Origin of the sequence: Saccharothrix ecbatanensis, assembly GCF_014205015.1 — a bacterium.
GTDB lineage: Bacteria > Actinomycetota > Actinomycetes > Mycobacteriales > Pseudonocardiaceae > Actinosynnema > Actinosynnema ecbatanense.
The window spans coordinates 5,914,553-6,027,874 of the sequence record NZ_JACHMO010000001.1; the positions used below are offsets into that span (position 1 = coordinate 5,914,553).

General features: G+C 70.2%; 117 protein-coding genes and 2 tRNA genes (2 of these 119 only partly in view). 35 read left to right on the forward strand and 84 right to left on the reverse strand.

The genetic code is table 11. The annotated features are described in order from the left end of the window. Positions 1 to 586, reverse strand: partial view of a class I SAM-dependent methyltransferase gene (locus F4560_RS25025; protein ID WP_184923762.1) — the 5' portion only. Its footprint begins 161 nt before the window's first position; 586 of the gene's 747 nt are visible here — the first part of the coding sequence; the start codon lies at positions 584 to 586; its stop codon lies off the left edge, out of view. Between the two features lie 57 nt (positions 587 to 643). Here F4560_RS25025 and F4560_RS25030 point away from each other — a divergent pair, with 57 nt between their 5' ends. Continuing rightward, on the forward strand, positions 644 to 1,459 hold the full coding sequence (locus tag F4560_RS25030) for a VOC family protein (RefSeq protein ID WP_184923764.1): 816 nt from the start codon (positions 644 to 646) through the stop codon (positions 1,457 to 1,459). Positions 1,460 to 1,475: 16 nt separating this feature from the next. Here the strand turns inward: F4560_RS25030 and F4560_RS25035 are convergent, their stop codons facing one another. The 5 genes from F4560_RS25035 to rpsB all read right to left on the reverse strand — a co-directional run bounded on the left by F4560_RS25035 (position 1,476) and on the right by rpsB (position 5,708). Then, positions 1,476 to 2,321 carry a phosphatidate cytidylyltransferase gene (locus F4560_RS25035; RefSeq protein WP_184923767.1) on the reverse strand — a complete coding sequence of 282 codons (846 nt, stop codon included), beginning with the start codon at positions 2,319 to 2,321 and terminating at the stop codon, positions 1,476 to 1,478. A gap of 84 nt (positions 2,322 to 2,405) precedes the next feature. Beyond that, entirely contained in the window at positions 2,406 to 2,963 is a 558-nt protein-coding gene (gene frr, locus F4560_RS25040; protein ID WP_184923769.1) for a ribosome recycling factor, read from the reverse strand. A 46-nt stretch (positions 2,964 to 3,009) separates the two neighbouring features. Continuing rightward, the gene (gene pyrH / locus F4560_RS25045) at positions 3,010 to 3,720 is read right to left on the reverse strand and encodes a UMP kinase (RefSeq protein ID WP_221484624.1); all 711 of its coding nucleotides are present in this window, start codon (positions 3,718 to 3,720) and stop codon (positions 3,010 to 3,012) included. A 139-nt stretch (positions 3,721 to 3,859) separates the two neighbouring features. Then, positions 3,860 to 4,675 (reverse strand): translation elongation factor Ts, encoded by an 816-nt coding sequence (tsf, locus tag F4560_RS25050; protein ID WP_184923773.1) that lies wholly within the window; start codon positions 4,673 to 4,675, stop codon positions 3,860 to 3,862. 145 nt (positions 4,676 to 4,820) lie between these two features. Next, on the reverse strand, positions 4,821 to 5,708 hold the full coding sequence (gene rpsB, locus F4560_RS25055; RefSeq protein WP_184923775.1) for a 30S ribosomal protein S2: 888 nt from the start codon (positions 5,706 to 5,708) through the stop codon (positions 4,821 to 4,823). Between the two features lie 491 nt (positions 5,709 to 6,199). On the opposite strand from rpsB, the gene F4560_RS25060 reads away from it, so the two are divergent. Further along, positions 6,200 to 6,712: a M23 family metallopeptidase gene (locus F4560_RS25060; protein WP_312869469.1), complete on the forward strand. Its 513-nt coding sequence runs from the start codon at positions 6,200 to 6,202 to the stop codon at positions 6,710 to 6,712. A 345-nt stretch (positions 6,713 to 7,057) separates the two neighbouring features. On the opposite strand, the gene F4560_RS25065 is transcribed toward F4560_RS25060, so the two are convergent. The 29 genes from F4560_RS25065 to F4560_RS25205 all read right to left on the reverse strand — a co-directional run bounded on the left by F4560_RS25065 (position 7,058) and on the right by F4560_RS25205 (position 36,089). Then, the gene (locus tag F4560_RS25065; RefSeq protein WP_184929377.1) at positions 7,058 to 7,873 is read right to left on the reverse strand and encodes a FliA/WhiG family RNA polymerase sigma factor; all 816 of its coding nucleotides are present in this window, start codon (positions 7,871 to 7,873) and stop codon (positions 7,058 to 7,060) included. A 385-nt stretch (positions 7,874 to 8,258) separates the two neighbouring features. Continuing rightward, the gene (locus F4560_RS25070) at positions 8,259 to 9,236 is read right to left on the reverse strand and encodes a tyrosine recombinase XerC (RefSeq protein WP_184923776.1); all 978 of its coding nucleotides are present in this window, start codon (positions 9,234 to 9,236) and stop codon (positions 8,259 to 8,261) included. Positions 9,237 to 9,268: 32 nt separating this feature from the next. Continuing rightward, positions 9,269 to 10,417: a DNA-processing protein DprA gene (gene dprA, locus F4560_RS25075; protein ID WP_184923778.1), complete on the reverse strand. Its 1,149-nt coding sequence runs from the start codon at positions 10,415 to 10,417 to the stop codon at positions 9,269 to 9,271. Beyond that, a complete protein-coding gene (locus F4560_RS25080) occupies positions 10,414 to 11,925 on the reverse strand; it encodes a YifB family Mg chelatase-like AAA ATPase (RefSeq protein WP_184923781.1) in 1,512 nt (503 codons plus the stop codon). Before F4560_RS25080 ends, dprA begins: the two co-directional genes overlap by 4 nt. Beyond that, positions 11,925 to 12,278, reverse strand: a complete 354-nt coding sequence (locus tag F4560_RS25085) for a YraN family protein (RefSeq protein ID WP_184923783.1) — start codon at positions 12,276 to 12,278, stop codon at positions 11,925 to 11,927. The genes F4560_RS25080 and F4560_RS25085 overlap by 1 nt, the downstream gene beginning before the upstream one ends. A gap of 339 nt (positions 12,279 to 12,617) precedes the next feature. Next, positions 12,618 to 12,941, reverse strand: a complete 324-nt coding sequence (locus F4560_RS25090) for a DUF2469 domain-containing protein (protein ID WP_015104440.1) — start codon at positions 12,939 to 12,941, stop codon at positions 12,618 to 12,620. Continuing rightward, positions 12,941 to 13,735: a ribonuclease HII gene (locus tag F4560_RS25095; RefSeq protein WP_184923785.1), complete on the reverse strand. Its 795-nt coding sequence runs from the start codon at positions 13,733 to 13,735 to the stop codon at positions 12,941 to 12,943. The genes F4560_RS25090 and F4560_RS25095 overlap by 1 nt, the downstream gene beginning before the upstream one ends. A gap of 9 nt (positions 13,736 to 13,744) precedes the next feature. After that, positions 13,745 to 14,647, reverse strand: a complete 903-nt coding sequence (gene lepB, locus F4560_RS25100; protein ID WP_184923787.1) for a signal peptidase I — start codon at positions 14,645 to 14,647, stop codon at positions 13,745 to 13,747. A gap of 4 nt (positions 14,648 to 14,651) precedes the next feature. Continuing rightward, entirely contained in the window at positions 14,652 to 15,566 is a 915-nt protein-coding gene (lepB, locus tag F4560_RS25105; RefSeq protein WP_184923789.1) for a signal peptidase I, read from the reverse strand. Between the two features lie 34 nt (positions 15,567 to 15,600). Continuing rightward, on the reverse strand, positions 15,601 to 15,960 hold the full coding sequence (gene rplS / locus F4560_RS25110) for a 50S ribosomal protein L19 (RefSeq protein ID WP_033437630.1): 360 nt from the start codon (positions 15,958 to 15,960) through the stop codon (positions 15,601 to 15,603). A gap of 179 nt (positions 15,961 to 16,139) precedes the next feature. Beyond that, on the reverse strand, positions 16,140 to 16,874 hold the full coding sequence (gene trmD, locus F4560_RS25115; protein ID WP_184923791.1) for a tRNA (guanosine(37)-N1)-methyltransferase TrmD: 735 nt from the start codon (positions 16,872 to 16,874) through the stop codon (positions 16,140 to 16,142). Continuing rightward, positions 16,864 to 17,382: a ribosome maturation factor RimM gene (rimM, locus tag F4560_RS25120; protein ID WP_184923793.1), complete on the reverse strand. Its 519-nt coding sequence runs from the start codon at positions 17,380 to 17,382 to the stop codon at positions 16,864 to 16,866. Before rimM ends, trmD begins: the two co-directional genes overlap by 11 nt. 7 nt (positions 17,383 to 17,389) lie before the next feature. After that, positions 17,390 to 17,629, reverse strand: coding sequence for an RNA-binding protein (locus F4560_RS25125; RefSeq protein ID WP_015104447.1), 240 nt, complete (start codon positions 17,627 to 17,629; stop codon positions 17,390 to 17,392). Next, positions 17,626 to 18,138: a 30S ribosomal protein S16 gene (gene rpsP / locus F4560_RS25130; protein ID WP_184923794.1), complete on the reverse strand. Its 513-nt coding sequence runs from the start codon at positions 18,136 to 18,138 to the stop codon at positions 17,626 to 17,628. Before rpsP ends, F4560_RS25125 begins: the two co-directional genes overlap by 4 nt. Positions 18,139 to 18,291: 153 nt before the next feature. Beyond that, positions 18,292 to 19,047, reverse strand: coding sequence for a LamB/YcsF family protein (locus tag F4560_RS25135; RefSeq protein ID WP_184923796.1), 756 nt, complete (start codon positions 19,045 to 19,047; stop codon positions 18,292 to 18,294). Continuing rightward, positions 19,044 to 19,826, reverse strand: a complete 783-nt coding sequence (locus tag F4560_RS25140) for a CPBP family intramembrane glutamic endopeptidase (protein WP_184923798.1) — start codon at positions 19,824 to 19,826, stop codon at positions 19,044 to 19,046. The genes F4560_RS25135 and F4560_RS25140 overlap by 4 nt, the downstream gene beginning before the upstream one ends. Positions 19,827 to 19,835: 9 nt before the next feature. After that, positions 19,836 to 20,546, reverse strand: a complete 711-nt coding sequence (locus tag F4560_RS25145) for a CPBP family intramembrane glutamic endopeptidase (RefSeq protein WP_184923800.1) — start codon at positions 20,544 to 20,546, stop codon at positions 19,836 to 19,838. Between the two features lie 232 nt (positions 20,547 to 20,778). Continuing rightward, a complete protein-coding gene (locus tag F4560_RS25150; protein WP_184923802.1) occupies positions 20,779 to 21,855 on the reverse strand; it encodes a metal-dependent hydrolase family protein in 1,077 nt (358 codons plus the stop codon). Continuing rightward, the gene (gene ffh, locus F4560_RS25155; protein WP_184923804.1) at positions 21,852 to 23,402 is read right to left on the reverse strand and encodes a signal recognition particle protein; all 1,551 of its coding nucleotides are present in this window, start codon (positions 23,400 to 23,402) and stop codon (positions 21,852 to 21,854) included. The genes F4560_RS25150 and ffh overlap by 4 nt, the downstream gene beginning before the upstream one ends. Before the next feature lie 61 nt (positions 23,403 to 23,463). Beyond that, complete coding sequence (locus F4560_RS25160) at positions 23,464 to 24,006, reverse strand: AAA family ATPase (protein WP_246477880.1); 543 nt, start codon at positions 24,004 to 24,006, stop codon at positions 23,464 to 23,466. Positions 24,007 to 24,241: 235 nt separating this feature from the next. Beyond that, positions 24,242 to 26,611, reverse strand: a complete 2,370-nt coding sequence (locus F4560_RS25165) for a [protein-PII] uridylyltransferase (RefSeq protein WP_246477881.1) — start codon at positions 26,609 to 26,611, stop codon at positions 24,242 to 24,244. Positions 26,612 to 26,626: 15 nt separating this feature from the next. Beyond that, positions 26,627 to 26,965 carry a P-II family nitrogen regulator gene (locus tag F4560_RS25170; RefSeq protein ID WP_033437621.1) on the reverse strand — a complete coding sequence of 113 codons (339 nt, stop codon included), beginning with the start codon at positions 26,963 to 26,965 and terminating at the stop codon, positions 26,627 to 26,629. Further along, a complete protein-coding gene (locus tag F4560_RS25175; protein WP_184923808.1) occupies positions 26,962 to 28,305 on the reverse strand; it encodes an ammonium transporter in 1,344 nt (447 codons plus the stop codon). The genes F4560_RS25170 and F4560_RS25175 overlap by 4 nt, the downstream gene beginning before the upstream one ends. Before the next feature lie 321 nt (positions 28,306 to 28,626). Continuing rightward, a complete protein-coding gene (locus F4560_RS25180; protein ID WP_184923810.1) occupies positions 28,627 to 30,159 on the reverse strand; it encodes an alpha/beta hydrolase in 1,533 nt (510 codons plus the stop codon). Positions 30,160 to 30,299: 140 nt separating this feature from the next. Beyond that, the gene (alc, locus tag F4560_RS25185) at positions 30,300 to 31,298 is read right to left on the reverse strand and encodes an allantoicase (protein ID WP_184923811.1); all 999 of its coding nucleotides are present in this window, start codon (positions 31,296 to 31,298) and stop codon (positions 30,300 to 30,302) included. Positions 31,299 to 31,306: 8 nt separating this feature from the next. Continuing rightward, positions 31,307 to 32,629 carry an allantoinase AllB gene (allB, locus tag F4560_RS25190; RefSeq protein ID WP_184923813.1) on the reverse strand — a complete coding sequence of 441 codons (1,323 nt, stop codon included), beginning with the start codon at positions 32,627 to 32,629 and terminating at the stop codon, positions 31,307 to 31,309. A 114-nt stretch (positions 32,630 to 32,743) separates the two neighbouring features. Beyond that, positions 32,744 to 34,459 (reverse strand): glyoxylate carboligase, encoded by a 1,716-nt coding sequence (gene gcl / locus F4560_RS25195; RefSeq protein ID WP_184923816.1) that lies wholly within the window; start codon positions 34,457 to 34,459, stop codon positions 32,744 to 32,746. Then, positions 34,459 to 35,331: a 2-hydroxy-3-oxopropionate reductase gene (locus F4560_RS25200; protein ID WP_184923818.1), complete on the reverse strand. Its 873-nt coding sequence runs from the start codon at positions 35,329 to 35,331 to the stop codon at positions 34,459 to 34,461. Before F4560_RS25200 ends, gcl begins: the two co-directional genes overlap by 1 nt. After that, positions 35,328 to 36,089: a hydroxypyruvate isomerase family protein gene (locus tag F4560_RS25205; RefSeq protein WP_184923821.1), complete on the reverse strand. Its 762-nt coding sequence runs from the start codon at positions 36,087 to 36,089 to the stop codon at positions 35,328 to 35,330. Before F4560_RS25205 ends, F4560_RS25200 begins: the two co-directional genes overlap by 4 nt. 164 nt (positions 36,090 to 36,253) lie before the next feature. Between F4560_RS25205 and uraD the strand changes: the two genes are divergently transcribed. From uraD to pucL, 3 genes are read left to right on the forward strand one after another with little or no spacing between them, the layout of a single operon-like run. Next, entirely contained in the window at positions 36,254 to 36,739 is a 486-nt protein-coding gene (uraD, locus tag F4560_RS25210; RefSeq protein ID WP_312869471.1) for a 2-oxo-4-hydroxy-4-carboxy-5-ureidoimidazoline decarboxylase, read from the forward strand. Then, a complete protein-coding gene (locus F4560_RS25215) occupies positions 36,736 to 37,032 on the forward strand; it encodes a hydroxyisourate hydrolase (RefSeq protein WP_184923824.1) in 297 nt (98 codons plus the stop codon). The genes uraD and F4560_RS25215 overlap by 4 nt, the downstream gene beginning before the upstream one ends. A 3-nt stretch (positions 37,033 to 37,035) precedes the next feature. Then, complete coding sequence (gene pucL / locus F4560_RS25220; protein WP_184923826.1) at positions 37,036 to 37,914, forward strand: factor-independent urate hydroxylase; 879 nt, start codon at positions 37,036 to 37,038, stop codon at positions 37,912 to 37,914. Here the strand turns inward: pucL and F4560_RS25225 are convergent, their stop codons facing one another. From F4560_RS25225 to aceB, 3 genes are all read right to left on the reverse strand, one after another. Then, positions 37,915 to 38,373, reverse strand: coding sequence for an Imm1 family immunity protein (locus tag F4560_RS25225; RefSeq protein WP_184923828.1), 459 nt, complete (start codon positions 38,371 to 38,373; stop codon positions 37,915 to 37,917). 75 nt (positions 38,374 to 38,448) lie between these two features. Further along, complete coding sequence (locus F4560_RS25230; RefSeq protein ID WP_184923830.1) at positions 38,449 to 39,645, reverse strand: DUF6986 family protein; 1,197 nt, start codon at positions 39,643 to 39,645, stop codon at positions 38,449 to 38,451. Between the two features lies 1 nt (position 39,646). Beyond that, positions 39,647 to 41,179: a malate synthase A gene (gene aceB, locus F4560_RS25235; protein WP_184923832.1), complete on the reverse strand. Its 1,533-nt coding sequence runs from the start codon at positions 41,177 to 41,179 to the stop codon at positions 39,647 to 39,649. A gap of 86 nt (positions 41,180 to 41,265) precedes the next feature. On the opposite strand from aceB, the gene F4560_RS25240 reads away from it, so the two are divergent. Next, on the forward strand, positions 41,266 to 42,051 hold the full coding sequence (locus F4560_RS25240) for an IclR family transcriptional regulator (protein ID WP_184923834.1): 786 nt from the start codon (positions 41,266 to 41,268) through the stop codon (positions 42,049 to 42,051). 151 nt (positions 42,052 to 42,202) lie between these two features. Here the strand turns inward: F4560_RS25240 and ftsY are convergent, their stop codons facing one another. Continuing rightward, positions 42,203 to 43,588: a signal recognition particle-docking protein FtsY gene (gene ftsY, locus F4560_RS25245; RefSeq protein WP_184923836.1), complete on the reverse strand. Its 1,386-nt coding sequence runs from the start codon at positions 43,586 to 43,588 to the stop codon at positions 42,203 to 42,205. 114 nt (positions 43,589 to 43,702) lie between these two features. Between ftsY and F4560_RS25250 the strand changes: the two genes are divergently transcribed. Together F4560_RS25250 and F4560_RS25255 are read left to right on the forward strand one after the other, a co-directional pair. Continuing rightward, positions 43,703 to 44,869 (forward strand): anhydro-N-acetylmuramic acid kinase, encoded by a 1,167-nt coding sequence (locus tag F4560_RS25250; protein ID WP_184923838.1) that lies wholly within the window; start codon positions 43,703 to 43,705, stop codon positions 44,867 to 44,869. Next, on the forward strand, positions 44,856 to 46,412 hold the full coding sequence (locus F4560_RS25255; RefSeq protein ID WP_184923840.1) for a sodium:solute symporter: 1,557 nt from the start codon (positions 44,856 to 44,858) through the stop codon (positions 46,410 to 46,412). The genes F4560_RS25250 and F4560_RS25255 overlap by 14 nt, the downstream gene beginning before the upstream one ends. Before the next feature lie 57 nt (positions 46,413 to 46,469). On the opposite strand, the gene F4560_RS25260 is transcribed toward F4560_RS25255, so the two are convergent. Next, the gene (locus tag F4560_RS25260; protein ID WP_312869866.1) at positions 46,470 to 47,672 is read right to left on the reverse strand and encodes a S1 family peptidase; all 1,203 of its coding nucleotides are present in this window, start codon (positions 47,670 to 47,672) and stop codon (positions 46,470 to 46,472) included. 183 nt (positions 47,673 to 47,855) lie between these two features. Further along, entirely contained in the window at positions 47,856 to 48,791 is a 936-nt protein-coding gene (locus tag F4560_RS25265; protein ID WP_184923844.1) for a GNAT family N-acetyltransferase, read from the reverse strand. 47 nt (positions 48,792 to 48,838) lie between these two features. Between F4560_RS25265 and F4560_RS25270 the strand changes: the two genes are divergently transcribed. The 8 genes from F4560_RS25270 to F4560_RS25305 all read left to right on the forward strand — a co-directional run bounded on the left by F4560_RS25270 (position 48,839) and on the right by F4560_RS25305 (position 53,635). After that, positions 48,839 to 49,438, forward strand: a complete 600-nt coding sequence (locus F4560_RS25270) for a maleylpyruvate isomerase N-terminal domain-containing protein (protein WP_312869472.1) — start codon at positions 48,839 to 48,841, stop codon at positions 49,436 to 49,438. Continuing rightward, complete coding sequence (locus F4560_RS25275) at positions 49,435 to 50,601, forward strand: cytochrome P450 (RefSeq protein ID WP_184923846.1); 1,167 nt, start codon at positions 49,435 to 49,437, stop codon at positions 50,599 to 50,601. The genes F4560_RS25270 and F4560_RS25275 overlap by 4 nt, the downstream gene beginning before the upstream one ends. Before the next feature lie 129 nt (positions 50,602 to 50,730). Further along, on the forward strand, positions 50,731 to 51,066 hold the full coding sequence (locus F4560_RS25280) for a hypothetical protein (protein ID WP_184923848.1): 336 nt from the start codon (positions 50,731 to 50,733) through the stop codon (positions 51,064 to 51,066). A 14-nt stretch (positions 51,067 to 51,080) separates the two neighbouring features. After that, entirely contained in the window at positions 51,081 to 51,779 is a 699-nt protein-coding gene (locus F4560_RS25285) for a lysophospholipid acyltransferase family protein (RefSeq protein ID WP_184923850.1), read from the forward strand. A 238-nt stretch (positions 51,780 to 52,017) separates the two neighbouring features. Next, a complete protein-coding gene (locus F4560_RS25290) occupies positions 52,018 to 52,407 on the forward strand; it encodes a hypothetical protein (protein ID WP_184923851.1) in 390 nt (129 codons plus the stop codon). Further along, the gene (locus F4560_RS25295; RefSeq protein ID WP_184923853.1) at positions 52,404 to 52,709 is read left to right on the forward strand and encodes a hypothetical protein; all 306 of its coding nucleotides are present in this window, start codon (positions 52,404 to 52,406) and stop codon (positions 52,707 to 52,709) included. The genes F4560_RS25290 and F4560_RS25295 overlap by 4 nt, the downstream gene beginning before the upstream one ends. Before the next feature lie 177 nt (positions 52,710 to 52,886). Further along, complete coding sequence (locus F4560_RS25300) at positions 52,887 to 53,339, forward strand: hypothetical protein (RefSeq protein ID WP_184923855.1); 453 nt, start codon at positions 52,887 to 52,889, stop codon at positions 53,337 to 53,339. After that, positions 53,336 to 53,635, forward strand: a complete 300-nt coding sequence (locus tag F4560_RS25305; protein WP_184923857.1) for a hypothetical protein — start codon at positions 53,336 to 53,338, stop codon at positions 53,633 to 53,635. Before F4560_RS25300 ends, F4560_RS25305 begins: the two co-directional genes overlap by 4 nt. A 169-nt stretch (positions 53,636 to 53,804) precedes the next feature. Here F4560_RS25305 and F4560_RS25310 read toward each other — a convergent pair whose 3' ends face one another. The 6 genes from F4560_RS25310 to F4560_RS25335 form a co-directional block, all read right to left on the reverse strand. Continuing rightward, positions 53,805 to 54,854 (reverse strand): hypothetical protein, encoded by a 1,050-nt coding sequence (locus F4560_RS25310; RefSeq protein WP_246477882.1) that lies wholly within the window; start codon positions 54,852 to 54,854, stop codon positions 53,805 to 53,807. 11 nt (positions 54,855 to 54,865) lie between these two features. Continuing rightward, positions 54,866 to 55,420: an RNA polymerase sigma factor gene (locus F4560_RS25315; protein ID WP_184923859.1), complete on the reverse strand. Its 555-nt coding sequence runs from the start codon at positions 55,418 to 55,420 to the stop codon at positions 54,866 to 54,868. Between the two features lie 245 nt (positions 55,421 to 55,665). Beyond that, the gene (gene smc, locus F4560_RS25320) at positions 55,666 to 59,448 is read right to left on the reverse strand and encodes a chromosome segregation protein SMC (protein ID WP_184923861.1); all 3,783 of its coding nucleotides are present in this window, start codon (positions 59,446 to 59,448) and stop codon (positions 55,666 to 55,668) included. 58 nt (positions 59,449 to 59,506) lie between these two features. After that, positions 59,507 to 60,154 carry an anti-sigma factor family protein gene (locus F4560_RS25325; protein ID WP_184923863.1) on the reverse strand — a complete coding sequence of 216 codons (648 nt, stop codon included), beginning with the start codon at positions 60,152 to 60,154 and terminating at the stop codon, positions 59,507 to 59,509. Beyond that, positions 60,151 to 60,675 (reverse strand): sigma-70 family RNA polymerase sigma factor, encoded by a 525-nt coding sequence (locus tag F4560_RS25330; protein WP_446692411.1) that lies wholly within the window; start codon positions 60,673 to 60,675, stop codon positions 60,151 to 60,153. Before F4560_RS25330 ends, F4560_RS25325 begins: the two co-directional genes overlap by 4 nt. Positions 60,676 to 60,690: 15 nt before the next feature. Further along, positions 60,691 to 60,987 carry an acylphosphatase gene (locus F4560_RS25335; RefSeq protein ID WP_184923865.1) on the reverse strand — a complete coding sequence of 99 codons (297 nt, stop codon included), beginning with the start codon at positions 60,985 to 60,987 and terminating at the stop codon, positions 60,691 to 60,693. 37 nt (positions 60,988 to 61,024) lie between these two features. On the opposite strand from F4560_RS25335, the gene F4560_RS25340 reads away from it, so the two are divergent. The 3 genes from F4560_RS25340 (at position 61,025) to F4560_RS25350 (ending at position 62,927) form a co-directional block, all read left to right on the forward strand. Further along, a complete protein-coding gene (locus F4560_RS25340) occupies positions 61,025 to 61,759 on the forward strand; it encodes a CAP domain-containing protein (protein WP_184923867.1) in 735 nt (244 codons plus the stop codon). A 13-nt stretch (positions 61,760 to 61,772) separates the two neighbouring features. Further along, on the forward strand, positions 61,773 to 62,303 hold the full coding sequence (locus tag F4560_RS25345) for a hypothetical protein (protein WP_184923869.1): 531 nt from the start codon (positions 61,773 to 61,775) through the stop codon (positions 62,301 to 62,303). A gap of 135 nt (positions 62,304 to 62,438) precedes the next feature. After that, positions 62,439 to 62,927 (forward strand): hypothetical protein, encoded by a 489-nt coding sequence (locus F4560_RS25350; RefSeq protein ID WP_184923871.1) that lies wholly within the window; start codon positions 62,439 to 62,441, stop codon positions 62,925 to 62,927. Positions 62,928 to 62,939: 12 nt separating this feature from the next. Here the strand turns inward: F4560_RS25350 and F4560_RS25355 are convergent, their stop codons facing one another. After that, positions 62,940 to 63,470, reverse strand: a complete 531-nt coding sequence (locus F4560_RS25355) for a GNAT family N-acetyltransferase (RefSeq protein ID WP_184923873.1) — start codon at positions 63,468 to 63,470, stop codon at positions 62,940 to 62,942. Between the two features lie 70 nt (positions 63,471 to 63,540). On the opposite strand from F4560_RS25355, the gene F4560_RS25360 reads away from it, so the two are divergent. Beyond that, complete coding sequence (locus F4560_RS25360) at positions 63,541 to 64,644, forward strand: NAD(P)/FAD-dependent oxidoreductase (RefSeq protein ID WP_184923875.1); 1,104 nt, start codon at positions 63,541 to 63,543, stop codon at positions 64,642 to 64,644. Between the two features lie 6 nt (positions 64,645 to 64,650). On the opposite strand, the gene F4560_RS25365 is transcribed toward F4560_RS25360, so the two are convergent. Continuing rightward, a complete protein-coding gene (locus tag F4560_RS25365; RefSeq protein ID WP_184923877.1) occupies positions 64,651 to 65,328 on the reverse strand; it encodes a response regulator in 678 nt (225 codons plus the stop codon). Between the two features lie 253 nt (positions 65,329 to 65,581). Here F4560_RS25365 and F4560_RS25370 point away from each other — a divergent pair, with 253 nt between their 5' ends. Then, positions 65,582 to 66,019, forward strand: a complete 438-nt coding sequence (locus F4560_RS25370; RefSeq protein WP_184923879.1) for a MarR family winged helix-turn-helix transcriptional regulator — start codon at positions 65,582 to 65,584, stop codon at positions 66,017 to 66,019. Positions 66,020 to 66,035: 16 nt separating this feature from the next. Here the strand turns inward: F4560_RS25370 and mutM are convergent, their stop codons facing one another. From mutM to F4560_RS25430, 12 genes are all read right to left on the reverse strand, one after another. Beyond that, complete coding sequence (gene mutM / locus F4560_RS25375) at positions 66,036 to 66,923, reverse strand: bifunctional DNA-formamidopyrimidine glycosylase/DNA-(apurinic or apyrimidinic site) lyase (RefSeq protein ID WP_184923881.1); 888 nt, start codon at positions 66,921 to 66,923, stop codon at positions 66,036 to 66,038. Positions 66,924 to 66,933: 10 nt separating this feature from the next. Next, positions 66,934 to 67,164 carry a hypothetical protein gene (locus F4560_RS25380; RefSeq protein WP_184923883.1) on the reverse strand — a complete coding sequence of 77 codons (231 nt, stop codon included), beginning with the start codon at positions 67,162 to 67,164 and terminating at the stop codon, positions 66,934 to 66,936. 7 nt (positions 67,165 to 67,171) lie between these two features. Continuing rightward, a complete protein-coding gene (rnc, locus tag F4560_RS25385; RefSeq protein ID WP_184923885.1) occupies positions 67,172 to 67,999 on the reverse strand; it encodes a ribonuclease III in 828 nt (275 codons plus the stop codon). 30 nt (positions 68,000 to 68,029) lie between these two features. Beyond that, the gene (gene rpmF / locus F4560_RS25390) at positions 68,030 to 68,212 is read right to left on the reverse strand and encodes a 50S ribosomal protein L32 (protein WP_033437598.1); all 183 of its coding nucleotides are present in this window, start codon (positions 68,210 to 68,212) and stop codon (positions 68,030 to 68,032) included. A gap of 2 nt (positions 68,213 to 68,214) precedes the next feature. Continuing rightward, positions 68,215 to 68,802, reverse strand: coding sequence for a YceD family protein (locus tag F4560_RS25395; RefSeq protein WP_184923887.1), 588 nt, complete (start codon positions 68,800 to 68,802; stop codon positions 68,215 to 68,217). 115 nt (positions 68,803 to 68,917) lie between these two features. After that, positions 68,918 to 69,634, reverse strand: a complete 717-nt coding sequence (locus tag F4560_RS25400; protein ID WP_184923890.1) for an SPFH domain-containing protein — start codon at positions 69,632 to 69,634, stop codon at positions 68,918 to 68,920. A gap of 87 nt (positions 69,635 to 69,721) precedes the next feature. Continuing rightward, positions 69,722 to 70,141, reverse strand: coding sequence for a guanyl-specific ribonuclease (locus F4560_RS25405; protein ID WP_184923892.1), 420 nt, complete (start codon positions 70,139 to 70,141; stop codon positions 69,722 to 69,724). A gap of 65 nt (positions 70,142 to 70,206) precedes the next feature. Beyond that, complete coding sequence (coaD, locus tag F4560_RS25410) at positions 70,207 to 70,689, reverse strand: pantetheine-phosphate adenylyltransferase (RefSeq protein ID WP_184923894.1); 483 nt, start codon at positions 70,687 to 70,689, stop codon at positions 70,207 to 70,209. Between the two features lie 54 nt (positions 70,690 to 70,743). Next, on the reverse strand, positions 70,744 to 71,310 hold the full coding sequence (rsmD, locus tag F4560_RS25415; protein ID WP_184923896.1) for a 16S rRNA (guanine(966)-N(2))-methyltransferase RsmD: 567 nt from the start codon (positions 71,308 to 71,310) through the stop codon (positions 70,744 to 70,746). A gap of 12 nt (positions 71,311 to 71,322) precedes the next feature. Next, a complete protein-coding gene (locus F4560_RS25420) occupies positions 71,323 to 72,024 on the reverse strand; it encodes an SDR family NAD(P)-dependent oxidoreductase (protein ID WP_376775342.1) in 702 nt (233 codons plus the stop codon). Next, positions 72,021 to 73,100, reverse strand: coding sequence for an MBL fold metallo-hydrolase (locus F4560_RS25425; RefSeq protein WP_184923900.1), 1,080 nt, complete (start codon positions 73,098 to 73,100; stop codon positions 72,021 to 72,023). Before F4560_RS25425 ends, F4560_RS25420 begins: the two co-directional genes overlap by 4 nt. A 266-nt stretch (positions 73,101 to 73,366) precedes the next feature. Further along, complete coding sequence (locus F4560_RS25430) at positions 73,367 to 76,744, reverse strand: pyruvate carboxylase (protein WP_184923902.1); 3,378 nt, start codon at positions 76,742 to 76,744, stop codon at positions 73,367 to 73,369. A 369-nt stretch (positions 76,745 to 77,113) separates the two neighbouring features. Between F4560_RS25430 and F4560_RS25435 the strand changes: the two genes are divergently transcribed. Further along, positions 77,114 to 78,385: a coiled-coil domain-containing protein gene (locus F4560_RS25435; RefSeq protein WP_246477883.1), complete on the forward strand. Its 1,272-nt coding sequence runs from the start codon at positions 77,114 to 77,116 to the stop codon at positions 78,383 to 78,385. A 41-nt stretch (positions 78,386 to 78,426) separates the two neighbouring features. Here F4560_RS25435 and F4560_RS25440 read toward each other — a convergent pair whose 3' ends face one another. The 3 genes from F4560_RS25440 to F4560_RS25450 form a co-directional block, all read right to left on the reverse strand. Further along, complete coding sequence (locus F4560_RS25440) at positions 78,427 to 79,236, reverse strand: SCO4651 family lipoprotein (RefSeq protein WP_184923904.1); 810 nt, start codon at positions 79,234 to 79,236, stop codon at positions 78,427 to 78,429. Positions 79,237 to 79,367: 131 nt separating this feature from the next. Further along, positions 79,368 to 81,554, reverse strand: a complete 2,187-nt coding sequence (gene recG / locus F4560_RS25445; RefSeq protein WP_184923906.1) for an ATP-dependent DNA helicase RecG — start codon at positions 81,552 to 81,554, stop codon at positions 79,368 to 79,370. Between the two features lie 14 nt (positions 81,555 to 81,568). Beyond that, entirely contained in the window at positions 81,569 to 83,188 is a 1,620-nt protein-coding gene (locus F4560_RS25450; protein ID WP_184923908.1) for a fatty acid kinase ATP-binding subunit FakA, read from the reverse strand. A gap of 129 nt (positions 83,189 to 83,317) precedes the next feature. Between F4560_RS25450 and F4560_RS43755 the strand changes: the two genes are divergently transcribed. After that, positions 83,318 to 83,788, forward strand: a complete 471-nt coding sequence (locus tag F4560_RS43755; protein WP_221483636.1) for a hypothetical protein — start codon at positions 83,318 to 83,320, stop codon at positions 83,786 to 83,788. 622 nt (positions 83,789 to 84,410) lie between these two features. Further along, a complete protein-coding gene (gene rpmB, locus F4560_RS25460; RefSeq protein WP_033437952.1) occupies positions 84,411 to 84,602 on the forward strand; it encodes a 50S ribosomal protein L28 in 192 nt (63 codons plus the stop codon). A 94-nt stretch (positions 84,603 to 84,696) separates the two neighbouring features. Here rpmB and F4560_RS25465 read toward each other — a convergent pair whose 3' ends face one another. The 5 genes from F4560_RS25465 to F4560_RS25485 all read right to left on the reverse strand — a co-directional run bounded on the left by F4560_RS25465 (position 84,697) and on the right by F4560_RS25485 (position 87,981). Next, a complete protein-coding gene (locus tag F4560_RS25465) occupies positions 84,697 to 85,173 on the reverse strand; it encodes a hypothetical protein (RefSeq protein ID WP_221483637.1) in 477 nt (158 codons plus the stop codon). Between the two features lie 128 nt (positions 85,174 to 85,301). Continuing rightward, positions 85,302 to 85,976, reverse strand: a complete 675-nt coding sequence (locus F4560_RS25470; RefSeq protein WP_184923910.1) for a uracil-DNA glycosylase — start codon at positions 85,974 to 85,976, stop codon at positions 85,302 to 85,304. Positions 85,977 to 85,990: 14 nt separating this feature from the next. Further along, the gene (locus F4560_RS25475; protein WP_184923912.1) at positions 85,991 to 86,512 is read right to left on the reverse strand and encodes a gamma carbonic anhydrase family protein; all 522 of its coding nucleotides are present in this window, start codon (positions 86,510 to 86,512) and stop codon (positions 85,991 to 85,993) included. An 18-nt stretch (positions 86,513 to 86,530) separates the two neighbouring features. Then, complete coding sequence (locus tag F4560_RS25480; RefSeq protein ID WP_221483638.1) at positions 86,531 to 87,010, reverse strand: GNAT family N-acetyltransferase; 480 nt, start codon at positions 87,008 to 87,010, stop codon at positions 86,531 to 86,533. A gap of 5 nt (positions 87,011 to 87,015) precedes the next feature. Beyond that, a complete protein-coding gene (locus tag F4560_RS25485) occupies positions 87,016 to 87,981 on the reverse strand; it encodes a thiamine-phosphate kinase (protein WP_184923916.1) in 966 nt (321 codons plus the stop codon). 97 nt (positions 87,982 to 88,078) lie between these two features. Between F4560_RS25485 and F4560_RS25490 the strand changes: the two genes are divergently transcribed. Then, a complete protein-coding gene (locus tag F4560_RS25490) occupies positions 88,079 to 88,312 on the forward strand; it encodes an Lrp/AsnC family transcriptional regulator (protein ID WP_015104517.1) in 234 nt (77 codons plus the stop codon). A 20-nt stretch (positions 88,313 to 88,332) separates the two neighbouring features. After that, complete coding sequence (locus F4560_RS25495; protein WP_184923918.1) at positions 88,333 to 88,911, forward strand: DUF3515 domain-containing protein; 579 nt, start codon at positions 88,333 to 88,335, stop codon at positions 88,909 to 88,911. 13 nt (positions 88,912 to 88,924) lie between these two features. Here the strand turns inward: F4560_RS25495 and F4560_RS25500 are convergent, their stop codons facing one another. Next, the gene (locus F4560_RS25500) at positions 88,925 to 89,992 is read right to left on the reverse strand and encodes a D-alanine--D-alanine ligase family protein (protein WP_184923920.1); all 1,068 of its coding nucleotides are present in this window, start codon (positions 89,990 to 89,992) and stop codon (positions 88,925 to 88,927) included. A gap of 88 nt (positions 89,993 to 90,080) precedes the next feature. Continuing rightward, positions 90,081 to 91,475: a MocR-like pyridoxine biosynthesis transcription factor PdxR gene (pdxR, locus tag F4560_RS25505; RefSeq protein WP_184923922.1), complete on the reverse strand. Its 1,395-nt coding sequence runs from the start codon at positions 91,473 to 91,475 to the stop codon at positions 90,081 to 90,083. A gap of 67 nt (positions 91,476 to 91,542) precedes the next feature. On the opposite strand from pdxR, the gene F4560_RS25510 reads away from it, so the two are divergent. Next, positions 91,543 to 92,190 carry a pyridoxamine 5'-phosphate oxidase family protein gene (locus F4560_RS25510; protein WP_184923924.1) on the forward strand — a complete coding sequence of 216 codons (648 nt, stop codon included), beginning with the start codon at positions 91,543 to 91,545 and terminating at the stop codon, positions 92,188 to 92,190. Here F4560_RS25510 and F4560_RS25515 read toward each other — a convergent pair. From F4560_RS25515 to F4560_RS25530, 4 genes are all read right to left on the reverse strand, one after another. After that, on the reverse strand, positions 92,174 to 92,641 hold the full coding sequence (locus F4560_RS25515) for a cysteine dioxygenase (protein WP_184923926.1): 468 nt from the start codon (positions 92,639 to 92,641) through the stop codon (positions 92,174 to 92,176). The genes F4560_RS25510 and F4560_RS25515 overlap by 17 nt on opposite strands. Positions 92,642 to 92,868: 227 nt before the next feature. Then, a complete protein-coding gene (locus F4560_RS25520) occupies positions 92,869 to 93,927 on the reverse strand; it encodes a cystathionine gamma-lyase (protein ID WP_184923928.1) in 1,059 nt (352 codons plus the stop codon). Next, positions 93,924 to 94,934 (reverse strand): NAD(P)H-dependent glycerol-3-phosphate dehydrogenase, encoded by a 1,011-nt coding sequence (locus F4560_RS25525; RefSeq protein WP_184923930.1) that lies wholly within the window; start codon positions 94,932 to 94,934, stop codon positions 93,924 to 93,926. Before F4560_RS25525 ends, F4560_RS25520 begins: the two co-directional genes overlap by 4 nt. Next, the gene (locus tag F4560_RS25530) at positions 94,931 to 95,632 is read right to left on the reverse strand and encodes a lysophospholipid acyltransferase family protein (RefSeq protein WP_184923932.1); all 702 of its coding nucleotides are present in this window, start codon (positions 95,630 to 95,632) and stop codon (positions 94,931 to 94,933) included. The genes F4560_RS25525 and F4560_RS25530 overlap by 4 nt, the downstream gene beginning before the upstream one ends. An 83-nt stretch (positions 95,633 to 95,715) precedes the next feature. Between F4560_RS25530 and cofC the strand changes: the two genes are divergently transcribed. The 5 genes from cofC (at position 95,716) to F4560_RS25555 (ending at position 102,201) form a co-directional block, all read left to right on the forward strand. Then, positions 95,716 to 96,324: a 2-phospho-L-lactate guanylyltransferase gene (gene cofC / locus F4560_RS25535; protein WP_184923934.1), complete on the forward strand. Its 609-nt coding sequence runs from the start codon at positions 95,716 to 95,718 to the stop codon at positions 96,322 to 96,324. A gap of 346 nt (positions 96,325 to 96,670) precedes the next feature. Continuing rightward, positions 96,671 to 98,692 carry a cellulose binding domain-containing protein gene (locus F4560_RS25540; protein WP_184923936.1) on the forward strand — a complete coding sequence of 674 codons (2,022 nt, stop codon included), beginning with the start codon at positions 96,671 to 96,673 and terminating at the stop codon, positions 98,690 to 98,692. A gap of 41 nt (positions 98,693 to 98,733) precedes the next feature. After that, the gene (locus tag F4560_RS25545; RefSeq protein ID WP_184923938.1) at positions 98,734 to 98,940 is read left to right on the forward strand and encodes a hypothetical protein; all 207 of its coding nucleotides are present in this window, start codon (positions 98,734 to 98,736) and stop codon (positions 98,938 to 98,940) included. A gap of 59 nt (positions 98,941 to 98,999) precedes the next feature. Beyond that, positions 99,000 to 101,282 (forward strand): RNA degradosome polyphosphate kinase, encoded by a 2,283-nt coding sequence (locus F4560_RS25550; RefSeq protein ID WP_221483639.1) that lies wholly within the window; start codon positions 99,000 to 99,002, stop codon positions 101,280 to 101,282. Positions 101,283 to 101,289: 7 nt separating this feature from the next. Next, positions 101,290 to 102,201 (forward strand): NUDIX hydrolase, encoded by a 912-nt coding sequence (locus F4560_RS25555; protein WP_184929383.1) that lies wholly within the window; start codon positions 101,290 to 101,292, stop codon positions 102,199 to 102,201. A 910-nt stretch (positions 102,202 to 103,111) separates the two neighbouring features. Here the strand turns inward: F4560_RS25555 and F4560_RS25560 are convergent. From F4560_RS25560 to leuC, 3 genes are all read right to left on the reverse strand, one after another. Further along, entirely contained in the window at positions 103,112 to 103,792 is a 681-nt protein-coding gene (locus tag F4560_RS25560) for an HU family DNA-binding protein (RefSeq protein ID WP_184923942.1), read from the reverse strand. A gap of 212 nt (positions 103,793 to 104,004) precedes the next feature. Then, entirely contained in the window at positions 104,005 to 104,607 is a 603-nt protein-coding gene (leuD, locus tag F4560_RS25565) for a 3-isopropylmalate dehydratase small subunit (RefSeq protein ID WP_184923944.1), read from the reverse strand. A gap of 15 nt (positions 104,608 to 104,622) precedes the next feature. Next, complete coding sequence (gene leuC / locus F4560_RS25570) at positions 104,623 to 106,026, reverse strand: 3-isopropylmalate dehydratase large subunit (protein ID WP_184923947.1); 1,404 nt, start codon at positions 106,024 to 106,026, stop codon at positions 104,623 to 104,625. A gap of 71 nt (positions 106,027 to 106,097) precedes the next feature. Between leuC and F4560_RS25575 the strand changes: the two genes are divergently transcribed. Then, positions 106,098 to 106,799: an IclR family transcriptional regulator gene (locus F4560_RS25575; RefSeq protein ID WP_051772024.1), complete on the forward strand. Its 702-nt coding sequence runs from the start codon at positions 106,098 to 106,100 to the stop codon at positions 106,797 to 106,799. A gap of 135 nt (positions 106,800 to 106,934) precedes the next feature. Here the strand turns inward: F4560_RS25575 and F4560_RS25580 are convergent. The 4 genes from F4560_RS25580 to gltX all read right to left on the reverse strand — a co-directional run bounded on the left by F4560_RS25580 (position 106,935) and on the right by gltX (position 109,591). Then, positions 106,935 to 107,007 (reverse strand) — tRNA-Glu (locus tag F4560_RS25580). A gap of 77 nt (positions 107,008 to 107,084) precedes the next feature. Further along, a tRNA-Gln gene (locus F4560_RS25585) sits at positions 107,085 to 107,156 on the reverse strand. A 102-nt stretch (positions 107,157 to 107,258) separates the two neighbouring features. Next, a complete protein-coding gene (locus F4560_RS25590) occupies positions 107,259 to 107,996 on the reverse strand; it encodes an HAD family hydrolase (protein ID WP_312869473.1) in 738 nt (245 codons plus the stop codon). A 104-nt stretch (positions 107,997 to 108,100) separates the two neighbouring features. Beyond that, positions 108,101 to 109,591, reverse strand: a complete 1,491-nt coding sequence (gene gltX / locus F4560_RS25595; protein WP_184923949.1) for a glutamate--tRNA ligase — start codon at positions 109,589 to 109,591, stop codon at positions 108,101 to 108,103. A 90-nt stretch (positions 109,592 to 109,681) separates the two neighbouring features. Here gltX and F4560_RS25600 point away from each other — a divergent pair, with 90 nt between their 5' ends. Further along, the gene (locus tag F4560_RS25600; protein ID WP_184923951.1) at positions 109,682 to 110,929 is read left to right on the forward strand and encodes an FAD-dependent oxidoreductase; all 1,248 of its coding nucleotides are present in this window, start codon (positions 109,682 to 109,684) and stop codon (positions 110,927 to 110,929) included. A 49-nt stretch (positions 110,930 to 110,978) separates the two neighbouring features. Here F4560_RS25600 and F4560_RS25605 read toward each other — a convergent pair whose 3' ends face one another. Continuing rightward, a complete protein-coding gene (locus F4560_RS25605) occupies positions 110,979 to 111,749 on the reverse strand; it encodes a fumarylacetoacetate hydrolase family protein (RefSeq protein ID WP_184923953.1) in 771 nt (256 codons plus the stop codon). Positions 111,750 to 111,806: 57 nt separating this feature from the next. Here F4560_RS25605 and F4560_RS44950 point away from each other — a divergent pair, with 57 nt between their 5' ends. Beyond that, positions 111,807 to 112,421, forward strand: coding sequence for a S1 family peptidase (locus F4560_RS44950; RefSeq protein ID WP_184923955.1), 615 nt, complete (start codon positions 111,807 to 111,809; stop codon positions 112,419 to 112,421). Here F4560_RS44950 and cimA read toward each other — a convergent pair. Further along, positions 112,402 to 113,322, reverse strand: the 3' portion of a protein-coding gene (cimA, locus tag F4560_RS25615) for a citramalate synthase (RefSeq protein ID WP_376775344.1). The gene runs 675 nt beyond the window's last position; 921 of the gene's 1,596 nt are visible here — the last part of the coding sequence; its start codon lies off the right edge, out of view; it ends in the stop codon at positions 112,402 to 112,404. The genes F4560_RS44950 and cimA overlap by 20 nt on opposite strands.

The window sequence follows — 113,322 nt, forward strand, 5'->3', positions numbered from 1 at the left end:
GCGCGCGCACGCGACGCATCGAGAACCCCTCGGCGGTGAAGAAGCCCTCCACGGCCACGGGGTTGTAGCGGGGCTCGTCGGCGCACAACCACGGCCCGTACGGCTCCGCGAACCCGTCGAGGTCCACGATCGCCAGCGTGCCGCCCGGACGCAGCACCCGGTCCGCCTCACGCATGCCCGGCTCACACCCCGGGCCGAAGAAGTACGCCGTGCGCGCGTGCACCAGGTCCGCACTCGCGTCGCCCAGCGGAAGGCGTTGCGCCGGCCCAGCCACCGCCTCCGCGTTCGGCAGGTCCGCCACCCGCCCACGAGCACGCCGCACCAACGGCGGGTGCGGCTCGACACCCGTCACCGAACGCGCCGTCCGGGCGAACTCGGGCAGGTGGAACCCGTCGCCACAGCCGACGTCCACCACGTCACGCCCGGCCCAGTCGCACTCCTCGCGCAGCGCGCTCCAGATGGCGCCGTCGGCGTCCTGCGCCCGGTTCTCGATCTCGTAGATCTCCGGCCAGTGCCAGATGTTCGGGCTCGGCAGCACGTCGACCGGCCGGATGGCGGCCAACGCGGCGCGGACGAATCCCTTCACGCGACGACTGTAGAGCCGTAGCGTGATCGAATAGGAGCGGCTTGCAGGAGGTACACGGTGTCGATCGTCCCGAATTCTCCCGCGTTGGCCGAACTGCACTACGGCGCGCCGTGCTGGGTGGACATCGCCACCAGCGACCTCCAGGCCACGGTCGACTTCTACGCCGGTCTCTTCGGCTGGTACTTCTCCGACGTCCAGGGCCGCACGGTCGCGCTGGTCGACGGGCTGCCGGTGGCCGAACTCGTCGCCGCCGACCAGCCGAGCGCGTGGACGCTGTACCTGAACACGCCGCACGCCCGTGCCACCGCCGACAAGGCGCACGCGTTGGGCGGCACGGTGCTCGGCGAACCGTCCGACCTGGTCACGCTGCTCGCCGACCCGACCGGGGCGGTGGTCGGCTTCCGGCACGTGCCGGCCGACTGGGTGTTCGGCACCGTCGGGCACGGCGCGTACGCGTGGGCCGAGCTGAACACCCGTGACGGGCACGGGGCGGACGAGTTCTTCGGCGAGCTGTGCGGCTACGAAATCACCCAGATCGGTGACGGCAAGGCAGTCGACTACACGATCTGGGCACTGCACGGCCACACCGTGCTCGGCCGGCAGCGGATGGGCCGTGCGTTCGCGCCGGGCACCCCGCCGCACTGGATGGTGTACTTCACCGCCGCGCCGGAGATCGGCACGGACTCGGCCGCGTCCCGGGTGCTCGAACTGGGCGGACGCGTCACCGTGGAGCCGTACGACACGCCGTTCGGCCGGATCACGGTCGTCGCCGACCACACGGGCGCGGTGTTCTCGGTGATCGACCCATCCCGCACCACACCGCTGTCCGACGACGACACCGGCTCACGCGTAGACGACCCGTACGACGACTAGCGGCTGGACGAAGCGGCTAGACGAACACGTACAGCAGCAGCCAGGCCACCACGGCCGACGGCAGCAGCGAGTCCATCCGGTCCATCAGCCCGCCGTGGCCGGGCAGCAGCGTGCCCATGTCCTTGATCTTGAGATCGCGCTTGATCAGCGACTCGACCAGGTCGCCGGTCGTCGCGGTGACCACCAGCGCCGCGCCGAACAGCACGCCCTGCCACCACTGGCCGTCCAGCATCACGCCGACGGTGATCGCGCCACCGCCCATGCCCGCCACCATCGAGCCCGCGAAACCCTCCCAGGACTTCTTCGGGCTGATGGTGGGGGCCATCGGGTGCTTGCCGAAGAGCACACCGGCCGCGTACCCGCCGGTGTCGGACAGCACGACGCCGATCAGGAACGCCAGGACGCGGAACACGCCGTCGTCGGGCACGACCAGCATGACCGCGAACGCCGCGAACACGGCCACGTACGCGACCGTGAAGATGGACGCGGTGACGTCCCGCAGGTAGCCGTTCGAGCCGTCCTTGAGCCGCCAGATCAGGCACACCAGGATGGTCAGCACGAACGCGCTCAGCACCCCGTCGCGCCCGAACGGCCAGGCCAGCCACACCACGGCCTGCCCGCCCAGCAGCACGGGCACCATCGCCACCCGGATGCCCGCGCTGCGCTTGAGCGCGCCCGTCAGCTCGTACATGGACACGGCCACCGCGGCGGCGACGACGCCGACGAACAACTCGCGCACCGTCAACAGCGCGACAAGGATGACGGCGCCCATGCCGAGACCCACGGCGATGGCCGCGGGCAGGTTGCGCCCCGCGCGTGACACGCTCTTCTCCGGCGCGTCCTGGTCACCGCCGCCTGACACCTGGTGTGCTCCTATCACGGCCGCCGACCGGCCAAGCAATGCGCGCGGCCGGTGACCCGGACCCGCCGAACCGACGTGACCGACCTAGACCTCAAGCAGCTCGGCTTCCTTGTGCTTGACCAGGTCGTCGATCTGGGCGACGTACCGGTGGGTGACGTTCTCCAGCTCCTTCTCGGCGCGGGAGCCGTCGTCCTCGCCGACCTCGCCGTCCTTGACCAGGCGGTCCAGCTCTTCCTTGGCCTTGCGGCGGATGTTGCGGATGGACACCTTGGCGTCCTCGCCCTTGCTCTTGGCGACCTTCACCATCTCGCGCCGACGTTCCTCGGACAGCTGCGGGATCACCACGCGGATGATCGAGCCGTCGTTGCTCGGGTTCACGCCCAGGTCCGAGTCGCGGATGGCCTTCTCGACCGCGTTCAGCTGGGTGGCGTCGTAGGGCTTGATCACCGCCATGCGCGCCTCCGGGATGGCGACGCTGGCGAGCTGGTTCAACGGGGTCGGCGAACCGTAGTACTCGACCACGATGCGGGAGAACATCGAGGGGTTGGCACGGCCGGTGCGCACCGCGGCCAGGTCCTCCTTCGCCACTGACACCGCTTTTTCCATCTTCTCCTCGGCGTCGAGGAGGGTCTCGTCAATCACGACTGACTCCCTTGGTGTGCGCAGTTCGGCTCGAATCCCAGCAGGTCTAGAAGGACGGGCGACCACCGGGGGTGCTCACCAGTGTGCCGATCTTCTCACCACGGACGGCGCGGGCGATGTTGCCCTCGGTGAGCAGGTTGAAGACCATGATCGGCATGTTGTTGTCCATGCACAGGCTGAACGCGGTCGCGTCGGCGACGTTCAGTCCGCGTTCCAGCACTTCCCGGTGGGTGATGTTGTCGAACATCAGCGCGTCCGGGTCGGTCTTCGGGTCGGCGGTGTAGACGCCGTCAACGGCCTTGGCCATCAGGACGACCTCACAACCGATCTCCAGCGCGCGCTGCGCGGCCGTGGTGTCCGTGGAGAAGTACGGCATTCCGGCGCCGCCGCCGAAGATCACCACGCGCCCCTTGTCAAGGTGTCGCATGGCCCGGCGGGGGATGTAGGACTCGGCGATCTGGCCCATCGTGATGGCCGTCTGCACGCGGGTCTCGATGCCGTGCTCGCGTTCCAGGAAGTCCTGAAGGGCGAGGCAGTTCATCACGGTGCCGAGCATGCCCATGTAGTCGGCGCGGCTGCGGTCCATGCCGCGCTGCTGCAACTCGGCGCCGCGGAAGAAGTTGCCGCCGCCGATGACGACCGCGACCTGCACCCCGCTCCGGACGACCGCGGCGATCTGGCGCGACACTGTCTGCACGACGTCGGGGTCGACGCCGACACCGCCGCCGCCGAACATCTCGCCGCCCAGCTTGAGCATCACCCGGCGGTAGCCGTGTACGGGCTGGTCGTCGGCGTGATCCGCTTTCGCGGTGTCTACCTCTGCGCTCACAGGTCCTCCTCTGGACACGGCAAGGGCGGGGTCGCGACGTCTGCGCGCAACCCCGCCCTCACGCGAATCAGGCCTGGCCGACCTCGAACCGGGCGAAGCGGGTCACGGTGACCCCGGCCTCGTCCAGCACGGCCTTGACGGTCTTCTTGGACTCCGTCACGGATGACTGCTCCAAGAGCACGACTTCCTTGAAGAAGCCGTTCACCCGACCCTCGACGATCTTGGACAGCGCCGCTTCCGGCTTGCCCTCCTCGCGAGCGGTCTCCTCGGCGATGTGGCGCTCGTTGGCCACGATGTCCGCGGGGACCTCGTCCCGGGTGAGGAAGCGCGGGCGCATCGCGGCGATCTGCATCGCGGTGCCGCGGGCGGCGTCCTCGTTGTCGCCGGAGTACTCGACCATCACGCCGACGGCCGGCGGCAGGTCCGCGGCGCGGCGGTGCAGGTAGGTGGTCACGGTGCCGTCGAAAACGGCGACCTTGGCCAGCTCCAGCTTCTCGCCGATCTTCGCGGAGAACTCCTGCACGACCGCTTCGATGCTCTTGCCGTCGAGCTCCGCGGCCTTCAGGACGTCGACGTCGGCCGGGCGCGTGGCCTTGGCGACGGCGACGATCCGGGAGGCCAGCTCCTGGAAGTCGTCGTTCTTCGCGACGAAGTCCGTCTCGCAGCGCAGCTCGATCATCACGCCGTCCTCGGCCACGACGAGGCCGTTGGAGGTCGTGCGCTCGGCGCGCTTGCCGACGTCCTTCGCACCCTTGATCCGCAGGATCTCGATCGCCTTGTCGAAGTCGCCGTCGGTCTCCTCAAGCGCCTTCTTGCAGTCCATCATGCCTGCGGCGGTCAGCTCGCGGAGGCGCTTCACGTCAGCGGCGGTGTAGTTCGCCATCGTGCGATTTCCCGTTCCTTCTGCGGTCTGATCGTCGACTTCGCCGCTGAATCTGTCAGTCGGCTCGCCGACGTGGCTTGGCGCTGGGGTGGTGCTGTGCGCGCGCCGCGCCCACCGTTCACGGGTGGGCGCGGCGCGCGGTGGATCAGGACTGCGCGGGCTCGCTGCTCTCGGCGGCGGGCGCCTCGGCAGCAGGCTCCTCGGCAGCAGGCTCCTCGGGAGCGGCGGCAGCGGCAGCAGCGGGCACGTCCGCGCCCACCAGCAGCTCCTGCTCCCACTCGGCCAGCGGCTCGTCCTGGCCGGGCTCGGGCTTGTCCTCGCCCTCGGCGGCCTTGGTGCGGGCGCCGGAGCGCGCCATCAGACCGGCGGCGGCGGCCTCGGCCACCACCTTGGTCAGCAGCGCGGCGGACCGGATCGCGTCGTCGTTACCCGGAATCGGGTAGTCGACCTCGTCCGGGTCGCAGTTCGTGTCGAGGATCGCCACGATCGGGATGTTCAGCTTGCGCGCCTCGCCGACGGCGATGTGCTCCTTCTTGGTGTCCACGATCCACACGGCGCTGGGCACCTTGGACATGTCGCGGATACCGCCGAGCGTGCGCTCCAGCTTGTCCTTCTCACGGTTCATCATCAGGATTTCCTTCTTGGTGAAACCCTGGAAACCGCCGGTCTGCTCCATCGACTCAAGTTCCTTGAGCCGCTGGAGGCGCTTGTGGACCGTGGAGAAGTTGGTGAGCATGCCGCCCAGCCAACGCTGGTTCACGAAGGGCATGCCGACGCGGAGGGCCTCGTTGGCGATGGCCTCCTGCGCCTGCTTCTTCGTGCCGATGAACAGGATCGAACCGCCGTGCGCGACCGTTTCCCGAACGAACTCGTAAGCCCGGTCGATGTAGGTCAGCGTCTGCTGGAGGTCGATGATGTAGATGCCATTGCGCTCGGTGAAGATGTAGCGCTTCATCTTCGGGTTCCAGCGGCGGGTCTGGTGCCCGAAGTGCACGCCGCTGTCGAGCAGCTGCTTCATGGTGACGACGGCCATGGCCGGGTTCGCACCTCTTCGATCAGGCGCGCCGGGCTTCGAGGCCGGCACGCGTTCCGGTTCGTCGCGGCGGGCCGGGTCGGACCGCCGCCCTGGTGCCCTTGCCGTCGTCCGAACCGGAGGGTTTTCACCTCAGGACCGCCGGACGCCGTGACTCGGCCGTGGGAACGGGTCGGGTCTGCATTGGCACGCGAAGTCGTCCCGCACTTACACGGGCCGCGGACCGAGTGTACGCCGGTCAGGGGGAGAACAACGAACCGGCCCCGAGTTGTCCACAGGCCCCGAGGTTGTCCACAGTTCCGGAGAAGCCACTGGTAGCCCCCGGTCCGCGCCGGAACGCTGGACCCATGACTCCCACGATGCGAACACTGCTGGTCCTGGCCTTGACAGCTTTCCTGACGGTACCCCTGGCGCCCCTGACGGCGTCCGCGCGGGCCTCCCGTCCACCACGCTTCACCTGGCCCCTCGCGCCACCGCGCGAGGTGGTCCGCGTGTTCGAGGCCCCGGCGACCGAGTACGCCGCCGGGCACCGAGGAGTGGACCTGGCCGCACCCCCGGGCGCCGCAGTCCTCGCCGCGGGTGACGCGGTGGTGCTGCACGCGGGCCCGGTGGCGGACCGGCCGGTGATCTCGCTGTTGCACGCGGGCGGCCTGCGGACGACGTACGAGCCGGTGGAGGTCAGCGTGCGGAGAGGTCAGCCGGTGCGCCGGGGTGACCGGATCGGCACACTGCGCGCGGGTCACGAGGGCTGCCCGACAGAAGCCTGCCTCCACTGGGGCGCACTACGCGTAGTGCCCAGGCGCACCTACCTGGACCCGTTGCGCCTCCTATCCCCCGGCCCGGTCCGCCTGCTGCCAAGCGCGGCCACCACCCCACCCGGCCCTCAACCCACCCGCTCGCTGACCTCGCCCCGCCCACTAACCCCTGGCTGCCAACCCACTTGCCCCGGCCAGTCGCTAGCCGCCGGCCCTCAAAACCGACCCGGCCCCCGACCCGCCCGCTAGCTGGCCTCGTCCGGCCCACTAACCGCCGGCTGCCCAACCCACCCGGCTGCCGGACCGAGCGGCCCGCCCAATCGCCTCGCCGCCCGACCACCTAGCCGCCCGACCTCTCGATCGCCAGCGCGCCAACTGCCCGACCGTTGACCCGCCCAGCCCAACGCACTTGGTCGCTCGACCACCCGATCGCCTGGGCCGCCCGAACCACCCGGCCACCGACCTCGGAACCCCACTTGACCGCTTGGCCCGCTCTCGGCTCGCTTGTCCCGTCGAAGGTGGAGCCGCCGCCTGATCGCCGGCCGCTGAGCAGACCGATTCGCTGAGCGACCAGTCGCGTGAGCGGTCCGGTGGCTAGGCCTCCAGCTGTTCGTTCAGCTTGGTGCGCAGGCGCAACACCGCGCGAGTGTGTAGCTGGCAGACTCGGGATTCGGTCACGCCTAGGACCTTGCCGATCTCGGCCAACGTCAGGTTCTCGAAGTAGTACAGCGTGACCACGACCCGGTCCCGTTCGGCGAGCTGCGCGATCGCGTCGGCGAGCTGGCGGCGACTGTCCAGGTCGACCAGGGTCGCGATCGGGTCCTCCGCGCCCTCGTCCGGCAAGGACTCGGCCAGGGACGAACCCGCACCACCGGTACTCCGGCCCGCCGCGATCAGCTCGTCCAGTGCCACGACGCTGGTCAGCTGGAGCTGCGCGTAGAGCTCCCGCAGTTCACCAAGGCCGATCTTCAGCTCGGCGGCGAGCTCGCGGTCGGTCGGGGTGCGTTGGAACCGTGCGCCTAGGCGTTCAAGGGCGCGCTCGACGTCGCGGGCCCGGCTGCGGACCGAGCGGGGCACCCAGTCCTGCGAGCGGAGGTCGTCGAGGATCGCGCCGCGGATGCGCTGCATCGCGTAGGTCTCGAACTTCAGGCCCCGCTCGGGCTCGAACTTCTCGATCGCGTCGACCAGGCCGAAGATGCCGGACTGGATCAGGTCGCCCACGTCGACGTGCGCGGGCAGGCCGGTGCCGACTCGGCCCGCGACGTACTTCACCAGCGGCGCGTAGTGGAGCACGAGCCGGTCCCGGAGAGCTTGCTGTCGCGACTGGCCGTAGGTGTGCCAGAGCGCGATGATCCCGGCTTCCACGTCATCCGCGGTGCGCTCGGATGCCCCGTGGGCCGGCCTCCCCACGACCGCTGCCACGGCGTGCCCGTTGCGGGGTAGGTCGGCAGCGATGTCAGCAGCGAGGGGGTCGGGGTCGGAGGCAGAGGCGGGGTCGGGGTCGGGGTCGGGCATGGGATCACCGGGCAGGGGATCACCGGGCAGGGCGTCACCGGGGAGCGCGTCACCGGGCGGGCGTTCGTCAGGCAGGGCTGCGCCGCCGGAGGGGCGGAAGGGCTCGTCGGGTCGGGCCGCGCCGTTCCGAGGTTCGGCTCGTGGGGCTTCACCGCGCAGGTGCTCGCCGTCGACGCGGTGACCGTTCGTCCCAGCCGGGGTGCGCGCCGCCGACGAGGTCCCGACGTGCGCGGCGGAGGGAGAGGTCACGGTTGCGGTCCGCGAACCTCCCCCTGCGACGTCAGGAGCGGGGGTGGGTTCGGTCATGGATCGCCTTCAGCCGTTCGACGGTGACGTGTGTGTAGAGCTGAGTCGTTGCGAGCGTAGCGTGACCAAGAAGCTCTTGGACGGTGCGCAGGTCCGCTCCCCCTTCCAACAGGTGCGTGGCCGCGGAGTGGCGTAGGCCGTGGGGGCCGGTGTCGACCGTTCCCGGCACCCCGCCCACTACATCGTGGACAATCCGCCTGGCGGTACGCGGGTCGAGCCGGCCGCCTCGCGCACCGATCAGCAGTGCGCGTTGTGAACGGTCGTTGACCAGCGTTGATCGGCCGTGTTCCATCCAGCGCCGTACAGCGCGTTCGGCCGGAACGCCGAACGGCACGGTGCGTTCGCGCCTCCCCTTGCCCAGAACCCGAATCACCCTTTGGGAGTAGTCCACGTCGTCGAGGTCGAGACCGCACAACTCGGCGACCCGGACGCCTGTCGCATACAGCAACTCCACCACGGCTTGGTCACGGAGCGCAACCGGATCGCCCTGTTCCGCACCCAATTCGGCGGCGGCCATCGCCGCGCCGGCCTGGTCCGGCCGCAACACCACGGGAAGGGTCCGGTGGGGCCTGGGTGCGGCGAGGCGCGGCCCCGGATCGGTGGCTAGCAGGCCGTTCCGGGCAGCCCACGCGGTGAAAGTGCGGGCTGCGGCAGCGCGCCGGGCCATCGTCGTCCGGCTCGAACCGGCGGAATGCTGGGAAGCCAGCCAGGACCGCAAGCCGGGCAGGTCGATCGCTTCCACGGTGGCGTGCTCGGGCGACCCGCCGGCTAAGTGGACCAACAACGCGACCACATCGCCGAGGTACGCGCGAACCGTGTGCGGGGACAGCCCGCGCTCCATGGCGAGGTGGCGTTCGTACCGGTCAAGGGCTGTCGTCACGTCTCCGGGCAGCCCACGGCGCAGGCGGACAAGATCGACACGACGTGTCCGAGCGGGCGGCGGCGGGGACATACCCCTGACGCTGCGCCCTCAAGCGCCCTTGGTCAAGTATCGCCACGCCAACTCTCATTCTGGGAGCGCTTCCAACCTGTTTCGACCCGTTCGGCGAGACCGGCCAGTTCCAGTTGTGGCAGCAAAGCGCGCACCCGCGGCAGTTCGACACCGGACTCCACGGAGATCATGTCCGGACTGTGCCCGGACATGAGACCCAAGGCTTCGAAGACCCGCATCGCGTCACCCTGCGGCGGCCCGGTGTCGAGCTTCCGGTTCGCCTCGACGAGGTCGACGCCGAGCCGCCCGGTCGACTCGATGATCTCGGCGACGCTGGTGACCGGCAACGCGCTCCCCGACCGCAGCAACTCGTGGCAGCCCGACGAACTGGACGAGGTGATCGGCCCGGGCACCGCCATCAGCACCCGGCCGAGCGCCGCCGTCGACGCCGCCGTGTTCTTGGCCCCGCTCCGCTGACCCGCTTCGACCACGACCGTCCCCTCCGCCAGTGCCGCGATGAGTCGATTCCGGGTGAGGAACCGGTGCCGGGCCGGCGTATGCGTAGGCGGGTACTCGCTGACCAGCAGACCCTGGCTGGGAATGCGTTCCAGCAAGGCCCGGTGACCAGCGGGATAGGCGACGTCGACCCCGCACGCGAGAACGGCGATCGTCAACCCGCCGGCTGTGAGGGCACCCCGATGCGCGGCGCCGTCGATGCCGTAAGCGGCGCCGGACACCACCGTGACACCGGCCTCGGCCAACCCGTACCCGAATTCACCGGCGACGTGCTGCCCGTAGCCGGAAGAGGCCCGACTACCCACCACCGCGACCGCCCGTTCGGTGAGCGACGCGAGGCTGAATTCACCCCGCACCCACAACGCCAACGGCTCCAGCCCGCACCGCAACCCGTTCGCCGCGGCAATGGTCAACGCGTTGAAAGGCCACCGGGGCCACTCGTCATCCTCGGGAACCAACAACCGCCCGCCGACCTTGGCCGCGACCTCCAGGTCCCGCTCAGCCTGGTCAACGGCCCGCCGCGCCGACGTCTCGCTGTCGACCGCCACGGGAACCTCGCCGGACCGGACCAACTCCGCTGCCCGCACCGGCCCCACTTCGGCGATGAACCCGGCCAACGCCACGGCAGGCGGCTCGGCGACCCGTGAAAGGTAGGCGCGGGCGAGCCGGATCTCGTCGGTGCTCACGACATCCTCCGCTCACGGAACTCCAGCGCGGCAGCCACGTGGTCCGCGGTGGGCTGGTCGACTTCCGCCAAGTCGGCCAAGGTCCAAGCGACCCGCAAACATCGGTCGGCCCCACGGCCGGTCAGTGCTCCCTTGGCGAGCGCACGATCGACCGCCGACGTCGTCTCGCGGGGAAGGGCGAACTCCGTCCTCAACATCGGGCCGGGCACTTCGGCGTTGGTGAACCAGCCGTGCTCGGCCCAGCGTTCCGTTGCCCTGGTCCTGGCCTTGTGCACCCGTTCGCGGACGGTCGCGGTGGGCTCGGGGTCGGCGACGAATTCGCGGCTCATCGCGGTCAGCGGGCGCATCACCACCCTCAGGTCGACCCGGTCGAGCAAAGGGCCGGACAGCTTCGTCTCGTACCGCCTCCTGGCCGCCGGGAGGCAGATGCAGTCGATGTCCTTCGGCGGCGCGCACGGGCACGGGTTGGTGGCCATCACCAGCTGGAACCGGGCCGGGTAGCGGGTGATGCCGTCACGCCTGGCCAGGCGGACCTCGCCTTCCTCCAACGCCGTGCGCAGGGCCTCCAGCTTCCCGAGCCCGAACTCGCGCGCCTCGTCCAGGAACAGCACCCCTCGGTGGGCACGGCTCATCGCGCCCGGCTTGGCCAAGCCGGCACCGCCACCGACCAGCGCGACGATCGACGTCGAGTGGTGCAGCGACACGAACGGCGGGGCGGACACCAGTGGCGCCTCCGGTGTCAGCAGGCCGGCGATGGAGTGCACGGCCGTGACTCCCAGCGCCTCCTCCATGGACAGCGGCGGGAGGAGGCCGGCCAGGCGTTGGGCCAGCATCGTCTTGCCGGTGCCCGGCGGCCCGGTGAGGAGGATGTGGTGACCTCCGGCAGCGGCTACTTCCAGCGCCCACCTCGCTTCCGGCTGCCCCACGACATCGGCCAGGTCCGGGCCGTCCGGCGGCGGGGCGATGGTCGGCGGAGCGGTGTGGTGGAGGGTCTCCTGGCCGTTGAGCCACTCCAGGACGTCGGTCAAAGTGGCGGCGCCGTAGACGGTCAGACCTTCCACGAGAGCTGCTTCGTGGAGTGCGGCGACCGGGACGATCGCCTGGGTCAGCCCCGCTCGCCTCGCCGCCATCAGGGCCGGCAGGACGCCCCTGATGGTGCGCACCCTGCCGTCCAACGCCAGTTCGCCCAGGAGAACGGTGTCCGCCAAGCGGTCGCCCGGGATCACCTGGGCCGCGGCCAGGACCACGCAGGCGATGGCCAGGTCGTACCCGGAGCCGTTCTTCGGCAGCGTGGCCGGGGACAGGCCGAGGGTCACGCGTTGGGACGGCCAGTCGTGGCCGCTGTTCCTGACCGCGGCCTTCACCCGGTCCTTCGACTCGTGCAGGGCTGCGTCGGGTAGGCCCAGGAGTTGCGTTTTCACGGTCCCGACACCCACGTCGGCCTCGATCTCCACCGGCACGCCGTCCACGCCGAACAACGCCACCGACCACGTTCGCGCCAGTGCCATCACACACCTCGCAGGTGGTGCAGGCGGACTTTGCCGTCGGGCGGCCATTCGATCGCGATGACGTCGTAGCGGATGTCCACCCGGCCGACCCGGTGGGCGCTCAGCCAGCGCAGCGCCGATTTGCGCACCCGGTCGAGTTTGTCCGGCGTCACGGCTTCCAGGGCTGTGCCCCTGGTGGTTCCCGAGCGGCATTTCACCTCGACCACCACCAGGCGTGTGCCGTCCGTCGCCACGACGTCCAGCTCGCCCTCTTCGCACCGCCAGTTGCGGGCCAGGATCGACAGGCCCTGGTGCTCCAGATAACGGCACGCCGCGTCCTCGCCGCGCTTGCCCAGATCGGTCGCCGTGTTCATGCCCCACTCCTCCGGAATCGGTCTTGATCCGACCTTGCCGGGGTGGTGCGGGGCCGGCCACGGGCAACCGGCCGACTGTGGACAACTCGGCTGCCTGTGGACAGAGCCGGGCGAATTGTCGACGCCGAGTGGTATGGGCCGGGTGGTGGAGAGGGGGCCGGTTAGGTGTGGGGCCAGCTGGGGTATCAGGCCGGTTAGGTGTGGGCCAGTTGGGGTATCGGGCGGGCTAGGTGTGAGGCCGGCCAGGAGGTGTGGGGCCCGGCGGATATGGGCCGGAAAGACGCAAAGGGGCCTACCCAGTGGGCAGGCCCCTGCGACTCAGCGGGTATTCAGCGGGTATCAGGAGTTGAACGGACCGTCCTCGGGCAACCTGAGGTCGGGCTTGTCCAGCTCCTCGACGTTGACGTCCTTGAAGGTGATCACCCGGACGTTCTTCACGAACCGGGCGGGGCGGTACATGTCCCACACCCACGCGTCGGACATCCGCACCTCGAAGTAGACCTCGCCGTCCGCGTTGCGGACCTGCACGTCCACCGAGTTGGCCAGGTAGAACCGCCGCTCGGTCTCCACGACGAACGAGAACTGGCTGACGATGTCGCGGTACTCCTTGTACAGCGACAACTCCATCTCGGTCTCGTACTTCTCGAGATCCTCTGCACTCATTACGCCTCCGCGCGGGTAATCATCGAATCCGCGCCCCTCCTCGTCGCGAGCCTGCCACCGCTGGTCTGCGGGGTTGGCCCATTCTGGACCACGGCGGCGGCAACCACGCCGCGCGCCACCGGGTGCGGCGATTCCAGTCCGTGCCGGAGCGCCGCGGCCGACACGTTCGCATACGACCAGCGGTGTTGCGCACTCGGGCCGTGTTCGGCCAGCGCCGCAGCGTGCTCGGGGGTGCTGTAGCCCTTGTGCTCGTCGAAACCGTAGACGGGCAGCTCCTCGTGCAACGCGGTCATGATCCGGTCCCGCGTGACCTTGGCCAGCACGGATGCCGCCGCGACGCACGCCGCCACCCGGTCGCCCTTGACCACCGGCATGTTCGGCGCGGTGAGGCCGGGAACCGGGAAACCGTCGGTCAAGACGTACCCGGGATGTACACCCAATTGAGCGACAGCACGCCGCATGCCCTCGATGTTCGCCACGTGCACGCCGAGCAGGTCCACCTCGGCGGCCGGGATCACGATCACCGCGTAGTCGAGCGCGCGCTTGAGCACCACGTCGAACATCCGGTCCCGAGCGGCGGCGGTGAGCAGCTTCGAGTCGGTGAGCCCGTCGAACTTGGCCGCGTCACCCGGCTTGAGCACGCACGACGCCACGACCAGCGGCCCCGCGCAGGCGCCGCGACCGGCCTCGTCCACACCAGCCACCGGACCGAAACCGCGACGGGCCAACGCGGCTTCGAACGCCCAGATGCCCGCGGTCTGCCGAACCTGGACACGAGGCGGCTTGCGGATCACCCCTGGACCCTATCTCAGCCGTGCGCTCCGAAAACGCGCCCTCGCCCGCTTGCCCAGCAGCAGCACCGGCCACGCCGCCGCGAGCCCGGCGCCGGCCGGCAGCGCGTCCTGCCACGCGGGCGCCCCGATGGCCACGGCCTGCGGGTCGTGGTCGCCGATGCCCTGCCAACGGGACGGCGGCAGCACGATCGTCCGCGCCTTGCCCACCACGTTGTCCACCGGCACCAGACCACCCTCGCGACCGTCGCCCTGGCACCGCGAGTCGCACGAGTCGTTCCGGTTGTCACCCAGCACGAACAGGTAGCCCTCGGGCACCTTCAGGTCGGCGAACGACTCCTGCACGGTGCTGCGCCCCGGCGCCCAGTACACGTACGGCTCGTCCAGCGGCTTCCCGTCGACCATCACCCGGTTGCGGTCGTCGCAGCACTTCACGGTCTGCCCGCCCACCGCGACGATCCGCTTGACGAAGTCCTCCTCGTTCGCCGAGGGGAACCCCAGCAGCGAACCGAGGCCCTGGAGCCCCCGCGTGACCGGGTTGGTCGGCTCGGCGGCCACGAAGTCCTGGTTGATCCAGGTGTCCGGGCCGTGGAAGACGACCACGTCGCCCGGCTCGGGCTCGGAGAAGTCGTAGGTCAGCTTGTCGACCAGCACCCGGTCCCCGAAGCAGCCGTTCGAGCAGCCGTGCAGCGTCTGCTCCATCGACTCCGACGGGATCATGTAGACCTTCGCCAGGAACGTCTGGATCAGGACCGCGAGCAGCACCGCGACACCGATCAGGATCGGCAGTTCCTTCCAGAACGACCCCTTGCGCTTGGCCTTTTCGCGCGAGCGGGCACGCCACTGCTCGACCTTGTCCTCGTGCTCCGGGTCTCCCTCGTCGGAGGAGCCCCGGGACGGTGCGACGTCTACCACCCGGTCAGCGTACCGACGAGGCCTGTGAGGCCCTGGTCAACCGGCTGCGGAGCTTCCGCCCGAAGAACAGCACGGGCCACGCCGCGGCCAGTCCGGCGCCCGCCGGGACACCTGCCTGCCACGCGGGCGCGCCGATCGCGACGGCCTGCGCGTTGTGGTCGCCGATGCCCTGCCAACGGGACGGCGGCAGCACGATCACCCGGGCCTTGCCGATGACGTTGTCCTCCGGCACGGTGCCCGCCACGCCGCCGCCGCCCTGCTTGCGCGAGTCGGTGGAGTTCGTGCGGTTGTCACCCATCACCCAGAGGTGGCCTTCCGGCACCTTGACCGGCTCGAACGGGTCGTGGTTCTCCGGGGACGTGCCGGGCTGCCAGTAGACGTACGGCTCGTCCAGCGGCTTGCCGTCGACCTTCACCCGGTGCTGCTCGTCGCAGCACTCGACGGTCTGCCCGCCGACCGCGATGACCCGCTTGACGAAGTCGCGCTCGTCCGGCGGCGCGAGGCCGATCAGCGAGGCCACCGACTGGATGCCCGCCACGATCGGGTTGTCGGAGCGACCGGATTCGAAGTCGTTGTTGCCCCACGTGTCGGGGCCGCGGAACACCACGACCTCGCCCGGTTCGATCTCGGCGAAGTCGTAGACCAGCTTGTCGACCAGCACCCGGTCGTTGTTGCAGCCGGGGCAGCCGTGGAGGGTCTCCTCCATCGACTGCGACGGGATCACGTACACCCGCGCGAGGAACGTCTGGATCAGGATCGTCAGGACGAGGGCCGTCGCGCCGAGCACGAGCAGTTCGCGCCAGAGCGGGGGCTTCTTCTTGTCCTTCTTGGTCTTGCCACCCGCAGCCGGGTCCGAAGTGGACTCGGCTGCGGGATCCTGACCGTCTTCATCAGCGGAGCGGTGCACGGGATCTGCCACGTGGGCAGGCTACTGCTTCCGCGTGTGCCCGGCGTCAGGAGGCCGGTCGTGCCTCGCGCTTTTCCTTGATCTTGGCGGCCTTGCCGCGCAGGTCGCGGAGGTAGTACAGCTTCGCCCGGCGGACGGCGCCGCGGGTCGCGACCTCGATCTCGGCGATGTTCGGGGAGTGCACCGGGAAGGTGCGCTCGACGCCGACACCGAACGAGACCTTGCGAACGGTGAAGGTCTCACGGATGCCGCCACCCTGGCGGCGGATCACGACGCCCTGGAACACCTGGACCCGCTCGCGGGAGCCCTCGATGACGCGGACGTGGACCTTCAGCGTGTCGCCCGGCCGGAAGCTGGGAATGTCGGAGCGCAGCGACTGGGCGTCAAGAGCGTCCAGGGTGTTCATCGGTGGTCCGTCCTCGTCCTCACGTGTATTGCGTACTCCCCCAGGGCGCGGACTATCTCAAGTTACACACGCGCACGGGGGCGGGCCTAGCGCACGCCGGATGAGTTGAACCGGGTGCAGCAACCTGTCCAGTGTGCCAGACGAGGGTCGGCGGCACGAAATCGCCCCCGGCCCAGCCGTCAGCCCAGCTCGTCCAACAGCTTGCGGTCGTGCTTGTCGAGCGCGCCCTCGGGCAGGGCGTCGAGCAGTTCGGGACGGCGTTCGCGGGTGCGGCGCAGCGACTGGTCACGCCGCCAGCGGTCGATCGCCTTGTGGTTGCCCGAACGCAGGACCTCCGGCACGGCGAGGTCGCGCCACACCTCGGGACGGGTGTAGCTGGGGCCCTCCAGCAGGCCGTCGGAGAACGAGTCCTCGGCGGCCGACTTGGGGTTGCCCAGCACGCCCGGCAGCAGCCGGACGACCGCCTCGACCATGACCAGCACGGCAACCTCGCCGCCCACGAGGACGTAGTCGCCGATGGAGACCTCGTCCACGGGCATCCGGCGGGCGGCGTCGTCCACCACCCGCTGGTCGATGCCCTCGTACCGGCCGCAGGCGAACACCAGGTGCTCCTCGGCGGCGTACTCGTGCGCCAGCTTCTGGGTGAACGGTCGACCGGCGGGCGTGGGCACGACGAGGCGGGTCGCCGGGGTGCAGACCTGGTCCAGCGCGTCACCCCAGACCTGGGGCTTCATCACCATGCCCGGCCCGCCGCCGTACGGGCTGTCGTCGACGGCCTTGTGCACGTCGTGCGTCCAGTCCCGCAGGTCGTGCACGCCGACGCTGATCAGGCCCTTGTCGATGGCCTTGCCGAGCAGCGCGGCGCGCAGCGGGTCCAGGTACTCCGGGAAGATCGTGACGACGTCAATCCGCATCGAGGAGGCCCTCGGGCGGGTCGATCACCACGCGCTTGCCGGCGATGTCCACGGTCGGCACGATCTCGCGCACGAACGGCACCAGCGTCTGGTCGCCGTTCTCGCGCTTGACGACCAGCAGCTCGCCGCCCAGCCCGTGCGCGATCTCCAGCACGGCGCCGATCCGGGTGCCGTCGAGCAGCTCGACCGACAGCCCTTCGAGCTCGTGGTCGTAGAACTCGTCCGGGTCTTCAGTCGGCGGCAGGTCCTCGGTGCGGCCCAGCAGCACCGTGCCGCGCAGCGTCTCCGCCACGTCGCGGGTCAGCACTTCCTCGAAACGCACCAGCAGCCGCCCGGAGTGGTTCCGGGCGGCTGCGACGGTGAGGTTGCGGGATGTGCCGTCACGCAGTTTGGCGGTCAGCACCGAACCCAGGGCGAACCTGGTCTCGGGTGAATCCGTGCGCACGTCGACGGCAAGCTCGCCGCTGATCCCGTGCGCCTTGGCCACTCGGCCGACGACGACGTCCATGTGCGCGTCAGCGATCGGTGTCGACCACGTCGACGCGCACGCCACGACCACCGATACCGGCCATCACGGTGCGCAGGGCGGTCGCGGTGCGGCCGCTGCGGCCGATCACCTTGCCGAGGTCGTCCGGGTGGACGTGCACCTCCAGCGTGCGACCGCGTCGGGTCGTGACCAGGTTCACCCGGACGTCGTCCGGGTGGTCGACGATGCCTCGAACGAGGTGTTCGAGAGCGTCAGCCAACAAGCTCACGCCTCGTCCTTGGCTGCCTCGGCGGTGGGCTCGGCGTCAACCTTCTCGGCGTCGACCTTCTCGGCGTCGACCTTCTTGGCTTCGTCCTTCTTCGCTTCGTCCTTCTTCGCTTCGTCCCGCTTCGGCGACTTCTTCTTCGGAGTCGTCGCGTCGGTCGACGGGGCGTCGCCGGCGGCGGCCAGCGCGGCGGCGAACAGCTCCGCCTTGCTCGTCTTCGGCTCCTTGACCCTCAGCGTGCCCTCGGCGCCCGGCAGGCCCTTGAACTTCTGCCAGTCACCGGTGATCTCCAGCAGCCGCTGCACGGACTCGGTCGGCTGCGCGCCGACACCCAGCCAGTACTGCGCGCGGTCGCTGTCCACCGCGATGAACGACGGCTCTTCCTTGGGGTGGTACTTGCCGATCGTCTCGATGGCCTTGCCGCTGCGGCGGACGCGGGCATCGGCGACGACGATCCGGTAGTACGGCTGACGGATCTTGCCAAGCCGCTGAAGCTTGATCTTGACGGCCACGGGTGTGGGTGCTCCTCGTGCTCTCGATGTGCTCAGGTGCGGGCAGTCCTCACCCGAGTGGGGCACGGGTGGTGAAAGCCCAGTGTCTGGGGCGCCACGGCACGGTGAGAGGGACCGACCTCGGCGAACAACCGACCATTCTGCCAGACACTTCTACCGCGGCACGAATCGGGCCACGGGGATGCCCGCGCGCTCCAGTGCCTCGCGGACTTTTCGGGCGTGTTCGACGGCTCCCGGGGTGTCGCCGTGGAGGCAGATGGAGTCGACTTCCGTCTTCAGAACGGTGCCGTCGGCCGCCACCAGCTCACCGTCCCGCGCGAGCCTCAAGACCTGGGCCACGACGGCGTCCGTGCTGGTCAGGACGGCGTTCGGCTGGGTGCGCGGCACCAGCGTGGCCTCCGGCGTGTACGCGCGGTCGGCGAACGCCTCCCGGACCGGACGCAGCCCGGCCCGTTCGGCGTGGTGCAGGAGGCGGGACCCGGGCAGGCCGAGGACGGGCAGGTCGCCGAACGCCTTGACGCCGTCCACCACGGCCTTCGCCTGTGCGTCGTGGTGGACCGTGGCGTTGTAGAGCGCGCCGTGCGGTTTCACGTACTCGACCTTGATCCCGGCGGCTTTGGCGCACGCGTCCAGGGCGCCGATTTGGTACAGGACTTCGTCGGCCAGTTCGGCCGGGTCGGCGTCGATGAAACGGCGGCCGAAGCCGGCCAGGTCGCGGTAGGAGACCTGGGCGCCCACGGCCACGCCCGTGCTCGCGGCCTGGCGGCAGACCCGCCGCATGGTCGACGGGTCGCCGGCGTGGAAGCCGCAGGCCACGTTCGCGCTGGTCACGACGTCCAGCAGGGCGTCGTCGTCACCCAGGCGCCAGATGCCGAAGCCCTCACCGAGGTCGCTGTTGAGGTCGATCACGCGGGCATCACCCCGATCGAGACGAGGAGCAGGGTCAGGCCGGGCAGGAAGTTGTTGATCACGTGCGCCACCACGCTCGCGGTGAGCCTGCGGGTGATCAGGCGGGCGATGCCGATCGGCAGGGCGATCACGATCAGCAGCGACGTCCGGAGCGGTTCGAGGTGGCTGGCCGCGAAGATGACCGTGGTGAGCACGAACGCCGCCCACCGGCTCCAGCGCTGCCGTTCGATCGCGCCCCACAGCAGGCCGCGGTAGACGACCTCCTCGCAGACCGGGCCCAGGAAGCACACGTAGAGGAACATCACGATGGCGGCGCTGAGGGGCAGGCCCGCGCCGTCCACCAGCTCACCGATGGCGGAGGTGGCGTTCTTGTCGCCGACCGCCTTCGACCAGATCACCGCGGCCACGTACGTCAGCACCAGGCCGAGCGCGCCGAGCTTGAGGCCGACCTTCACGTCCGCCCAGTCCCAGGCCAGCCGCAGGTCGTGGAACGGGCCGTTGCCGCGCAGGTAGGTGATCGCGACCGCGACGCCTGCGGCCAGCACCGTCGGCACCATCGAGCCGATCAGGATGAACGTGACGGAACGGGCGAGGTCCGTGCCCGAGGTTCGAGCCACCGCCGTGATGAAAACCGCACTCAGCACGAATATGGCCTCGACGAGCAGGAACGCGCCGAAGCCCCAGCGCTGGCCGGCACGCGCCGGTTCCGGCTCACGCCCGACCGCGCGGACACTGGCGATCAGGCCTGTCGGAGGTTCATCCGATGGTGTCACAGCCATCCACCCTAATCAGCCGGTGTACAGGTAGACGGCGGGCAGCAGGTTGTTCGCCGCGTGGGCGACGACGCTGGCGGCCACCCGGCCGGTGATCATGCGGGCCGCGCCGATGGCGAGGCCCTGGGCGAACAGGCCGATCATGCGCCAGCTCTCCTCGTGCAGGAACGCGAAGATGAGGGCGGTGAGGGCGAGGATCGCGAACCTGGGGATCTTGTAGTGGGCCAGTGCCTGCCACAGAGCACCCCTGGTGAGGACCTCCTCGGTCAGCGGAGCGCCGATGAGGACGAACAGCGCCGCCGCGGCCAGCCAGACCGTGCGGCCCCCGGAAAGCGCTTCGATCTGCTCCAGGGAGCTGGACTGGTCGGGGTTGAAGCGGAGCAGCAGCGCGCCGACGAGCCAGGCGGCCAGCAGCGCCGCGCCGCCCGCGGCCAGGCCCACTTTGACGTCACGCCAGGTCGGGACGAGGCCGAAGTCCCGGTTCGGGCCGTTGCCCATGCGCCAGGAGACGACGACGGGGCCCAGGCCGAGGAGGACGTTCGGGAGGAAGACCAGGAGCAGCAGCGGGCCGAGGACCGGCGGGTCGGTGATGTCCACTTCGGCGAAGCGGTCGGCGGTCGCCGCGGTGAAGACGAGGGTCGCGACGTGGTAGCCCGCGAGCCCGACGAAGAACGCCAGGAAACCCCAGTGCGCCCTGCCGGTGTCCTGGGCCTGCTGTTCCTCCACTCGTCCGAACGTAGTGGTCCGGGGGGTGGGGGTACCGCACGAGGTCGTTCAAGATCACCCTGACGGCCGCAGCGGTGTGACCGGGCGCGGGAAGAATTGCGCCCGGAGCACCCTTTCGCCGGATTGTCGGTGGCCAGGCCGCCGGGTCGGGTCAGCGGCCGGGCCGGAACAGCGCCGGATCAGGCTGGCGCCGGATCGGGGCAGGCCGGCCGCCGGGTCGGGTCAGGTCGGGTCAGCTGTGGATCCGGCCGCGCAACATGACCAGCTTCGGGTGGCGCAGGGCGTCGAGGTCGGCCCGGGGGTCGGTGTCGTAGACCACGATGTCGGCCGCCGCGCCTTCCGTCAGCGACGGGAACCCCAGCCACTCGCGCGCGGCCCAGGAGGCGGCGCCGAGGGCCTGGGAGGGGGTCATGCCGACCCGCGTCAGGGCCTGGATCTCGTCCACGATCCGGCCGTGCTCGATACCGCCGCCCGCGTCGGTGCCCGCGTACACCGGAACGCCCGCCTCGACGGCCTTGGCGACCGTGTCGGTGTTCCGCGCGTACAGGTCCCGCATGTGCCGCTGGTAGGCCGGGTACCTCTCCGCGCCGGCCGCGATGGCCGGGAAGTTCTCGATGTTGATCAGGGTCGGCACCAGCGCGGTGCCGTGGCGGGCCATCCGGGCGATGGTGTCGTCGGTCAGGCCCGAGCCGTGCTCGATGCAGTCGATCCCCGCGTCGATCAGGGCGGGCAGGGCCTCTTCACCGAACACGTGCGCGGTGACCCTGGCCTTGTTCTCGTGCGCGACCTTGATCGCCTCGGTGAGGACGTCCTGGCTCCACAGGGGCGCCAGGTCACCGGTGTCGCGGTCGATCCAGTCGCCGACCAGCTTGATCCAGCCGTCGCCCTCGGCGACCTGCTCGGCCACCGCCGACGGCAGGTCGGCCGGGTCCTCGATCTCCACGCCGATGTACTTGATGTACCGCTTGGGCCGGGCCAGGTGCCTGCCCGCGCGGATGATGCGGGGCAGGTCGAGCCGCTCCTGCAACGGGCGGGTGTCCAGCGGCGAGCCGCAGTCCCGGATGAGCAGCGTGCCCGCCTGCCGGTCCGCCAACGCCTGGTCGACGGCCTCGGGCAGGTCCACCGCGCCCTTGGCGCCCAGGCCGACGTGGCAGTGCGCGTCCACCAGACCGGGCACGAGGTAGCCGCCGTCGACGACGGTGGTGGCGCCCGGCACCGGCCGGGTGCGGATGCGGCCGTTCACCACCCACACGTCCTGCGGGCCGTCACCCTCGGGGAGGACGACGCCCCGCAGGTGCAGGCCGGTCACTTGCCGAACTTCAGCTTCGACGGGTCGAAGCCGGGTGGCAGCTGGTCGAGCCCGCCCAGGCCGGGCGGGAGTTCGTTCGCGCCACCCTGCGGAGGCATACCGGGCATACCTCCGGGCATACCTCCGGGGAGCATGCCGGGGAACCCGCCGCGCATCTTCGGCGGCGTCGGGCCGCGGCCCTTCCCCTTCTTCCCCTTCTTGCCCTTGCCCTTGCGGTTGTTCTTGCCGCCGGCGCCGGGCAGGCCGAAGCGGCCGGCCATCTGGCTCATCATCTTGCGGGCTTCGAAGAAGCGGTTGACCAGGTCGTTCACGTCGCTGACCCGGACGCCCGAGCCGTTGGCGATGCGCAGCCGCCGGGACGCGTTGATCATCTTCGGGTCGTCCCGCTCGGCCGGGGTCATGCCGCGGATGATGGCCTGGACCCGGTCGAGGTGCTTCTCGTCCAGCCCGGCCAGCTGGTCCTTCATCTGGCCCGCGCCGGGCAGCATGCCCAGCAGGTTCGCGATCGGGCCCATCTTGCGCAGGGCGAGCATCTGCTCCAGGAAGTCCTCCAGCGTCAGCTGGCCGGAGCCCATCTTGACCGCGGCGGCCTCGGCCTGGTCCGCGTCGAACGCCTGTTCCGCCTGCTCGATCAGGGTGAGCATGTCGCCCATGCCCAGGATCCGGCTTGCCATCCGGTCCGGGTGGAAGACGTCGAAGTCCTCCAGCTTCTCCCCGTTCGAGGCGAACAGGATCGGCTGGCCGGTCACCTCGCGCACGCTGAGCGCCGCGCCACCGCGGGCGTCGCCGTCCAGCTTGGTGAGCACCACGCCGGTGAAACCGACGCCGTCGGCGAACGCGGTCGCGGTGTTGACCGCGTCCTGGCCGATCATCGCGTCGACCACGAACAGCACTTCGTCCGGCTGAACGGCGGCACGGATGTCCACCGCCTGCCGCATCATCTCCTCGTCCACGCCGAGGCGGCCCGCGGTGTCGACCAGCACGACGTCGTGCTGGGCCCGCTTGGCCTCCTCGATGCCCTTGCGGGCCACGTCGACCGGGTCGCCCACGCCGTTGCCCGGCTCGGGGGCGAACACGGGGACGCCCGCACGCTGGCCGACCACCTGGAGCTGGGTGACCGCGTTGGGCCGCTGGAGGTCGCAGGCCACCAGCATCGGGGTGTGACCCTGGCCCTTGAGCCACTTCGCGAGCTTGCCCGCCAGGGTCGTCTTGCCGGCGCCCTGGAGGCCCGCGAGCATGATCACGGTCGGCGGGGTCTTGGCCAGGTTCAGCCTGCGGGTCTCCCCGCCGAGGATGCCGACGAGCTCCTCGTTGACGATCTTGACGACCTGCTGGGCCGGGTTCAGGGCCTGGCTGACCTCGGCGCCCTTGGCGCGCTCCTTGACCTTCGCGATGAACGTCCGCACCACGGGCAGCGCGACGTCGGCCTCCAGCAGCGCGACCCGGATCTCGCGCGCGGTCGCGTCGATGTCGGCCTCGGTGAGCCGCCCCTTGCCCCGCAGGTTCTGCAGGACCGAGGTGAGCCGGTCGGAAAGGGTGTTGAACACGTTGCCGCCAGACCTCGCACGTCGTCGGTGGGTTTCCTCGTTTCCAGGGTAGCCGTCCCGTTCACGCCGGCGTCACCGACAGCCGCAGGTGGTCCCGGCGGGTCAGCAGGGTCAGGCCCTGCCAGCCGCGTGGCGGCACACCGGCGGCGAAGCGGGCGCGCAGCCCGGCCGCGCGGCGGACGTGCCGGGTGAACGACCGTGAGCGGATCAGCCTGCCCCGCTTGACCTGCCCGGACAGCGCCTCCTCCGGGCTGGCGTCGAGCCACAGGAAATGCCGAGGACGGTTGGTCAGCACGCCGACGGCGACCAGTCCGGCGCGGGTCGTAGGTCGGGTGGACGGTTCGTGGACCAGCAGTAGGCCGGTCGCGGTAATCGCGAACCACAGGATGCGGGCACGGTGCACGAAGTGCACCAAAGGTCGGTAGAGGCGGTACGGCACGGCCTTCGGGAAGAGGGCGCGCAGTCTGGTGCGCACCTGGTCGGAGTCCAACACGACGGCGGGCGCGCCACCCGTGTCGGCGGCGGCGAGCAGCGTGGACTTACCCGCTCCCGGCAGTCCGGCCAGCACGATCAGCGAGCGCGGCCTCACGGCGACAGCGGTCATCGCGTCCATACTAAAGAGACGTGCCGGACGACCACGAGTTCCGAGGCGACCGGAGGCGGCCCAACCCCTCGATGGGCCGCCTCCGGCCACGCGGTGGCGACACTCCCTCCGCCCCACCCCCAGTCGGGCGGACCCCCGTGCCATGACAGGAAGTCTGCCCCGGCACGGGGGTCCGGCGTCAGCGTGAGCACCCGCGGTGGGTTGTGCGTAGTGCTACGCAACCGCTCTGCGGGCTTCACCCCGCGGCGTTGAGGACCGCCTGTTCGATCTTGCGGCGGCGGGCGGCGTCCATGCCGTCGGGCACGGTGATGGCGAACGAGTCCACGACCGTGGAGCCCAATGTGGACACCCGCGCCCAAACGATGTCCACACCGGACTGTTCCAACGCGTCCGCGACCCGGTGCAGCAGTCCGATCCGGTCCGCCGCGCGCAGCTCCAGCACCACCGCGCCGGACGACTCGTCGTCGAACCAGAGCGCCTTCGGCGGCGGCGGGTCGGCCGGCGGGCCGCCGTAGTCGCGTTCCTTCGCGGCGAGCTTGTCGCCCAGCGCGAGGGTGCCGTCCACGGCCCTGCTGAGCTGTTCGCGCAGCAGGGTCACGTCCGGCAGGGAACCGAACCTGGGCGACACCGTGAACACGTCGACCGCAGCTCCCTCGTGCGAACGGAGGGTGGCGGCGTGCACTTCGAGGGAGTTGAGCGCCAGCACGCCGGCGGCCCTGGAGAGCAGCCCCGGACGGTCGGGCGCGACCACCGTGACGGTCGCCGCGTGGTCGGCCGGGTCGATCAGCACGTCCGGTCTGCCGCTGCTCAGCACGGCCTGCGCGAGGTCCTGCTGGCGTTGGTCCAACGGCTCCGGCTTGGGCAGCGGGTCGCCCGCCATCGCCGTCCGGCAGCGCGCCACCAGGTCGCGGATCAGCGACGCCTTCCAGTCCGACCAGACGCCGGGGCCGGTCGCCACCGCGTCCGCCTCGGCCAGCGCGTAGAGCAGTTCGAGCAGCACCGGGTCGCCGCCGAGGGTGTCCACCACGCGGCGCACGGTGGCCTCGTCCTCCACGTCACGGCGGGTGGCCGTGTGCGGGAGCAGGAGGTGGTGGCGCACCAGGGCGGTGAGCGTGGCGACGTCCTGCGGCCACAGGCCGAGCCGTTCGGCGATCTGGGTGGTGATCGCGGCGCCGACGACGGAGTGGTCCGCCTGCCTGCCCTTGCCGATGTCGTGCACCAGCGTGCCGAGCAGCAGCAGGTCGGGCCGGGACACCCTCGTCACCAGGCGGGCCGCGTGCGCGGTGGCCTGCACGAGGTGGCGGTCCACGGTCCACGTGTGCGCGGCGTCACGGGGCGGCAGGTCCCGCACCGCGCCCCACTCGGGGAAGAGCCTGCCCCACAGGCCGGTGCGGTCCAGCGCCTCGACCACGTCGATCAGGCCCGTGCCGCTGCCCAGCAGGGCCAGCAACTCCTCCCGGGCCTCCCTGGGCCACGGCTGGCGCAGCTCGGGAGCGGAGTCGGCGAGCTTGGCCAACGTGCCAGCGGCGATCGGGTGCTTGCTGCGTGCGGCGGCCGTGGCGACACGTAGTAGTAGGGCCGGGTCACGGCTGGGCATGGCGTCACGTGCCAACGCCACCTCGGAGCCGTGCAGCACCACGCCTTCGTCCAGCGGCCGTCTCGCCGGCGCGCGCCTGAGCGGGGAACGGGCGAACACACCCAGTCCACGCTTGGGCACGGCAGCGCGCGCTGTGCGCATCGCCACGTCCACCGCGTACACGATCGTGCGGGCCGCCGACGACATCGCGCGGGCCAGCATGAAGCGGTCCTGGAGCCCCAACGCGGTGGCGACCTCGTCGCCGTCCTGCGCACGGAGCACGTCCCGCGGCTTCCCGGCCACCCGGCGCAGCTCGGTGCGCACGTCCAGCAGCAGCTTGCGTGCCTCGTTGACCTCGGCGGACGGCCGGTCGGTCAGCTGCGCCGCGCTCAACGCGTCCAGCAGCGTGACGTCCCGCAGCCCGCCCCGGCCGTGCTTCAGGTCCGGCTCGACGCGGTGCGCGATCTCGCCGCTGCGCGCCCACCGCCGTGCCGCCGACTCCGACATCTCGTCCAGCCGCGTGCGCACCCCCGTGCGCCACGCCTGACGCGCGCTGTCCGCCAGCCGCTGGCTGATCACCTGGTCGCCCGCGATGTGGCGGATGTCCAGCAGCCCCAACGCGGTGCGCAGGTCACCGGCGGCGACGCGGAGCGCCTCGCCGACCGTGCGCACCGAGTGGTCCAGGCCGATGCCGGAGTTCCACAGCGGGTACCAGAGCTTCTCGGCGATCTGGTCCACGCCCTTGTGCCCGTTGTGCACCAAGAGCAGGTCCAGATCGGAATAGGGCACCAGCTCGCGCCTGCCCAGACCCCCCACGGCGACCAGCGCGACCCCACCGCCCGGTCCACCTACGCCCGCTTGCGCGGCGTGCGCGGTGAGCCAGAACTCGTGCAGGTCCACCAGCGCCTCGCGCAGCGACTCCCCCGTCAAACGGCGCCGACCTGGCGCGAGCAGCCGATCGCGTGCTCGCACCAGGTCGTCAGCCGTGACGACGGCCGTCTCGGCGTTCTCCATACGGCCGTCCCCCATTCCTACTCCGGAGCCCTATAGGGCATCCGAGCCGCGCTCCCCGGTCCGGACCCGGATGACGGTGTCGACCGGGGTGACCCAGACCTTCCCGTCGCCGATCTTGCCGGTGCGGGCGGCTTCCACGACGGCGTCGAGGGTCTTCTCCACGGCGGCGTCGTCCACCAGCACCTCGATCCGCAGCTTCGGCACGAAGTCGACGGCGTACTCGGCGCCGCGGTAGACCTCGGTGTGGCCCTTCTGCCTGCCGTAGCCCTGGACCTCGCTGACGGTCATGCCGAGCACACCCAGCTGCTCCAGGGATGCCTTCACGTCATCGAGGGTGAACGGCTTGATGATCGCGGTGACCAGCTTCATGACTTGTTGCTCCCCTCAAGGACCGCAGTGGCGCCGGCGGCGACACTGGGCTTGCTGCCGCCACGGGTGCCGAGGCCGCTGCCGAACTCGTAGGCGGTCTCGGCGTGCTCGGCCTCGTCGATGCCGCCCACCTCGGACTCCTCGTCGACCCGGAAGCCGACGGTGAGCTTGACCAGGTAACCCAGGATCAGGCTGAGGACGAAGGAGTACGCGAGCACGGCGAGCGCGCCCACGGCCTGCCGCCACAGCTGATCCACGCCGCCACCGTAGAAGAGGCCGTCGATGCCCGCAGGGGCGGCCGAGCTGGCGAAGAAGCCGATCAGGATGGTGCCGGAGAGCCCGCCGACCAGGTGCACGCCGACCACGTCGAGCGAGTCGTCGAAGCCGAAGCGGTACTTGAGGCTGACCGCCAGGGCGCACAGGGCGCCGGTGATCGCGCCGATGGCGATCGCGCCGAGCGGGGTGACCGAGGAACAGGCCGGGGTGATGGCGACCAGGCCCGCGACAATGCCGGACGCGGCGCCGAGCGTGGTGGCGTTGCCGTCGCGGACGCGTTCCACGACCAGCCAGCCGAGCATCGCGGCGCAGGTGGCGACCAGGGTGTTGACGAGGGTGACGCCGGCGGTGGCGTTGGCGCCGAGGGCGGAGCCCGCGTTGAAGCCGAACCAGCCGAACCACAGCAGACCCGCGCCGAGCACGACCAGGGGCAGGCTGTGCGGCTTCATCCGGTCCTTGGGCCAGCCGACGCGCTTGCCGAGGACGAGCGCCAGGGCGAGGCCGGCCGCACCGGCGTTGATGTGGACCGCGGTGCCACCGGCGAAGTCGATCGCGAGCAGGTCGTTGGCGATCCAGCCGCCCGGGTCGACGACGTTGCCGGCCTCGTCCTTGCCGTCGAAGTCGAACACCCAGTGCGCGACCGGGAAGTACACGAGCAGCGACCACAGGCCGGCGAACAGCAGCCAGGGCCCGAAGCGGGCACGATCGGCGATCGCGCCGGAGATCAGTGCCACCGTGATGATGGCGAACATCGCCTGGAAGGCGACGAAAACTGTGGTCGGGATCGTCCCGGCCAGCGATTCCTTGCCGAGCAGCCCGTCCAGGCCGAAGAACTCGAACGGCTTGCCCAGCAGGCCCGCGCCGACGTCACCGCCGAACGCCATGGAATAGCCGACCAGCACCCAGAGCACACCGACCACGGCGATTGCGCCCAGGCTCATCATCATCATGTTGAGCACACTCTTCGACCGGACCATGCCCCCGTAGAAGAAGGCAAGTCCCGGCGTCATCAACAGCACCAGTGCGGCACTGGTGAGCACCCAGGCGGTGTCCCCTGTATCCACGTCGACCTCCACTGCACGTCGGTTGCAGGGAGCATCGGGATGTCCTGTTTCACGCGGTTGCGCCCAAGGTTTCGCGCACGTGAACTGTCCGGCCCCTGGTGTTACAGCCAGGTTTCGCACGCTTGAAGCAGGTGCTTCAGCCTGCGACCAGTCCCGATGGCAGTGGAATTTCCGGTGACGGAACGTGCGAGCCGATCTCGCCTTTGCGGTGGTTCGTGTGATCGGGCGGGACGGCCCGGCGACCGTGGGTCACCGGGTCCGCCAGGTCGACGGAGGCCGCCCCCACCGGGTGGTGGAGGCGGCCCCGACTCGTCAGTCCCGCTACTCGAGCCACCCCGGGATGCCCGGGGTCGGACCGGCCGGCCGGTCCGCGTCCAAGGACGCGGCCGACTGCGGCGCGGGCTCGACCGCGGCGCACCGCGCGCCGGGACGCGGTGTCTTGAGGTTGATCAGGTAGTCGTCCGTGGCGCCACGCGTGCAGTCGCTGCGGTCGTAGACGCCGTGGCCCCAGCCCTCGTAGGTCAGCAGGACCGTGGTGTCACGGCTCTGCCGGTGCGCGTTGACCGCCCACTCGTACCCGGTGGCCGGGTCGTAGAGGGAGTTCATCATCAGGATCTTCGGCGCGTCCTTGATCCTCAGCCGGTGCTGCGGGTTGTTCACCTTCTTCGGCAGGCCGACGCAGCCGGCCGTCGCCTGGTGGCCGAGCGCCGAGCCGCGCATGTGCGGCGCGATCTGCCGGTTGCGGTCCACCAGGGCGGAGAACTCGCGGTGGCTACCGACCCGGATCGCCCAGTCCTGGCAGAACACGGCCGTGAACGGGTTGTGCGCCGTCTCCACCTGTGCGGTGAAGGCGGACGACGGCGCCTGCCCCGTGTCCAGAGCGGTCAGCAACTCGGCCAACTGCGTCCAATCGGGACCGTAGAACGCGCCGAACGCGGTGCCGATGATGTCGTCGGCGGTCACCTTGTAGTCGGGGTCCCAGGGGTCGACGATCTCGCCGCGGTCGGCGCGGTCGAGCAGGTTGTCCCAGAACTTCGCCACCTCACGGCCGTGCAGGGCGCACGACTCGGTGCGGTCGCACCACTTCACGAACTCCTCGAACGAGGACTCGGCGGTCGCGGCCTCGGTCTCGTTGAACCGCCACGTGCCGAGGCTGTGGTCCATGTTCGAGTCGATCACCATGGCGCGGATGTTCCGGCCGTACCGCTCGGCGTACTGCTGGCCGATCAGCGTGCCGTACGAGACGCCGTAGTAGTTGATCTCCTGCTCGCCGAGCGCCCGGCGCAGCGCGTCGATGTCCTGGACCACCGCGCCGGTGTCGGCGTGGTCGTAGATCGGGCCGCTGTGCTTTCGGCAGTCAGCGGCCAACTCGCGGTTGTAGGCGGCGAGCGCCTCGAACTCCCGCTGGTTCGCCGGGTGGATCGAAGGCTGCTTCTGCAGCACCTCGATCGAGCACTGCACCGGCTGGCTGCGGGCGACGCCACGCGGGTCGAACCCGATGATGTCGAAGCGCTCCTGCACCTCCGGGCTGAAGTAGCGGTTGGCCCCCAGCGCGAAGTCGACGCCCGAGCCGCCCGGACCGCCGGGGTTGATCACCATGATCCCGACTCGCTTGGCCGGGTCGGTGGCCTTGCGGCGGGCCAAGGCGAGGTCGAACTTCTCACCGCTTGGGTTTGCCCAGTCGATGGGCAGGCTCAGCGTGCCGCACTCCACCTCCGCCATTTCCGGGCACGGCTTCCAGTCGATGCCCGTAGCGCCTTGCGGTTCCGTTTCGGCCGTGGCGAATGACGTTGTCCCCGTGACGAGCGCGAGGGCGGTGGCCACACCGCCGAGCGCCCGGATGATCGGTCGCACAGGTTCCTCCCTAGTTCCTGTTAACCCAATCGGGTGTCCGCAGGCTTCCAGGGCGGCTGATCACGCCACAACCGACTGAAGTCTTACCGGTAATCAACCCATGGGCTGACACCCATTCCGGTAGAACACAGGCGTGTAGCTCACGAGAAGTCCTGGTACCTCTGGGTGATCACCCTGAGGCCATCCGAGGTCAAGCCACCGAACAGCCGCAGTCTTGCCATTCCGCCATCCGGGTAGATGTCGAGCCGCGCGTGGGTCGTCTCGACGTCCTGGTCGATCCGGAACCGGTGGCGGGTGTCCGGCTGGAGGCGCGTCCGGGGCAGCACGTCGAACTCCGCGCCGGTGCGCGCGTTCCGGCCCCGGATCGACGCCCAGCCCGGCGCGTTGCCCTTGAAGTGACTGGTGTCGAGTTCGGCGAGCCGGATGACGCCCGGCGCCGCGAGTTCCACCTCCACCCAGTCGTTCCCGTCGTCACGCCGCCGCGCGGTCTCCCAGCCCTCGCCCATCAGGGCGGCCTGGCCCGGCGCGATGAGGTTGGCGGGCGAGCCGTAGAACATGTCGCTGCACCCGGTGATCGACGCGCCGTTCTCCAGCGCGGCCAGGTCCAGCGCGTCGGGGACGATCAGGTCCGGGTCGACCACCGGCCGGCCGAACACCCGCAGCCTCGCCACGCCGCCGTCCGGGTAGATGGTCAGCCGGACGTGCGTGTAGCGGCGGTCCGCGGACACCTCGAAGTAGTGCTTCCGGTCGCCGCCGAGCGGTGACTTCGGGACCACGGTCTCCCAGTCGGTCAGCTCGTCGGGGGCCGGATAGCCCTTGGCCGCGGTCGCCTCGACCGACGCGAACGGCGGGTAGTTGCCCTTGAAGAACGCGGTGTCGACGACGACGCCCTGGATCACGCCCGGCAGGCCGAGGCGCACGATCGCATGGTCCTCACCCAGCTCACGCCGGCGGCGCGTCTCCCACCCGTCGTAGACCTGGCCCTTGTGCCCGAACGTGTAGGTCCGGTACTCCGGTTCGGGCTTGCGGATCAGGTTCTCGCGTTCGGCGAACAACTCGTCGTTGGCCCACGCCACGCTGCCGCCCACGGCACGGCAGGCGAGGTCGGGGAGTCGGGTCCAGTCGGGCGCTTCGCTCATACGGCTCCTCAATCCGGTTCTCGGCTGGGCCGAGTGGGTGCCTGCGGGTGTGTCAGCAACCGCCCGCGCGGTTGGTCGTCGATCTGCCGACCGCGCAACCAGGTCTGCCGCACGACGCCCGCCAGCGGACGTCCGTGGTACGGCGTGACGGGGTTGCGGTGGCGCAGCTTGGCGCGGTCCACCACGAACGCGTCGTCCGGCGCGAACACGCAGAAGTCGGCGTCCGCGCCGGGTGCGATGCGGCCCTTGGCGCCCAGCCCGACCAGGTCGGCCGGGTTGGTGGCCATCCACCGGACCACGTCGGTCAGCGTGTGGCCCCGTTGCCGGGCTTGGGTCCACACGGCGGGCAAGCCAAGTTGCAGGCTCGCGATACCGCCCCACGCGGTGGCGAAGTCGCCCTCTTTCAGGTCAGGCGTGCACGGCGAGTGGTCCGTGACGACGAGGTCGATCACGTTGTCGCGCAAGGCGTGCCAGAGCTGTTCGCGGTTGGCCGCGTCACGGATCGGCGGGCAGCACTTGAACTCCGTCGCCGAGTCGCCGATCTCCTCCGCGACGAACGTCAGGTAGTGCGGGCACGTTTCGGCGGTGAGCCGGAGCCCGCGGTCCTTCGCGGCCCGGACCTGGTCCACGGCCTCACCGCTGGACAGGTGCAGGACGTGCAGCCTGGCCTTGGTCTCCTCGGCCAGTCCCACGACGGTGGCGACGGCGTGCGACTCGGCCCGGTGCGGCCGGGAGTCCAGGAAGCTCACGTAGCCGGGGCCCGATTCGCCGACCTCGCGCGGGTCCTCGGCGTGCACGATCGTCAGCGCGTCCCGCGACCGGAGTTCTGTCAGGGCAGCCCGCAACTGGTCGTCGGTGACGTGCGGGAACTCGTCCACGCCGGAGTGGATCAGGAAGCACTTGAACCCGAACACGCCCGCGTCGTGCAGGTCCGCGAGGTCGTCCAGGTTGGTCGGCACGATGCCGCCCCAGAACCCGACGTCCACGTGCGCCTTGTCCCGGGCCGACTCCTGCTTGGCCTTCAGTGCGGCGACGGTGGTCGTCGGCGGCAGGCTGTTGAGCGGCATGTCGATGATCGTGGTGACCCCACCGGCCGCGGCTGCCCTGGTGGCCGTGTCGAAGCCCTCCCAGTCGCTGCGGCCGGGGTCGTTCACGTGGACGTGCGTGTCGACCAGGCCGGGGAGGAGGACTTCGTCGTCGGCGAGCTCGACCACGGTGTCGCCGTCGAGGTGGTCGGCCACCGCCACGATCCGACCGTTCTCGACGCCGACGTCAGCCGAGCGTTCACCGTCAGGGGTGACCACTCGGGCCGCGCGGAACACCAGGTCCATGGGCCTCACTCTGACATCCGACCAGCCACAATGCGACTGTGCCCATGGCCGCTGCTCCGCAGACGGCAGGCTCGGTCGCCTGGGAAGTCGACCTCGCGTGGTGGTCGAGGAGGGTCACGGCAGGGGTTCGTACTCCCGCATCGTGTCGATCGATGTGCCGTTGGCGGTGTTGCCCTCACGTTCGATCATGATCTCGACCAGGACCGGGCGGCCGGTGCGGTCGGCTTCCTTGCGCGCCCATTCGAGGCTGTCCCGGATGCGGCCCGGTTCGGTCACGCGGGTTCCCGAGCAGCCGTACGCCTCCATGATCTTGACGTTGTCCGAGCCGACCGTGTCGTAGTGGATGTCGACCTCGTACGTCATGTCGTACCCACCGTGGTCCTCGGCCATCCGGATCAGGCCCAGGTACTCGTTGTTCAGCATGATCAGCACGAACGGCACGTCGTACTGGGCGCCGACGGCCAGCTCCTCCACCAGGAACTGGAACGAGTAGTCGCCGACGATGCCCACCACCTCGGCCGCCGGATCGGTGCGCTTGAGCGCCTTCTTCACGCCGATCGCGGCCGGGATCTCCCAGCCGAGCGGCCCCGCCTGACCGCAGACCTGGTAGTGCCGCGGCTTGTGCGCCTTCTGGTGCTGCCCGGACCAGATCTGGTAGAGCCCGATCGCGGTGACGAAGTAGGTGTCCGGGCCGTAGAACTCGTTGATCTCCTTGAACACCCGCGGCGCTTTGACCGGCACGGTGTCGAAGTCCTCGCGCCGCAGCAGGGTCGCCTTCAGCTCCCGCGTCCGCGCCGTCCAGGCGTTGTCCGAACGAGGCGCGACGCGACTCTTCGCCAACGCCAGAAGCGCCCGCAGGAACGCCCTGACGTCCGACACCACGCCGAGGTCCGGCCCGAAGACCTTGCCGATCTGGGTCGGCTCGACGTCCACGTGGATGAACTTCCGGTCACCGCGGTAGGTCGCAAGGTCACCGGTGTGGCGGTCGCCGAACCGCGCACCCAGCGCGAGCACCAGGTCGCTCTCCAGGAACGACGCGTTGCCGTACCGCTGGGACGTCTGGATGCCCGTCATGCCCGCGTAGAGCGGGTGGTCCTCGTCGATCGCGCCCTTGCCCATCAGGGTGGCCTGGATCGGGATCCGCAGGTGCTCCGCCAGCTCCAGCAGCTCTTCGTGCGCCTCGGCGAGGATCACGCCACCACCCGCCAACAACAACGGGCGTTCCGCGGCCAGGAGCATGTCCAACGCCCGCTCGACCCGTGCCGGATGTGGTTCGGGCCGCGTCACGGGCAGGGGCGCGTCGATGGTGTGGTCCCACTCGATCTCCTGCTTCTGCACGTCGATCGGCAGGTCGATCAGCACCGGCCCCGGCCGACCGGACCGGGCGATCCGGAACGCCTCCCGGAAGATCCACGGCGCCTGCGCGGCCTCCTTCACCTGCACCGCCCACTTGGTGACGGGTGCCGCGATGGCCACGATGTCGACCGCCTGGAACGCCTCCTGGTGCAGCTTCGTCGTCGCCGCCTGCCCGGTGATGCAGAGGATCGGCACGGAATCCGCCTGCGCGGTGTACAGACCGGTGATCATGTTGGTGCCCGCCGGGCCGGACGTCCCGATGGCCACGCCGACGTTGCCGGTCGTGCGGGACCAGCCGTCGGCCATGTGGGTCGCGCCTTCTTCGTGCCGGACGATCAGGTGCTCGATCGTGCCGTCCTGCTCCATCGCCTTGTAGAGCGGCAGGATCGCCGCTCCCGGGCAGCCGAAGACCGTGTCGATCCCTTCGCTCTTCAGGACTTCCACGACCGCTTGCATGACAGGGATCCTGGACATCAGGGCCTCCCGGAGAGGTTCTCGACGACCTTCAACAACGCCGAGTGGTCGAGGGATCCGTACCCCTGTGCCCGGCCGGACGCGATGAGCTGGGCGATCAGCCCCGTCACCGGTAGTGCGACGTCGACCTGGCGGGCCGCGGCGAGCGCGATGCCCATGTCCTTGTGGTGCAGGTCGATGCGGAAACCCGGCCGGAACTCGCGCGCGATCATCGTGTCGCGCTTGAGGTCCAGGATCCGGTTGGCGGCCAGCCCGCCGGCCAGCACGTCCAAGCCGGCCTTGGCGTCCACTCCGGACGCTTCGAGCAGCACGATCGCCTCGGCCACCAGGGCGTAGATGCCGCCGACCATGAGCTGGTTCGCGGCCTTCACGACCTGGCCGGAGCCGTGCGGACCGACGTGGACGACGGTCTTGCCGAGCGTGTCGAGGATCGGCCTCGCCGCCGCGAAGTCCCCCTCCTCGCCGCCGACCATGATCGACAAAGTGGCCTGCTTAGCGCCCGTCTCACCGCCGGAGACCGGCGCGTCGAGCACCCGCACACCCCGCTTCGCGCCTTCCTCGGCCACGGCGAGGGACGTCTCCGGGCGGATGGTGCTCATGTCGATCAGCAACGTGCCGCGGGCGACACCGTCGAGGACAGTGCCCAGGACGACCTCCTCCACGTGCGGGTGGTCCGGCAGCATGGTGATGACGACTTCGGCGCCCTCGACCGCGTCACGCGCGCTCGCCGCCGCCGTGCCGCCCGCCGCGGTGAGCTTGGCGAGCGCGTCCTCGTTCAGGTCGAAACCGGTCACCCGATGACCGGCGGCGACCAGGTGGGCGGACATGGGCGAGCCCATGATGCCCAGTCCGATGAACCCGATCCTGCTCATGTCGCGTCCTTCCGGTCGAGCCAGTCGAACCCTCCGGTTTTCGCCTGGTACTCAAGGCCGACGTAGCCCTGGTAGCCGTTGGCTTCGAGCTTCGAGAGGTAGCCGAAGACGTCCAGTTCCCCCGTGCCCGGCTCACCGCGGCCCGGCGCGTCGGCGATCTGGACGTGGCCGATCCGGGCCACGTGGTCGGCGACGACGGCGTCGAGGTCGTCACCGTTGACCGCGAGGTGGTAGAGGTCGGCGAGGAGGGCGACGTTGTCGCGGCCGACCCGGTCGACGACCGCCAGCACGTCGGCGGCGGTGCGCAACGGGTAGTCCGGCGCACCCGACAGGGGTTCCACCAGCACGACCGCGCCGATCCCGGCGGCCACGTCGGCCGCGTACGCGAGGTTTTCGAGCGCGGTGGCCGTGGTCGGGAAGTTGCCGTGCAGGGCGTTGAACGCGCGACAGCCGAGCCGGGTGGCGATACCGGCCGCGATCTCCACGTTGGCGCGGAACTCCGACTCCCTGCCGGGCCACGCCACCAGGCCGCGGTCACCGGCCGGCATGTCGCCGGCGAAGAAGTTCAGGCCCACGAGCCGGACCCCGGCGTCGGTCACGGCCGCCTCGAACGCCTCGATCTCGCGGGTCGGGGGCACGGCTTCGGCGAACGGCCACCAGAACTCGACCGCGTCGAACCCGGCCGCACGGGCCGCGGCAGGTCGTTCCAGCACCGGGAGGTCGGTGAACAGGATCGACAGGTTGACGTCGTACCGCATCAGCCTTCCTTCCAGTTCTTCCGCAATGCGGAATCTTACTTCCGTATATCGAGAGCGTAGGCGCGTTCTCGACGGCGGCGCAAGACTGTTGACACGCTCGGAGGGCGCTCGTACCGTCCCTCTTTGCGGAAATGGGATTCCGACATACAGAAAAGGGAGCCTTAGTGCCCGGTCTGGAAGGGTTCAACTCCGCACCTCCGGACGAGCTCCGTCCCCTGCTCACCGAATGCCTCGCGGTGCCGCGCTGGGTCGACGCGCTGCTGGCCGGCCGCCCGTACGCCGATGTGGACGCGCTGCTCGCCGCGTCGGACCGGTTCGCCGACCTGACCGACGACGAGGTGCGCACCGCCATCTCCGGTCACCCGCGCATCGGCGAGAAGGCCCGCACGGGTGGTGTGTCGGCGAAGTGGTCGGCAGACGAGCAGTCCGGCGTCACGGCGTCGCTCGCGGACCGGCTCCTGGCGGCCAACGCCGCCTACGAGGACCGTTTCGGGCACATCTACCTGGTGTGCGCGACCGGGTTGACCGGCGAGCGGATGCTGGCCGACCTCGCGGCCCGGATGGACAACCCGCCGGCCGCCGAACTCCGCGTGGTGAGCCGGGAACTGGCGAAGATCGCGGCGCTGCGGTTGCGAAAGGTGCTGGCATGACGACGCTCTCCACGCACGTGCTCGACGCCGAGGCGGGCGGGCCCAAGGTCGGCGTGCCGGTGCGGCTGGAACGCGACGGCGAGGTGCTGGCCGGGGGCGTGACCGACGACGACGGCCGGCTGCGGTTCGGCGAAGACCTGGCGGCGGGCGTGCACCGGCTCGTGTTCGAGGTCGACACGCCGTTCTACCCGGAGATCACCATCGCGTTCCGGGTCGCCGACGACGGGCCGGGCCACCTCCACGTGCCCATCCTGCTGAGCCCGTTCGCATTCACGACCTACCGAGGGAGCTGACCGATGGCCATCGTCCTGGGGCCCAACCAGTACGGGAAAGCGGAGAACCGGCTGGTCACGGTGACCCGCGACGGCGCCGTGCACACGATCAAGGACCTCACCGTCAGCACCTCCCTGCGCGGCGACCTGACGGACACCCACCTGACCGGCGACAACGCCAAGGTGCTCGCGACCGACACGCAGAAGAACACGGTGTACGCCTTCGCCAAGGAGTCGCCGGTCGGTGAGATCGAGGACTTCGCGCTGCGGCTGGGACGGCACTTCGTCTCGTCCCAGGAGGCGATCAGCGGCGCACGGGTGCTGATCGACGAGCACGCGTGGCAGCGGATCGAGGGCAACGACCACTCGTTCGTGCAAGGCACCAACGAGAAGCGGACTACCGCCGTGACCGTCGAAGGCGAACGCGCGTGGGTCGTGTCGGGCGTGCGCGACATGGTGGTGCTCAAGTCGACCGGGTCGGAGTTCCACGGCTTCCCGCAGGACAAGTACACGACGTTGAAGGAGGCGTACGACCGGATCTTGGCCACGTCCGTGACGGCGCGTTGGCGTTACCAAGGCGACGGGATCGACTGGGCGTCGAGCTTCGCGGAGATCCGGCGGCTGCTGCTGGCCACGTTCGCGGCGAAGCACAGCCTGTCGTTGCAGCAGACCCTGTACGCGATGGGCGAGGCGGTGTTGCTGGAACGGCCCGAGGTGGCCGAGGTACGGCTGTCAATGCCGAACAAGCACCACTTCGCGGTCGACATGTCCGCGTTCGGGCTGGAGAACGACAACGAGGTGTTCTACGCGGCCGACCGGCCGTACGGGCTCATCGAGGGGTCCGTGCTGCGTGATGACGCGGAGGACGCCGGTTCGGCCTGGCACACGCTGCCCGCGTTCTGATCAGTCCTTGTGCAGGGCCATCCGCTGCAACCGCCAGGAGTGGAACAGCTCGGCTTCCTCGTACCAGTCGACCACGGTCGGCCGACTGGCCGTGACCATGAACTCCAGCAGGATCGCGCGGTACGTCGTCAGCGGCACGCCCACGCCCGGCGGGAAGTCCGTGTACATCTCGTCCACGTACGGCGCGTCCTGGTCGCCCTTCGGCCAGCCGTTGAACTCGTTGTCCACGTAGTTGAGGTAGCCCCACGGGCCGCGGACGGCTAGCACCAGGTTGTGGTCGCTCTCGCCTTCCGCGTCCACCGGGCGGCCGAAGTGCTCCAGCATGCCGTCGTTGCACTCGGGCCGCGCCAACACGTCGATGAGCACGTCGACGTCCGCCGCGCACGCCACCACCTGGTAGCGGAACTCGGCCCGCTCCAAGTCCGGCAGCCCGGTCCACAACCCGGCCCGCATGGTCATGCCCACACCCTGGCCGGTGCCGCGCGAATCGGCCGTTCGCCGGTTCGAGGTTCACCCGATCAAGCGATACGGCGGTCACGCTCTCCGGGCCAACGCCTGGAGATCCGTCACGGTGAGTCCGGTGGCACGGCGGATTTCGTCCTCCTCCAGTGCACCGCAGTCCAAGGCGCGGATGAACGAGGCGGACAACGCCTGGGCGGTCGCCGGTTCGTCCAGGATCGCGCCGCCGGCGTGCTCGACGTACGCCTTGAGCCTGCGGGCGTCCGCCTCCACGCCTTCGAGGTAGAACGCGTGCACGGCGGCGTACCTGGTCACGAGCTGCGCCGGGTGCAGGTCCCAGCCCTGGTAGAAGCCGTGCGCCAACGACCGGCGCACCAACCGGTAGTGCGTGCGCCAGCCCTCGTGGACGTTGTCGCCCACCGGCAGCACGTTGGTCGAGCCGTCGGACAGGGCGACGCCGGTCCCCGCCGCGGACACCTGCATCACGTTGCGGGCGAAGTCGCACGCGCCGTGCGCCAGGTGCTGGTGCGCCGCGCCGAGGCCGCAGCCCGCCGTGTAGTCGTACGTGCCGAAGTGCAGGCCGCTGACCCGCCCTCGCCCCGCTTCGATGAACGTCGGGATGGCCAGCCGCCCCTGCGGGTCCACGACCGACTGCGTCGTCTCGATCTGGATCTCGAACCGCAACGGCAGCCCGAACAGGTCGAGGACGTCGCCGAACACCTCGACCTGCGCCACCGACGTGACCTTCGGGAACGTGATCACGAAGCCTTCCGGCGCCTCGCCCAACGCGGTGAGGAACACGTCCAGCGTCCGGATGCCGCGCTCGCGCAACGCCCTGGTGTCGAACGACTTCATCCGCAGCCCGAACCGGAGCGGCGCCACGCCGCCGCGCAGCCACTCCCGCACCACGAGCGCGGTGCGTTCGGCGTCCGCGTCCTCCTCCGCGTCGGACCGGACGCCGTAGCCGTCCTCGAAGTCGATCCGCAGGTCTTCCACCGGCTCGGCGGCCAGCTTCGCCCGCACTCTGGCGTCGAGGGCGTCCGCCGACTCCGGTGGCAGGTCGAGCACGTTCGCCAGGCCGTCCGGCGCGTGTCCGTCCATGGCCGCAAGCGCTTGCGCACCCCAGTCGCCGAGCGTGGACGGGGTCACACGGTCGGCCGGGACGTAGCAGGTGTGCACCGGCTGCCGGCCCGTCGGCGCGCGGAGTTCCACATCGGACAGCCGCGCGGTGACCGCCCGCACGGAGTCCGCCGACAACGACGTTCGCGGCACGTCAGCCGATCCGTTCGTAGGCGGGCAGGGTCAGGAAGTCCACGAACTCGTCGGCCAGCGCCACCTGCTCGAACAGTTCCACGGCCAGGTCCAGGTGTTCGCCTTCGAGGTCGGCGCGGACCTGGGTCAGGACTTCCCGCACGAGGTCGGCGGTGACCGGCGTGCCGTCGTCCAGCACCACGTCGTTGTGCACCCACTGCCACAGCTGGGAGCGGGAGATCTCGGCGGTGGCGGCGTCCTCCATCAGGTTGTGGATGGCCGCCGCGCCGTTGCCGCCGAGCCACGACATCAGGTACCGGACGCCGACGTCCACAGCGGACTCCACCCCGGCGCGGGTCGCCTTGCCGCCGGTGGACTTGAAGTCCAGCAGCTGCTCGGCGGTCACGGACACCTCGGGCCGCAGCACGTCGAGCTGGTTGGGCTTGTCGCCCAGCTTCGCGTCGAAGATCTCCTGGCACACCGGCACGAGGTCGGGGTGCGCCACCCACGAGCCATCGAACCCGTCGCCCGCCTCGCGGCGCTTGTCGTCGCGCACCTTCGCCAACGCCTGCGCGGTGACCTCCGGGTCGCGCCGGTTCGGGATGAACGCCGCCATGCCGCCCATCGCGAACGCACCGCGCTTGTGGCACGTGCGGACCAGCAGTTCGGTGTAGGCACGCATGAACGGCACGGTCATCGTGATGCTGTTGCGGTCCGGCAGCACGAAGTCCGGGCCGGCGTCGCGGAAGTACTTGATGACGCTGAACAGGTAGTCCCAGCGGCCCGCGTTCAGGCCGGACGCGTGGTCGCGCAGCTCGTAGAGGATCTCGTCCATCTCGAACGCGGCGGGGATCGTCTCGATCAGGACGGTGGCGCGAATCGTGCCGTGCGGGACGCCGAGCCGTTCCTGCGCGGCGGTGAACACGTCGTTCCACAGCCGGGCTTCGAGGTGGCTCTCCATCTTCGGCAGGTAGTAGTAGGGCCGGCCGAGTTCGGCGTTGTGGAAGAAGTGCAGGCCGAAGTCGACCAGGGCGCCCACGGCGGGCTTGCCGTCGATCTCGATGTGGCGTTCGGGCAGGTGCCAGCCGCGCGGCCGGACCACGATCGTCGGCCGCGGCACGTCGTCGCGCAACGTGTAGTGCTTGCCCTCCGGGGAGGTGAAGTCGACCGTGCTGCGGGCCGCGTCGTACAGGTTGACCTGGCCGGAGACGACGTTGTGCCAGTGCGGCGTGTTGGCGTCCTCCAGGTCGGCCAGCCAGACCTTCGCGCCGGAGTTCAGCGCGTTGACGGTCATCTTCCGCTCGGTCGGGCCGGTGATCTCCACCCGCCGGTCGCGCAGCGGCTCCGGGGCTTCGGCGACGCGCCAGTCACCGTCGCGGACCGCCTGCGTCTCGGGCAGGAACCGCAGCGGGCGGCGTGCGGCGCGGCGTGCGATCAGGTCGTTCCGGGTGGCGGCGAAGTCGCGGTGCAGTCCGGCGACGAACGCCAGCGCGTCCGGCGTGAGGATGTCGTCCCCGCGCTCCACTTCGCCCCCGAGGACGCGAACACCGGACATGGGAGCCCACCTCGATTCCGAGTCGGTTTCTACTTCGCGGACTATAGTTTTCGCAAGGCGGAACGGCAACGAAGGAGTGATCTCCGGTGGCACGAGAGTCCACGGGTGGCGTCCAGTCGCTGCAACGTGCCTTCGACCTGCTGGAACGCCTGGCCGACGCGGGGGGCGAGGCGAGCCTGTCCGAGCTCGCCGCCACCTCCGGCCTGCCGTTGCCGACCATCCACCGGCTCATCCGCACCCTCGTCACGCTGGGGTACGTGCGGCAGAACAGCAACCGGCGGTACACGCTCGGGTCGCGACTGATCCGGCTCGGCGAGAGCGCGTCGCGGCAGTTCGGCACGTGGGCGCGGCCGTTCCTGACGCAGTTGGTGGACCAGGTCGAGGAGACCGCGAACCTGGCCGTGCTGGATGGCGACGAGGTGGTGTACGTGGCGCAGGTGCCGTCACGGCACTCGATGCGGATGTTCACCGAGGTGGGCCGCCGCCTGCTGCCGCACGGCACCGGCGTGGGCAAGGCGATGCTGTCCCAGCTGCCGCGTGACGAGGTGCGCGCGCTCCTGGCCCGCACCGGCCTGCCCGCGTACACGCCGAACACCATCACCGACGCCGACGAGCTGGTGGCGTCTCTAGACCAGATCGCCACCCAGGGCTACGCCCTCGACGAAAGCGAGCAGGAGCTGGGCGTCCGGTGCGTCGCCGTTCCGCTGCACGGCGCCCCCACCCTCGCCGCCGTCTCGGTCTCCGGCCCCGACAGCCGCCTGACCAAGGAGTCCGTGGCCCGGATCGTCCCCAAGGTCCTGGCCATCGCCCAGCGCCTCTCCACCCAGTCCACCCACACATACCCCCGTGAGTCCTACGTTCACGACGCGTGAGTCCTACGTTCGGAACACCCGAGTTCAACGCTCAGAACGTCCGAGGCCGTCGGCTACGTGTTCTGAGCGTTGAATTCGGGGGTCCTGAACGTAGGACACGGTGGTTCCGAACGTAGGACTCACGCGTTCTGAATGTAGGACTCTCGCGGGGTTAGTTGAGGAGGGCGTCGACGAAGGCGGCGGGCTCGAACGGGGCCAGGTGGTCGGCGCCTTCGCCCAAGCCGACGAGCTTGACCGGGACGCCCAGCTCGCGCTGCACCTGGAACACGATGCCGCCCTTGGCGGTGCCGTCCAGCTTGGTCAACACGATGCCGGTCACCTTGACGACCTCGGCGAACACCCGCGCCTGGGTCAGGCCGTTCTGGCCGGTGGTGGCGTCCAGGACGAGCAGCACCTCGTCCACCTCCGCCTGCTTCTCCACCACCCGCTTGACCTTGCCCAGCTCGTCCATCAGCCCGGTCTTGGTGTGCAGCCGCCCCGCCGTGTCGATCAGCACGGTGTCCACGGACGACTCGACGCCCTGCTTCACCGCCTCGAACGCCACCGAAGCCGGGTCCGCACCCTCCGCGCCACGAACGGTCGCCGCGCCCACGCGCGAACCCCACGTCTCCAACTGGTCGGCCGCGGCGGCGCGGAAGGTGTCCGCCGCACCCAGCAGCACGGTCCGGCCGTCGGCCACCAGCACGCGGGCCAGCTTGCCGGTCGTCGTGGTCTTGCCGACCCCGTTCACGCCGACCACCAGCAGCACGGCGGGCTTGACGCCGGAGCCGTCCACCGCGTGCGGCAGGGCGTTCACCGTGCGGCTCATCTCGGGGTGCAGGGCGTCGACCAGCACGTCCCGCAGCAACGCGCGGGCGTCGTCGGACGTGCGCACACCGCGCGCCACGATCTGCTCCCGCAGCGCCGTGACGATCTGGTCCGTGATCGCCGAACCCAGGTCCGCCATCAACAGCGTGTCCTCGATGTCGGTCCACGAGTCCTCGTCCAGGTCACCCGCGCCCAACAGCCCGAGCAGGCCCTGCCCGAACGTCGACCGGGACCGCGACAGCCGACCGCGCAGCCGCTCCAGCCGACCCGACGTCGGCTCGATCTCCTCGATCTCGGACGCCGCTTCCGGCAGGTCGACCTCGACGAACCCACGCCTGACCGAGTCACGGGGCACGGCCGCGTCGTCGCCGACACCCGGCTGGCCGTCGACCTCGGTGCGGTCGGCGACCGGGTGCTGGACCGGCTCGATCACGTCGGCCGGCGTGGCGCCGGCGTCAGGCGCAGCAGGCTCGGCGACAGGTTCGGCGACAGGCTTGGCAGGCTCGGCGACGGGCTCGGCGGGCTCACCGGGTTTGGCCACCGGCGGCGCGGGCGCGTTGAACGTGATCGCGCCACCGGCCTGGTAGCTGCCCTTGGTCGGCGGCTGCTCCGGCTCCCGCTCGGTGAGGCTGATCCGCCGGCGTCGCGCCAGCACGACGCCCGTCACGAGGGCGACCGCGAGCAGTGCCGCGACGACGACGATGATCCAGATCAGGGACGTGGTGGACACGGCGCAATCCTCGCACGTCACCGCATGTTGGCGATCAACGAACCAGGTTGATTTCCGGCAACTTTCCCACCAAGCCTCTTGCGTCAGCGGTCTGTGTGGAATAGACCACAGGGCGTGAAGGTGATCGGGCTCATCTCGGGCACGTCGATGGACGCCATCGACGTAGCGGTGGCAGAGCTGTCCCTGGACGGCCTGACCGTCGTGCTGACCCCCGTCGAGCACGCCGAGCACCCGTTCCCCGAAGAACTGCGCAGGCCCCCGACCAGCGCCGCCGACCTGTGCGCGCTCGACACGAAGCTCGGCCGGGCGTTCGCCGAAGTCGCCGCCCGATACCAGGGCGACCTCGTGTCGTCACTGGGCCAGACCGTGCACCACTGGGTCGAGGACGGCCGCTGCCTCGGCACCCTCCAACTCGGCCAGCCCGCGTGGATAGCCGAAGCCACCGGACTGCCGGTGGTGGCCGACTTCCGGGTCCGGGACGTCGCCGCGGGCGGGCACGGCGCGCCGTTGGCGAGCACGCTGGACGCCCTGTGGCTGGCCGGGTTCGCCGAATCCGAGGGCAGGCCGGCCACCGCCCTCAACATCGGCGGCATCGCCAACATCACCAAGGTTTCGCCCGATGGTGTGGTCGCCTACGACACCGGACCGGGCAACGCGCTCATGGACGCGGCGATGACCGTGCTGTCCAGCGGTCTGCGCACCCAGGACACCGACGGCGAGTTCGCCCGCCGAGGCGAGGTGCACGCCGAACTGCTCGACCGCCTGCTGGCCGACCCGTACTACGCCCGGCCCGCGCCCAAGTCCACCGGCAAGGAGCACTTCAACCGCGCCTACCTGGACCGGGTTTCCGAAGGGCTGACCATGCCCGCCGAGGACTTCCTGGCCACGCTGACCGAACTCACCGCGCGCACGATCGCCGCCGAGTGCGAGGGCACGGTCATCGGCTCCGGCGGCGGCATGCGCAACCCCGTGCTCGTCGAGTCGTTGGGTCGACTTGTGGACCTTCGGACGAGCGACGAACTGGGACTGCCCGCGGCGGGCAAAGAGGCCTACCTCGCCGCCCTGCTGGGTTTCCTGACCTGGCACGGACTGCCCGCCAACGTGCCGTCCGCCACCGGCGCCACCGGTCCGCGCCCCCTGGGGTCGATCACCCCCGGCCGCTACCCGCTGCGCCTGCCCGAGCCCGTGATCACCGCCGTGACGGGATTGACGATCCGCCGCCAAGAGCGGCTGCCAGGCCACGAGTGGCAGGAAAATGGAGGAGACCATGCGCGCACTTGATGTCGGCATCATCGTGCTGTTCCTGGTGGGCATGCCGCTGCTGGGCGTGTGGATCGCGGGGCGGCAGCGTTCCGCCACCGACTACTTCGTCAGCGAAAGCCGCATCTCGTGGTGGGTGGTGTGCGTGTCGGTGGTGTCGGCCGAGACGTCGACGCTCACCGTGCTGAGCGTGCCGACCATCGCGTACCTGGGCCCGATGACGTTCCTGTCCCTGGCCGTGGGCTACCTGATCGGCCGGATCGTGGTGTCGTTCGTGCTGCTGCCGAAGTACATCGCGGGCGAGCTGATCACCGCGTACGGCTTCCTCGGCAAGCGGTTCGGCAGCAAGATCCAGAGCACCGCGTCGATGACGTTCCTGGTCACCCGGCTGCTCGCGGACGGCCTGCGGCTGTTCGCCACCGCCATCCCGATCAAGGTCGTGCTCGTCGCGTACGGCGTGGACGTGTCCTACTGGGTGATCGTGGCGGTGCTGGGCATCGCGATGGTCGTCTACAGCTTCCTCGGCGGCGTGCGGGCCGTGGTGTGGGTCGACGCGATCCAGATGCTCTGGTACGTCATCGGCGCGTTCGTGGTGATCACGGTGCTGAACGGGAAGCTGCCCGACGGGTGGTTCGGCGCGGCGGCCGACGCGGGCAAGTTCCAGATCTTCGACTTCAACGCCAGCCCGTTCACCTCGCCGTACGCGATCGTCACCGCCTTCATCGGCGGCGCGGTGCTCTCCATGGCCTCGCACGGCGCGGACCAGCTGATCGTGCAGCGACTGATGGCGACCAAGGACGTGCGCGCGGCGCAGAAGGCGCTGATCGCCAGCGGCGTCGTCGTGTTCCTCCAGTTCGCCCTGTTCCTGTTCATCGGCGTGATGCTGTGGGCGTTCTACAAGGCCGCGAACCCGGTCAAGGACCTCGGGCTCAACAACAACGACGAGCTGTTCGCCAACTTCATCGTCAACGACATGCCGTCGGGGCTGTCCGGGTTCGTGATCGCGGGCATCCTGGCGGCGGCGCTGTCGTCGTCGCTCGGCGCGCTGGCGTCCTCGACCGTGACGGACATCGTCCAGAAGGTCGTGCGGAAGCCGATGACCGAGGCGGAGGTCTTCCGCCAGGGTCGGATCTGGACCGTGGTCTGGGCCGGTCTGCTGATCGTGTGCGCCGGTCTGTTCGCCACGCTGACCCGCCGCGGTAACCCGATCGTGGAGCAGGGCCTGTCGATCGCCGGCTTCACGTACGGCGCGCTGCTCGGCGCGTTCCTGCTCGGGCTGCTGTTCCGCAAGGCCAAGCAGCTCGACGCGATCGTGGCGTTCGGCGTCACGGTGGTGGTGATGGCGTTCGTGATCCTCGGTGTGAAGTTCGTCGGGCCGGAGGCGGCGCTTCAGATCAACTTCGCGCCGGCCGCGCCCGCCCAGAAGATCGTCTCGCTGGCCTACCCCTGGTACACGCCGCTCGGTGTGCTGGTGACGTTGATCGTCGGTGGCCTGATGTCGTTGCGGCACAAGGGTTACCAGCCGCCGGAGGTCGATGAGGCAGTGGCCGCCAAGGCCGCGTGAACCAGGTGGTCGGCCGGCGCGTCTCCCGCGCCGGCCGACCACCCTCACGTCACGGCGTCACCAGAGCGTCGCGCCGTAGGTGGCCTGGTAGTACGGCACGCTGAGCGCGGCCGGGTAGTACCAGGACACGTTCGCCACGCCGACGACCTGGCCGCAGCGGTTCCTGCCGCCCACGCTGTACAGCTGCGCGCCGCTGGTCACGCCCTCGGCGGTGCGGGTGCCCGAGTTGCGGTAGTTCGAGCCGCCCGAGTCGCCCGGCTCGACGCACGCGTTGTGCCGGGTCAGGTCGTAGACCGTCAGACCGCCGGTGTACGTGACGGTCTGCCGCTTCGCGGTGATGGCGCCGCAGGTCAGCTTGGTGGTGCGGCCGGACTTGCAGATCGCGGTGCCGACCGGGGAGTCGCTGTGCCCGCTCACGACCACGACGCCGCCGTTGGGCGGGTTCACGTCGACCCACGGCCCCTGCGTCCACGCGCCGGTGTTGGTGACGCGGATCAGCGCGTCGTCGTAGGACGGGAAGAACGCGGCCTCCACCGAGCCGATCACCACGCTGCCCTGGCCGCGCACGACCGAGCCGGCCGCGCCGCAGTGGCCCGCGGTCAGCACGTACCGCACACCGGTGCCGGTGTTGCGCATGTTGAAGCCGGCCGAGCAGCCTCCGGACGGGTAGTTGAGGTCGTCGCCGCCGTCGAGGAACGCGGTGGTCTGCGGCTCGGCGTCAGTGGTCTCGACCCGCACCGCGTCGCCGTACTTGGCCAGCGTCTTCAGGCCCTTGGCCCCCTTGAGCGCGGTGACGGTGACCGTGTTGGCGACCGGGTCGACCGACCAGCTGGTGAGGCCGGCGACGGCCGCCTTGTCGGCCTGGCCCGGAGCGGCCTTGCGCTTGGCGTCGCCCTTGCCTCCCGCGAGGGCGTCCAACTCTGCCTTCACGGCTTCGAGGTGGTTCTCGCTGTGCTTGACCACGCGTGCCTGCGCGCCCGCGGCGGTGACGGCGTCCGCCCGGTTCGCGTCGGTCACGCCGACGACGAGCTTGCCCGAAGCGCCGTCGAACCAGGCGCCGCCGAACGCCGCGCCCAACCGTGCCTTCAGCACGTCGTCGAGCCGGTCGGCCGCTTCCTGCTGGACCGCGCGTCTGTTCGCCTGTTCGGCGTCGAGCCCGAGATCGCGCTGCATCGCGGCGAGCACGTCACCCGGAAGACGACCTTCGGTGTCCTGGGATTCCGCGCCGGCGACCAGGGCGCCAGAAAAGGCGAGTATCACTGCCAAAGATCCGGTGAATACGCCACGGAGTGATTTGCGCATGCGCCAGCCTGCTTTCCATCGATTGGTAGAGACCACCCTGACCTGTGCGGATGGTCTTCACCGAAGAAATCGGCAAGCGCACAAGAGCGTTTCTACGACATTCGGGGGAACCCGGGCGGGGCACGCCTGGAAAACGATCAATCAGGCCGCTTTACCGATTCGGTAGGCGACGAGTTCGAGGTGGAGCGCAAAACCGAGCCGTGCGAACAATCGTTGCGAGGACCGGTTACCGTCGAGGATCGCGGCGGCGGCCTGCGGTCGTGCGCCGGACTTCTCGGCGAGCTTCCAGACCAGTTCGGTGACGAGCGCCGCGCCGACGCCCTGCCCGCGCATGTCCGGTTCCACGGCGACGAAGTCGAGGTAGAACTCGCCCGGCTCGGCCTTGCCGGAGGCGTAGCCGAGGACCCGTTCGCCGTCCATCGCGACGACCACGGTGTGCGAACGGCTGCCGTCCACGAGCCTGCGCCCGGACAGGTACGTCTTGGGGAAGCACCGCTCGTGCAGCACCGCCACCGCCTCGTGCACGGCCGGGTCGGTCGGCAGCACGCGCATCTCCCGGGCCGGCCCTGTTCGCGGACAACTCGCCTCACGCAGCAGGAGGGCACGCAGCCCATCGCCGCCCAGGACGTGGATGCCGCACGCGCGGGCGGCCGAGAAGCCGTGCCGTTCGGCGAACGTGGCCAGCTGCCGGTGACCGGTGTGGCCCAGCAGCTCACGATCGACGATGCCTTCGAGCAGTGGTGCGGCCTGGGCGTAGAGGGCGTCGGCGGTCTGGTCCCAGATCCGGCTGCCCGCCGGGTGGTTGACCGGCACGTCGACGAACGGCCCGTGCAGGTAGGCGCGGCCGGACTCGGCGTCGACCTCGACGCTGAGCGCACCGCACACCCAGCCGGAGTCGTCGGTGGCGACCAAGGTGCACGAGGCCCAGTCGGGCTCGAACTCGGCCAGCTCCGCGGAGATCTCGCCGAGCGTCTCGCCGAGGTAGCCGATGTGGTGCGCGTCGTCGGCCTGCAACCGGAGGATCAACGCGAGAACGGCGTCCAGGTCGTCCTGGGCGGCGGGACGGATGTCGTACATGTCTGGAATGGTCACCCGCGAGTCGGACGAACGCGAGGGAGTTTTCGGTGCTGGTGGGGCGGGACGTGACAGAGGTCGCCGAGCTGTGCGGGGCGTTCCTCGAAGGCGCGGTGGACCGGGACTGGACGGCGGTCGTGCCGGGGATGGACTGGACGGTGGCGAAGACGATCGCGCACGCCTGCGACTGCCTGCTCTGGTACGCCACGGACATCACGGCGGGGTCGGTCGAGCTGAGCACGTGGGAGGCCGCCGTGCGGCCCGACTCGTCGCCTGCCGAGCTGGTCAGGACGTTGCGGGCGTTCGCGTCCGTGCTGGCAGCGGTGGTCGAGGCGACCCCTGAGGACGCGCTCGGCTGGCACCCGTGGGGCCTGGCGGACCCGGCCGGGTTCGCCGGCATGGGGTGCGACGAGATGCTGGTGCACACCCACGACGCGGCACGCGGCCTCGGGCTGGAGTTCGCGATGCCGCCGGAGTTCGCGCGGAAGGTGCTGACCCGGATGTTCCCCGAGGCGCCGACCGACCGCGACCCCGTCCGGACTCTGCTGTGGGCGAACGGCCGGATCCCGCTGGACGACCTGCCGAAGCGCACCGGATGGCGCTGGCACTGCGCTCCCCTGGGCTCCCCGGCACTAGCGTCGGGGGCATGACGGACGACGTCCTCGACATCCCGTTCGCCGACGCCTTCTCCTTCGACCCGTCGCCCACGTGGGCGAGGTTGCGGGAGGAGGCGCCGGTGGTCCGGGTCCGCACCCTCGCCGGCGCGCTGGTGTGGCTGGTGACCCGCTACGACGACGTGAAGCTGGTGCTGGCCGACCCGCGGTTCAGCCGTGCCGGCGTGGTGGCGGCGGGCGCGCCGCGCGTGGGCGTGTCCCGGCCGCTGCCCGGCACCCTGCCGACCACCGACCCGCCCGAGCACACCCGGCTGCGCAAGCTGGTGTCCGGCGCGTTCTCGCACCGGCGGATCGAGCAGACCCGGCCGTGGGTGCGGGAGCTGTGCGAACAGCTGGCGGACGACGTGGTGGACGGCGTGGACCTGCGACAGGTGTACGCGCTGCCGTTGCCGATCCAGGTCATCTGCACGCTGCTCGGCGTGCCGTACGAGGACCGGGAACGGTTCCGGGAGTGGGTCGAGCTCGCGTACAGCATGGAGATGTCCGAGCAGCCGCGGGTCGAGGCGGCGATGGCGAGCCTGCTGGAGTACATGGGCACGCTGGTCGCGGCGAAGCGGCGTGAGGCTCGGTCGGACGACCTGCTGGACGAGCTGTGCACGACGCCGTTGACGCACGACGAGCTGGTCGCGTTCGCGTTGAACCTGCTGGTGGCGGGGCACGAGACGTCCGCCAACCAGATCACCAGCTTCGTCGCGACCCTGCTGCGGGAGCGGTCGCAGTGGGAACGGCTGGCGCGCGACCCGTCGCTGGCGCCGAGCGCGGTGGAGGAGCTGATGCGGTTCACCAGGCTCAGCGAGGTGGGCCAGCTGCGGGTGGCGTCGGAGGACGTGGAGATCGCCGGCGTGGTGATCCGCGCGGGTGACGGCGTGATGGCGGCCATCGGCTCGGCCAACCGCGACCCGCGCGCGTTCGCCGCACCGGACCGGCTGGATCTGGGCCGAACGCCCAACCAGCACCTGGCGCTCGGTGCGGGTCCTCATTTCTGCCTCGGCGCGCAATTGGCCCGGATCGAGCTCCAGGAGGCGCTGGCGGTGTTGACGCGGCGGTTCCCGGGACTGCGCGCGGCCCGGCCGGTGGAGGAACTGGCTTGGCGGAAAGTGCTGGTCAGCGGCCTGGCGGAGCTGCCGGTCGTGATCTGACCGGGCGTTGTCGGACGTCCGGGCGGACGCCGGGCGTAGTAGCCGGAACCGCGTATCGACACACCGACGCGACGTCACCGATGACCGACATCTATTGCCGCGCGTTTCGCAGTGGGGAACCCTGGGACCGTGAGCGAGGAAACGATCCAACTCGAACTCAACGACAGCGGGGTGGCGGTAGACCTACCGATGCCTGCCAACCAGCGGGACACCGTGCAGGAGGTCCCGTACCGGCCGGTCGAGTTCCGTGACGACGACCTGCCCAACGCGTTGGAGCGCGCGGCCTCCTGGCTGCGGCAGACGCAGGACTGGCTCGGTGAAGCGGTCGACGTGATCGCGGTCCACCTGGACTACGACGACACCAAGGGCTCGCCCTACTACGCCCTCAAGTTGCTCTGCAACGAGGAGGATTTGGCGGGCGTGCCGCGGCTCGTGCGCGAACACGATCGCACTACTGACGAGTAACGTAAGCTGGACACATGCCAGATCGCGTGTACCCGCCGGTGATCGCCGCGGCCAAGCTGATGTTCCGCGTGCTCGACATGCGGATCACCGTGGAGGGCTCGGACCACGTGCCGGCCACCGGCGGGGCCGTGCTGGCCTCGAACCACGTTTCGTACCTGGACTTCATCTTCGCCGGCTACGGCGCGCAGCCCGCGCGCCGGATGGTCCGGTTCATGGCCAAGCACGAGGTGTTCAAGCACCGGGTGTCCGGCCCGCTGATGCGCGGGATGCACCACATCCCGGTGGACCGGGCCGCCGGGCAGGCGTCGTTCCAGCAGGCGTTGGACGCGCTGCGGGCCGGTGAGGTCGTCGGGATCTTCCCGGAGGCCACGATCAGCCGGTCGTTCACCGTCAAGGAGGTGAAGAGCGGCGCGGTCAGGTTGGCGGCGGAGGCCGGCGTGCCGCTGCTGCCGACTGCCGTGTGGGGCACGCAGCGGTTGTGGACGAAGGGCAGGCCGAAGTCGCTGACGCAGCGGCACGTGCCGATCACGATCATCATCGGTGAGCCGATGGAGCCGACCACGGACGCGGCGCTGCGTGAGCGGATGCAGGAACTGCTGGACTCCGCGCAGGCCCGTTACGCGGACTCGGGCGAAGGCCAGTGGTGGCAACCCGCGCACTTGGGCGGCACTGCCCCGACGCCCGAAGAGGCCAAGCAGCTGGACGCCCGCTAGTCCCCTGCCCTGACGGCCGGCACGGCATCGCTCTCGGCCACCGCGGGGATCACCGGACCGACCGGACCTGCGTTCCGCAGTGGCTGGGACGCCCTGTCCTACCTCCCGATCACCCATTCGCCACCTGCTCTGACCTGCGTATTCTGGGCCCCGGTCCTGTTGACGCACCGGCAGGGAGGTGCCCGCGCATGAGCGACGAGCCCAGCCTCGGCGAACGCGTCAAGCGAGCCCCCGCGTCGTGGACAAGGACGTACCTCAACTCCTCGGCCAGACCAGCACCATCGCGCCGCAGGTGGACGAGGAAGCGGTCGGCATCCTCGCCATCCGCGACGAGTTGACGTCGCTGTCGGACTTCCCCGGCCTGGTCGACGAAGAAGTCTTCAACGACTCGCCGCCGACCGTGGACGGGTTGCGCATGGCGCTGGCGCAAGCCGAGTCGATTCGACAACACGGTTCCTTCGCCCAACTCGGCGTCATGCTGCCCGGCCTCTTGGCGGAAGCCCGCGCTGCGGTGCGCGAACTGTCCGGCGACGACCAGTTGATCGCGCACGGCCTGCGCTCCGAGGTCATCCAGATCGCCTCGACCATGCTGACCGCGCTGGGCAAACCGGATATCGGGTACACATGAGCTTGGCTCGGACGGCGGCGGCCAGGATTGGCAAGGACACCAACATCCACGCCACGCCGTTCGGGCCGACGAACGCCGGTATCGCGGCGGTGAACGCCGCAGTGGAGAGCGAGCGCTTCGACTACGCCTTGGAACTCGTCAAGTCGGTGCCGCACAACGGCTGGGTCTCGCCGACCTGGCGAGCGCGACACTTGCTCGACGTCGCCATCGCGCACAGTGAGCTGAACCAGGACGAGGCGGCGACCGACAGACTCCTCGCGCAGAGGAGATCGCGCCGGAGTGGGTGCGCTACCACACCTTGAGCCGCCAGACGGTGCGCGAATTGACGGAGCGGGCCCGCCGCAAGCAAACCCCGCTACTTCAGTTGGCCGACCGGCTGAAGATAGAGCTGTAGTCGTTGATCGCGGCCCCGCCTTCACCTAGGACACCGCGTCCCAGGCAGCCTGCTCATCTGGCACAACCGACGCTTCGCCGATCCGGTGGACGAACAGCCCGTCACCAGTCCCTGCCTCCGGCCGATCGCGGAAGCAACCACCGATGTCTCGCAGGTGCGGGAATGGTGGTCGGCTCCCGGCCTGCACCAGCCCAACGTCTTCACCGTGACCGGTCCGGGCCTGGGCGCGTTCATGGTGGCCGAGCCGCTGGTCATGGCACTGGCGGACGACCCGTGGTTCGCCGCTTTCCCAACGCCGGCGTTGTCCTTCCCGAACATGCCGATTGCCTACTTCCTGGTCCTGCCACCACTGCCGGCGGTGCTGCTGGGCCATGAGGCGCGCGTGGTCGAGGCGGGGTTGCCGCTGCCACTGCCGCCGAGCGCCCTCGAAACCACGCCGGTGATCTGGCTGGTCACTCCCGAGCAGGCGGGCAACGTCCTGATGCCCGGTGACGTGCTGGCCGACCTCATCCAGACCTACGAAAGGAAGAGCGCGTGAACGACTTGGCCGGGGTCGGGCAGAGCACGAACGTGGACAGGGTCTTCACCGCTCTGTTGCACGAGGTGGCGAAGGAGGAGGCACCACGGTTCTTCGCCATCGTCGAGGAGTACGGCAATGCGGAAGACGCCCGGGTCGCGGGCTATGGCCTCGCCTACGCCGACCGAGCCGAGGTCGACGCCGTGGAAGGCGGCTTCCGCCTCAGCTCTGAGAGCGCCGAGAGCGCCCGAACGCTGTTCGAGATCACAAGCGGGGACGAGGCGGTGCGGCGGGTGCATCTGGTGTGGCTGAACTGACCCGTCCGCGCCGCAGCACCCATTCCGCGACCAGCAGGTTCGGCACCCACGAGCCGAAAGACGGTGAAGACGCGCGTCAAGCACCTGCTGGCCAGCCGAACGCACGGACAGAACTGCCCGAGGAGGGCCGACGTGATCTCGGCCCTCCCAGGACAGTTCGGCAGGAAGATCAGATCTTGCCCGCCACCACGTCGGCGAGGTTCACGCGGGACGACTTGTAGTCCACCACCCAGTGCTTGGACGGTTCCGCCGAGTCCTTGGCCGGGATGATCTCGGAGCGGATCGGCAAGCCGTTGTCGGCGTTGACGGTGAGCACGTACGTACTGCGGCCCGCCTGAAGGGCGGGGGCCGCGGTGAGGGTCAGCGCGGCCTGGCCGTCGACGTCGGTCGTGCCGATGGTCACGTCCTGGATGGTCGCGAGCAGCTTCAGCACCCCCGCGCGGACGTCCGCGTTGGAGGCGGCGATGTACAGCGCGTACGTGGTGTTGTCCCACAGCGTGCTGTTGATGCCATCCTCCAGTTCCTTGCCCGTGGGGCGCGGCTTGGGGTCGGGCATCTTCTTGCCGATCTTGCGGAGCTCCTCGGCATTCTCCGCCTGGGCCTGCGCCCACGCCTTGTCCGCATCGGCGGGGCTCAGGCCGACTCCCCAGACGTTCCTGCCCGAGGCGGTGATCATCTCGATCCTGGCCTTCTCCACGTCGCCGTTCGCGGCGAGGCGGGCCGCCGCCGTCACGTTCGCGTCGTACGGCAGCGCATCGTCCGCGTCGCCCTTGGCGACTGTGGCTGCCAGGCTCGTCGCCGAGTCGCCGCGGAAGACCTGGCCCTTGTCGGTGTAGACGGTGTAGTAGTGGGACGGCGTGTTGTCCGGCCCGTACTTCGTGTTGATGATCAGCGACGCGTCTCCTGGTAGTGTGCCGGCCGCCTTGACCTCGGAGGCCAGCTTCACCAGCGGTGACTCGACCACCACCGGCGGGGCCGCGTCGGCAGGGCCGACCGGGACGTTGCCGCCCGTCGTACCCATCACCACGGCCGCCGCGACGGCTGCCGCGCCCACGGCGGCGACGCTGACCTTGGGCCAGGAGAACCAGCGCTTCGGTCGCACGACCGTGTTCACGGGTTCCGCCATCGCCGTGTGCAGCGCCGTGCGAGCACGGTCGTAGGCCTCGGGACTCGGGGACGGCACTTCACGCAGCTTCTTCATCAGATCCATTTCATCCATTGGGGTGTCTTTCACGTTGTCGGGACTCGCAGCAGCGCGGCCACCTCGGGTGCCTCACGCAACGTCTTGCGCGCCTGGTGCAACAGGCGGCGGGCCGTGCCCGCGGGGATGTCGAGCACCCGTCCGGCCTCCGCGACGGTCAGGTCTTCCCAGGCGACCAGGCCCAGCACTTCCCGCTCTTCCGGTTTGAGCCGAGCCAGTGCCCTCCGGAGCTGTGCCTGCATGTCCACGCGGGCGTCCACCGCCGGCCAGGGATCCCAGTCGCCCGCCATGCGGGTCAGGTCCGACGCCGGCTGTTCGACCGGTTCGGACCGCCAGTGCCGTCGCAGCCTGTTCAGTGCGACGCCGTACAACCAGGGCCTGGCTTCGGGGTATGAACCGTCATAGGTCGCACGGGACTCGTAAGCCGCCACCCACACATCGCCGAGCACGTCCTCGGCGGCCTGCCGCCCCACTCTGCGCGCGAGGTAGTTCCCGATCGCGGCCTCGTGGCGACCGATTACTTCCACGAAGGCATCGGTGTCTCCGCGCAGCGATCTGCCGATCAGTTCCGCGTCTGACGGCATGTTGCTCCTAGGGTTTCGCTTCGCCCTTGCACCCCGTCTTTGCCAACGCGGGCCGAAAGCGTTCAGGTTGCTTCGCCGCATGACGAACGTCGTCGTCGGAGCAGGGGCGTTGTGCGCCGCAGAGGGCGCCGCCGCACGACCGGCCAGCGCTTCTACAACGGGCGGCGCAGGTGGGCTTGGAGTTCGCGGGCCACAACGGTGTGGGCGGCGTTTCCCCAACCTGGCGAACGTTCGGGGTCAGCGCGCTAAGCAGGTTCGGCGGGCGGTGCCGCTTCCGGCTCGACGGCGGGCGCGGGCTCAGCGGCGGGCGCGGGCTCAGCGGCGGGCGCGGGCTCGGCGGCGGGCGCGGGCTCGGTGGCGGGCTCGGCAGCGAGTTCGGCGGCGTCGGCGGTCGGAACGACCTTGCCCTCCAAGACCGCGGCAACCGCGGCGGCGACCTTGGCGCGCTTCGGCTTGTCCTCACCGCGCAAGCGCTGCGAGATCACCTGGCTGATGCCGTCACCCCGCATCGACACGCCGTACAGCGCGTCCGCGATCTCCATCGTGGGCTTCTGGTGCGTGATGATCAACAGCTGCGAGTGCTCCCGAAGCTGCTCGAACAGCCCGATCAACCGGTGCAGGTTGGTGTCGTCCAGGGCCGCCTCGACCTCGTCCATCACGTAGAACGGCGACGGCCGGGCCCGGAAGATCGCCACCAGCATGGCCACCGCCGCCAGCGACTTCTCCCCACCGGACAACAACGACAGCCGCTTGACCTTCTTCCCCGGCGGCCGGGCTTCCAGTTCGATGCCGGTCGTCAGCATGTCGCCCGGCTCGGTCAGCACCAGCCGACCCTCGCCACCCGGGAACAGCACCTTGAACACGATCTCGAACTCGCGCGCGACGTCCTCGTACGCCGACGAGAAGACCTCCAGGATCTTGTCGTCGACGTCCTTCACCACGGTCAGCAGGTCGCGCCGCGTCGCCTTGATGTCCTCCAGCTGGTTGGACAGGAACTTGTACCGCTCCTCCAGCGCCGCGAACTCCTCCAGCGCCAACGGGTTCACCTTGCCCAGCAGCGACAGGTCCCGCTCGGCCCGCTTCGCCCGCCGCGCCTGCGTGTCCCGGTCGAACGGGATCGGCTGCGGCGGCGTCACGGCCTCGCCGCGCTCCTTCGCCGCCTCGTACTCGGCGACCTCCTGCTGCGACGGCGGGATGAACACGTCCGGCCCGTACTCGGCGACCAGGTCCTCCAGGCCGATGCCGAACTCCTCGGCGACCTTGGTCTCCAGCTGCTCGATCCGCATCCGCTGCTCGGCCCGCAGCACCTCGTCGCGGTGCACGGCGTCGGTCAGCTTCTCCAGCTCACCGGACATCTCGCGGACCAGGTTGCGGATCTGGGCGAGGTACGTCTCGCGCTGCGTCCGACGTTCCTGCGCCGTGTCACGTTCGCGGGCGGCACGTGCCAGGGAGGCGGCGATCTTCTCCAACGCGATCTCGCCGCCGCGCACCACGGCCTTCGCCACCACCGCACCCCGTGCCCGCGCCGCGTGCGCGCGCTGGGCACGTTCCCGCGCCTCACGTTCCGCACGCGCCGCCCGCCGCAGGCCCTCCGCCTTGCCCTGCAACGCACGGGCGCGTTCCTCAGCGGTCCGCAACGCCAGCCGGGCTTCCACCTCGCCCTGCCGCGCGGCGGCCAGCTCGGCGGCCATCTCGTCACGGTGGGAGGTGTCCGGCTCGTCGTCCAGCGGCTGCTCCTGCGCCACCAGCAGCCGTTCCTCCAGCTCGGCCAGCTTGAGCAGGTTCTCCTCTCGGGCGGCCTCGACCTTCTCCCGCTGCACCCGCACGCGCTCGACCTCGGCCTCGGCCGAACGCACCGCCGAGACCAGCCGGTTCAGCCGTTCGGACGACCGCGCGCGCCGCACCTTGGCCTCGTTGAGCTGGTCCTTCACCGCGGTGACCTCGGCCCGGCGCGACTGCTGCTCGGCCCGTGCGCCTTCAAGAGCGGCAGCGGACTGCTCCAACGCGCGCTCCGCCAACGCCAGTTTCTCGGACGCCTCGTCCACCGCGGCCTGGACCTCGATGACGCTCTGGCTGCGCCCGGACCCGCCGACGGCCCAGTCCGCGCCGAGCACGTCACCGTCCCGCGTCACCGCCCGGACCGACGGGTGCGCGTCCACCAACGCCCGCGCGGTGGCCAGCGAGTCCACCACGGCGACCTTCTCCAACGCCCGGTGCAACGCGGGCCGCAGCGGTTCCGGCGCCTGCACCTGGTCGACCGCCCACCAGGCGCCGTCAGGCAACAACGGCCAGCCAGACCGGTCCACGCTCACCGGCGCGCCACCCACCAGCACGCCGGCGCGACCGGTGTCCTGCTCCTTCAACAACTCCAGCGCCGCCACCGCGTCCGCACCGGACGCCACCGCCACCGCGTCCGCGATCGGCCCGAGCGCCGCCGCCAACGCGACCTCCGCCCCCGGCTCCACGGTCAACAACGCCGCGACCGACCCCAGCAAGCCCGGCAGCCTGGACGCCAGCAACGCGCCCGCGCCGTCCTTCCGCGTCAGCCCCAACGACAGCGCGTCCACCCGCGCCTTCCACGACGCGATGTCCCGCTCGGCCGTCCGCTCGGCCTTGACCAGCTCCTCGACCCGACGCCGTGCCGCGTCGTCCGCCTCGACGGCCAGCCGGTGCCGCTCGTCCAGCCCAACGTCGTCCTCGTCCTCGGTCCCGGTCACCTCACGGGCCTCGGCCAGCTCCAGCTGCACGACCTCGGACCGCTCGACCGCCTCGGCCAGCGCGGTCGACATCCGCTCGATCTCCTCGGCGGTCGCGCTCGTCTTCGACCGCAGCGCCTCCACCTGCCCGGACAGCCGGGCCAGGCCCTCACGCCGGTCCGCGATCGCCCGCACGGCGGCCAGGTGCGCCTTCTCCGCCGCGGACACCATCCGCTCCAGCTCGGCCCGCGTCTCGACGGCCTCGGCCAGCCCGACCCGGGCCTCCGTCACGCCGTCCTGGAGTTCCTGCTCCAGCACGGCGGTCTGTTCGGCCTCGGCCTCCAGCTCGTCCGGGTCACGTCCGCCGCGCGGCGCGTCCACGGCCGCCGACAGGTGCCGTTCCCGCTCCACCGCCAACCGGACCGTGCCGCGCAGCCGTTCCTCCAGCGCCGACAGCCGGTACCAGGTGTCCTGCGCCTGCTGGAGCTTCGGCGCGTCCGCCGCGACCTGGTCCTCCAGCTCGTTCTGCTGCACCTGCGCCTGCTGGAGCGACTTCTCCACCTCGGCGCGGCGGGCACGGGCGACGGCCTCGTCCTGCTCCTCGCGGGCCAGCGACTCGCGCTGCGTCACCAGGTCGTCGGCCAGCAGCCGCATCCGCGAGTCACGCAGCTCGGACTGCACGGCCTGGGCGCGGCGGGCGATCTCGGCCTGCTTGCCCAGCGGCTTGAGCTGACGGCGCAGCTCGGCGGTGAGGTCGGTGAGGCGGGTCAGGTTCGCCTGCATCGCCTCCAGCTTCCGCAGCGCCTTCTCCTTGCGCTTGCGGTGCTTGAGGACGCCCGCGGCCTCCTCGACGAACGCGCGCCGCTCCTCGGGCTTGGACTCCAGGATCGCGGCGAGCTGGCCCTGGCCGACGATCACGTGCATCTCGCGGCCGATGCCGGAGTCGCTCAGCAGCTCCTGGATGTCCATCAGCCGGCACGAGTTGCCGTTGATCTCGTACTCGGTGGCGCCCTCGCGGAACATCCGGCGGGTGATCGACACCTCGACGTAGTCGATCGGCAGCGCGCCGTCGGAGTTGTCGATGGTCAACGTCACCTCGGCGCGGCCCAGCGGCGCGCGGCCGGACGTGCCGGCGAAGATGACGTCCTCCATCTTGCCGCCGCGCAGGTCCTTCGCGCCCTGCGTGCCCATCACCCAGCGCAATGCGTCGAGCACGTTCGACTTGCCGGACCCGTTCGGTCCGACGACGCACGTGATGCCGGGCTCGAAGCGCAGCGTGGTAGCCGAGGCGAAGGACTTGAAGCCCTTCAGCGTCAGGCTCTTGAGGTGCACGCGGGGCAGAGTACCCGTGCGGTCACCCAACCAGGTGTAGGCACGCTGACCAGCGCGATCACGGCCGAACCGAGACCAGCACCTTCATGTCGACGACCAGATCGAGCCGTTCTATCTGGTCCACCGGGAACGAGGTGGAGCCCGGGATGCGCTCGCCCGGCGCGTGGTCGCTGCCCCACCAGCCGCCGATCTCGGTGCGCCCGGCGCGGTCGTGCACGATCAGCTTGCACCGCAAGCCCTTGGGCATGTTCTCGATCTTCATCCACAGCTCGGTGCCCCAGGACTTGCCGACGAGGTCCGCGCTGGCCACCACGCCCGACGTGCCGTCGGTCGCGTGCCACGTCACGGCGGCGGGGCTGTCGTCCCCGGTCAGCCGCGGCACCAGGACCGCTCCCAGCGCGACGAGCACCACCAACACCCCCGCGCCGACCAACATCATCAGCCGACGCTTGCGCGGCGCCGGCGGCTGGGGCTCTTCCTCAGCCGGCAACGGCCACAGGTCCGGCTCGAGCGCCGGGTCCTCGAACGGCAGCTCCAGGTCCGACAGCTGGACCTGGCATAGCAACCCGGGCAACGGCGCGAGCCGCACCATCTCCCGGCGGCAGATGGAGCAGCCGCGCACGTGCCGCTCGAACGACGACCGCTCCACCGGGTCCAGGGAGCCGAGCAGGTACGCGCCGAGCGCGACGGTCCGGTCACAGCTCATGATTCGGTTACCCCCCGCTCCTCCAGCGCGTCGCGCAACGCGCGCAAGGCGTAGAAGCAACGCGACTTGACCGTGCCGGACGGGATGCCGAGCACCGCTGCCGCCTCGGCGACCGAACGCCGCCGGTAGTACAGCTCGACGACCACGTTGCGGTGGTCGACGCTCAGGGCTCGCAGCGCCTCCGCGACCTGCCAGCTCTGGAGGACGTGGTCCACCTCGTCGGCGACCGGGGGCAGGTCACCGGGCTCGATCGGCACCTCCGAGTTGCGCCCGCCGCGCTTGCGGAAGCCGGAGATGACCAGGTTCCTGGCCACCGTGTAAAGCCACGGCCCCGCGTCGGCGGGTGTCAGCTCGTCGGCGTGCCGCCAGGCGCGCAGCAGCGTCTCCTGGACCACGTCCTCGGCGTGCTGGTGGTCACCGCCGACCAGACGCATGACGTAGCCGTGCAGCGGGCCGCGCCAACGGCCGTACAGCTGCCTGACGACATCTTCGCCACGGTCCACATCGAAGTAGTACGCCACCGGGCGCTTGTGCGTTCAACGTTCGACGAAACCGTTGAATCCGCCCCGGGCCTCCGACCAGCGCTCCACGACCGAGTCCACCCGACCGGGGGTATCGCCCGAACGGAGTGCAACCAGCAATTCCCGACACGCCGCTTCGGCCCCCTCCGCGTTCACCTCGACGCGGCCGTCACGGAGATTGGACGCCGAACCGACAAGTCCCAGCTCAAGTGCCCTCGCGCGGGTCCACCACCGAAATCCGACGCCCTGCACATGGCCCCGCACCCAAGCGGTGAGGCGCACGGTTCGCTCTACTTCAGCCACGACAGCCATCCTGTCATTTCACCCGTTAGTGGTACGGTGCGCGACCGTGACAGCACGGCGCGGTAACCGATCGGTGATCGGCGGACTCGTCGGCCTGCTCCTCGGCGCGGCCGGTGCGACCGGCGTCGCCTTCGCCAACCCGGACCAGCTCGCCCCGTTCGTCGGGGAAAGCGCAGCACAGAGCGCGGATCCGGACAACATCGGCGTCGGTGGTGTCGGCGGTGTCGGCCAGCCCGCGCCGAGCCGTGTGCCGGAGGTCCGGCCGACCACCCAGGCGCCGCCACCGCCCGCGACCACCACCACCACGACGACGACCACCGAGCCGACCACCACGACCACGACCGTCCAGACGACGACCACCACGCCGCCGGAGCCCGCCCCCGAACCCACCACGACACCGCCGCCCGCCGACGTGCCGCAGGTCCAGCAGGTCGTGGCACTGGTGAACGAGGCGCGCGACCTGGCGGGGTGCAATCCGGTGAAGGTGGACGACCGGGTCGTCAAGGCCGCGCAGGGCCACAGCGCCGACATGGCCGCGCGCAACTACTTCTCGCACACCACCCCCGAGGGCGTGGACTTCGCCGAGCGGATGCGCGCGGCGGGCTACCCGAGCCCGGGCGGGGAGAACATCGCGAAGGGGCAGCGCTCGGCCGAGCAGGTCATGAACTCCTGGATGAACTCGGACGGGCATCGGCGCAACATCCTGAACTGCGGGTTCACCACCATCGGCGTGGGTCTGGACACCCGCGCGTGGACCTGGACCCAGAACTTCGGCTGGTAGAGACGTCACGACCATGGGAGAACCGTTGTACGAGACCCCGGAGCCCGGGCGCACCCGACCGCGTGTGTCGCCACACGTGCTGCTGGCCGCGTCCGGTGTCGCCGTGTCGACGATCTTCGCCACCGTGGCGTCCTTCGCGGGCGCGAGCACGGACGCGTCGTCGGGCAACCAGTTGCCGCAGGACGTCGTGTCGCGGAGCAGCATCACCACGACGTCGCACACGTCGTCGCTGTCGTCGATCAGCCCGACCACGACGACGGAGAGCACCACGACGACGACCGAGACGACCACCACGACTCCGTCGCGCCGCACCCGCGTGACCACGGTGACCAGGCCGGACGGCACCACCACGACCACCACCGTGGACGACCCACAGCCGCAGCCGCAGCCGACGACCACCACGAAGGCCACGCAAACGACGACCGCGCCGCCCACGACCACTACGACCACGCCCCCGCCGGTCACCACGACGCCACCACCAGTGACGACGACGACCACGACCTCGGTGCCGCCGGTGGATCCGCCGGCGGCCGCGGCGCCGTAACGAGGTCGTCCGGAGCAGGTAACGGTCCTCCACACCATCGTGTGGAGGACCGTTCTAGCGGTTGAGAAGTCCGGCCCACCGGGCCGATAACCCGAACACGTGACCATCCATCCGGGTTTCCCACAGGGAGATGGTGTGTTCGAGGAAGTCCCCCCACCGGCGTCGAAGGAGAAGTTCCCTTCACTGGTGCTGCTCGCCGCGGGCGGCGCCGTCGTCGCCACCGTGATCGCCACCCTCGCCTCCGTGCTCGCCACGGACGGGCCGAAGCCCGGTCCACCCGGGCCGGCGGCCGAGGCGAGGACGAGCGCGTCGGTGAGCCACGTGCCGAACGCCCGGACCGCGACGGTGGTCGTCACGGTGTCCACCCAGGTGGCCGCCAACCAGCGCCCCCAACCCGGCACGAAGCCGGAGGAGCAGGCCCCGCAGGCGAAGCCGGAGGAGGACCCGGGGGCGCAGCCGACCGAGCCGACGTCGGAGTCGACCATGACGACGACGGCCGGGCCGCAGCCCACGACCCAGCCGCCGACGAGTCGGCCGACGAGCAACCCGCCGACGTCCTTCGAGCCTCCGACGCCCACGTCGTCCTCGGGCACCACCACGGCCACGACGCCGTCCGGGCCGTAGCCGGGGGACGGGCTACCAGACGTCCCCGTCACGCCAGTCGCAGGTGAGGTCGCCGGACAGGTCGAGCGGCGCCACCGGCAGGACGAAGACCCCGTCGTCCTCCTCCTCGGTGCGCTCGACCCCGGCGGGCGTCAACGCGAACGTCCGCCCTCGCCACCGCTGCCACCCACGCGCCGCGTAGAACTCCAGTGCCTCCTCCGACGCGCTGAGAGCGCCGAGGGCGTACGCACCGCGCACGACGTCCTCCAGGGCCGCCATCACCACCCCGCCGACCCCCTGACGGCGTCGATCCGCCCGCACCGCGACACCCTCCACGTAACCGGTCCGCAGCGCCCGGTCCGCGTGCAGCAACCGCCGCTGCACCACCGCGCCGTGCCCGATCAGCTCGTCGCCGTCCCAGACCAGGGCGTGCACGCCGCCGAGGCTGTGGTCCCAGTCCTCATCACCGAAATCGCCGTCGAACGCCGCGTCGAGCAGTTTCCGGATGGCGGCGATCGTCGAGTCGGACAACTGCCAGGTATGGATTACCGAAACTTGTGACACAGTTCACACCTTAACGTTGTCACCACCACGCCTTCCGTCTCGCTCCCACCTTGACGAAAGGACGGGAACAATGACTGAGCACATCGTGGTGGTCGGAGCGGGTTATGCGGGTTTGGCCGCGGCCAAGCTGGCCGCGAAGTGGACCGATTCCCGCGTCACCCTGGTCAACGCACGGGACCGGTTCGTGGAGCGGGTCAGGCTCCACCAGCTCGTGACCGGGCAATCGTTGCGCGACCTCCCGCTCGCCGACCTCGTCAAAGGCACGGGCGTCGACTTGGTGGTGGACCAGGTGACGGCTATCGACCCCGACGCCCGCAAGCTCCAGCTCACCGACCGGATGCTGACCTACGACCGGCTGATCTACGCCGTCGGCAGTCACGCAAGCCTGGACGGCGTCCCCGGCGCCGCCGAACACGCGCACGCGGTGTCCACCCTCGAAGACGCCGAAAAACTCGCCGCGGCACTGAAGAACACGCGCACGGTCGCCGTCACGGGCGGTGGGCTGACCGGGATCGAGACCGCCGCCGAACTGGCCGAGTCCCGCCCGGACCTGGACGTCCTGCTGGTCACCGACGGCGGCTTCGGCCAGGCCCTGTCGGCGAAGGGCGCACGGCACCTGCGCAAGACGTTCGACCGGCTGGGCATCCGGGTGCGCGACCACGCGAAGGTCGGCGAGGTCCGCGCCGACGGCCTGGTGCTCGACAACGGTGAGCGGATCGCCGCCGACACGGTCGTGTGGACGGCGGGCTTCCGCGTGCCCGACCTGGCGGCACGAGCCGGGTTCGCGGTCGACGACCACGGCCGGATGGTCGTGGACGAGACCCTGACCTCGATCTCCCACCCGGACGTGACGGGCATCGGCGACGCCGCCGCGATCAAGCGGCCCGACGGTCTGGAACTGCGCATGGCGTGCGCGACCGGTTTGCCGACGACTCAGCAGGCCGTGCGCGGCCTGGCGAAGCGGCTGCACGGCGAGGAGCCGGATCCGATCGGCTTCCGGTACATCCAGCAGTGCATCAGCCTGGGCCGCCGGGACGGGCTGATCCAGTTCGTGAACACCGACGACAGCCCGAAGGAACGCGTGGTCACCGGACGGGCGGCGGCGTTCTACAAGGAACTCGTGTGCCGCGGCACGATCGTGTTCGAGCGCCATCCCACCATCCCGGCGGGCTGAACCCCGTCACGGCTCGAAGCGGTAGCCCATCCCCGGCTCGGTCACCAGGTGCCGGGGATGCGCCGGCTCCGGCTCCAGCTTGCGCCGCAACTGGGCCAGGTACACCCGCAGGTAGTGGGTCTCCTTCTCGTACGCGGGGCCCCACACGTCCTGGAGCAGCTGCTTCTGCGCCACCAACCGGCCCCGGTTGCGGGCCAGGATCTCCAGCAGGCCCCACTCGGTCGGCGTCAGGTGCACCTCGACGCCGTCCCGCCGCACCTTCTTCGCCGCCAGGTCCACGGTGAACGACGCCGTCTCCACGATCGCGTCCTCACCCTCCACGACCGCCGCACGGCGCACCGCGGCACGCAGCCGGGCCAGCAGCTCGTCCATCCCGAACGGCTTGGTCACGTAGTCGTCGGCGCCCGCGTCCAACGCCTGCACCTTGTCCGCTGAGTCGACCCGCGCGGACAGCACGATGATCGGCACGGTGGTCCAGCCGCGCAGGCCCGTGATCACGGTGGTGCCGTCCACGTCGGGCAGGCCCAGGTCCAGCACCACCACGTCCGGCTTGTCCTCGGCCGCCACCTTGAGCGCTGTCGTGCCGTCGTACGCGGTCAGGACCGAGTAGCCGCGGGCCGACAGGTTGATCCGCAACGCCCGCACGATCTGCGGCTCGTCATCGACCACCAGCACCTTCGTCACGCTGAGACACTACGCCCGGAACCCGCCGCGACACCGTGACCGACTACGTTCGGCGAACTTCCTGACGCGGCCTTGACGCGGCGCCCGACACCTTTTAGGTGTTCTGCCGGACTCTTCTCCGCATTCATGCGGAAAGCGTGAGTACATCCGGGTGCGAATGAATCCGTTTACTGGACAGCTGTACTGCGATAGTGCGAATGTCCTGTCCGAATTCGGACACTTGCTCACTCACAGTGAGCCACGAGGAGGTCTGATGACCACCAACCTGACTAATCAGGACGCGTTACAACTCGTGGTCGCCGTGCACCGGCTGATCCGGAGTCTGCGCCAGTCCGCGTCCGTTCGGCGGCTGCAACCCACGCAACTGCTGGTGCTCGCGGAACTGGCGTCACAGGGGCCGATGCGGATCGGCGAGATCGCGGTGCGCGCGCTGTGCTCGCAACCCACGGCGACCACGGTCGTCACGGGCCTGGAATCCGGCGGGCTGGTGCGCCGCGAATCCGATCCCGCCGACGGGCGGGCCACCATCGTCGAGCTGACCGGCCTCGGACGGGAAACCATCCTGTCCCTGGCGCACGGCGAGGCGGAGTTGTTGTCGGACAGGCTTTCCCGGCTGTCCGCGGAGGAACTCGAAGCGCTCAGATGCGCGACCCCGTTGTTACGCAGGCTGGCGGACCCGGCGACGCGGTGACCGACCCGGCGGCTGATCAGCCGCGCACGACCACCCGTGCCCGATCATTCCCACGGGGACGCGGTTGGCAGCGCGGGCACGAATACGACGAGCGGTTCATGAAGGGCTCGCGCCTGATCGGCGTACCGCACCGCCGGCACGGCTCATCCTCCTGCCCGTACACGGCCAGTGACCGGTCGAAGTAGCCCGACTGGCCGTTCACGTTGACGTAGAGCGCGTCGAACGACGTGCCGCCCTCACCCAACGCCTCGTGCATCACCTGCGTGGCGTGCGCGAGCAGCTCGGCGGCCTTCGGCCTGGTCAGCCGGTCCGCCGGACGCAGTCCGTGCAGCCTGGCCCGCCACAGCGCCTCGTCCGCGTAGATGTTCCCGATGCCGGACACCAGCGTCTGGTCGAGCAGGGCGCGCTTGATCTCGGTGCGCCGCCGCCGCAACGCCGCAATGGCCGCGTCCGGGTCGAACGCCGGGTCCATCGGATCGCGCGCGATGTGCGCCACCGGCTGTGGCAGCCACGTGCCGTCGACCTCCACCAGGTCGGCCAACGCCAGGCCGCCGAACGTGCGCTGGTCCACGAACCGCAGCTCGGGGCCGTCGTCGGTGAACCGGACCCGCACCCGCAGGTGCTTCTCGTCCGGCGCGTCCGCGGGCTGGACCAGCATCTGGCCACTCATGCCGAGATGTGCGAGCATCGCCTCGCCACCCGAGAGGTCGACCCACAGGTACTTGCCCCGCCGACGGGCGGCGTCCAGGCGTTGCCCGGTCAAGCGCATGGCGAAATCCGCCGCACCGGGCAGGTGGCGGCGGATCGCGCGTGGATGCAGGACGTCGACCGAAGCGACCGTCCTTCCGGCGACGTGCTCGTGCAGACCTCGGCGGACTACTTCTACCTCGGGCAACTCGGGCACGGCCGGGAAATCAGTCCTCGGTCTCGTGCTCGGCGGCCTCGGCCTCGGCACGCTCCAGCTCTTCGAGCATTTCGTAAGCGGCGGCCTGCGGCTTGGTCGGCTTGAGCATCCAGCCGCCCGCCTGGGCGGTGTCGCGCACGAGGACCAGACCCTGGATGCCGCCGTTGCGGCTCGCGTTCAGCGGGCGGGACGAGCGCGCGTGGTGCGCGCGCCGGTTCGTCCGGACGTTCGTGGCATACATTTCGGCGTCAGTCTTCCTGAGTAGGTGAAGCCTGAGGTAAAGCCTGGGGTGAAGTCTGGTTGCCCGCCGAGTTGGTTGCGTGGCCGTTCCCGGACGCGGCGGCCTCTTGCTCGCCGCGGACCCGTTCGTGCAACACGCGGTAGGCGGCCTCGGCCGCCTTCTGCTCGGCTTCCTTCTTCGTCTTCCCATCGCCAGTGCCGTAGGCCTGGCCACCGACGTGCACCGTCGCGGTGAACTCCTTGCGGTGGTCAGGACCCTGGTCGTCAACCCGGTACTCGGGGACGCCCAGGCCTGCCGAAGCGGTCAGCTCTTGCAGACTGGTCTTCCAGTCCAGCCCGGCGCCACGCAGCGGCGCTTCCGCCAACAACGGGTCGAACAGGTGGTGAACCAGTTGACGCGCGGTCTCTATGCCGAATTGCAGGTACACCGCGCCGATGACGGCTTCGAGGCCGTCCGCGAGGATGCTCGCCTTGTCCCTGCCGCCGGTCAGCTCCTCGCCGCGACCGAGCAGGAGATGCCCGCCCAACCCGTCGTCGCCCAACCCCCGGGCCACACCCGCCAGGGCGTGCATGTTGACCACGCTCGCGCGGAGCTTGGCCAACTGCCCCTCGGGCAGCTCGGGGTGGGTCTGGTACAGGTGGTCGGTGACGACGAGGCCGAGCACCGCGTCGCCGAGGAATTCCAGTCGCTCGTTCGGCGGCAGACCGCCGTTCTCGTACGCGTACGACCGGTGTGTGAGCGCGAGCGTCAGCAGCTCGGCGTCCAAAGGGACGCCGAGCGCTTCGATCAACGGGGCGCGGTCGGCGGACCGACCGCGCGACGACCTACCCCCCACGATTCGCCGCTACCTTCGCCAGAGGGGTGATCAGGCCGGCTGAACGACCTGGCGGCCGTCGTACTGGCCACAGGTCGGGCAGGCGATGTGCTGCGGCTTCGGCTGGCGGCAGGCCCTGTTCTGGCAAGCCACCAGGTGCACGGCACTGGTCTTCCACTGAGCGCGGCGCGAGCGCGTGTTCGAGCGCGACATCTTCCGCTTCGGGACGGCCACGACTAGTTCTCCTCTGGATTGTCACGATTCCCGTCGACCCGCTCTTGAAGTGCGGCCCAACGGGGGTCAATCGTCTCATGCCCGTGGTCAGGGCCGAGATCAGCCAGCTTGCCGCCGCAGTCGACGCACAGCCCGAGGCAGTCCGGCGAGCAGAGCGGCACCTGTGGCAGCGCGAGCACGAGGGCGTCACGCACCACGGGTTCGAGGTCGAGCAGGTCGTCGTGCAGACGGCTGACCTCGTCCTCTTCGGTGGTCTCGTCGGTGACGCTGTCCGGGTACGCGTACAGCTCGGTCAGCTCCACCTCGACCTGCGCGGACAGTGGCTCCAGGCAGCGCGAGCACTCCCCTTCGACCTCCGTCGCGGCCGTGCCCGTCACGAGCACGCCTTCGACCACCGACTCCAGCAGGAGGTCGAGTTCGACGTTGCCACCCGACGGCACCGCGATCACGCCCGCGAGGCCGAGGCCTTCGGCGGGCACCGCCCTGCGCAAACCGCGGCTGGAGCCCGCACGACGCCCGAGGTCCCTGGTGTCGATGACCCAGGGCCCGGTCGCTGTGGGACGCGCGGAGGCGTGACGATGCTCAGACATGATGTTTGGTGTGCGATCGGGGACTTACCACGACCAGCCGGTCAAGGGTACGGGACAACCGGCGTCGACGTGAAATCGGCAGGTGGGGCGTAGTTCGGTCGGGTCTCACTTGGTCCTAATCGCGGTAGTCGAACGGTGCGGCGGCGCTCGCCACGGCCGGGCCTCGCAGGTGCGAACGGCCCTTCCCGACGCTGCGCAGGGTGTGCGCGAGCAGGTCCTCGAAGTCGGCCAGCTTGCCGTCCACGTACGCGTCGCACTCGCCGCGCAGCCGGATGGCCTCCGTCTGGGCGGCCTCCAGCACGCGGATGGACTCGACGTGCGCGGCCTGCACGACCTCGGTCTGGTCGACCAGGCGCGCCTGCTCCGCCCGGCCCTCCTCGATCGCGCGCTCGTAGTTGGCCCGGCCGGCCTGGACCATGCGGTCCGCCTCGGCGTGGGCCCGGCCCACCAGGTCCTCGTACTCCTGTCGGCCCGCGGAGACGGTGCGCTGCGCCTGGTCCTCGGCCTCGGCCACCATCCGCTCGGCACGCGCGCGCGCCTCGGACAGCATCCGCTCGGCCTCGTGCTGCGCCTCGGCGACCATCCGCTCGGCGTCGGAACGGGCCTTGCTCACGGCCTGGTCCGCGTCGTGCTGCGCCTTGCCGACCAGCTCGTCGCGGTGGTCCAGGACGTCCTGGGCGTCGTCCAGCTCGGCCGGGATGGCGTCGCGCACGTCGTCGAGGAGTTCGAGCACGTCACCGCGCGGCACGACGCACCCGGAGGTCATCGGCACGCCACGCGCTTCCTCGACGATCGTGACCAGCTCGTCGAGGGCCTCGAACACCCGGTACACGTCTCACTCCTCGCGCCCACAGCAGTACCCGTCCCAGTGTGCCCTGCCGATCTCGTCGCCGCCGGGAGATCGGCAGGGCGTGTCCGACTACCGGGTGATGTCCACCACGACGAAAGTCGCGTAGTGGTCCGGCGTGTAGAAGTACAGCTTCGGGCTCGCGTTGCCGGTCACGATCCGCCGCGCGCCGCGCGTGGAGATGCCCGGCGTCTTCACCGTGTACTCCTTGTAGTAGCCGGTGTAGCAGGCCGGGAGGATGCCCTCGCGGTTGTAGAACGTCTGGTTGTCCTGCGAATACGGGTAAGGCCCGCCGCGCTGGACGAGCCGGACGGTGTCCGTCGCCTGGGTCGGCAGGCTGGACAGGGCGACCTTGCGGAAGGCCGAGGTGTCACCGCAGGCGGCCTGCGCCACCTCGACCGCGAACGCCGGGCCGGACGTGACGGACGCGCCCGCGAGGACCAGCAGCAGGGAGAGCAGCACCTTCACGGTGCGCGATGTGATCTCGCTCATGATCGTGAACGGTAACCACACCGGGTGACAGGAGAGCGGGATCCGAGTTAACCGCGTGTGACCGGTCAGCGACTCTCTGCGAGCCGGGCGAGGAGCCGGTCCTTGATGGCCGGCGGCACCAGGCTGGTGACGTCGCCGCCGTACATGGCCACGTCCTTGACCAGGGAGCTGGCCAGGAAGCTGTAGATGGGGTTGGTCGGCATGAACAGCGTCTCCACGCCGGTGAGCTGGTAGTTCATCTGCGCCATCTGCAACTCGTAGTCGTAGTCGCTGACCGCGCGCAGGCCCTTCACGATGGCCTGGATGTCGTTCTCACGGCAGTAGTCGACCAGCAGGCCGTACCAGGAGTCGACGCGCACGTTCGGCCACTGCGCGGTCACCTCGCGCAGCATCTCGGTGCGCTCCTCGACCGAGAAGAGCGTCTTCTTGGTCTTGTTGATCATCACCGCGACGACGACCTCGTCGTAGAGCTTCGCGGCTCTGCCGATGATGTCCAGGTGTCCGTTGGTGGCCGGGTCGTAGGAGCCGGGGCACACGGCACGCGTCATGGTTTCGGACGGTAGCACCCGATCGGACGCATCCACTCAGGCGCGTGGTCCGCATCACCCGGAGGCGTCAACGTGTTCCGCCCAATGCAGCGCCGTGTCGCCATATCGCTTGCTGCGCAAGGATTCCACGGGAGTTGGCCACTTCGGTTCGGGACTCCGCGCACCGCGTTCCACGATGATCACCGAGCCCGGTTTCGTCCAACCGTTGGTGACCAGCCCTTGGAGGACCCGGTCGAGCTGCTCGTCGGTCACCGCGTAGGGCGGATCGGCGAAGATCACATCGCACGGGGAGTCCGCCGCCGCGGCCACGACGGCCTCCGCGGTCCGGTTCACGACCGTCGCGCCGGGCAACGCGACCAGCCGGACGTTCGCTTTCAAGACTTCGGAAGCCCGCTTGTCCGACTCCACGAACGTGGCCCGCGCCGCACCCCGGGAGAGTGCTTCGAAGCCAAGCGCCCCGGACCCCGCGTAGAGGTCGAGCACACTGGCGCCGTCCAGGTCGACCCACGCTTCGAGCGAGCTGAACAACGCCTCCCGGACGCGGTCGGAAGTAGGGCGGGTGCCACGCGGCGGCACCTGAAGTCTCCGGCCACCCGCGGCGCCCGCGACGATCCTGGTCACCCGGTCATCGTCTCATCGTCCGAGGTGCGCTCCGCCGTTCACCGCGACAACCTGCCCGGTGACGTGCCCCGCCTCCGGTGAAGAGAGGAACGCCACCGTCGCCGCGACATCGGCCGGCGTCCCGGCCCGGCCGTTGGCGGTCTGCGCGACAAGCGTCCTGTACCGCTCCTCGCTCATACCCCCACCGAAGAACTCGGTCTCCGAGACGTAGCCGGGCGCGACCACGTTCGCGGTGATGCCACGCCCACCGAGCTTGAACGCCAGCTCAGCCGTCCAAGCCTCCACCGCCGCCTTGGCCGCACCGTAACTCCCACCACCACGCCGACCGGCGATGGAGCCGATCGTCACGACCCGACCCTGATCGGCCAACCGCTCTTGGAGCGCCGTGGTGACGAGCACGGCGGTGACCACGTTCGCCTCGTACATCGCCAGCCACTGCTGCTTGAGGTCATCACCGTCGACCAGACCGCCGGCGTTGTTGACCAGCACGTCCACCCGCTCGGGCAGGTGCTCCAGAGCCGCGTCGACCGCAGCCGGATCAGCCGCGTCGAACGCGACGGCCCGTGCCCCGATCTCAGCCGCGGCCTGCTTCAGAACATCCTCACGCCGCCCGGTGATCACCACATCGAGCCCGCGCGCCACCAGCTCCGCAGCGATGGCCCGACCGATCCCGGTCCCACCACCCGTGACCACTGCCGTCCTCATACCGCTCATCCGAGTGCCTGCCACCATCCGTCGACCGCCGGGGGTTGATCGACGTCGATCCTCTCACCGGGCCGGGGCACGGCAAGCGGGATTTCGTTCGCCTTCGCCTCCCGCCACACCCGGTCCACCGGCTCGGACCAGTCGTGGAAGGCCAAGTTGAAAGTGGCCCAGTGCACCGGGATCAGCAGACCACCCTGAACGTCCCGGTGCGCCGCCACGCCTTCCTCAGGCGTCATGTGGATGTCCGGCCACCCGGGCCCATAGGCGCCGATCTGGATCAGCGAGGCATCGAACGGCCCATGCTCCTCACCGATCCGCTTGTAGCCGTCGAAGTAACCCGTGTCGCCGCTGTAGTACACCCGGTGCCGAGGCCCCTTCACGACCCACGACGCCCACAGCGTGTTGTCCCTCTTGAAGCCCCGCCCTGAGAAGTGCTGCGCCGCCGTGGCCACCAGAGTGACCCCCGCCACCTCGTGCGACTCGTCCCAGTCCAACTCCACGATCCGGTGCTCGGGAACCTTCCACCGACGCAGATGAGCCCCGATACCCAGCGGAACCACGAAGACCGCGTCCTGGTCCCGGGTCAACGCCCGCACCGTAGGCAGGTCCAAGTGGTCGTAGTGATCATGAGAAATCACCACCGCGTCGACCTGCCCCACCTCGTCCAACCGGTGCGGCACCGGGTGCAGCCGACGCGGACCGACCACAGGGGACGGTGAACACCGGTCACTCCACACCGGATCGACGAGGATGCGCGCACCGTCGATCTCGATCAACGCCGACGCGTGCCCGTACCAGGTGATGTGCAGCCCATCCGGTGTCCCCACGACAGGAGGCACCAAGGGCACCTCCCCCACCGGGTGCCGCTGCTGCCCTCCGAACAACAACTCCCGAAACGTCCCAGCCGCGCCATCCGGCATCGTCCGGGTCTGCGAGGCGTTGTGGAACTTCCCATCCCGATACCGAGGCGACCGCAACACCCGATCACCGCCAGGCTTCCCACCCAAAGCCGAGGGCACATCCCGCGCCGCCCAAGCGACAGCCCCAGCAGCAAGAGCGAGCAACCCGACCGCGACCTTCTTCATGAAGCCTCCAACGCCACATCAGGCGGTACGGGTTCCCCACCACGACGTGAGCAACCGCACGGAGCCCGAAGCCGCAGACCGACACCCACCGCACGAGGCCCGATTTGACATGGGTTCGGGTGCCCCAGGCTGGACGAAGCCGGGCAGGCATGGCGGACGCACTTCCCGCCATGCCTGCCCGGCTTTGGCCTGCCTGGGGCACCCGTACGGCACCATGTCAAATCGGGCCGGACCGGACCACCCTCTGCTTCTCCCCTAGCCGACCATCACTCCAACACCACCAACAGATCCCCACCCTCAACCTGCGCCACACCCCGAACAGCCAACCGCTTGACCCGCCCACCCCGAGGCGCGGTAATAGCGGCCTCCATCTTCATGGCCTCGATCGTCGCGATGGTCTGACCGACCTCCACCACGTCATCCTCAGCCACGCTGGGCGTAACCACCCCCGCGAACGGCGCCGCGACGTGACCCGGGTTGGTCCGGTCCGCCTTCTCCGCCACCGGCACCTCGGCCGCGATCGACCGGTCCCGCACCTGGATCGGCCGCAACTGCCCGTTCAACGTGGCCATCACCGTCCGGATGCCACGCTCGTCCGCCTCACCGATCGCTTCCAACCCGATCAGCAGCCGCACCCCGGGCTCCAGGTCGACCTGGTACTCCTCCCCCGGCTTCAACCCGTAGAAGAAGTCCTTGCTACCCAGCACGCTCGTGTCCCCGTACGCATCGCGATGCGCCTGGAACTCCTTCGTCGGCGCCGGGAACAACAGCCGGTTCAACGTGCCCCGCCGGTCGTCCTCCAGCCCCTTCAGTTCCTCGTCCGTCAACTCCGCGACGCCCTTGGGCGCAGCCCGCCCTTGCAACGCCTTGCTCCGGAACGGCTCCGGCCACCCACCGGGCGGGTCGCCCAGCTCACCGTGCAGGAACCCGATCACCGAAGCCGGAATGTCGAACCGCCCGGGATCGGCCTCGAACTCGACCGGCGAGACCCCCGCACCAACCAGGTGCAGCGCCAGGTCGCCCACGACCTTGGACGAGGGCGTCACCTTCACCAGCCGCCCGAGCATCCGGTCGGCCGCCGCGTACATGGCCTCGATCTCCTCGAACTTCTGCCCGAGCCCGAGCGCGACCGCCTGCGTGCGCAGGTTCGACAGCTGCCCACCCGGGATCTCGTGCGAGTACACCCGCCCGGTCGGCCCGGGGATCCCGGACTCGAACGGCGCGTACACCTTCCGCACCGACTCCCAGTACGGCTCCAGGTCGCACACCGCACGCAGGTCCAACCCGGTCGCCCGGTCCGTGTAATCCGTCGCCGCCACGATCGCCGACAACGGCGGCTGCGACGTGGTGCCCGCCATCGACGCCACCGCGCCGTCCACCGCGTCCACACCGGACTGGATGGCCGCCAGGTACGTCGCCAGCTGCCCACCCGCCGTGTCGTGGGTGTGCAGGTGCACCGGCAGGTCGAACTCCTTGCGCAACGCGCTGATCAACCGCGCCGCCGCCGGAGGCCGGAGCAGACCCGCCATGTCCTTCACCGCGAGCACGTGCGCACCCGCGCCGACGATCTGCTCGGCCAGCTTCAGGTAGTAGTCGAGCGTGTAAAGCCGCTCATCCGGGTTCGACAGGTCCGACGTGTAGCAAAGGCACACCTCCGCCACCGCCGTCCCGGTCTCCCGGACGGCCTCGATCGCCGGACGCATCTGCTCCACGTCGTTGAGCGCGTCGAAGATCCGGAAGATGTCGATCCCGGTCTTCGTCGCCTCTTCAACAAAAGCGCTGGTCACAGCCTCGGGGTACGGCGTGTACCCCACCGTGTTCCGGCCGCGCAGCAGCATCTGCAAAGTGATGTTGGGTACCGCCTCGCGCAACGCCGCGAGCCGCTCCCAGGGGTCCTCGGCGAGGAACCGCAGCGCCACGTCGTACGTCGCACCGCCCCAGGCCTCCAGCGACAGCAACTGCGGCGCCATGCGAGCCACGTGCGGCGCGATGGCGAGCAGGTCCTTCGTCCGCACCCGCGTAGCCAGCAACGACTGGTGCGCGTCCCGGAACGTCGTGTCCGTGACGGCCAGCGCCTTGCTCTCCCGCAGCCACCGGGCGAAGCCCTCCGGCCCCAGCTCGACCAGCTTCTGCCTGGACCCGGCCGGCGGCTCGGCGTTCAGGTCGACCACCGGCAGCTTGACCTTCGGGTCCACGACGGACGGACGCGGCCCGTTGGGCTTGTTCACCGTCACGTCGGCCAGGTAGGTGAGCATGCGCGTGCCGCGGTCGGCGGAGTGCCGTGCGGTCAGCAGGTGCGGGCGCTTCTCGATGAACGAGGTGGTGACGCGGCCCTCGTAGAAGTCCGCGTCGTCCAGCACCGCCTGGAGGAACGGGATGTTCGTGGACACGCCCCGGATGCGGAACTCGGCCACCGCGCGACGGGCGCGGGCCACCGCGGCGGAGAACGTCCGGCCGCGGCACGTGAGCTTGACCAGCATCGAGTCGAAGTGCGCGCCGATCGCCGTGCCCGCGCCGGTGGTGCCGCCGTCGAGCCGGATGCCGGAGCCGCCGGGCGAGCGGTAGGCGCTGATCATGCCGGTGTCCGGGCGGAACCCGTTCGCCGGGTCTTCGGTCGTGATGCGGCACTGGAGCGCCGCGCCGCGCAGCTGGACGGTCTCCTGGCTCAGGCCGAGGTCGTCCAGGGACTCGCCGCCCGCGATGCGCATCTGCGACTGCACGAGGTCCACGTCCGTCACCTCTTCGGTGACCGTGTGCTCGACCTGGATGCGCGGGTTCATCTCGATGAAGACGTAGTTGCCGCGCGGGTCGAGCAGGAACTCGACGGTGCCGGCGTTGCGGTAGCCGATGTGCCGGGCGAACTTGACCGCGTCGGCGCACATCCGCTCGCGCAGCTCCGGGGCGAGGTTCGGCGCGGGCGCGATCTCGATGACCTTCTGGTGCCGGCGCTGCACGGAGCAGTCCCGCTCGAACAGGTGCATCACGTTGCCCTCGCCGTCGGCGAGGATCTGCACCTCGATGTGCCGCGGCTCGATCACGGCCTGTTCGAGGAACACCGTCGGGTCGCCGAACGCCGACTCCGCCTCGCGTGACGCGGCTTCCAGGGCCTCGCGCAGCCCGCTGCGCTCCTCGACGCGCCGCATACCGCGACCACCGCCGCCCGCGACCGCCTTGACGAACACGGGGAACGTGATGTCGTCGGCGGCCTGGAGCAGGGCCTCGATGTCGCTGGACGGCTCGCTGGACTTGAGCACCGGGAGGCCGGCTTCACGGGCCGCGGCGATGGCGCGGGCCTTGTTGCCGGTCAGTTCGAGCACGTCCGAGGGCGGGCCGACGAACGTGATGCCCGCTTCGGCGCACGCCTTGGCCAGCTCGGGGTTCTCCGACAGGAAGCCGTAACCCGGGTAGACCGCGTCGGCGCCCGCTTTCCGGGCCGCCTTGATGATCTCTGTGACGGACAGGTAGGCCCGGACGGGATGGCCGGGTTCACCGATCTCGTACGACTCGTCGGCCTTCAGCCGGTGCAGGGAATTGCGGTCCTCGTGGGGGAAGACGGCAACCGTGCCGGCGCCCAGTTCGTAGGCGGCGCGAAAGGCCCGGATCGCGATCTCGCCGCGGTTGGCGACAAGAACCTTGCGGAACATGCGGCGTTCCCTCCCGGTTACTCGGCGAGCCCTGCCCGAGAGGGCCTTAGTGGCACCGTCGTGGCAGGACTCGAGGAATCAAGGCACGTTACCGTGCGCTTCCCGCCCCTCGGGAGTTCCATCCCACGTGACGGACGTCATCGTGATCGGTCACTCTCCCGGCAAGAGCAGGTGCGACCGGGGACCATGCCCGTGGATTCTCCCTTGCCGGGTCGACCGGCGCAGCCCCCGACACGGTGGGCGGAGTGACAGCCCGTACCTCACGGACCGCCGATCGTCGTTCACCCCACACGTTGGATGACCGACTCGTTACGGTGCGTTCGCCGCATCGGGTGACTACGGCTCCCGACTTCTCGGTAGGGTTGGCCCATGGCCGGGGCTGAAGGGACTGGGCAGCCTGCTGCCCGCACCCATTTCGACGTCGTTCTGCGCGGGTACAACCAGCGCCAGGTGAACGAGCGGGTGACGCGACTCGAATTCGACCTCAAGCACTCGAACCGGGCGCGGGAGGCGGCGTCGGCCCAGGTCGCGGAACTGAGCAAGCTCCTCGGCACCACCCGTGCCGAATTGGACAAGGTGAAGTCGCAGCTGAGCAAGCTGGCCACCAGCCCGACCAGCGCCTCGAACGTCACCGATCGCGTCCGCGTGATGATGACGTTGGCCGAAGAGGAAATCGCCGATATCCGCCAAGGTGCTCTGGACCAGGCGAACGCCACCCGCGCCGAGGCCGCGCGCGAGGCCGCCGAGGGCAAGGCGATGCACCAGCGGGCGATGGGCGACCTCGAAGACCGGCGGCGGAAGCTTGAGGCGTCCCACCAGCAGCGGGCGAAGGAGCTGGAACGCCTGCACGAGGAGCGCCGCAACGAGCTGGAGAAGTCGCTCGAGGAGTTGCGTTCCAAGCTGACCGCCGAGCACGACGAGCTGCGGACCAAGCTGAACGGCGAGCACGAGACGCTGCTGGTCGAGGTCCGCGCCGACCGCGAGCGGCTGACCGCCGACTTCGAGGCGAAGGCGGCGGCGCTGGAGGCGAAGCGCGTCGAGCTGGAGCAGAAGTACAAGGGCTACCACGACGACCTCGACAAGGAGTACGACGAGCTGCGCACGAAGCTCCGCAAGGAGCACGAGGTGCACGTCGTCGAGGCCAAGGCGGAGGCCGTGAAGCTCCGCGAAGCCGCCCGCGCCGAGACTTCGGAGTTGCGCGCGGAGACGGAGCGGCAGATCGCCGAGCTGGAGGCCGAGGCGCTGGCCAAGGCCGAGCAGGCGGTGGCCGAGGCCAACGCCAAGGCGGAGCGGACGATCACCGAGGCGGACGCCCACGCCGACCGTCGCACGACGGCGGCGGACACGAAGCTGGCCGAGCTGCGGCGCGTGCACCAGGCGTTGAGCGTGCAGTTCGCCGCGGCCCAGGAAGCGGTGTCCCAGGCGGTCGCCACCCTCAGTCCCCTCGATGAGGAGTCGGCCTTGGACACCTCCGAACCGGCGGTCACCGAGCCGGACGACACCGAGCCGCCGACCGTGAAGACCGTCAAGGCCGACACCAGCGAGCCCTCGCCCACCGAGCCCAAACCCGAGCCCGCGAACCGGTCCGAGCAGACGACCACCCAACTGCCGATCCCGAAGTCGACCAAGCGCCCGAAGTAGCCACGGAACGCCTACTGCGGGAACGTCGACTGCCGGAACGCCTACTGCGGCAGCTGATCCGCCGGCACGACCTCGCCCTGATCCGGCACGGTGATCTGCACCGGCTTGCCCCAGTCACGGAACCGCGTGGCGGACTGCTTGACCACCTTGCCGTCCAACTCGAACCGGTACTCGGCCCGCACCGGCGCGCTGGTGTCGTCCACCCACACCGACGCGGAGATCTTCACCCCGTACTCGGCCAGCTGCGTGTGCTGCAACTGGGTGTCCTGGTCCTCGATGACCTTCGCCATCTTCAGCGGGTCCACCACCAGGTCGAACCGGGTCACCGGCACGCCGTCCAGCTGCTCGGCCCCCTTGGCCACGATCAACGCGGCCCGCGGCTGCACGTAGTCCAACTCGGCGCCCACCGTGGCGCTGGGCCCGAAGCCCCGCAGCAAGGCGGTCACCTCGCCACCCGCGGCCGTCGGGTAGAAGCCCCATTTCTTGCCTGCCGGCATCGGCGCGCCCTCGACCTGCACGTACGTGCCGTCACGGACGACCACCAGCGCGATCTTCTTCGGCTGGCCGCCGGTCGACACGTCCATCGTCATCGACCCGGTCAGCCCGTCGGCGTCCTGCCGCACCGCGCCGTCCACCACGTTCCGGACTTCGGTGGCCTGCCCGTCGGACGCGAAACCCTCGGTGTGGAACGTCGCGGTGGCCAGCTCGGCCCGCCGCTGCCCGATCCGCTCGGCCAGCACCGCCAGGTCACCCTTGGGCGGCGACGACGTGGTGGGAGCCGGCTCACTGGCCGGACCGGCCGTGCAGGCGACCAGCGCCAGCGGGACCAGGGCAAACAGGAAACGGCGCACAACTCAGGCTACCCACACCGCCCTCGAACAGCGGTTGCCCCCACCGACCCAGGCACGGCGGTCGCCCCCACCAGCCCAAGCGTCGCCTAAGCCTTCTCCAGGTGCGTCGCCTAACCCATCTCCAGGTACGCCTAGGCCTTCTCCAGGTACTCCGCCCGCTCGTCGTCCAACATCCCCGCCACCAACCCGGCCAACCCGGGATGCGCGGCCAGCTCCGGATCGGCCTCCACGACCTCCTGCGCCACCACCCGCGCCTCCGCGATCACGTCCTCGTCCCGCAGCAGCGACAGCATCTTCAACCCCGACCGCCGCCCGGACTGCGCCGCACCGAGGATGTCCCCCTCACGCCGCAACTCCAGGTCCAGCTGCGCCAGCTCGAACCCGTCCAAAGTGGACTCGACCGCGCGCAGCCGCTCCATCGTGGACGTGCCGTCCGGCATCTCCGTCACGAGCAGGCAAAGCCCCGGCGCGCTACCCCGGCCGACCCGACCACGCAGCTGGTGCAGCTGGCTGACCCCGAACCGGTCCGCGTCCATGATCACCATCACGGTGGCGTTCGGCACGTTCACGCCGACCTCCACCACCGTCGTGGCGACCAGCACCTGCACCTCGTTCGCCGCGAACGCCCGCATCACGGCGTCCTTGTCCTCGGGGGCCATCCGCCCGTGCAGGATGTCGATCCGCAACCCCCGCAACGGCCCTTCGGCCAGCCGGTTCGCCACGTCCACCACGGCCAGCGGCGGCCGGCGGTCTGCAGCGCCCGTGTCCTCCTTCGGCGGCGCTTCCGCGTCGTCCTCCGACTCGCCGTCCCCGATGCGCGGGCACACCACGTACACCTGGTGCCCCTTGCGCACTTCCTCGTGGATCCGCTGCCAGGCCCGGTCCAGCCAGCCCGGCTTCGCCGCCACCGGCACCACCGACGTGCTGATCGGTGACCGGCCCTGCGGCAGCTCGCGCAGAGCGGACACCTCCAGGTCGCCGTACACCGTCATCGCCACCGTGCGCGGGATCGGCGTGGCCGTCATGACCAGCACGTGGGGCGTAGACCCGCCGGCACGTCCGCTCAACGCGGCGCGCTGCTCGACGCCGAACCGGTGCTGCTCGTCCACCACGACGAACCCGAGGTCGGCGAACTCCACCTTGTCCTGGATCAACGCGTGCGTGCCGACCACGATCCCGGCCTCACCGGACACGATCTCCAGCATCGCCCGCTTCCGCGCCGGCGCGCCCATCGACCCGGTCAGCAGCGTCACCCGCGTCGCGTGCTCGGCCCCGCCCAGCTCACCGGCCTGCCCGAGATCACCCAACAACTCCCGCAACGACCGCGCGTGCTGAGCCGCCAGCACCTCCGTGGGCGCGAGCATCGCCGCCTGCCGCCCGGCGTCCACGACCTGCAACATCGCCCGCAACGCCACGATCGTCTTGCCCGAACCCACCTCCCCTTGCAGGAGCCGGTTCATCGGGTGCTCGCCGGACAGGTCCTGGACGATCTGCTCGCCGACCTCCCGCTGCCCCGCCGTCAGCTCGAACGGCAGCCGGGCTTCGAACGCGTCCCGCACCAGACCGTCCCGGGGCGGGCACGCGGGCGCGGGGCGGGCCGTGGCCGAACGGCGGCGCTGCGCCAGCGCCAGCTGCACGGCCATCGCCTCGTCCCACTTCAACCGCTGCTGCGCGACCGTGATCGCGGCCCAGCCGTCCGGCCGGTGGATGTCCCGCAACGCCTTCTCCAGCGGGATCAGCCCGCGGGCGGCGCGCAACGACTCCGGCAGCGGGTCCTCGCTCACTCCGTCCCACAGCGCGAGCACCTGCTCCACGCAGTTGGACACGTTCCACGACTGGATGCCCTGCGCCGCCGGGTAGACCGGGATGAACGCGCCCGCGAAGTCAGCCGCCGCCGCGTCCTCGCCGTCGAGCACCTGGTAGTCGGGGTGGGCGAGCTGGAGCTTGCCGTTGAACATGCCGACCTTGCCCGCGAACATCGCCTCGCGCCCCGGCAGCAGCTCCCGCTCGATCTTCCGCGAGCCGCGCCCGAAGAACACCAGGTGCAGGTCGCTGGTGCCGTCCGTGATCACGGCCTCCAGCAGCTCGCCGCTGCGCGACTTCATCCGCCGCTGGCGCGCGCTCTTCACACGCGCCTGCACGGTCACGTGCTCGCCCTGCTCCAGCCCGGCGATCTCGGTCAGCTTGCCGCGCTCGTCGTACCGGCGCGGGTAGTGGCGCAGCAGCTCACCGACCGTGGTCAGGCCAAGGCCGGCCTCCAGCGCGTCGGCGCTCTTCTTGCCGAGCACCGACACCAGCTTGTCGTCGAAGGTCGTCATCCCGGCCCATTCAACTACTCGACACCGACAACCAGCAGCGCGTCCCGCTGTCCGCCCTGGTACGCGGCCAGTTCCACCTCCGGGTGGGCGACGCGGAGGTGATCTTCCAACACCCGCTCGATGCCGTCGGGGGCGGCCCGGCCCAACAGCACGGTGACCAGTTCACCGCCGCTGGCGAGCATCCGGTCCACCAGCCGGCACGCCAGCCCGCCGACGTCCGCCGCGCCCGGTTCGATGAGCACGACCTCGCCGTCGAGCATGCCGAGCAGGTCGCCGGGCTCGCACCGGCCGACCCAGGTGATCGCCTCGCGCTCGGACACCGCGACCTCGCCGCGCCTGGTCGCCGCCGCGGCCTCGGCCATGGCGACCGCGTCGTCACCGGCCCGCCGGGACGGCGAGTGAACCGCCAACGCCGCCAACGCCTGCACCAGCGAGAACGTCGGCACCACCACAACGTCCTGACCCGCGGCGACGGCCTGGGCGACCGCCTCGTCCAGCGGTTCGCGCAACGACGGGTCACCGGGCAGCACGGTCACCTGCCTGGCCCGCGTGCTGACCACCACGGCCAGCAGGTCGGCCGCCGTCACCTCGTCACCGGGCTCGAACACCACCGCGCCCTCGGACCGGAACAGCTCGGCCGCGCCTTCTCCCTCGACCAGCGCCACGATCGCCCGGTCGCGCACGAAGCGGGGCGCCTGAGCGGCGATCTGGTCGGCGAACCGGGCCACCGTGATCCGGTGCGGCCGACCGGCCCGGATACCCGCCTCGACGGCCGCGCCGATGTCGTTGCAGTGCACGTGCACGGTCCACAGCCCGCCGCCGTCGCCGACCACGGCCACGCAGTCGCCGATCAGCTTCAAGTCGCCCTTCAGCCGCTCGATCTCGGGCGAGCCGTCCGGCCGGTCGTCCAGCAGGTACATGACCTCGTACTCGAACTCCGACGAACCGGCCTCACGCGCGGTGGTGAGGGCGTCGCGCGGCACCGGGACGTGCCCAGGAAGGTCGTACGAGGGAGGGTCGTCGACCACCCGCCCGGTGATCACCGCCGCCAACGCGTCCAGCAGCACCACCAACCCCCGGCCGCCCGCGTCGACCACACCGGCACGTGCCAGCACGGCCAACTGCCGGGGCGTGTTCGCCAACGCCTCCGCACCGGCCTTCGCGGCCACCGTCACAACGTCGTCCAGCTCGTCTGACGCGCAGTTCCGGGCCGCCTCCGCCGCCGCGTGCAGCACGGAGAGCACGGTGCCCGCCACCGGCTCGGAGACGGCCGCGGTGGCCAGTTCGTCGGCCCGCAGGAGCGCCCGCCGCAACGACGTGCCGGACGCCGTGGAAGCGCCCTGGGCCGCCTCCGCCAACCCGCGCAGGACCTGGGACAGGATCACCCCGGAGTTACCCCGCGCGCCGGCGAGCGCGCCACGTGCGAGGGCCGCCAACGCAGCCCCCACGGTGTCCACCGGAGTCCTCAACAACGCGTCCAACGCCGACCGCATGGTCTGGAGCAGGTTCGTCCCGGTGTCCCCGTCCGGCACGGGGAACACGTTGATGCGGTCCAGGTCCTCCCGGTTGGCGTCCAGGGACCGCACACAAGCGTCCGCCCACTTGCGCACCGCGACCGCATCGAGAGCCCGCATGGCGGCGAGGGTACGGAACTGCCGGGCGTCGAGGTCGATGTGGTGAGCACAAGTGCTGTTGAGGACGTTGCAGCCCGATCGAGTGATCGTTCGCCGCCCTGCAAGCGATTCGTTCATACGTTCGATACCGTGGACTATGTGGGGGGCTGTCAGGCTGAGTCGGCCGATCGCGGCGTCGTATGTCGTGCCGGGCCGTCGGGTGTGTCGGTCCGGGATCGTCTCAGGGGGCTGACGGTCGAGGACGAGAGGCTGTTGCGCCTGCTGGGGCGGCATCTGGGGTCGTTGGCTTCCGGCGACCTTGGCCGCTGGTACATCACAGCCTCCTGGCAGCGCCCACCCACACCGACTGTCCCGTGGCCGGCAGCTCGCACGGCGGGCGTGGTCGGCGTGGACTTCAACGCCGATCACCTCGCCTGCTATCGGCACGGCAACCCGGTCGGCGGGCCGCACCGGTTCTCCTTCGACCTGTCCGGTACCGCGGATCACCGTGACGCCCAGATCCGCCACGCCCTCACCCGCCTCCTGCACTGGGCCGAGCAGACCGACGTCACCGCGATCGCGGTCGAGGACCTGGACTTCTCCACCGAGAAGACCCGGTAGAAACACGGCCGCCGCAAACCGTTCCGGCAACTGATCTCCGGCATGCCCACCGGCAAGCTCAAGGCCCGACTGACCGCCATGGCCGCGGAAGCCGGCCTGGCGATCGTCGCCGTCGACCCCGCGTACACCAGCAGGTGGGGCGACCAGCACTGGCGCAAGCCGCTGACCACCGGCAAGCGCACCATGACCCGTCACGACGCGGCTGCGGTCGCGATCGGACGACGCGCCCTCGGCCACCCGATCCGGCGACGGACGGCACCGCCCCACGACGACCGGAGCGATCGTCGCGGGCATCGGACCGCCCAGACCGCACCAGGTGACCGCAGGCGTGACGGAAACCGCCCGCCCACCACGGACCACGCCCACCGAAGCGTGCCGCCGAACGGGACGAGAACGCGGCGACCCAGCACATCCACCACCGTTCAGGATGCGCGCAGTGACCAGCAGCGGGTCCAAGACCCACTCCCGAGCACTGGATCAGGAACCGGTAATTGACCCGATTTTGAGGCAGAACGGCCCACCGGCTACCCTGACTGGGTTGCCATGCCCGGCTGAGGCTTGTGCACGCTTGCGCGCCCGCCGGGGCGTGAGTACCGATCAGGAACCTTAAGGAGTGGCTGACGTGGCTGCCGTGTGCGACGTCTGTGGCAAGGGGCCGGGCTTCGGCCATTCTGTCTCGCACTCCCACCGGAAGACGAACCGCCGGTGGAACCCGAACATCCAGACCGTGCGCGCGAAGGTGTCCTCTTCGACGCGGCAGCGGCTGAATGTGTGCACCTCGTGCCTGAAGGCGGGCAAGGTGGTGCGCGGCTGAGACCCGCGCCGAGAGCTTGGTGAAAGGCCCCCGGGATTCGTCCCGGGGGCCTTTCGTCGTCTGCCGGGCGTTCACGCGGCCCGAACCATCGCGATCATGTGTGGAAGACCTCGGCATGCCAGTCGGCGACCCACCCGCCGTCACCGAAGTCCAACGCCGCCGTGCACGTGTAGGTGTCGCCGTCACACCACATGCCGGTTACGGGCACGGGGTCGCGCTCCACCGCCGCGCGGTCGTGGTAGACGTCGACGCTCCAGCGCGCGACCCACCGGCCGTCGCCGAAGCGGAGGTTCGCCGTGCAGGTGTAGGTGTCGCCGTCGCACCGAAGGCGCGTGACCGGCACCATGTCCCGGGTCTCCGCCCGGCCGTGGTAGACGTCGACGTTCCAGTCGGCGAACCACCGGCCGTCACCGAACTCCAACGCCGCCGTGCACTTGTACGTGTCGCCGTCACACCACACGCCGGTTACGGGCACTGGGTCCTTGGTCGTCGGCTCGGCGAGCGCCGAACCGCCGAACACCAGTGCCGAGAGACCGACGAGGAGTGCGACGAGTGCTTTCTTGAGTGTCATGCCCTCGACGCTGGCAGCGGGAACCGCCGTCGGACAGACCGGTCATCCCGTGGCACCGGCGGACTACCGGCCGGAATGACGGCGCGCCCGCCAAACATCACCGACCGTGACGGAACCGCCACTACGGGCTACGACAGCTTCCAGTCCACCGGCTCCGCGCCCTGCGCCACGAGCAGCTCGTTCGCCTTGCTGAACGGCCGCGAGCCGAAGAAGCCGCCCGCCGCCGACAACGGGCTCGGGTGGACCGACTCGACACACCGGTCCGCGCCCAGCAACGGCTTGAGCGCACGCGCCTGGCTGCCCCACAGGATCGCGACCAGCGGCGAGTCCCGCTCGGCCAGCGCCTTGATCGCCTGCTCGGTCACCGGCTCCCAGCCCTTGTTCCGGTGCGAGTTCGACTTGCCCGGCTGCACCGTCAACGCCCTGTTCAGCAGCAGCACGCCCTGCTCGGTCCACGGCGTCAGGTCGCCGTTGGACGGCTTCGGGTGCCCCAGGTCGGCCATGTACTCGGTGTAGATGTTGACCAGGCTCTTCGGGATCGGCCGCGTCTCCGGCGACACCGAGAAGCTCAGGCCCACCGCGTGCCCCGGCGTCGGGTACGGGTCCTGGCCGACGATCAGCACGCGCACGGCGTGGAACGGCTGCTGGAACGCCCGCAGCACGTTGTCCCCGGCGGGCAGGTAGGTCCGCCCGGCGGCTACCTCCGCCCGCAGGAACTCGCCCATCGCGGCGATTCGACCGGCGACGGGCGCGAGTGCCGCGGCCCAGCCGGCTTCCATGATTTCCTCAAGCGGACGTGCCACGGCGGAAATCTATCTCAGTCGAGCCGGCGCAGTTCCTTGCGGTACAGCAAGATGTTGGCCACGTACTTGTCGACCGCGAACTGCCAGGCGCCGTCCGGCACGACGTATCCCTCACGCACGCGGGCGGGCACGCCGAGCGCCATCGACCGGGCCGGCACGTGCCCCTCGAACGACACCACCGCGCCCGCGCCGACGATCGCGCCCGTCTCCACCACGGCGCCGTTGAGCACCACGGAGCCCGAGGCGATCAGGCACTTGTCCGCGATGGTCGCGCCCTCGATGTGCACGTTGTGCCCGATGACGCACTCCGAGCCGATCAGCGTCGGGTGCACTTCGGTGCAGTGCAACACGGTGCCGTCCTGGATCGACGTCCGCGCGCCGACCTCGATGCGCCCGTAGTCACCGCGCAGCACGGCCTGCGGCCACACGGACGCGTGCGCGCCGATCCGCACGTCGCCGATCACCGTCGCGTCGGGGTGCACGTAGGCGTCCGGGTGGATCACCGGCTCGTAGTCGCCCAACGCGTAGATCGCCATCGCGGTCCCTTCCGGCGCTCAGATCTCCTTCGCGAAGCAAAGGCTTTCCGGATGATGCCGGTACACGCCGAAGTTGTCGATGCGCGCGTATCCACTGGTTTCGTACAGCCGGATCGCCTCGGGCTGCCGCAACCCGGTCTCCAGCACCATCCGCTTGCGCCCGGCCGCCCGCGCCGCCGTCTCCAGCGAGGCCAGCACGACCCGTGCCAGCCCGCGCCCGCGCATGGCGTCCGCCACGTACATGCGCTTGATCTCGGCGTCCCCGGTGCGCAGCGAGTCGGTCGCCACGTCGTGGGCGCGCCACCCGCCGCAGGCCACCGGCTCGTCGTCCACGTACCCGACCGCGAAGTGCCCCAAGGGCGCGGCGAACTCGGCCGGGTCGACCGGCGTGACGTCCCCGTCGCCGTAGCGGGTCACGTAGACCTGCTGGAGGTCGGCGATCAGCTTCACCGAGTCTGGATGGTCATACGCGAGCGTGAATAGTTCCACACTCGCCATGCTACCTACCGCCAGTGCTCCCAACCAGGGGGTTTCTCGTACGCCCGGCCGTCGACGGTGACCCCGCTGCCGTGCCGGACCGTGCCGATGGTGCGCCATCCCTCGGGTACCGCGGCCGGCTCCGGGAACGTCGCCGCCAGCGCGTGATCCTCGCCACCGGTCAACGCCCAGTGCCGGGCGTCCGCGCCGAGCGCCGCCGCGACGTCGATCAGCCGCGGATGGACTTCCAGCAGTTCGGTGCGGATGTCGATGCCGATGCCCGACTCGTCCGCGATGTGCCCGAGATCGGCCAGCAGGCCGTCCGACACGTCGATCATCGCCGTCGCGCCCGCCGCCGCGGCCTGGGGTCCGGCGGCGTAGGGGGGTTCGGGGTTCCGCTGGGCGCCGACGACCGCGACCGGCGACCGGAAACCGCGCTGGAGCACGGCCAGTCCACCGGCCGCCCAGCCGAGCTTCCCGCACACCGCGACGACATCACCCACTTGCGCACCGGATCGGGTGACGGGCTCCAGACCGCCCATGTCACCGAGCGCGGTAACGGAGATCACCAATGTCGCGGACGACACCATGTCGCCGCCCACCACACCGGCTCCCGCGACCGTCGCCTCCTGCCACAGGCCGGCCGTGATGCCCTCGATCACGGACGACTGCGTGTCGGCCGGGCACGCGAGGCCGATCAGCAAAGCCGTTGGCATCGCGCCCATGGCGGCGACGTCGGCCAGGTTCACGGCCGCCGCCTTGCGCCCGACTTGCTCAGGTGAGGACCAGTCGAGTCTGAAGTGGACACCCTCGACGAGCACGTCGGTGGACACCACCACGCGGCCGTCGGGCGCCGCGACCACGGCCGCGTCGTCACCCGGCCCCAGCAGGGTCGTGGGCGGCTGCGTCCGACCTGCCGTCACCCGGCGGATGAGACCGAACTCACCCACCTCAGCGACCGTGTCCGCGTTCCGCGGCGGCTCCGGACGCACGGTTGCCTCCCGTTCTGAGCATTCGGAACCCCAACTGGGGTACGTTGCTGTCCACGTTCCTACCCCGACCTAACCTGTCGCGACGAAGGGGCACGCCGTGGTGCACGCATACATCCTCATCCAGACCGAGGTCGGAAAGGCAGCCGCCGTGGCGGCTGAGATTTCCGGCATCCCCGGGGTGGCCACCGCGGAAGACGTCACCGGACCGTACGACGTCATCGTCCGCGCCGAGGCCGACACCGTCGACCAGCTTGGACAGCTCGTGGTCGCCCGTATCCAGAACGTAGAGGGCATCACGCGAACCCTGACCTGCCCTGTCGTGCACTTGTAGGCCCGTGTTGTCATAACCGGGTGGCACAGGAACCGGAACCCGCCTCGCTGCTCCCCCGACCGCTGCTCGCCGTGGCCCTCGGCCTGCCGGCGCTGCTCGCGGCGGGCGTCGCGGCCGTGGGCCTCTTCCTCGGCGCGAGCGGCAAGGACGAGCCGGCCGATCCGTCCGCCGACCACTCCGGGCCGGTCGCGCTGGTGCCCGTGCCGGCTCCGAAGGCCGAGTCGGACGAGTGCAAGGCGTTGGTGAGCGGCCTGCCGATGCAGCTGGTGTCGAACGGGGTCACGTTGCCGCGCCGCGAGTTGGCGTCGCCCGCTCCCGCCGGAGCGTTGGCGTGGGGCGACAAGCAGCACGAGCCCGTCGTGCTGCGGTGCGGTCTGGACCGGCCCAACGCGCTCACCCCGACCTCCGAGCTGCGGACCGTGTCCGACGTGACGTGGCTTGTGGTGTCCGAGGGTTCGGCGTCCACGTGGTACGTGGTGGACCGGCCGGTGTACGTGGCGCTGACCGTGCCGTCCGACGCCGGCACGGGACCCTTGCAGGACATCTCGACCACGATCCGAGACACGCTCGCCAAGGGCCCCGTGGACACCAGGGGTTAGCGGTACGAGACGGCTAGCGCAGGCCGGTGCCGCGGGCGATCGCGGTCTCGACCAGCGTGGTGAGCAGGGTCGGGTAGTCGATGCCGGTCTCGGCCCACATCCGCGGGTACATCGAGATGGGCGTGAAGCCGGGCATCGTGTTGACCTCGTTGACGACCAGCTCGTCGTAGTCGGTGACGAAGAAGTCGACCCGGGCCAGGCCCTGGCAGTCCAGCGCGCGGAACGCGGTGACGGCCATCTCCCGCAGGTCGCGGATCACGTGCTCGTCCAGCTTCGCCGGGATGTCGAACTCGCAGACGTCGTCCAGGTACTTGGCGTCGAAGTCGTACCAGTCGACCTCGCCGCCGACGATGCGCAGTTCGGCGGGCAGCGACGCCTCGACCCGGCCGTCCGGGAACTCCAGCACGCCGCACTCGACCTCGCGGCCGGAGACGGCGGCCTCGATGATCACCTTCGGATCGGTCTTGCGGGCCAGGGTGATCGCGCTCTCGAGGTGGGCCCAGTCGACGACCTTGGAGATGCCGACGGACGACCCGGCGCGCGAGGGCTTCACGAAGACGGGCAGCCCCAACCGTTCCCGGTCGGCCTCGGTCAACGTCTCCTGGTCGCGCCGCAGCACCACGAACTCGCCGACGGGCAGGCCCACGCCCTTGAGCAGGCGCTTGGTGAACTCCTTGTCCATGGCGACCGCGCTGGCGAGCACACCCGGTCCCACGTAGGGGATGTCCGCCAGTTCCATCAGGCCCTGGATGGTGCCGTCCTCGCCCCACGCGCCGTGCAGGACGGGGAACACCACGTCCACCTCGGCCAGCACGTCGTTCGGCGCGACGGGCACCAGTTCGCTGCCGGACACGGGAACCAGCGCGTTGACGGTGGGCAGCTGCCGGTCCCGCGTCTCCAGCGCCTTGGTGTCGTCGGCGCCGATCACCCACGAGCCCGCTTCGGTGATGCCCACCGGCACGACGTCGAACCGGTCCCGGTCCAGGTGCGGCAGGACACTGCCGGCGGACAGGCAGGAGACCATGTGCTCGCTGCTGCGCCCGCCGAACACCACGGCGACCTTGGTCTTGCGCTGTGTCATGGCTCGGACCCTACCCGGATGGCCTAACCGCGTGAGTCCTACGTTCAGAACGCGTGAGTCCTACGTTCAGGACCCCCGAATTCAACGCTCAGGACGGGCGGGTGGCGGCGGACAGGATGCGGATCAGGTCGGGCAACGCGGCGGTCAGCTGGTCACGGGAGCAGGCGCTGTAGCCGATCGCGGCGCCGTGGACCTTCGGCCGGCCGGCGTGGTGACGGGCCAGGCCGTCCAAGCGCAGCCCGCGGTCGTAGGCCTCGGTGAGCGCGTCACGTTCCGCCTGGGCCGACGGCAGCGGCACGACGATGTGCGCGCCGGCATCGTCCCCCAGCACGGGAATCCCCGCCTCGGCGAATGCAGCCGAAAGCAGCGCACGGCGTTCCGACAGCTCACGGCGGAGCTTGCGGAGGTGACGACCCAGGTCACCGTTGCGCGCCAACTCCACCAGGACGCGTTGACCCGCCGCAGACGGGCTGGTGCCGGTCCGATCGCGGTACGCCAGGACTTCCGCGGTGATCGATTCGGGCGCGACCATCCACCCCGCGCCCAACGTGGGCGTGAGGATCTTGCTCGTAGTACCCAGGTGCACCACGACGTCCGGCGCCAAAGCCGCCAGCAACGGCAACGGCGCGACGTCGTACCGCAGCTCGCCGTCGTAGTCGTCCTCGACGACCAGCCACCCCTCCGCCCGCGCCCGCTCCACCAACGCCACCCGCCGCGCCGCCGACATCCGCCCACCCATCGGGTACTGGTGCGCGGGCGAGCAGTACACGCCGCGCACGCCCGGCGGCACGGCCTCCACCAACAGCCCTTCCGCGTCCACGGGCGCCTGCACGACCCGCACGCCGGCGGCCCGGAACGCCCACACCGCACGCTGGTACCCCGGCTCCTCCACCGCCACCGCGTCACCGGGCCGCAGCACCGCCGCCCCCAGCTCCACCAACGCCGCCGTCGTCCCCCCGGTCGCCAGCACCAGCTCCTCCCGCAGCCCGCCGCGCACCGCCAACCCCCGGTGCCGCAACAGGTGTTCCGCCACCACCGCCCGGTACTCCGGCAGCCCACCGCGAGCCGGCCGGAACAACGGCTGGACGTCCGCCGCCGCACGCCAGGCCCGCCGCCACGCCGCCCGGTCCAGCCCTTCCGCCCAAGGCGCGCCCGGAGCGAGGTCCACCACGTCGGCCACGACAGGCGGCGCCACGGCACGCCGGGTCCGCGACTTCAACGCACCCGGCGGCGTCGTCGTCACGTAGGTCCCGGAGCCGTGCCGTCCCGCGATCCAGCCCTCCGCGTGCAACTGCTCGTACGCCGCCGCCGTCACGGTCCGGCTCACGCCGAGCCGCTCGGCCAACGCCCGCGTCGAAGGCAGCCGGTCACCGCTGCGCAGCCGTCCGTCGGCCGCCGCCGCGCGCAGGGCGTCCGCGAGCTGCACGGCCAGCGGTTCGGCCGACGTGCGGTCCAACACCACCGCCAACGCCGTCTCCGACAAAGTGGCCTCCTCAGAATGCCGAGAATTGGCGCTTGATGAGTGCCACTTTACCGGCGATGGTCAACGCATGACGTTGTCACCGACGGACCGCAGCACCATCAAGCGCGGACGCAAGCGTGCCGTGACCGAACGAGAGGCGCTGCACGCCGTCCTCGACGCCGCCCTCGTCTGCCACCTGGCCGTCGTCGTGGACGACGCGCCCATCGTGCTGCCCACCGGCTACGGCCGCGACGGCGACACCCTCTACATCCACGGCTCGACCGGCGCGCGCAGCCTCCGCCAGGCCGCGACCGGGGTGCCGGTGTGCGTCAGCGTGACCATCGTCGACGGCGTCGTCTACTCCCGCTCGGTGTTCAACCACTCGATGAACTACCGCGCGGCCGTCATCCACGGCACCGCCGTACCGGTCACCGACGAGGACGCCAAGCTGCACGGCGTGCGCGTCATCACCGAGCACATCGCACCCGGCTCGTGGGACTACGCCCGCCCGCCGACGACGAAGGAGCTCGCCTCGACCGCCGTGCTGTCCCTGGACCTGGCCGAGGCGTCCGTGAAGATCCGCAGCGGCCCGCCCGGTGACGACCCGGAGGAGGTCGCCGCCAACGAGAAGTGGGCGGGAGTGCTGCCGCTGCGCACGGTGTGGGGCGAGCCCGAGCCGGACCCGCAGCTGGTCGGCGGCTGGGACGTGCCGCCGCACGTCACCGCGCGGAGGTAGTCCCCGACACCGGGTCGAACCGCAGCGGCCGGATGGTGCGCCCGCCGTCGCGGTACACGTGGATCGTGACGGCCGGGTCGGCGCCGTCGTTGCGCACCTGGTGCACGTACGACGGTCCGAACGCCCGCGACTGCCCGGCCACCAGGTGGTGCAGCACCTGGGTCGGACCGGGCGTGACGATCTCCGTCAACGAGCCGCTGACCACGGTGAACGCGCCGCTCGTCGCGCCGTGGTCGTGCAGGTCGGCGTGCTGGCCGGGCAACCAGCTCATCAGCCACACCTCCTGCTCCTCGGTCTTCTCCACCAGCGCGGCGAAGCGGGTGTCGGGGTCGTAGCGGAGCAGGTGGGCCCAGCGCTCACGTCGTGCCGCCGTGTCGAGCGCGATCCGCACGGGGTGCGGCGCGGCGTGCGACTGGGGCAGGGCGATGGTGTTCTCCGGAACGGCGAACATGGTTCCTTCTCGGGCTCGGGTGAGTGCGAGCCTCAGGGGCTCGCGGGACGCGAGACGATCACCGAGAGAGACAGAGCGCGCTGGCGACCAGGCTGAGGTCGATGTGACCCCGCCCGTCGATCATGGCGCGGAAAGACATGGTGACGAGAGTGGCAGCACCCTCGTCACCACGCAACCGAGTCCCACGAAATGGACCCGATCAGTGGTGCCCGGTCAGAGGTGCCTGGTCAGAGAGCGCCGAGGACGTCCTCGACCAGGTCGGCGGTGTCCTCGCAGCCCGCGGACAGTCGGACCAGGCCCTCGGGCACCGGGTCGCCCCACTGCGCGCGCCGGTCCAGGCTGGTGTGCAGGCCGCCGAAGCTGGTGCTCGCGAACACCAGCCGGGACCGTTCGAGGAACGCGGCGACCGCGCCGGCGTCCGCCAACTCGAACGTCAGCACCCCGCCGAACCGCCGCATCTGCTTCGCCGCCACGACGTGCGCCGGGTCCTCGGGCGCGCCCGGCCACCGCAGTCCGGTGACCGCCGGGTGCGCCTTGAGCACGTCGTACAGGGCCGCCGCGTTCGCCGCCTGCCGGCTCAGCCGCAGGTCGAGCGTGCCGAGCCCGCGGTGCGCCAGCCAGGCCTCGAACGGGCCGGGGATCGCGCCGCCGGTCGTCCGCGCCGCCCGCACGCGTTCCGCCAACGCCGGGTCCGAAGTGGACACGTGACCGAGCAGCACGTCGCTGTGACCGGCGACGGCCTTCGTGTCGCTGCTCACCACCGCGTCCGCGCCCAGGAGCAACGGCTGCTGCCCGAGCGGCGTCGCGGTCGTGTTGTCCACCGCCACCAGCGTGCCCGCCGCGTGCGCGGCCTCGACCAGCGCCGCGATGTCGCACACGTCCAGCCCGGGGTTCGACGGTGACTCCAGCAGCACGAGCCGCACCCCGTCGAACGACGGGTACGGCCCGGCGGTCGGCACCTCGACCACTTCCACCGGCATCTCGGCGACCAGCGTGCGGGTCAGGTAGTAGCCGTCGCCGGGCACCATCACCACGTCACCGGGCTTGAGGACCACGCGCAGGAACGTCGAGATCGCCGCCATGCCGGACGGGAACAGCACGGCCGTGCCGCCGTCCAACCCGCCCAGCGCCGTCTCCAACGCGCGCCACGTCGGGTTGTGCGCCCGGCCGTACGTGTCCTCGCCGCCCAGGTGGTAGGCCGACGCGAACACCGGCCCCGCCAGGAACGGCTCCCCCGGCGCGGACGGTGTCGAGTGCACGACGCGCGTGCCGTCGCCCCAGGTCACTGGCGTTCTGCCTTTCGTTCACGGCCGAGCAGCGCGGCGGTGAGGACGCGCGGGTCCAGCCCTTCGTGGCACACCTGGTGCACGCCGTCGGTGATCGGCATGTCCACCCCGACCCGCGCGGCCAGCGCCCGGATCGACGAGCAGGACTTCACGCCCTCGGCGACCTGACCGTGCGCGGCCTCCTGCGCCTGCGCCAGCGAGTCGCCGCGCCCCAGCCGTTCCCCGAACGACCGGTTGCGCGACAGGGGGGACGCGCACGTCGCCACGAGGTCGCCCAGACCGGCCAACCCGGCGAACGTCAACGGGTCCGCGCCCAGCGCCGCGCCCAGCCGCGACGTCTCGGCGAGCCCGCGGGTGATGATCGAGGCCATCGTGTTGTCGCCGAACCCCATGCCCGCCGCCATGCCGCAGGCCAGCGCGATGACGTTCTTGCACGCGCCGCCCAGCTCGCAGCCCACCACGTCCACGTTGGTGTAGGGCCGGAAGTAGGAGTTGGAGCACGCGTGCTGGAGGTCGACCGCGCGGTCGTGGTCGGTGCACGCGATGACCGTCGCGGTCGGCTGCTCGGCCGCGATCTCCTTGGCCAGGTTCGGCCCGGTCACCACCGCGACCTGGTCCTCCGGCACCCCGGCGACGTCGCGGATCACCTCGCTCATCCGCTTCAACGTGCCCAGTTCCACGCCCTTGGCGAGGCTGACCAGCGTGGCGCCCTTGGGCAGCGAGGACCGCCAGCCGGTGAGATTCGCCCGCAACGTCTGGCTCGGCACCGCCAGCACCACGGCCTGCGCGCCGGCCAACGCCTTGTCCGCGTCGGACGTGGCGTCCAGGTTCGCGGGCAGCGTCACGCCCGGCAGGTAGTCGGCGTTGACCCGGTTCTCCCGGATGGCGTCGGCCACCTCCGCGCGCCGCGCCCACAGCACGACGTCCGTGCCGGAGTCGGCGAGCACCTTGGCGAAGGCGGTGCCCCACGATCCGGCGCCCAGCACCGCGACCCGGTCCACGGTCATGCCTTCTTCGAGTAGAAGCCGTCGGGCGCCTGTTCGTCGCGGATGTCCGCGAGCAGGCCCTTGACCTCGTTCATCAGCACGTCCGTGACCTCGCGCAGCAACGCGATGTTGTGCGGCTGGGACCGGTAGGAGGACAGGTCGACCGGCGGGCCGACCTTCGTCACCACCGTCTTGCGCGGGAATGGGCGGAACTTCTTGTGGTAGTGGTCGTACAGCTCGCGGGTGCCCCAGCGCGCGACGGGCAGCACCGGCACGTCGTGCTCCAGGGCGAGCCTGGCCACACCGGTGCGGGACGCCATCGGCCAGCCGTCCGGGTCGCGGGTGATGGTGCCCTCCGGGTAGATGATCACGAGGAGGCCTTCCTCCAGCGCGGCGTGCGCGGCGCGGAGGCTCTGCTGGGCGTCGGCCGAGCCGCGGTAGACCGGGATCTGGCGCGCGCCCCGGAGCACGGAGCCGAGGACGGGGACGTTCCAGAGGCCGTGCTTGGCGAGGAAGCGCGGCACGCGGCCCTGCTTGCGGGTGAAGACGGCGTCGTAGACCGGGTCCAGGTGCGACACGTGGTTCATCACGATGAGCGCACCGCCGGTCCTGGGGATCAGCTCCGCGTCCTCGTTGCGCCGACGCGCCATCAACGCGGTGGCGGGGTAGAAGATCGCCGCCGCGAATCCGACCCAGAAGCCGCCCTTCTCCTTGGCCACCTGCACTCCCTCTTCGTCGTGGACCTGGAAGTCTTCCCCGGAAGGCCCGGCCAGGTCCAGCCGGCATCGGGGAGTATGGCGGGGTGGGAGCCGAAGTGGACCTGGTGGTGCCGGTCAAGACCCTGGACCGGGCCAAATCGCGGCTGGTGGGCGCCCGGCTGGACCGTCCGACGCTCGCGCTCGCGTTCGCGTTGGACACCATTTCGGCGGCGCTGCCGGTGGTGCGCAGTGTGTTGGCTGTCACGTCCGACCCGGCGGTGGTGGTGGAGTTGCGGGCGCTGGGGGTCGAGTCGGTGGCGGGGCCGGAGGGGTTGAACGAGGCGCTGCGGTTCGGTTTCGGGGTGCTGCGGTCGCGGGACGCGGGATCGGTGGTGGGTGCGTTGCAGGCGGACTTGCCGGCTTTGCGGACCGGGGAGTTGGCGGCGGCGTTGGCGGCGGCGCGGGGGCGGGCGTTCTGCCCGGACCGGCAGGGGACCGGGACGACGTTGCTCCTGTCCGAGCCGGGTGGTGAGCTGGCTCCGGCTTTCGGCGGTGCGTCGGCGGTCGCTCACATGGCGTCGGGTGCTACGGCGCTGGTCGGGCCTTGGCCGTCGTTGCGGCATGACGTGGACACGGCGGAGGACCTCCGGTTGGCGGCGAACCTGGGGCTCGGCGCCCGCACCGCCGCCGCTCTGATTCCGGTCGGCAGCTGATCCGGTAGGCAGCTGATCCGGTAGGCGGCTGATCTCACGCTTGTCCGGCGCCGGTTGTCCACACCGCGACGTTCTATCCACAGGCCGCCCCGGCCGACGCGACTTTGTCGGTCCCATCCGGAAAGATCAAAGCAGGGGTCCCCTTGGCGGGGACGCCTGCGAAGCACGCCCCGGGAGACAGGCCCGGCCAAGCAGGCCCGGCCAAGCAGTCCCGGCGAGGCCAGCCAGGTGCGCTGGACCCGGCCAAACCCGACACCGAGAGCCCGAAGCTGGTGGTTGACAGCCCCACAGCGCGGCCTCAATCTGGGAGCGCTCCCAGACACCGTCGTCGCAGAGGACACCGCCGATGAGATCGCGCACCGCCACCCTGCTCGTTCTCGCGCTCGCCGCCTCCCAACTGGGCGGCATCCCGATCGTCCAGGCACAAGAAGACCCGGCCGCCGTCCGCGTCACGGTCAACGCCCGCGCCGGACTGGAATCGGTCGGCGACGCGGCGATCGGCGTCAACCACGCGATCTGGGACGCCCAGCTCGGCACACCCGAGGTCGCCGATCTCCTGCGCGACGCGGGCGTCCAGGCGATGCGCTACCCCGGCGGCTCGTACTCCGACATCTACCACTGGCGCGACCACACCGCCCCCGGCGGCTACGTCGCCCCGAACACCGACTTCGACCACTTCATGGCCGGTGTCCAGCGGGCCGGTGGGCAGGCGATCGTGGCCGCCAACTACGGCACCGGCACGCCGCAGGAAGCAGCCGACTGGGTCAGGTACGCCAACATCGAAAAGGGCTACGGCGTCAAGTACTGGGAAATCGGCAACGAGCTCTACGGCAACGGCCACTACGGCTCCGGCTGGGAAGCCGACGACCACCCCGACAAGAGCCCGGCCGGCTACGCGACCCTCGTCGCCGAGTACGCACGAGCGATGAAGGCGGTCGACCCGACGATCCAGGTCGGCGCGGTGCTGACCACGCCGGGTGACTGGCCGGACGGCCTCGTCACCAGCGGCGACGCGGGGACGTGGAACCAGGTCGTGCTCTCGATCGCCGGTCCGGTGGTCGACTTCGCCATCCTGCACTGGTACCCGAGCGGGACCGGGGCGGAGGTGCTGACCAAGACCGACCGCGTCCCGGACATGATCCGGTTGGCACGTCAGCAGATCGCCCGTTACGCGGGCAAGGAGCTCGGCATCGCGCTGACCGAGATCAACACCTCGTACGGCCGCAACACCCAGCCCGGCGCCCTGTTCGCCGCCGACGCGTACGCCACCCTCCTCCAGAACGGCGTGTTCACCGTCGACTGGTGGAACGTCCACAACGGACCGGACACCGCCTCCACGATCGGCGGCCACCCGGACTTCCACGACTACGGCCTGCTCTCCAGCGCCGGCTGTCTGTCCGACGGCACGGTCTGCCAACCACCACTGAACACGCCGTTCGCCACCTACCACGGGCTGGCGATGACGTCGAAGTTCGTCCGCACCGGTGACCAGTTCGTCGTGGCCGGCGCGAATGACCCGCTGGTCAAGGTGCACGCGGCCCGTCGCGCGGACGGCGGCCTGGCCGTGCTGCTGATCAACGAAGACCCGGACGTGGCCAAGCCGGTCGCGGTCGACTACGCCGGTTACGCCCCCGCCGCCGACGCACAGGTGCTGACCTACACCAACGGCGACACTGCCATCTCGACCACCACGGGCAGCGCCGCATCGCTCACCCTCCCGCCGTACTCGCTCACCACGCTGGTCCTGCGCCCGGCCACCCAGTCCACCGGCCCCTCCGCACCCGCCCGCCCCACCGCCACCACGGTTACGGACCGCGCGGCGACGCTCACCTGGCCCGCGCCCGCCCAGGGCGCCAAGTACGAGGTCCACCGCCAGAACGGCACCGTCAGCGAGCAGTGGGGCGAGACCACCGGCACCACGTTCACCGTGCGCAACCTCACGCCGAGCACCCGCTACACGGTCAACCTCATCGCCCGTGACGGCACGGGCCGGGTCTCGTGGTCCTCCCCGCCGCTCACGTTCAGCACCACCACACCGGCCGCGTCCACCTGCGCCGTCAAGCTGACCAACGCCAACGACTGGGGCAACGGCTACGTCGGCAGCGTCGACATCACCAACACCGGCAATGCCACCGTCGACAACTGGACGCTCGCCTTCGACTGGCCCACCGGCTGGCAGCAGATGAACAGCGGCTGGAACGCCACGTGGGCGCAGACCGGGGCAACGGTCCGGGTCGCCGGCGCCGACCACAACCGGTCGCTGGCACCGGGAGCCACCGTGAACGTCGGCTTCGTCGGCGCCTACCAAGGCCCGAACGTGCCGCCGGCGGTCTTCAAGCTCAACGGGGTCCACTGCACGACCCGATGACCACGGATCGGCAGCCCTGTCCGGTCGGCTAGCTTGGCAACGTGACCAAGCAGCCGACCGAGCAGGCCACGGTGAGCGCGCACCACGCGGACGGCTCGGCGACCGTGCTGCGCGACGACGGCGTGCTGGTGGACGTGTCCGCCGACGCTGTCGCCGCCGGCGGTTGGCGTTCACTGCGCGCCGGCCAGCGGGTCACCCTTGTGCGGGATGCCGCCGGTCACGTACGGGGCGTGCTGCGACCAGTGTGACGCGGAGTTCACCACGTCGTCGGCTCCGATCAGCGCGCCGTCGCTCTTTCTGGGGAACAATGCTTGTCGTGAGCACGGAAAACACCCCCGAGCAGCCCGCGCCGAAACGACGGACGAGGACGCCACGGGCCACGCCCGCGGCGAGCACCCCCCGGCCGCGACCACGCTCGGCTGTCCGCCGCAACGGCACGCGCAACGGCACGACGGCGGCGTCCCAGCCGACCGAGGCGCCGGCCCGGTCGTTCCCGAGCTCACCACCCGCCGCCACGGCCACCGAGGCGCAGGCCGACCTGCCCGACGACCGGTACTTCAACCGGGAACTGTCGTGGTTGGACTTCAACGCCCGGGTGCTCGCGCTGGCCGAGGACGCGTCGCAGCCGCTGCTGGAGCGGGCGAAGTTCCTGGCCATCTTCGCCTCGAACCTGGACGAGTTCTACATGGTCCGGGTCGCGGGCCTGAAGCGCCGTGACGAGACGGGCCTTTCGGTGCGCAGCGCGGACGGGCTCACCCCGCGCGAGCAGCTGTCCAACATCTCCAAGCGCACCCAGGAGCTGGTCGAGCAGCACGCCAGGGCGTTCCTCGACCACATCCAGCCGGCGCTGGAGAAGCACGCGATCAGCATCGTCAACTGGGCGCAGTTGACCGACTTCGAGAAGTTGCGGCTGTCCAACTACTTCACCGACCAGGTGTTCCCGGTGCTCACGCCGCTGGCAGTGGACGCCGCGCACCCGTTCCCCTACATCTCCGGCCTGTCGCTGAACCTCGCCGTGACGGTGCGCGACCCGGAGGGCGGCGCGGAGCGGTTCGCCCGCATCAAGGTGCCGGACAACGTGCCGCGCCTGGTCCGGGTGGAGAACGACCGGAGCAGCCCGACGACGACGTTCCTGCCGTTGGAGGACCTCATCACGGCGCACATGGGCGAGCTGTTCGCGGGCATGCAGGTGATCGAGTGCCACGCGTTCCGGGTGACCCGCAACGCCGACCTTGAAGTCGAAGAGGACCAGGACGAGGACCTGCTCAAGTCGTTGGAACGGGAGCTGGCACGCCGCCGGTTCGGGCCGCCGGTGCGGCTGGAGATCGCCGACGACATGACCGAGCACATGCTGGAACGGCTGCTGCGGGAGCTGGAAGTCGACCCGAACGACGTCGTCCAGGTGCCCGGACTGCTCGACCTGTCGTGCCTGTGGCAGCTCCACAGCGTGGACCGCAAGCAGCTGAAGGACGCGCCGTTCGTGCCCGCTACGCACTCGGCGTTCGGCGAACGGGAGACGCCGAAGAGCATCTTCGCCACGCTGCGCGAGGGTGACGTGCTGGTGCACCACCCGTACGACTCGTTCTCCACGTCCGTGCAGCGGTTCATCGAGCAGGCGGCGGCGGACCCGCGGGTGTTGGCCATCAAGCAGACGCTGTACCGCACATCGGGTGACTCCCCGATCGTGGACGCGTTGATCGACGCGGCCGAGGCGGGCAAGCAGGTCGTGGCGCTGGTGGAGATCAAGGCGCGGTTCGACGAGCAGGCGAACATCAAGTGGGCGCGGCAGCTGGAAAAGGCGGGCGTGCACGTCGTCTACGGCCTGATGGGGTTGAAGACGCACTGCAAGACGTCGCTGGTGGTGCGGCAGGAAGGTTCGCGGATCCAGCGTTACTGCCACATCGGCACCGGCAACTACAACCCGAAGACGGCGCGGCTGTACGAGGACATCGGCATCCTCACCGCCGAGCCGACCATCGGCGCGGACCTCACCGACCTGTTCAACGTGCTGACCGGGTACGCCCGGCAGGACCACTACCGCAGCCTGCTGGTCGCGCCGTACGGCGTGCGGCGCGGGATCGTGGAGCGGATCGAGCGGGAGATCGAGCACGCGCGGGCCGGTGAGCCCGCCGGTGTGCGCATCAAGGTGAACTCGCTGGTGGACGAGCAGGTCATCGACTCGCTGTACCGGGCGTCGCAGGCGGGTGTCCGGGTGGACGTGGTGGTGCGCGGGGTGTGCGCTTTGAAGCCGGGCATCAAGGGCCTGTCGGAGAACATCCACGTCCGGTCGGTCCTGGGGCGGTTCCTGGAGCACTCGCGGGTGTTCCACTTCGTCGGGTGCGGCGAGCACTGGATCGGCAGCGCGGACATGATGCACCGCAACCTCGACCGGCGGGTGGAGGTGCAGGTGCGGGTGACGGACCCGAAGCTCATCAAGCAGTTGGACGCGATGATGGATTCGGCGCTGGAGCCCACGACGCGGTGCTGGGTGCTGCGTTCGGACGGCGAGTGGGAGGCGTCCCCGGCGGACGGCACCAGAGTGCGCGACCACCAGACCGAGATGCTGCGCAACCACCGCGCGTTGGGGTGAGTCGTTGATCCGGGCTGCCGGCGCCGTGTTGTGGCGCGATGGTTCCGTGGCGGTCGTGCACCGGCCGCGTTACGACGACTGGTCCTTGCCCAAGGGGAAGGTGGACGCGGGCGAGACCGTGCCCGCTGCGGCGGTGCGGGAGGTGCTGGAGGAGACCGGCTTCCACGCCGTGCTGGGGCGGTACCTGTGCCAGGTGTCGTACCGGGCTTTCGGCAGGCCGAAGGTGGTGGAGTACTTCAGTGCCCAGGCCGCGTCGGGGGCTTTTGTGCCGTCCGAGGAGGTCGACGAGCTGCGGTGGGTGCCGTTCGCCGAGGCGGGTTCCGTGGTGACGCGGGACGAGGACCGGGCGGTGCTGGAGGCTTTCCTGGCGGAGCCCGCGGATCTGGCGACGGTGTTGCTGGTGCGGCACGCGAAGGCGGGGAAGCGGGACAGCTGGGAGGGTGACGACGACCTGCGGCCGTTGAGTTCGGCGGGGTGGCGGCAGGCGGACGGGTTGCGTTCGATGCTGCCGTTGTGGGGGCCGGCGCGGGTGCACTCGGCGCCTCGGGTTCGGTGTGTGGAGACCGTTCAGGGGGTGGCGGAGGGTTTGGGCGCGGGGGTGCTGTTGGAGCCTCGGCTGTCCGAGGAGGGGTACTGGCCGGACCGTGAGGCCGGGTTGGTGCGGCTGCTGGAGATCGCGGACGGGGCGGGGACGCCGGTCGTGTGCAGCCAGGGGGGCGTGATCCCGGATGTGGTGTCCACCCTTGCCGACCTGGGCGGTCTGTCGTTGAGCGGTACGCCGTGCAAGAAGGGCAGCACGTGGCTGCTGGCGTTCCGCCGGCCGGAGCCGGGGTGGTCCACTTCGGACTCGCACACCTCCTGGCCAAGCCTGGTGTCGGCCCACTATTTCCCCACGGCCCTGCCCACGCCCACCCCCTGACCGCGTCGCGAGTCGTCCCGTCGGATACCGATCGTTGCGATCGTTCAGACACCAATACAGGGCCGGCCGGGTCACGGTAAGAGTCCGAGTGAGCACAGCGAGTTCTCCACAGGAAGCGACTCGGACGCCGCAAATGTCAGACCCCGCCGGCAGTATGAAAACCGGGGGGTCCCTGGCGGGGACCCTTGCGAAGCATCGCCATCACGCGTGAGCGGTGGGGTTCGGTTCCCCGATCCGCGAGTGATACCAGTCTGCGGGGCCGGTTCGCCGGATCCGAGTGCGCGAGGCGGGTGCCCTCAATGCCGGTGCCCCAATCCGAGTGGCCAATGCAGGGACGCCGGCGGGCATGTTCCGGCGGGGATGTTCCAGCGGACGTGTTCCAACCAGCCTGACCCCGCAGTGGGATCAGAGGCGTGAATCGCGGTGCCTCGATGAGCACCTCGCGAAGCCCTGAATGCCCCGGCTCCGAGCTGCTGACGGCGGGCGCGAGTGTTCTGAGCGTTGAACTCAGGGGTCCCGAACGTAGGACACGAGTGTTCTGAACGTACGACTCGCGCGTTCTGAACGTAGGACTCACGGCGCCTGAGTGGCCGGTGCGCGGCGGCTGAGCGCGCGGTTTCGCGTGGCGGAGCGGAGGGCGCGCGTTCTGAGTGTTGAACTCGGGGGTCCTGAACGTAGGACACGGGTGTTCTGAAGGTACGACTCGCGGGTTTTGGAGGTTGGGCTCGCGGTGGGGTGGGGGTGGGCGGGGGGTGGGGGTTGGTGGAGGTGGTGGGGAAAGGGGGCTGAGGTGGGCTGTGCGGGGGTGGAGAGGGTGGAGTGGTGGAGAAAGCGCTCAGGGCCCGGTGCGCGTCCGCATCGGGCCCTGAGCGTGTCGTGCGTGCCTGGCCGGTGATCACCCGGCCCGGTTTCACTTCTTCTTGGCCGGGGCCTTCTTCGCCGCGGGCTTGGCGGCTGCGGCCGTGGTGGCCTTCGCCGGAGCCGCGGCCTTGGCCGTGGTGGCCTTCTTGGCTGCCGCCGGCTTGGCCGCCGTCGTCGCCTTCGCCGCAGTGGTCTTCGCTGCGGTGGCCTTGGTCGCGGTGCTCTTCGCAGGCGCGGCCTTGGTGGCGGCGGGCTTCGCAGCCGCGGCGGTCCGGCGGGTCGCCGGCGCCTTCGTGGCTGCCGCAGCGGCGCGCGTGGCAGTGCCAGTGCTGCGCGTCGCGCGCGCAGTGGTGGCACGCGCGGTGGTGCTGCGGGTAGCCGGTGCCTTCGTCGCGGCGGCCGGCTTGGCTGCCGTCCCGGCCGCGGGCTTCGCGGCCGTGACGCGCGGCAGCTTCTTCGTGCCGCTGATGACGTCCTTGAACGTCGAACCCGCGCGGAACGCGGGAACGTTGGTCTTCTTGACCTTCACGGTCTCACCGGTGCGCGGGTTGCGAGCGGTGCGAGCCGCACGGGCCCGCTTCTCGAAGACACCGAAACCGGTGATGTTGACCTTCTCGCCCTTGTGGACGCTGCGAACGATGACGTCAACGATGCCGTCTACAGCGGCAGCCGCGTTCTTCTTGTCGCCAAGGCGCTCGGCGAGCGCCTCGATGAGCTGGGCCTTGTTCACCGTCAGTCCCTCCCAGGACGCTCACGGCCCTAGTAGTCGGGCCGACTTGATTGCCCACGGTAAGCCCATATGCAAGGAAATACCAATCGCCACGCCAGATTTTCCGTTGTGGCGTGGGCAATTACGACCTGTCGAGGGACACCCGGGCGGCCCTGGAGGCTTCGAAGGGGCCGGATTTCCGCTGTTCGGAGGGGAATCCGGCCCCTTCGGCGTCAGCTCGCGGGCACCGGTTCGGTAGTGGGCAACCAACCCGGCCGGCGCTGCTCGAACTCGGCGACGTCGTCCGCGTGCCGGAGGGTCAGCGCGATGTCGTCCAATCCCTCCAACAGCCGCCAACGGGTGTACTCGTCGACGGTGAAGGGCGCGGTGAAGTCCTTCACCACAACGGTGTTCTTCGTCAGGTCGACGGTGACCTCGGCGCCGGGCTCGTTCTCCAGCAGCTTCCACAGCATTTCGACATCGGACTGCGAGCACTCGGCGGCCACAAGGCCCTGCTTGCCCGAGTTGCCCCGGAAGATGTCGGCGAAGCGGGACGAGATGACCACCCGGAAGCCGTAATCCATGAGCGCCCACACGGCGTGCTCGCGGGACGACCCGGTGCCGAAGTCCGGCCCGGCGACGAGCACGCTGCCGGCGCGGAACGGTTCCTGGTTGAGCACGAACTGCTCGTCACCGCGCCAGGCGGCGAACAGGCCGTCCTCGAAGCCCGTGCGGGTCACGCGCTTGAGGTAGACGGCCGGGATGATCTGGTCGGTGTCCACGTTGGACCTGCGCAGCGGAACACCGACCCCGGTGTGCGTGGTGAACGCTTCCATGTTCGGAGTACTCCCTCAGACCAGGTCGGCGGGCGACGACAGCGTGCCCCGCACGGCGGTGGCGGCGGCCACGAGTGGCGAGACGAGGTGGGTGCGGCCACCCTTGCCCTGCCTGCCCTCGAAGTTTCGGTTGGAGGTCGACGCGCTGCGCTCCCCCGGCTTCAGCTGGTCCGGGTTCATGCCGAGGCACATCGAGCAGCCGGCCTGGCGCCACTCGGCGCCGGCCTCCAGGAACACCTCGTGCAGCCCCTCGGATTCGGCCTGGGCGCGCACCCGCATGGAACCGGGCACCACGAGCATCCGGACGCTCTCGGCGACCTTGTGGCCGCGCAGGACGTCCGCCGCGGCACGCAGGTCCTCGATGCGCCCGTTGGTGCAGGAGCCGAGGAACACGGTGTCGACGCGGATGTCGCGCAGCGGGGTGCCCGCCTCCAGCCCCATGTACGTCAGGGCCTTCTCGGCGGCCACGCGCTCGTTCTCGTCGACGATCGCCTCGGGGTCCGGCACGCTGGCGCTCAGCGGCAGGCCCTGACCGGGGTTGGTGCCCCAGGTGACGAACGGCGTCAGCTCGTCGGCGTCGAGGCGGACCTCGGCGTCGAACTCGGCGTCGTCGTCGGTGCGCAGCGTCTTCCAGTACTCGACGGCCACGTCCCAGTCCGCGCCGGACGGCGCGTGCGGGCGGCCCTCGATGTAGTCGAACGTGGTCTGGTCCGGTGCGATCATGCCCGCGCGGGCGCCGGCTTCGATCGACATGTTGCACACGGTCATGCGCGCTTCCATGGACAGCGCCTCGATCGCGGCGCCCCGGTACTCCAGGACGTAGCCCTGGCCGCCGCCGGTGCCGATCTTCGCGATCACCGCGAGGATGATGTCCTTGGCCGTGACGCCCGGTTTCAACTCCCCGTCCACGGTGACCGCCATGGTCTTGAACGGCCGCAGCGGCAGCGTCTGGGTGGCCATCACGTGCTCCACCTCGGACGTGCCGATGCCGAACGCCAACGCGCCGAACGCGCCGTGCGTGGACGTGTGGCTGTCACCGCAGACGACCGTCATGCCGGGCTGCGTGAGGCCCAACTGCGGGCCCACGACGTGCACGATGCCCTGCTCGACGTCGCCCATCGGGTGCAGCCGGACACCGAACTCCGCGCAGTTCTTGCGCAGCGTCTCGACCTGGAGGCGCGAGACGGGGTCGGCGATGGGGAGGTCGATGTCGATCGTCGGGACGTTGTGGTCCTCGGTGGCGATCGTGAGGTCGGGCCGTCGGAGCTGACGGCCGGCCAAGCGCAGGCCGTCGAAAGCCTGCGGACTGGTCACTTCATGCAGCAGGTGGAGGTCGATGTAGAGCAGGTCCGGCTCCGCGCCACTGCCGTGGCGCACGACGTGTGCTTCCCACACCTTCTCCGCGAGCGTGCGGCTCATCGCAACTCTCCCAAGATCTGGACAGTCGATAGATCTGGACTTCCCAGACAGTGGGAAGTTAGTATCGGCTTGTGGGACAGCATAGCGGGATCGGCGTGCTCGACAAGGCAGTGGCCGTGTTGAACGCCGTCGCGAAGGATCCGTGTGGGCTCGCCGAGTTGTGCAACCGGACGGGCTTGCCGAGGGCCACCGCGCACAGGTTGGCGGTAGGGCTCGAGGTGCACCGGTTGCTGCGACGGGGTTCGGACGGGCGCTGGCGTCCAGGCGCGGCACTGGCGGAGTTGGCGGGCGGTGCCACCGACCCGCTGCTCGACGCGGCGTCCTCGGTGTTGCCGCGGTTGCGGGACATCACGGGCGAGAGCGTCCAGTTGTACCGGCGGGACGGGATGCAGCGGATCTGCGTGTCCTCGGCGGAACCACCGAGTGGTTTGCGCGACACCGTTCCGATCGGCGCGCGATTGCCGATGACGGCCGGTTCCGGCGCCAAGGTATTGGCCGCGTGGTCGGATCCCGGAACCCAGCGTTCCGTTCTCGCCGACGCCGTTTACGGCGAACGGACTTTGTTGGAGGTACGTCGGCGTGGTTGGGCGCAGTCGGTGGCGGAACGGGAGCCCGGAGTGGCGAGCGTTTCCGCGCCGGTAAGGGACAGCTCGGGCTCTGTCGTCGCCGCGGTCTCCGTTTCCGGCCCCATTGACCGCATGGGACGCCGTCCGGGCGCGCGGTGGGCCGCAGACCTCCTAGCAGCCGCTGAGGCCCTCCAGTCACGTCTCTGAGGCAACGACGAAGGCCCGCCACCGGTTTCGACGGTGACGGGCCTTCGCTTTGCGGAAGTGCCGGTAGAACAAGAAGTGCGAGTAGACGAGAAACAGGAAGAACCGCACCTGGGATACAGATGCGGTTCTTCCGAGTAGCCCCGATGGGATTCGAACCCACGCTACCGCCTTGAGAGGGCGGCGTCCTAGGCCGCTAGACGACGGGGCCAGGATCTTTTTATTCACTTTGTCTTGCTGTCCTGCGTTGGGAGGTAGCTTACCACATGTGGTTTTCTACCGCCGCAGCTGGGGTACCAGGACTCGAACCTAGACTAACTGAACCAGAATCAGTCGTGCTGCCAATTACACCATACCCCATTGGTTTCCCGGGCCTTGCTCCCTGTCGGTCTTGCTTCAGGGGGCTGTCCGTTCCGCCGGGAGGAATACTAGACCACGGGCCCGGCGGAACGGAAATCGGGGTCACGCCGAGGCGGCCGACAGCTCGCAGACGAGCAGTTCGGGCAGCTCAGCGAGGCTGGTGATGGCGGAGATGCCGGCGGGCAGCGCGCCCTCGCGCGGGCCTTGGCGGTTCAGCCACACGCCCTTCATCCCCGCGTCACGCGCACCGATCGCATCGGCGTGCAGGCGGTCGCCGACGTGCACCGTGTCACCCAGTTCCACGCCCAGGTCGGCGCACGCGGTGTCGAAGATCACCCGGTCCGGTTTGGCCGCGCCCACTTCGCCCGCGATGAGCACGGTGTCGAAGTACTGGGCGAGCCCCAGCGTGGCGATTTTCACCCGCTGGTGCCGCCCTGAGGCGTTGCTCACGGCGGCCATGGGCAGACCGGTGGCCCGCAGCCACTCAAGGCACGGCACGACGTCGGGGAACAGCCGCCAGCCGGACGCGAGGACGCCCTGCCGGTGCAGTTCCCGGCGGGTCGCCTCCTCCTGGTCCAGCTCCTCACCGAGGGCCGCGAAGAACGCGCGCGTGCGGATGTTGCGCATCGTCTCGTATTCGAGTTCCCCCGCGAGGAGGCGTTCGCAGTGCTCGTCGGTGATGCGCTGCCACAGCGGCCAGGCGTCGGCGTTGCCGACCATCGCGGCCAAGGCGTCCCGGGACGATGTGCTGTAGTCGACAAGGGTGTCGTCGACGTCGAGGCACACGGCCCGGATCTCGCCGGTTCTCCGAGGTGTGTAAGTCGGGGCTGCGGTTGTCACCCCGTGAGGCTAGGTGCGGTCACCCCTCGTCCGACTCGACCAGAGAGGTGATATCTGGCGGTTCTTGCACGGTCAAGCACCGCTGAACCCCCCGAACGAACCAGTCAGATTGCCCCGAGCGCGCGGCGCAAGCGGCCGATCGAGCGACTTCGACCGACCAGTTCCATGGATTCGTACAGCGGAGGCGAGACGGTACGGCCCGTCACGGCGACCCGCACCGGGGCGTACGCCTTGCGCGGTTTGAGGCCCAATCCGTCCACAAGGGACACCTTCAGGGCCTCCTCGATCGTGGCGGCAGTCCACTCCGGAAGGGATTCCAGGGCGCTGATGCTCGCCTCCAGCACCGGCCTGGCGTCCTCGCCGAGCGCCTTGGCCGCCGAGTCCGGCTCCGGCGTGAAGTCCTCGTCCGGGACGAACAGGAACCTGACCATTCCGGACGCTTCGGACAGCACGACCAGCCGCTCCTGCACGAGCGGGGCGACGCCCGCGAGCAGGGCCACCTGCTCCTCGGTCGGCTCGGGCGGCAGCACCTCGTCCTTGATCAGGTACGGCAGCACGCGGCTGACGAAGTCCTCGACGGGCAGCGCGCGCAGGTGCGTGGCGTTGATCGCCTCGGCCTTCTTCAGGTCGAAGCGGGCCGGGTTGGCGCTCACCTTGGCCAGGTCGAACGCCTCGACCAGCTCCTCGACCGAGAAGATGTCGCGGTCGTCCGCGATGGACCAGCCCAGCAGCGCCAGGTAGTTCAGCAGTCCCTCGGGGACGAAACCGCGGTCCCGGTACAGGAACAGGTTGGACTGCGGGTCACGCTTGGAGAGCTTCTTGTTGCCCTCGCCCATGACGTACGGCAGGTGCCCGAACTCGGGCGTGAACGACGTGACACCGATTCGCGTCAACGCCTGGTACAGCGCGATCTGGCGCGGCGTCGACGGCAGCAGGTCCTCACCGCGCAGCACGTGCGTGATGCCCATGAGGGCGTCGTCCACCGGGTTCACGAACGGGTACAGCGGGTCGCCGTTGGCGCGCACCATCACCGGGTCGGGCGTGCTGCCCGCCTTGAACGTGATCTCGCCGCGCACCAGGTCGACCCACGTGATGTCCTCGTCGGGCATCTTCAGCCGCAGCACGGGTTCGCGGCCTGCGGCGCGGAACGCGGCCTTCTGCTCGTCGGTCAGCCCGCGGTCGTGGCCGTCGTAGCCGAGCTTCGGGTCCTGCCCGGCGGCCTTGCGACGGGCGTCGATCTCCTCGGCGTTGGAGAACGACTCGTACAGCTCCCCCGCCTCGAACAGGCGCTTCGCGATGTCCTCGTAGAGGTCGCGGCGCTGGCTCTGCCGGTACGGCGCGTGCGGGCCACCGACCTCGGGACCCTCGTCCCAGTCCAGGCCGAGCCACCGCATGGCTTCCAGCAGCGAGAGGTACGACTCCTCGGAGTCGCGGGCCGCGTCGGTGTCCTCGATCCGGAACACCACGGCGCCGCCGGTGTGGCGGGCGTACGCCCAGTTGAACAGGGCGGTGCGGATGAGCCCGACGTGGGGCGTGCCGGTCGGCGACGGGCAGAACCGGACGCGGACCTCTGATTTTGCAGCTGATGCGCTCATGACCCGATCAGACTATCCGGCTTGACCGAGCCGGTATCGAGGAGCATCCTGAACTTATTCAACTGGTGTTGAAAAGAGGGGTGGTTGATCATGGAGACGACTGGAGTCGTGGTCGTCGGCGGCGGCCCGGCGGGCATGGTGGCCGGGTTGCTGCTGGCCAGGGCAGGTGTCGAGGTGACGGTGCTGGAGAAGCACGGCGACTTCCTGCGCGACTTCCGCGGCGACACGGTGCACGCGTCCACGCTGACGCTGCTGGACGAGCTGGGCCTCGGGCCGTCGTTCAGCGAGGTGCCGCACCAGCTGGTGGACCGCATGCAGGTGCTGCTGGACAGCGGCCCGCAGACGATGGCCGACCTGTCCCGGCTGCCCGGACCGCACAAGCACATCGCGTTCGTGCCGCAGTGGGACTTCCTCGACCTGCTCGCCGACGCGGGCAAGCGTGAACCGACCTTCACGTTGCGGATGAACACCGAGTTCACCGGCCTGGTCCGGAAGAACGGCAAGGTGACGGGCGTCCGCTACCGCACCGCGGGCGGCGAGACCGGCGAGCTGGCCTCGGACCTGGTGATCGCGGCCGACGGGCGGAGCTCGCCGGTGCGCGAGCAGGCCGGGCTGCCGGTGCACGAGTTCGGCGCGCCGATGGACGTCTGGTGGTTCCGGGTGCCGCGCAACCCCGACGAGCCCAGCGGCGGCACCGGCCGCTTCAGCCGTGGTCAGGGGCTGGTGCTCATCAACCGCGGCGACTACTTCCAGTGCGCGTACCTGATCCGCAAGGGCACCGACCGGCAGCTGCGGGCGGAGGGCATCGAGGCGTTCCGGCAGCGCATGGCGGACCTCGTGCCGTGGCTGGCGGAACGGATGGAGACCGTCGAGTCGCTGGACGACGTGAAGCTGCTGGACGTGAAACTCGACCGGTTGCGGCGCTGGCACGGCGACGGTGTGCTGTGCATCGGTGACGCGGCGCACGCCATGTCGCCGATCGGCGGGGTGGGCATCAACCTGGCAGTGCAGGACGCGGTGGCCGCCGCGACGATCGTGGCCGCGCCGCTGCGGCGGGGTGAGCTGAGCCCGAAGGTGCTGGCGAAGGTCCGGCGGCGGCGGTGGTTCCCGACCGCGGCGACGCAGGCGTTCCAGCGGCGGATCCAGGACTCGTTCCTGAAGCCGACGCTGACGGGCACGTCGACCATCGCGCAGGGCAAGGTGCCGTCGGTGATCCGGCTGATCCGGCGGTTCCCGCGGCTCCAGGTGGTGCCCGGCTACCTGGTGGCGATCGGGCTGCGGCCCGAGCACGCGCCGGCGTTCGCCCGGCGCGCGCCCGAACGCATCGAGCGGAGCTGAAACCCCCGGAGCTGAAACCCTCGGAGCTGAAACCCTCGGAGCCGGAGCCTCAGCGCTTCGAGACCGGGTTGGTCAACGTGCCCAGACCTTCGACGGTCACCGAGACGGTCTGCCCCGGCGCCAGCGGACCGACGCCGGCGGGCGTGCCGGTGAGGATCACGTCCAAGGGGCGCAGGGTCATCACCGCGGAGATGTACTCGATCAGCTCCGGGATGTCGTGCAGCAGCAGCGAGGTCCGCGAGTCCTGCTTGACCTCGCCGTCCACCGCGGTGCGGATGGCCACGTCGGACGGGTCGAACTCGGTCTCCACCCACGGCCCGAGCGGGCAGAACGTGTCGAAGCCCTTGGCCCGCGTCCACTGGCCGTCGGCCTTCTGGAGGTCGCGCGCGGTGACGTCGTTGGCGATCGTGTAGCCGAGGATCGACTGGCGGGCGCGCGAGGCGGGGATGTCCCGGCCGCCCATGCCGATGACCACCGCGAGTTCGCCCTCGAAGTCGACCCGCTCGGACACCGCGGGCAGCTTGATGTCGACGTTCGGCCCGATCACGGTGGTGTTGGGCTTGAGGAACATCAACGGGTTGTCCGGCACCTCGTTGCCCAGTTCGGCGGCGTGCTCGGCGTAGTTGCGGCCGATCGCCACGATCTTGGGCGGCAGGAACGGGGCCAGCAGGCGGACGTCGGCCAGCGGCCAGCGGCGACCGGTGAACGTGGGGTTGGCGAAGGGGTCGTCGGCGATCTCGACCGCGGTCAGGTCGTCGCCTTCGCCCTCGATCGCGGCGAAGGCGAGGCCGTCGGGCTGGGCGATACGGGCAATGCGCACGGAGATCACCCTAACCGGCGGCTTGAAACCGCACCGTTCGTCCCTAGCGTCGAAGGGATGCGAACCCTGCTGATCGTCCTCACCCTGCTGGTCGCCACGGCGACCCCCGCTTCGGCGGCGACCCCGCTGGAAGCCGGCACCATCCTCACCACGTCCACCGGCATGCGCTGCGCGAACGGCTTCAACGTGCACGGCCACCTGCTGGTCTCGCCGTCGTGCGGCCCCGTCGGCACGACCGTCCGCGGGCCTGGCGGCGTCGAGATCGGGCCCATCATCGCGGTCCGGTCGACCTACGCCGTCGTCCGGATCACCAACCCCTACGCCTGGATCCAGCGGCCCACCGTCGCCGGGTACAACCAGGCCATCACCGGTTCGTTCGAGACGCCCGTCGGCGGGCAGGTCTGCACGGTGGGCCGCACCACCGGCTGGCGGTGCGGCACCGTGGTGGCCAAGAACGTCACCGTCTCCTACCCGACCGGCACGGTCTACGGGCTGACACGGACGAGCCTGTGCATCGAACCCGGTGACCAGTGGTCGCCCGTCTTCACCGGCACCCAGGCGCAGGGCCACGTGCTGGGCGCCACCGGCAACTGCTCCAGCGGCGCATCGTCCTTCTTCTACCCGATCAACCGGATCCTGTCCGCGGAGGGGTTCAGGCTTGTGACGGGCTGATCCGGGACGCCTTGTGCACCAGCGCGTCGCACAGGGCGAGCCAGGTGGCCTCGACGATGTTCCCGTGCACGCCGACGGTGGTCCACTCGCGCTCGCCGTCGGTGGACTCCACCAGCACGCGGGTGACGGCGTCGGTGCCGTGCTGATCCGTGAGGATGCGGACCTTGTAGTCGTTCAGCTCCACCGCGTCCAGCCAGGACAGGTGGGGCAGCAACGCCTTCCGCAACGCGGCGTCCAGCGCGTGCACCGGGCCGTTGCCCTCGGCGGTGGCGATGACCCGTTCACCGGCCACGTGCACCTTCACCGTGGCCTCGGACACGATGACGCCGTCCTGGTTGTGGTCGAGCACGACGCGGTACGACTCCAACACGAACGGTGGCGTGTCCAGCTCGGACAGCTCGTTCTTGATGAGCAGTTCGAGGGAGGCGTCGGCGGCCTCGAACGACCAGCCGACGGACTCCAGCTCCTTCACCTTGCGCACCACGTTGGTGAGCGCTTCCGGCCGGCGGGTCAGGTCGATCCCGAACTCACGTCCCTTGAGTTCGAGACTGGCCCGACCCGCCATCTCGGTGACCAGCACCCGCATGTCGTTGCCGACGGTGTCCGGATCGATGTGGTTGTACAGCTCCGGATCCACTTTGATCGCGCTCGCGTGCAGCCCCGCCTTGTGGGCGAAAGCCGACGACCCGACGTACGCCTGGTGGGTTTCGGGTGCGATGTTCGCGATTTCGGCCAACGCATGGGAGACCCGGGTGAGCTCGACCAGCGATTCGTGCGGTAGCACCTGAAGGCCGAGTTTGGTCACGAGGTTCCCGACGACGGCGAAGAGGTCGGCGTTGCCGGCCCGCTCGCCGTAACCGTTCGCGGTGCACTGGACGTGGGTCGCCCCCGCCTGCACCGC

Excerpts from the sequence above, each read along its gene's own strand:
- F4560_RS25165 (WP_246477881.1), bottom strand. The coding sequence starts at position 26,611 with ATGGGGGACGGCCGTATGGAGAACGCCGAGACGGCCGTCGTCACGGCT.
- F4560_RS25160 (WP_246477880.1), bottom strand. The coding sequence starts at position 24,006 with ATGACCGCTGTCGCCGTGAGGCCGCGCTCGCTGATCGTGCTGGCCGGA.
- trmD (WP_184923791.1), bottom strand. The coding sequence starts at position 16,874 with ATGCGGATTGACGTCGTCACGATCTTCCCGGAGTACCTGGACCCGCTG.
- F4560_RS25170 (WP_033437621.1), bottom strand. The coding sequence starts at position 26,965 with ATGAAGCTGGTCACCGCGATCATCAAGCCGTTCACCCTCGATGACGTG.
- coaD (WP_184923894.1), bottom strand. The coding sequence starts at position 70,689 with ATGACGCGTGCCGTGTGCCCCGGCTCCTACGACCCGGCCACCAACGGA.
- aceB (WP_184923832.1), bottom strand. The coding sequence starts at position 41,179 with ATGTCCGGTGTTCGCGTCCTCGGGGGCGAAGTGGAGCGCGGGGACGAC.
- F4560_RS25510 (WP_184923924.1), top strand. The coding sequence starts at position 91,543 with ATGACGTTGTCACCGACGGACCGCAGCACCATCAAGCGCGGACGCAAG.
- alc (WP_184923811.1), bottom strand. The coding sequence starts at position 31,298 with ATGAGCGAAGCGCCCGACTGGACCCGACTCCCCGACCTCGCCTGCCGT.
- F4560_RS25325 (WP_184923863.1), bottom strand. The coding sequence starts at position 60,154 with ATGAGCTGTGACCGGACCGTCGCGCTCGGCGCGTACCTGCTCGGCTCC.
- rplS (WP_033437630.1), bottom strand. The coding sequence starts at position 15,960 with ATGAACACCCTGGACGCTCTTGACGCCCAGTCGCTGCGCTCCGACATT.
- F4560_RS25295 (WP_184923853.1), top strand. The coding sequence starts at position 52,404 with ATGAGCTTGGCTCGGACGGCGGCGGCCAGGATTGGCAAGGACACCAAC.
- F4560_RS25370 (WP_184923879.1), top strand. The coding sequence starts at position 65,582 with ATGACCACCAACCTGACTAATCAGGACGCGTTACAACTCGTGGTCGCC.
- F4560_RS25205 (WP_184923821.1), bottom strand. The coding sequence starts at position 36,089 with ATGCGGTACGACGTCAACCTGTCGATCCTGTTCACCGACCTCCCGGTG.
- F4560_RS25425 (WP_184923900.1), bottom strand. The coding sequence starts at position 73,100 with ATGAAGAAGGTCGCGGTCGGGTTGCTCGCTCTTGCTGCTGGGGCTGTC.
- F4560_RS25435 (WP_246477883.1), top strand. The coding sequence starts at position 77,114 with ATGGCCGGGGCTGAAGGGACTGGGCAGCCTGCTGCCCGCACCCATTTC.
- F4560_RS25515 (WP_184923926.1), bottom strand. The coding sequence starts at position 92,641 with ATGTTCGCCGTTCCGGAGAACACCATCGCCCTGCCCCAGTCGCACGCC.
- gltX (WP_184923949.1), bottom strand. The coding sequence starts at position 109,591 with ATGAGCGCATCAGCTGCAAAATCAGAGGTCCGCGTCCGGTTCTGCCCG.
- tsf (WP_184923773.1), bottom strand. The coding sequence starts at position 4,675 with ATGGCGAACTACACCGCCGCTGACGTGAAGCGCCTCCGCGAGCTGACC.
- leuD (WP_184923944.1), bottom strand. The coding sequence starts at position 104,607 with ATGGAAGCGTTCACCACGCACACCGGGGTCGGTGTTCCGCTGCGCAGG.
- rimM (WP_184923793.1), bottom strand. The coding sequence starts at position 17,382 with ATGGACGTCGTCGTCGGCCGAGTGGCCAAGGCGCACGGGATCAGCGGC.
- F4560_RS25315 (WP_184923859.1), bottom strand. The coding sequence starts at position 55,420 with ATGCCGTCAGACGCGGAACTGATCGGCAGATCGCTGCGCGGAGACACC.
- F4560_RS25465 (WP_221483637.1), bottom strand. The coding sequence starts at position 85,173 with ATGACACTCAAGAAAGCACTCGTCGCACTCCTCGTCGGTCTCTCGGCA.
- F4560_RS25430 (WP_184923902.1), bottom strand. The coding sequence starts at position 76,744 with ATGTTCCGCAAGGTTCTTGTCGCCAACCGCGGCGAGATCGCGATCCGG.
- F4560_RS25480 (WP_221483638.1), bottom strand. The coding sequence starts at position 87,010 with ATGGCGAGTGTGGAACTATTCACGCTCGCGTATGACCATCCAGACTCG.
- F4560_RS25255 (WP_184923840.1), top strand. The coding sequence starts at position 44,856 with ATGCGCGCACTTGATGTCGGCATCATCGTGCTGTTCCTGGTGGGCATG.
- F4560_RS25550 (WP_221483639.1), top strand. The coding sequence starts at position 99,000 with ATGCTTGTCGTGAGCACGGAAAACACCCCCGAGCAGCCCGCGCCGAAA.
- leuC (WP_184923947.1), bottom strand. The coding sequence starts at position 106,026 with ATGAGCCGCACGCTCGCGGAGAAGGTGTGGGAAGCACACGTCGTGCGC.
- F4560_RS25525 (WP_184923930.1), bottom strand. The coding sequence starts at position 94,934 with ATGACCGTGGACCGGGTCGCGGTGCTGGGCGCCGGATCGTGGGGCACC.
- allB (WP_184923813.1), bottom strand. The coding sequence starts at position 32,629 with ATGGACCTGGTGTTCCGCGCGGCCCGAGTGGTCACCCCTGACGGTGAA.
- pucL (WP_184923826.1), top strand. The coding sequence starts at position 37,036 with ATGGCCATCGTCCTGGGGCCCAACCAGTACGGGAAAGCGGAGAACCGG.
- F4560_RS25450 (WP_184923908.1), bottom strand. The coding sequence starts at position 83,188 with ATGCGGGCTCTCGATGCGGTCGCGGTGCGCAAGTGGGCGGACGCTTGT.
- F4560_RS25600 (WP_184923951.1), top strand. The coding sequence starts at position 109,682 with ATGGAGACGACTGGAGTCGTGGTCGTCGGCGGCGGCCCGGCGGGCATG.
- F4560_RS25215 (WP_184923824.1), top strand. The coding sequence starts at position 36,736 with ATGACGACGCTCTCCACGCACGTGCTCGACGCCGAGGCGGGCGGGCCC.
- F4560_RS25500 (WP_184923920.1), bottom strand. The coding sequence starts at position 89,992 with ATGACACAGCGCAAGACCAAGGTCGCCGTGGTGTTCGGCGGGCGCAGC.
- F4560_RS25265 (WP_184923844.1), bottom strand. The coding sequence starts at position 48,791 with ATGTACGACATCCGTCCCGCCGCCCAGGACGACCTGGACGCCGTTCTC.
- F4560_RS25225 (WP_184923828.1), bottom strand. The coding sequence starts at position 38,373 with ATGACCATGCGGGCCGGGTTGTGGACCGGGCTGCCGGACTTGGAGCGG.
- gcl (WP_184923816.1), bottom strand. The coding sequence starts at position 34,459 with ATGTCCAGGATCCCTGTCATGCAAGCGGTCGTGGAAGTCCTGAAGAGC.
- F4560_RS25395 (WP_184923887.1), bottom strand. The coding sequence starts at position 68,802 with ATGTCTGAGCATCGTCACGCCTCCGCGCGTCCCACAGCGACCGGGCCC.
- F4560_RS25200 (WP_184923818.1), bottom strand. The coding sequence starts at position 35,331 with ATGAGCAGGATCGGGTTCATCGGACTGGGCATCATGGGCTCGCCCATG.
- F4560_RS25420 (WP_376775342.1), bottom strand. The coding sequence starts at position 72,024 with ATGAGCGGTATGAGGACGGCAGTGGTCACGGGTGGTGGGACCGGGATC.
- F4560_RS25310 (WP_246477882.1), bottom strand. The coding sequence starts at position 54,854 with ATGGATGAAATGGATCTGATGAAGAAGCTGCGTGAAGTGCCGTCCCCG.
- F4560_RS25380 (WP_184923883.1), bottom strand. The coding sequence starts at position 67,164 with ATGTATGCCACGAACGTCCGGACGAACCGGCGCGCGCACCACGCGCGC.
- F4560_RS25080 (WP_184923781.1), bottom strand. The coding sequence starts at position 11,925 with ATGGCACTGGCGCGAACGTGGTCGGTGGCGTTGTTCGGCGTGGACGGC.
- rpsB (WP_184923775.1), bottom strand. The coding sequence starts at position 5,708 with ATGGCCGTCGTCACCATGAAGCAGCTGCTCGACAGCGGCGTGCACTTC.
- F4560_RS25285 (WP_184923850.1), top strand. The coding sequence starts at position 51,081 with ATGCCAGATCGCGTGTACCCGCCGGTGATCGCCGCGGCCAAGCTGATG.
- F4560_RS25275 (WP_184923846.1), top strand. The coding sequence starts at position 49,435 with ATGACGGACGACGTCCTCGACATCCCGTTCGCCGACGCCTTCTCCTTC.
- F4560_RS25475 (WP_184923912.1), bottom strand. The coding sequence starts at position 86,512 with ATGGCGATCTACGCGTTGGGCGACTACGAGCCGGTGATCCACCCGGAC.
- F4560_RS25140 (WP_184923798.1), bottom strand. The coding sequence starts at position 19,826 with ATGGCTGTGACACCATCGGATGAACCTCCGACAGGCCTGATCGCCAGT.
- F4560_RS44950 (WP_184923955.1), top strand. The coding sequence starts at position 111,807 with ATGCGAACCCTGCTGATCGTCCTCACCCTGCTGGTCGCCACGGCGACC.
- F4560_RS25405 (WP_184923892.1), bottom strand. The coding sequence starts at position 70,141 with ATGAGCGAGATCACATCGCGCACCGTGAAGGTGCTGCTCTCCCTGCTG.
- F4560_RS25360 (WP_184923875.1), top strand. The coding sequence starts at position 63,541 with ATGACTGAGCACATCGTGGTGGTCGGAGCGGGTTATGCGGGTTTGGCC.
- F4560_RS25085 (WP_184923783.1), bottom strand. The coding sequence starts at position 12,278 with ATGAACACGGCGACCGATCTGGGCAAGCGCGGCGAGGACGCGGCGTGC.
- F4560_RS25070 (WP_184923776.1), bottom strand. The coding sequence starts at position 9,236 with ATGTCCCCGCCGCCGCCCGCTCGGACACGTCGTGTCGATCTTGTCCGC.
- recG (WP_184923906.1), bottom strand. The coding sequence starts at position 81,554 with ATGACGACCTTCGACGACAAGCTGGTGTCGGTGCTCGGCAAGAAGAGC.
- pyrH (WP_221484624.1), bottom strand. The coding sequence starts at position 3,720 with ATGCTCAAGCTGGGCGGCGAGATGTTCGGCGGCGGCGGTGTCGGCGTC.
- F4560_RS25335 (WP_184923865.1), bottom strand. The coding sequence starts at position 60,987 with ATGGCTGTCGTGGCTGAAGTAGAGCGAACCGTGCGCCTCACCGCTTGG.
- F4560_RS25345 (WP_184923869.1), top strand. The coding sequence starts at position 61,773 with ATGGGAGAACCGTTGTACGAGACCCCGGAGCCCGGGCGCACCCGACCG.
- F4560_RS25540 (WP_184923936.1), top strand. The coding sequence starts at position 96,671 with ATGAGATCGCGCACCGCCACCCTGCTCGTTCTCGCGCTCGCCGCCTCC.
- F4560_RS25090 (WP_015104440.1), bottom strand. The coding sequence starts at position 12,941 with ATGAGTGCAGAGGATCTCGAGAAGTACGAGACCGAGATGGAGTTGTCG.